This window comes from Pedobacter hiemivivus (assembly GCF_005144565.1).
GTDB lineage: Bacteria > Bacteroidota > Bacteroidia > Sphingobacteriales > Sphingobacteriaceae > Pedobacter > Pedobacter hiemivivus.
Genome location: NZ_SWDX01000004.1, coordinates 634,386 through 729,390, shown reverse-complemented (window position 1 = coordinate 729,390; position 95,005 = coordinate 634,386). Strand labels below are relative to the sequence as shown.

Here is a 95,005-nt window from a genome sequence, read left to right as displayed (position 1 = left end):
CAGCCGTAACCGCCGTTTGATCAGCTTTTGAAGCCAACCCAGCGGTAACATCTACCGTATTTGCTTTTGATGCTAGTCCGTTGGTAAGATCAGTTGTATTAGCTTTCAATGCGATCGCATCAGTAGCAGTATTAAGTGCCGACTGGTCTGCCTTTAATGCAAGTCCAGCCGTAACCGCTGTTTGATCAGCTTTAGATGCCAACCCAGCAGTAAGATCTGCCGTATTTGCTTTTGATGCTAGTCCGTTGGTAAGATCCGTTGTGTTTGCTTTCAACGCGATCGCATCAGTGGCAGCAGTAAGTGCACTTTGATCAGCTTTCAATGCAATAGCATTCGTAGCAGCAGTAAGTGCCGACTGGTCCGCCTTCAATGCCAAGCCTGCTGTTACCGCTGTTTGATCAGCTTTAGTTGCCAACCCAGCAGTAAGATCTGCTGTATTAGCTTTTAAGGCAAGTCCGTTGGTAAGATCCGCTGTACTAGCCTTCAATGCGATTGCATCAGTGGCAGCAGTAAGTGCCGTCTGGTCCGCTTTAGATGCCAACCCAGTAGTAAGATCTGCTGTATTAGCTTTCAATGCCAAGCCTGCTGTTACCGCTGTTTGATCAGCTTTAGTTGCCAACCCAGCAGTAAGATCTGCTGTATTAGCTTTTAAGGCAAGTCCGTTGGTAAGATCCGCTGTACTAGCCTTCAATGCGATTGCATCAGTGGCAGCAGTAAGTGCCGTCTGGTCCGCTTTAGATGCCAACCCAGTAGTAAGATCTGCTGTATTAGCTTTCAATGCAATAGCATCCGTAGCAGTATTAAGTGCCGACTGATCTGCCTTCAATGCCAAGCCTGCTGTTACCGCTGTTTGATCAGCTTTTGATGCCAACCCAGCAGTAAGATCTGCCGTATTTGCTTTTGATGCTAGTCCGTTGGTAAGATCCGTTGTGCTAGCCTTCAATGCGATCGCATCTGTTGCAGTATTAAGTGCCGACTGGTCCGCCTTCAATGCCAAGCCTGCTGTTACCGCTGTTTGATCAGCTTTTGAAGCCAACCCAGTAGTAAGATCTGCTGTATTAGCTTTTAAGGCAAGTCCGTTTGTAAGATCCGCTGTACTAGCTTTTAGTGCGATTGCATCAGTGGCAGCATTAAGTGCACTTTGATCAGCTTTCAATGCAATAGCATTCGTAGCAGCAGTAAGTGCCGTCTGGTCCGCCTTCAATGCCAATCCAGTAGTAAGATCTGTTGTGTTTGCTTTCAATGCGATGGCATCAGTAGCACTACTAAGTGCAGACTGGTCTGCCTTTAATGCAAGTCCAGCCGTAACCGCCGTTTGATCAGCTTTAGATGCCAATCCAGCGGTAACATCTGCCGTATTTGCTTTTGATGCTAGTCCGTTGGTAAGATCCGTTGTGTTTGCTTTTAATGCTAACCCAGCAGTAAGATCAGTAGTATTTGCTTTCAATGCAATAGCATCCGTAGCAGTATTAAGTGCAGACTGGTCTGCCTTTAATGCAAGTCCAGCCGTAACCGCCGTTTGATCAGCTTTTGATGCCAATCCAGCGATAACATCTGCCGTATTTGCTTTTGATGCTAGTCCGTTGGTAAGATCCGTTGTGTTTGCTTTCAATGCGATTGCACCAGTGGCAGCATTAAGTGCACTTTGATCAGCTTTCAATGCAATAGCATTCGTAGCGGCAGTAAGTGCCGTCTGGTCCGCCTTCAATGCCAAGCCTGCTGTTACCGCTGTTTGATCAGCTTTAGATGCCAACCCAGCAGTAAGATCTGCTGTATTAGCTTTTAAGGCAAGTCCGTTGGTAAGATCCGCTGTACTAGCCTTCAATGCGATTGCATCAGTGGCAGCAGTAAGTGCCGTCTGGTCCGCTTTAGATGCCAACCCAGTAGTAAGATCTGCTGTATTAGCTTTCAATGCAATAGCATCCGTAGCAGTATTAAGTGCAGACTGGTCTGCCTTCAATGCCAAGCCTGCTGTTACCGCTGTTTGATCAGCTTTTGATGCCAACCCAGCAGTAAGATCTGCCGTATTTGCTTTTGATGCTAGTCCGTTGGTAAGATCCGTTGTGCTAGCCTTCAATGCAATAGCATCCGTAGCAGTATTAAGTGCAGACTGGTCTGCCTTTAATGCAAGTCCAGCCGTAACCGCCGTTTGATCAGCTTTTGATGCCAATCCAGCGATAACATCTGCCGTATTTGCTTTTGATGCTAGTCCGTTGGTAAGATCCGTTGTGTTTGCTTTCAATGCGATTGCACCAGTGGCAGCATTAAGTGCACTTTGATCAGCTTTCAATGCAATAGCATTCGTAGCGGCAGTAAGTGCCGACTGGTCCGCCTTCAATGCCAAGCCTGCTGTTACCGCTGTTTGATCAGCTTTAGATGCCAATCCAACGGTAACATCTGCTGTATTAGCTTTTAAGGCAAGTCCGTTGGTAAGATCCGCTGTACTAGCCTTCAATGCGATTGCATCAGTGGCAGCAGTAAGTGCACTTTGATCAGCTTTCAATGCAATAGCATTCGTAGCAGCAGTAAGTGCCGACTGATCCGCCTTCAATGCCAAGCCAGTAGTAAGATCTGCTGTATTAGCTTTCAATGCGATGGCATCAGTAGCATTACTAAGTGCAGACTGGTCTGCCTTTAATGCAAGTCCAGCCGTAACCGCCGTTTGATCAGCTTTTGACGCCAATCCAGCGGTAACATCTGCCGTATTTGCTTTTGATGCTAGTCCGCTAGTAAGATCCGTAGTATTAGCTTTCAATGCAATAGCATCAGTGGCAGTATTAAGTGCAGACTGGTCTGCCTTTAATGCAAGTCCAGCCGTAACCGCTGTTTGATCAGCTTTAGATGCCAACCCAGCAGTAAGATCTGCTGTATTAGCTTTTAAGGCAAGTCCGTTTGTAAGATCCGCTGTACTAGCTTTTAGTGCGATTGCATCAGTGGCAGCATTAAGTGCACTTTGATCAGCTTTCAATGCAATAGCATTTGTAGCGGCAGTAAGTGCCGTCTGGTCCGCTTTAGATGCCAACCCAGCAGTAAGATCCGTAGTATTTGCTTTTAATGCGATCGCATCTGTTGCAGTATTAAGTGCCGACTGGTCTGCCTTTAATGCAAGTCCAGCCGTAACCGCCGTTTGATCAGCTTTTGAAGCCAACCCAGCGGTAACATCTGCCGTATTTGCTTTTGATGCTAGTCCGTTGGTAAGATCCGTTGTGTTTGCTTTCAATGCGATCGCATCAGTGGCAGCAGTAAGTGCCGACTGGTCCGCCTTCAATGCAAGTCCAGCTGTAACCGCTGTTTGATCAGCTTTAGATGCCAACCCAGCAGTAAGATCTGCTGTGTTAGCTTTTAATGCAAGTCCGTTTGTAAGATCCGCTGTACTAGCTTTTAGTGCGATTGCATCAGTGGCAGCATTAAGTGCACTTTGATCAGCTTTCAATGCAATAGCATTCGTAGCAACAGTAAGTGCCGACTGGTCCGCCTTCAATGCTAACCCAGCAGTAAGATCCGTAGTATTAGCTTTTAGTGCGATCGCATCAGTGGCAGCAGTAAGTGCACTTTGATCAGCTTTCAATGCAATAGCATTCGTAGCAGCCGTAAGTGCCGTCTGGTCCGCTTTAGATGCCAATCCAGTAGTAAGATCCGTAGTATTTGCTTTCAATGCGATGGCATCAGTAGCACTACTAAGTGCAGACTGATCTGCCTTTAATGCAAGTCCAGCCGTAACCGCCGTTTGATCAGCTTTAGATGCCAACCCAGCAGTAAGATCTGCTGTATTAGCTTTTAAGGCAAATCCGTTGGTAAGATCCGTAGTATTTGCTTTCAATGCAATAGCATCTGTTGCAGTATTAAGTGCAGTTTGATCTGCCTTCAATGCAAGTCCAGCTATTACCGTTGTTTGATCAGCTTTAGATGCCAATCCAGTAGTAAGGTCTGTTGTGTTTGCTTTGGCATCCAACGCAGTTTTCGTCGCAGTACTGAGCGGCTTAGCCAAATCGCTCGTATTATCAACATTCCCTAATCCAACTTTTGATGGACTAATTCCTGTAGCAATCTTTGCATCCGTCACATTCCCATCCAATAATTTCGCAGTTGTTACCGCATCATTTGCAATTTTTGAGGTAGAAATAGCAGCATCACTAATGATGGGTGCTCCTGCCGTACTACCAGTCCCCGACAAATCTCCCGCCAACTGTATTTTTCCTTTCACACTATTCGTAGCATCAGGAATTGTAGCCGCGTTAACAACAACAGCATCAACATATGTTTTTACAGCCTTTGTTGTCGGATATTTTATGTCGGAAGCACCATCAACAGTTACATCAAGTGATTTATTAGCTAAAGCTTCTTTTAAATTAAGTGCAGCTTGGTTAAGTGTACTAATTGGTTTATCGAGGTCTCTGGTATTATCAACATTATTTAAACCACTTATCCCAGAAACCCCTGGCATACCCTGTGGACCAATTGGCCCTGTTGCTCCGGTAGCTCCAGCCGGTCCAGCAACTCCTTGAATTCCTTGAATTCCTTGTGCTCCGGCTGGCCCAATAGGCCCTTGTGGACCTGTTGAAGATGTAGATTCGTTACTCGGTGTCCAGGCACTACCATTCCATTTTAAGATCTGTCCCATTAAAGGAGCAGTTATACTAATAGCAGATCCCTGTAATTTATTTACCGTAGGGTTAGGATAATTCCCGCTCAAATCTCCCCCAGCGGCACCTACAGGAGATGCAGAACTTGCATAAATCGCATAAGGAACAGACTGAAGTTGAGACGTTCCCATATCTATAAAACTCCCCCCTCCAGCTGGATCTATTTCCACTTGAAGAAACTTATTACCCGTGCTCCAATTAATTGACGCTATTGTTCCACTTTGCGAAAGTGCTCCACGACTGCCAATTACAGCCGTAAACAATCCGAATTTGTTAGTGGTAAGCTGCCGGCTTTCCGTATAAACACTGTTTCCACTTGCACCGCCGTCTCTAATGGTTAACCTTAACCGGATGGACTGCTCTGCAACAGGATTACCATCTGCCTTCCTTGCAACCCCTTGATAATTAATTTGGGGAAGTTGTTGTGCCATAGCACTGCTGCAACAAATCAGAATAAATGCAAGAACAATTAAAGAAAATCGAGTTTGCGAAAGTTTAGACATATAGTGGTGAGTTCTAATTTAGAATAGTAATGAAGCCTTTGACAATTTCAGACTTGGCATTCCTTTTAAGTTTGATGACATAGTAATATGTACCTTCGGTAAGTAATCTACCCGAAAGATACGCTGTCCAGTCGTTTTGATAATTTTTGGTTTGAAACACAGTCCTACCCGAGCGGTCAAATACTGTTACTTCGTTTTCAGGGAATTTTTCAAGATCCTTAATTACCCAGACATCGTTAACTCCATCACCATTTGGTGTTAGAATATTGATAGGAAAAATTAAGGGACCTGCAGCAATAACCAGGTTACTAACAATAGGTTGCAGTACCCCATTTGTAATGCTTACTTGCCTATTAATCATAGTTTCAACGAGCGCAAGTTCTCCTACACTCCACTCGTAAGTGAAATCTTTTTGGGTATAAGTATTCCCCGAGGAGTTTACAACAGCCGCACCTACACTTTGTGCATAACCGCTACCAGCCGCCATCAAAGTGAATAAAAAATACAGCCAATACCTCATGCAGTAACAGTAGTTTCTGGCATCACAGTTTGGTTAATTACGATAAAAATGATTCTTCCTTTGTATCCCGACAAATTTGATAGAATTCGAGACAAAGGTATCAAAGTGTTTGATTAGATTATTAAATCGTAATATAAATATCTCTAACTATTCAATAGTTGTATTAATTTAAGATATAACCACCTAATTACTAATGGAATTACCTACAAAAACCTTCATAAGGATAGCCTACCATATGTTACAAAGCTTCAATCTCCTTTACATAAAAACTGGTGCATCTTGCACTTAAAAACAAAAGCCGCTGTAAATTTTTAATTTACAGCGGCTTTTTAAAACAACTAATTAATCTACTATTTAGTTAAATTCACCCTAAGGTTCAACTCAAAACTACCATTGGTATAGCTGCTCAATGCCGAAGTCTGGGTGGTATAAGTACCACTAACCAGGTATTTCTTTTTATAATCCATACCTAAACCGAAAGTCGCATTTTTAGTGCTATGGTACATGCCCAGCAACATTACCTGCTTGTTGGCAATGCTCAGTTGTGCACCCGCATCGAATATATTGTCAAAGCCTTTTACACCACGATAAGCAACTTTTGGCTCTAAATCTACACCCTCAGCACCTTTGCTCAGGTTAAACTGGTAACTTGCTGCGGTGTAAAAAGTAGCCACATCAGCCGTTTCAATATCATCCTTTTTCAATACGCGTTTAAGGTTGGGTATTGCAGCCTGGACATTTAGCTTGTTCGAAGTATAGGCAACACCAAAATCACCATCCAGGTAAGTTTTGCGGTCGTTGTATTGACCTACACTCGGATCGGCAGGATTACCATAAATATCGGCATTCTCCAATCGCTGACTCATAAAGCCCAACGACACCCCGAAGTGTAACTGTTGTCCGTTGTCGTTTAATGGCAAGTGGTAAGCATAACTACCTACTATGCGGGTTTCTCTTTGCAAACCTGCGCTTTCATTGTTTACAGTTAAACCCAAACCTACTTTGTTAAAACCGTAATCGGCAGTTAAGTTTTGGGTTAAAGGTGAGCCTGGAACATTGCTCCATAATTTGCGGTAAGCACCGTTTAGTTTTAAACCTTGTCCAGCACCAGCAAAAGCTGGATTGATTAAGTATTGGTTGGTAAAGTACTGCGCTGACAGCGGGTTTAACTGTGCTTTTACCAAACTGCTGATTGTAGCGAAGGTAAGGATCAGTACTGTTTTGTATATTATTTTCATTTATCTCTTTTTAATTGCTAATCTTCACCCTGAGCTGAACTCAAGATGAAGATCGGGTTATATTAATTCGATTTAGTAATCGTTATAAATCCTTTTACTTTAGGCCTTGCAGCTCCGAAATCGATGATGTAAAAATAGGTTCCTTCAGCTAGTGGCAAGCCATTCAGTGTACCGTCCCAACTGTTGTCATATCCTTTTTTACTAAAAATCAAACGACCACTTCTATCAAAAATCTTCACCTCGTTGTTAGGGTAAACATCAATATTGTCAATCAACCACTTGTCATTATAACCGTCACCGTTTGGCGACATGATGTTAGTGGCTTTAACTTTAGCCATATCATCCAATACCGTAATGGTAAAAGTTTGTGTCTCGGCACATCCGCTCGCGTTGGTTACGGTTACAGTATAAGTCGTGGTCGCAAGTGGTCTCACCTTGATGGTTGCCAAATTTAATCCACTTTGGATACTGCCATTGGCTGCCCAGGCATAGCTGACACCACCAGTAGCACTTAGCGTTACAATCTCTCCTTTGCTGATCTGCGTTCCTTTATCACTGTTGATAGCCACAATTGGTAGCGCATTCACAGTTATCACAAAAGTTCGGCTAAAGATATCTACACCACCATTGTCAATACCACCGTTATCTTTGACAGTTACTGTAACAGTAGCTGTTCCCGAACCACCAGGTTTAATGCTATAGTTAATGATAGCGGTCGCACCAGAACCAGATACTGTTAAATTCTGTAATAAAGCACTATTATTTCCCGCCACACTGATGCTCGTACTTTGTCCCGTTTCAGGACCAGCGCTAATACCCATTAAATTGATATTCTGTGCAGTTGTAGTATAACAGATGCTCTGATTAGCAATAGCAGCCAATGTCGGCAATTCATTTACATCACTTAAAGCAATCGTAAAAGTTTTGTCCAGACTGAAACCATACTGTGTAGTGCTTCTCAGCCTCACACTATAAGTTGTTTTATTTTCATAATCCAGAGTAGCAGCAGTTAACAGCCGATTGCCACTAATACTGAATAAAGCATTATCAGTATCACCAGTACCCGAAACCAAGCTATAGGCAAATGTTGCATTAGGATCATCAGAAGTACTGCTCAATGTACCGGCTGCAGTACCTGAAGCTCTGTTTTCGTATAATGTAGTTCCCGCAAATAACACATTTGTAGGTGCCCCTGGTTTTACGGTCAGTGTACCATTCACATAACTGATCTGGTAATTCGCAGCTACTGCTCCTGAAGGAACAATAGTATAAGTTCCGATCGGGCTATTCGTTGTTGCGGTTGTACTTAATGTAGCCGGAGTAGTCAATATAGCCCCCGTTTCTCCGTTTACTAAGCCAGTGTATTTCACCGTAAATGTTGGATTGGCAGTTCCAGTGAACTTTTCCTTATCCTCGGCAATAATACTCAAGGCCGCCTTCCCAATAGTTAGGTTTGCAGTAGTGTAGTTTAATACATAATTACTGTTCAGTGCCAGCGTATTCTTATTAATGGCATAGGTTCCAACATTTTCACCTGCAGCCCTATTCAGACTTCCGCTAAAGGTATCTGTGCCAATCAGCACCGGACTAAAGGTATAAGTCAATGCCGGATCAGCAGCACCATAGCTTTTGCTAGCAGCCGTAGCAGTTACAGTAATATTTTTTGTCCCGATACTCAGGTTGGCAGGAACATAGGTGATCAGGTAATTTGATCCTGCGGTTAAAGTTCCCCGGTTGATAACGTAGCTACCGATATTTTCGCCGGTAGTTCTGGCTAAGTTTCCTGTTAAAACATCCGTACCGATAAGCGCCGGACTGAAAGTATAAGTCAGCGCCGGATCTCCATCACCGTATGTTTTATTTTTGGCGACAGCAGTAATGGTCAGCGCTTTTGTAGTAATGCTGAGGTTCCCTGGTACATAAGTAATCAGATAGTTGTTATTTAAAGTAAGAGAGCCCTGGTTAATGATATAGTTTCCGATATTTTCACCAGTTGTTCTATCTAAGTTTCCAGTAAATACATCTGTTCCAATCAGCGCTGGGCTGAATGTATATGTTAACGAAGGATCCGCTACACCATACGTTTTGGTTTTGACCACTGCGGTTACGTTGATTGTCTTCTTCGTGATGCTGAAATCAGCACTAGCATAGTTCAGGCTGTAATTACTGCTTAATGCAAGTGTCCCCTGACTGATCGCATAGTTTCCGATATTTTCTCCAGAAGCTCTGCCGAGTGCTCCTGTAAAAACATCCGTTCCGATCAATGCCGGACTGAAAGTATAAGCAAATACAGGATCTATTGTGCCGTATTCCTTATTACCGGCAGTGGCGGTTACGTTCACTGTTTTCTTAGTGATGCTTAAATCAGCAGTTGTATAGTTCAGGGAGTAATTGTTACTTAAAGCAAGCGTTCCCTGTCCAATGGCATAGTTCCCAATGTTTTCACCTGCAGCTCTGTCTAGATTTCCTGTAAAGGTATCTGTTCCATTGAGCGCCGGGCTAAACGTATAGGTAAATGCCGGATCAGCAGCACCATACACTTTGGTTTTAGCGGTTGCAGTCACAGTAATGGTTTTGGAAGTGATGGCCAGGTTAGCCGGAACATAAGTAATCTGGTAGTTTGAATTTAAAGCTACCGTCCCCTGGTTGATCGCATAGTTACCAATATCTTCTCCAGCAGTACGATCCAGTGTTCCGGTAAATGCATCTGTTCCGATCAGTACCGGGCTGAATGTATAGGTAAATGCCGGATCAACAGCAGTAAATACTTTGGTTTTGGCTACAGCGGTTACGGTTACTGGTTTAGCGGTAATATTCAGGTCGGCTGAAGTAAAGGCAAGTATATAATTCCCGTTTAAGGCTAGTGTCCCCTGTCCGATGGCATAGTTCCCGATGTTTTCACCAGGAGCCCTGTTTAAACCTCCGCTAAAAGTGTCTATTCCGATCAGTGCCGGACTGAACGTATAAGTCAATGCCGGATCGCCTGCTCCATATATTTTGGTTTTAACCGCCGCAGTTACATTCACTGTTTTCTTCGTGATGCTGAAATCAGCAGTAGTATAATTCAGCGTGTAGTTGTTGTTTAGCGCAAGGGTTCCCTGATTAATGGCATAGTTGCCAATGTTTTCACCAGATGCACGGCCCAATGTTCCAGTAAAGGCATCTGTTCCGATCAGTGCAGGACTGAAAGTATAAGCCAGTGCAGGATCTGTTGTACCGTATTCTTTGTTACCGGCAGAAGCAGTTACCGCAATTGCTTTTTTAGTGATGCTTAAATCAGCAACAATATAATTCAGGCTGTAATTATTGCTTAGCGCAAGCGTTCCCTGTCCAATGGCATAGTTGCCAATGTTTTCACCCGCTGCGCGATCCAGGCTACCAGTAAAAATATCTGTTCCGTTCAGCGCTGGACTAAAGGTATAAGTAAATGCAGGATCAGCCTCACCAAAAGCTTTAGTTTTGGCGGTTGCAGTTACGGTAATGGCTTTGGAAGTAATGCTCAGGTTAGCCGGAACATAAGTAATCTGGTAATTCGGACCGGCCGTTACTGTTCCCTGGCCAATGGCATAAATACCCACATCTTCACCAGCAGTACGGTCCAGGTTTCCGGTAAAAGTATCCGTTCCGATCAGCACCGGGCTGAACGTATAAGTCAGTGCCGGATCAGCAGCTGTAAAGATCTTGGTTTTGGCGGCAGCGGTTACAGTTACCGGTTTGGCGGTAATGTTCAGGTCGGCCGAAGTAAAGGAAAGGGTATAATTCGTGTTTAACGCTAATGTTCCCTGTCCGATGGCATAATTGCCGATGTTCTCACCAGCTGTACGGTCCAGGCTACCGGTAAAGGTATCTGTGCCGATCAGCGCTGGGCTGAACGTATAAGTGAATGCGGGATCTACTACGCCATACACTTTGGTTTTAACAACTGCCGCAACTGCAATATCCTTTTTGTTCACCACTAGGTCCTGAGTTACAGGAGTGGCTGCAAGGAAGGCAGAGTTTCCTGGTTGTGAAGCGGTGATGGTCGTTGTACCAGCTGTCAGGATGGTTACTGTGCTTCCTGATACGGTGGCTACAGCAGTATTACTCGAAGTATAGGTTACCGCCAATGCTGAACTGCTGGTTGCAGTCAGTGTAATTGGGCCTGCACCATAAACCGAAGCAGCGAGCGGATTAAAGGTAATGGTTTGAGTTCCTTTAGGAACGGACACAATATTACCTGATTTAGCGCCTTCATTTCCGGTTATATCCACAGCAGAAATGCGGTAGAAATAACCGATGCCATTGGTCAGTCCGGTATGGGTATACGTTAAAGTTCCTGCCGGAATCGTCTGAATAGCTGTGGCCGGGTTAATGCTTGTTCCTCCATAAAGAATGTATTTGTCCAGATCCGGAGCCGGACTTGCATTCCAGGCGATAGTGTTCTGTGTATTTCCAGCAGTAGCTGTCAGGCCCGTAGGCGCAGCAGGAGCAGTTCTGTCAACAGTGACACTGCTGCTGTTGGTGCTTGCCGTTACCGGGGGTCCTGCATTTCCAGGTAAATCTGAAAACGCAATGTTAAAGGCAAGGACTCCTTCAGGAGTGAGTCCTGATACCGTTTGGGTTGCCGTCCAGCTGTTTCCTCCGCTATTGGTCGGGGTTACCGCAATTCCACCCATGGTTACCGTTGGGGTGGCAATGACTTCTGAGGCCGTAAAATTCAGGGTGATGATATCTCCTGCTTTTGCTAAGCTTGTGGTCAGGTTGTTTGAAGCAATGGTTACTGTGCTGAGGGTAGCGATCGTTTTGTCGTAGGTGACGCTGCTGCTATTGGTGGTTGCAGTGATGTCTGTTCCGGCATTTCCGGTCAGGTCTGTGAAGGCAATGTTGAAAGCAGCAGTTCCTTCTGTTTCCGATCCTGCCAGCGTATATGTCGAAGTAAAGCTGTTTCCGCCTGCAGAAGCAGTTACAGCCGCATTTCCTACGATGGTTACTACAGGAAGTGCAACTGCTTCTGAAGCCGTAAAGCTTAATGTGATGACATTCCCTATTTTTGCAGTTTGATTCGAAGCATTATTGGAGACAATGGCTACCGTAGTTAATGTTGGTGCCGTCTTGTCGTAAGTCACACTGCTGGCATTGGTGGTTGCAGTTACTGCAGTTCCAACATTTCCGGCAACATCTGCAAAAGCGATGTTAAAAGGGATGACACCATTGGCGTCTGCCGATTGTGTGGTATAAGTTGCTGTCCAGTCGTTTGCAGCGGTATTGGTCACTGTAGCGGTATTTCCAAGAATGCTCACCACTGGGGTACCGATGGTTTCAGAGGCTGTGAAGCTCAGGGTAACCACATCTCCTGTCTTTGCTTTTGTGGTATTTGCATTATTGGAGGCAATGGTTACTGCTGTTAGGGTTGGAATGGCTTTGTCGATGGTATACACCTCTCCGGCAGTATATCCTGCCTGAACCTCGTTACCAATCGTGTTGATGATTCCTGTTCCTGAACTTTTAAGGTCCAGTCTTAAGGTTCCCGATCCTGTTCCTGTATTTACCGTAACTGTCCTTGTATTATTACTTCCTGAGACGAATGTGACCGCAGGAGCGGTGATTCCGGTAGAAGTAATGCTGAAATCAGAGGTATTGACACCAGTCACATTTTCAGAAAAAGTTACTAAAAACTGTGCTGCAGTGCCATTGATCGTGGCATTGCCAGTTCTGGTAATGCTTAGTATGGTTGGCGCGGTAGTATTGATGACGATATTTTTGTTGGCACCTAAAGAACCTGCAGCTCCGGGGCCGGCAAGGGTTAAGGGGGCATCGTTTCCTGCAGCATCTTTAATGGTTCCACCTGCAAGGGAAAGTGCAGTGGTGCTGGCCTGATCCAGGTCAGCGATACTTTGGTTAAGGGCTACAGTATAGTTAAATACCAAAGCTGTACTTCCCGAGCCACTGGCATAACTGGCTGTTCCTCCTGAATTGAGGCTTAGCGTTGGTGTTCCTGTTACGGTTACCGCTTCAGAAAAGTCGACCGTTACGGGAATGAGGTCCCCAATTTTATACGTCCCGTTTGCAAGGCTGGAGTTTACCGAGCTGACTACCGGAACAGTGTTGTCGATAACAATGTTTTTGTTGGCAGCCAAAGAGTTTGCAGCTCCGGGGGCAGCCAGAGTTAAGGTAGCATCGTTTCCTGCTGCGTCTTTCAGTGTCCCGCCATTTAAGCTCAGTGCGGCAGTGCTGGTATAATCCAGATCGGCGCTGGCATCTGTTGGTTGTACGGTATAGTTAAAGGTGAGGGTCGATGTTCCTGAGCCACTGCTGTAGTTCACAGTAGTACCTGAATTTAACGCAAGCTGAGGGGTTCCGGTTACAGTAATGGTTTCAGAAAAATTCAGGTTAATGACGATGGCATCTCCTGCTTTATAAGCACCATTGGCGGTGCTTGAATTGGCAGAAGTCACAGTGGGAACAATCCCGTCTACGACAATCGCTTTGTTGTTGCCCAGGGAGTTTGCTGCTCCGGGAGCGGCAAGGGTAAGTGTCGCATCAGTATTTCCCACATCTTTGATAGTTCCTCCATTGAGGCTTAGCGCGGTAGTAGCCGAATAGTCAAGGTCAGCAGAACTTTGTCCGCTGGCGATGGTATAGTTAAAGGTAAGTGTATTGGTTCCGGTTCCACCGCTATAATTAACCGTAGCCCCTGTATTTAAGCTCAGTGTTGGTGTTCCGGTTACGTTTACGACGGTTGAAAAAGTAACATTAATGGCGATAACATCTCCGATTTTATAAGTTCCATTAGCCGTAGAAGAAGTTACTCCGCTAACGTTTGTTCCAAGTTGAAAAATAGGATTTGTGCCTGGAAAGGCTGCTCCGCCAGGATCAAGAGATTTCTTATTTGCGAGCAATTCTGTCCTTGTCCAGTTCGATTTTGTATTAATTGCAATCAGGATGGATGCTTTTGTTCCTGATAACGTTCCTGAATAGTTATTAAAATCTCCGTGATAACCTGTTGGCGGAGTTCCTGCAATGGTCAATGTAGCATAAAAATTTCCTGCTGCAAGTGTAGATGGCAGGTAAGAAACGGCCGCACTAACGATCCCGGCTGCCTGCCATCCGGTTATCGGATCAGGGGCATTGATGCCTGGGAGTGCAGTAGACCAGTTTGCAAATCCGTAGATAAAGTTAGGACTGGCATCGCTACCGGTATAAAGAAACCAATTGTCTCCTCCACCTGCAACGACGGTTCCCGTGATCCAGCCGGTAGCTGTCGCGGTCCCATAGGATTCGAGTCCTGTCGCGGTTGGAACGGCTCCACCTGTGATGGCAATGTTAAATATTGTTCCTGCAGGAATACTGCTGGTAGTGGTCCAGGTAATCAGTCCGTCGGAGCCATTCGCGACCAACGCGGATTGGTCCCAGCCCTGGTCGGTAATCTTAAGTACTGTACCCGAGGGAATCACTTTTAAGGCTACAATAGCCATATTCACTGTTGCTGCGTTCCCATTAAAGCCAACAATAGCAAAATCTCCGGTAGTCAATTGAGCTGCGCTTTTTTTTGCGGAAAAACAAAAAACACAAAATAATAGAATGGCTGAAATAGTACTTAGGGATGAACTTTTCATTTGAAGAGAGATTATTTTAAGATGATCAATATCCAAACATACCTGATTTATTACACTAATAGTTAAATCAAATCTGTAGATTCATCCAACGATTCAATCGTTGTAATAACAAAAAACACTTAAATCGTTCAGAATATACTTAGGATGCCTTTTTTCCTGAAAAGAAAGCTTTCGGCATTAGACCTGTCTCTTTCTTAAAAGCATTATAAAAAGTCGCAAGACTTTTAAAACCAGACTCATAAGCCACAGATTCGATAGTCATTTTATCAGACTTAAGCGGGTATTGATCTATAAAAAAAGTAATTCGGTATCCGTTAATCCAATCGCGAAAATTTTTATCCAAAAAACTATTGATAACGAATGAACAATGGTGTACGGGAATATTAAGCTCATTAGCTAGCTCAACAATTTGAAAATTAGGTTGAAGATATGGCTTTTTGTTTTCCATAAAAGACTTCATCAAATCAGAATAAATAGCTAACTGATCAGGCAAAAGGTTGACTTTCTTCACCGACACTGTTGCCTTCGGAAGTTCTTTAACTTCCTCCGGTTTTTTTTCCATATCTACTGCCACAAACAAATAGCCATAAAACAATTTCGGCTGATGCATGATAAATACAACGATCACCAAAAGCACTACGCAATTAAGTATAATGAAAGAAGTATTAAATATCGGCTCTTCTACATCCCAAATCATCAACGGTAAGAAACTGACCAATTGAAAAAAGGTAGCGGCTCTAATAAAAAAGAATATCCATTTTTTACCATTTGCATCAATATGGTCATCAATCACTTTTGATTTGAGTACAGCAAACCAGGTTGCAGTCAAATACACCAGCAACAAGAAAGGTCTGCCCAGGTAATAAAACCAGGAAGGGAATAACCCACTCCTTTCTGTTATAAAAAGTTGTTTATTATCTCTAATCTGATCCCCGATAACATCCCATTTTATTTCAGGAGAAAAGGGCAATGGCAACAAATGAATAATGGCGAGAAAAGCGGGAATAAAATGCAGCCATTCAAACTTACGGAGCTGAGTACGACCGTTGATAAAATGGGTTACATACAAATAAAAGCAAGCAGGAGCAGCATAATAAAATGGGGCTGAAAGCTGATAAAAAAATGAAAAAACATCCTTATCCTGCGAATTTACAAGCAGGGAAACCAAAACCTGACCAAATCTGGCAATAAAGATAATGGACAGTAAACGATTCAATAGTTTCACACCTCGTTTTGCGAAAAACAAGTGCAAAGAAAGTAAGAGCAAGAAAAAACAACTAATACTTGAAAAAAAGATCAAAGCCCTATATTTGATGGTGCAAGATATGTGTTTTTCTTTAAAATGAATATTATCATTTTACACAAGCAAGCAAGAATCGGGTTTTAACACCAAATAATTTTAATGATTTTCGCACTCAGGATTAAGCGCTGCGTCTAATCTTTAAATTAAAACAAAATGGATTTATTTAGTAACGAAACAGTTGAGAACAAAAATCTATTGCCTTATGATGGTACAGTAAAATATTATGGCAAATTAATGTCTTCACAAACTGCTAATCATTACTTGGATATATTGTTGAATACTATCGAATGGAGAAATGATGAAGCCGTCATTTTTGGCAAACATATACTCACCAAACGAAAGGTAGCTTGGTATGGCGAAAAAGAATTCGAATACACTTATTCAAATGTCACAAAGAAAGCATTGCCCTGGACCCCAGAATTACTTGAATTAAAAACATTAGCAGAAAAAATACTGGGAGAAACATTCAACTCTTGCCTCCTTAATCTTTACCATACTGGAGAAGAAGGTATGGCCTGGCATAGCGATGGAGAGAAGGATTTGAAAAAGAATGGAGCTATCGGCTCGATGAGCTTTGGAGCAGAAAGGAAATTTGCCTTTAAGCACAAGCAAAGTAAGCAAACCGTTTCTTTAATTCTGGAAAACGGAAGCTTACTAGTTATGAAGGATGATACGCAAACCAATTGGTTGCATAGGTTGCCCCCAACCAAACAAACGCATAGGCCCAGGGTTAACTTAACCTTTCGGACGATTGTATCCTGAGCCTTTCTCTTATCTTGCTATATAAAATCTTCCCTATGTGGGCTAAATACGTCTATCAATACCCCAGGCTCCAGACATACAGAGCCATGTAAAGTGTTAGGTGGTACATAAAAACCGTCACCCGTTTTTAAGATCTGTTTTTCATCTCCAATCGTCAGTTCAAAAATACCACTTTCTACATAGCTCACCTGAGTATGCGGATGTTCGTGAATTGAACCTATAGCATCTTTCTCAAATTTCACCTTCACCAGCATAACACGGTCATCATAACCATAAATCTGCCTTTGGATTCCAGGAGAGGCATATTCCCAGGGAATATCTGCACCCTGCTGAAAGTTTTTGCTTTTTAATAAATCACTCATATCTTCTTTTCTATAATTCAGTTCATTGTTTTAAACTATACTTCCGCTTCCCCAGACGAGTACTCCAATACATCTCCAGGCTGACAATTCAGCGCTTTACAAATTGCATCCAAGGTTTCTACACGAATAGCTTTGGCTTTGCCTGTTTTTAAAATGGAAAGATTTGACATGGTAATGCCTACTTTTTCACTGAGCTCAGTAAGCGACATTTTGCGCCGAGCCAGCATTACATCAATATTTATGATTATAGACATCTTAAACAGTTAAATCTTGTTCATCCTTCAACTTTTTACCTTGTTTAAAAGCGAAATACAAAGCTGCAAAAATAACACTTAAAACGGCAGGCTTCCAGAAAACACCCCAAGCATCAGTACTTAATTTGAGGTCTGCCGTAAAATATTTGTAAAAAACTACTCGAATTAAAAGATTTAGCAAGAATAGAATCAAGGGTATCAACAAAAAGCTCATTGCAATCATCTTTAAACGCCGAACATTTCTATCAGAAAATGGCGTCCCTGTCGCAATCTCCAATAGAACTTTAATAAAGCCACCGACAATATAATAAAGAAAATATAGTATAAAAAGAATTGCAAAACAGGCCAGTATTATATTTAATATACTGAAAGTAGTATTACTTACAGGAAGAAGCATACTCTTCGTCCAGGTATCATACCTAAAAGGGACCGCAATATCTACTTCATCACATTTGTATCGAAAATTATTTCCATTAGCTAAACCAATTGGTTTACAAATAACCTTTCTTACATAGGGCTTTCCTTCTTTAACGTAGTACCTAACAGGATCTAATACTCCTACTGTATCTAAGGTCCACCAATGAAGCGAAATAAAATGCTCTTTAACTTTAGACTTATCATTATCCCATATTGAACAATCCTCACATCTTTGAAGTGCCGTTGCCCCAATAAACATAAAACTAAAAGATCCTCCTGCTAGCGTCCCATTTTTCATATACCGCCTTTGTTTTACACTGTCAGTCAGCCGGAGAAACCTTCGATGGGAAATGCTATCCGGAACTAATGCATCTATTGGTACCAAAGTCTTCTCCATCTCATACATAGTAGCCGACGAATCCGACGAAGATCCACCTGTCTTAATCATAAAAGGAAGAATGCTCAGGAGAAGTAAGACTCCAAATGAGACTACTAAAACGCTAACAACTATATTAATCGTACGCGAATTGAGAAAGTTAAGCTTCATAATTAAAAGTTTAGACTGCAAACATAAACATTATTCAATAAATATTTATTGTAAATCAATAAATATTTATTGACTTACACCTCATTTTGTATTTACCACATATCTTTGCTAAATTTAATCAATCATCCTTATCGCTCTATATGGAAATACAATCTGGCTACGCTACGCGCCGGCCCTTCTTTTTTATCATCCTCATTTACCTCGCCGCAGGCTTAGCTTGGTTATACCTTGGAAGTATCATTATTGGCATTGTAGACCGTAATAATCCACATGTAGATCTCCGCTACCTATATACAGGTAAAAACATATCTTTCCTGCTTTTCACGGGGACAGCTTTATTCTTTCTACTCAGAGCCCACCATAAACGTTTGTTGCGCGCAGAAAGCAATTATTTCAAATTATTCGAAGCCTCACCAGGAGCCGTATACGTAATGGATAAAACTACCTTCAGGTTTCTTGCCGTTAATGATGTAATGGTCAAAAAATACGGCTATAGTCGTGGACAACTGCTAAAAATGTCAGCCTTAGACATCCGCCCTGAAGAGGAAAGAAAGAAATTAAAGGATTACCTCTATTCCGACCATACAGAAGGACACGAAACGGGGATCTGGTTACATCAGAAAAAAAACGGTGAGCTTTTCTATATGCTTATTTCGCACCATTCTATAAAATTCAAAGACAATGATGCCTATATTGTGATTGCTATTGATATAGACAGAAGCGTAAGAAACGAAAGAAGACTCAAAGAGATTGCCTGGACAAACTCACATGAAATCAGAAAACCGGTAAGTAATATATTGGGATTGGTTCAACTCATGAAGGCAGAACACCCTGGTGAACCTACTGACACGAACCTTGTTGAAATGCTTGTTACTTCAGCACATGAACTTGATACCGTAGTAAAAAAGATCAATTCACATGCTGAAGAACTAGATAAGCGAACCTAGGCGCTTGCCGCTCCTGGATCTTGCTTTGGAGGTCTTGGTCCACGTTTATAAATCACAAGACCATTTAAAAAATTACGTAGAATCTGATCGCCGCAAGGCTTAAAATTAGGGTGATCATCGCTTCTAAAAATATCTCCAAGCTCGCTTTTGCTTACTTTAAAATTTACTAGAGACATTATTTTCAATATATCATCGTTGGTAAGCGCTAGCGCTACACGCAACTTTTTAAAGATATCATTATTACTCATATTACATTGCTATTTCAATCTTTACCTTTTTATTCTTTATTCTCTCGTTAGTAAGCGCTCCTAAAATGCTATTTACCATTTTACGCTTCACAGCCACATAAGAAGCCTGATCTTTTACTTCAATCAAACCAACATCCTCTTTCTGCAAGCCACCCTTTTTCAGCAACAAACCAACAATATCTATTTTATTGACTTTGTCTTTTTTCCCAGCGGCGATATATAAAGTTTGCCACTCACTATCTCTAGGAAGTGTGAAATTACCTTTCAGGGCTTCTAACTCGATATCACCTTTCAAAAAAGGATACTTTTCATCGTCAGCAACAATCAGGTAAGCCGTACCTTTTGCATTCATACGTGCCGTACGTCCGTTGCGGTGCAAAAACGCATCCTCCGTATAAGGCAATTGGTAATGAATGATGCATTCTACTTCCGGAATATCCAAGCCCCTTGAAGCCAGATCTGTGGTAATTAAAATTTTAATACTACCATTCCTAAACTTTAATAACGCCCGCTCCCGCTCATCCTGCTCCATTCCACCATGAAAAATATCATGTGAAAGATCCTGATCAATTAGCAAGTCACTAATTCGATCCACGGTCTCCCTGTGATTACAAAAAATCAGCATGTTTTTATGACCAACCTTACAGATCAGCTTTAATAAAGTAGGCAACTTATCTTCTGCAGTCGTCAACACCTTTTTCAGCTTTAAATCTGGTGCTACAGCAGCATCTTTTAGAAAGTTAATCTCTACAGGTTTACTAATCCCAGTAAAATCAGGGATTTCTTCCATTGAAGTTGCCGATGTCAATATTCTTTGTTTTAACGAAAGCAGCTTTCGGATGATATATGACATATCTTCCTGGAAACCGAATTCCAATGCTTTATCAAATTCATCAAGTACTAACGTAGTAATCCCTGACTCGTCAAAATTTTCATGACGAAGGTGATAAGCAATCCTACCGGGAGTTCCGATCAGTACTGCTGGCGGTTGCTCAAAATTGTTTCTTTCCGTTTTTACAGGGTGCCCACCGTAGCAGCAGTTCACCTTAAAGCCGGTAGACATTTGCCTGAACACCATTTCAATTTGTAAAGCCAACTCACGTGAGGGCACCAATACCAGTGCCTGAACGCCAGCCACATCTTTCTTTAAATTTTGTAATACCGGCAACAAGAAACCTAATGTTTTACCCGACCCCGTAGGAGCCAACAAAACTAAATCACTCCCTGTTTTACTTGCAGCAAGCGTCTCTTCTTGCATTTGATTAAGGGAAGTAATCTTTAATTTCTCCAGTATCTTTTCTACCATCATGGCGCAAAGATAGTGGAATTAAGGCATTAAAACTTCAGATACTTCTCCCGCAGAGACTTCAACGAGCTATTTAATCCCATATCCAGATTCATTAACATGCGTCCGCGTTCAGCAATCCATGTCGTCATCTTTCGATTAACCCGCTTCACAGGCATATAAACCCGCTCTTCCATCACTTCGAGATAATCAACTGACGCTCTGCTCTTTTGAAGCAGATAAAATTCATTTAACAATTCTGTCTTCATAATGCTTATATTTAGTTATTGATTCTCCTTATTTAACGAAAGCGTATTCCTCTTATTATAACAACTCTCCTTCAAAAGAGTTTAAATATACGACTAAACTGTTGACAACTAGATAATTGTTAACAATTAAACTACAGTACTTTAACACGTTTTTAATTTTATCCCCTTATTTTTAGGAAACCTGAATACGGGTTGTTTAACAAAAACATCAATTAACGTATGAACTGGAAGAAATTTAGCGGCGAAATCGTTCATTCTCCAATCCTCGAAGAGATTGAAAACGCCATCATCAGAGAAACCGACAACGGCTACAAGCTTAAAGTCTGCATTGGAACAGACTCACAGGTAAAAGGCCCACTTACAGACTTCGCTACCGTAATTGTTCTGCTAAGGGAACATCATGGCGGTTTCATGTATATTCATCAGGAAAAAACAGCGCAAAAAATGAGCATCAAAGAAAGGATGCTGGTTGAAGTGCAAAAGTCTATCGAAACGGCTTATTCCATTTGCGATCTTTTAGACCTATACAATGTGGATCTGGAAGTACATGCAGATATCAATACCAACCCAATGTTTAAATCAAACAAAGCTTTAAATGAGGCTATGGGTTATATTTTAAGTATGGGATTCATTTTTAAAGCAAAGCCCGAAGCATTTGCTAGCTCTACCTGTGCAGATAAAATGGTGCATTAACTACCACTTTTTAGCAGGACTCACAGGCTCAGCTTTTATTACTGGTGGCGCAGCAACTTTATTCATCATCGCCGCTTTAAAACGTCCGGCAAAAACATTCGCAGCGCTAGTTGTCGCCTTTAGGTAACCCGCCCATTCAGCTGCATTCAACTTCCCCGGCCTGGTCTCAAGTGGCATCCCAACAGTCGTTGAAGGAACGAAATTGCCATAGCGATCTCTTTGGTATGGAATAAAATTAAAATCAGTCAGCCAGAAACGATACTTCCCATCTCTGATTTCCGCGTAAAAATTATAAAGCACCTCACCAGATGGGCGACTTAAAACCATGGCCGTTTTATTGATGATCAGCTTCCCTTCAGCCTGGAAAACCGAATCGCTTTCCCGAGATTTCAATTTTAATGATTTACTTGATTTTTTAAAAAAAACAGTAGCCCTTGCATTCAAAGAATCTTTAGAAGCATCCTTTACTGTCACTACTTCATAATAAATCAATTTACCCCTATCATCGTTAGACAATGGCCTTTCTTGGGCAAAACAGGCAGCAGAAAAAAACAATAAGATAGCTAGAGTTAAGGTTTTCATAATATAAAGATATAAAAAAGCCATCGGACAATTCCGATGGCTCATTATTAAATGTAATAGAGACTAAAATGCGTAAACAGCAGCCAAAGAGAATTGTGAAGCTGATTTAGTTGGCGTAATGCCATCGCTTTTAAGGAAAGACTGCGAAAAGTCTTTATCATTATCAAAACGAACTTCAGGAATAAAAGTTAAACCACCTGCTTTGATATTTGCAGATAATGTTCCGGAAAGTACACTGGCATCTGCCCCTCCAGAAACACCTTTAAAATTCATATATTCTGCTCTTACACCCAAGCCAACCGAAGGACTGAATGCATATTGCGGATATAAAGCTACACCTGTATAACCAAAGTTATCACTTCCAGCACTAAGATCTGCAGCATTTAAGCCTATTTTAACTTTCTCAGTAACCTGATAAGAAGTTGTTAAATCAACAATTGTACTGTAGTTTCCGTAGGCATCTAATCCATGTAAGCCATTTATGTAAGCAGTCCATCCCTTAATAGGAGAAACCATTAGTTGACCGCCAACACTTGACACTCCACGAGAAGCAGAATATGAATTCCACTCATTAAACAAACCTAACATCAAGCTAACTTTATCAGAGAAAGCATAAGTACCTTTTACCCCAGCATTCTGGAAAGGCCCGTAGCTAAAAAGGTAAGAGGTCGAATAATTGAAGTTGGCTACTGGTGAGATTACTTCATAACCAATAAATGTACCCATGTAACCTGCAGTCATTGTAAACTTATCCGTGAAAGCATAGTTTACATACAAGTTCTGAATGTGAAAACTAGAAGCAGAAACATCATCACCATTCGCAGTAAGCGCATAAGAACCATTAGGTATCGATTGTCCCTGTCCTCGTGGTCCAAAAGACAGTTCTCCAACAAACGATGCCTTACCTGTAGTTTTCTTTAAAGCGAGATCAACCATACCTAATGAAACCGAATTCTGGTCAGTAACAAAGGATGTTTTGATATTTGGTGCTTTTGCGAAGTCATACTTAAAGTAAGTATCTACCGATCCTGAGATCTGTAATGGCGCTTCTGTAGCCTCTTGTGCATAAGTTGCAGAAGCGATGGTCAATGATGCTAAAGTGAATAGAGATCTTAATTTCATAATCAATTGGTTTGAGGTTGGTTAAATGGTTGAATAATTTTTACTTAAAAAGTATTTTCGACTTCCTGACCAGCTACGATCAGTGTACCTTGAGAGTATTTTTCATTGTGCTGACTTGCATCCAAACCTTCTTCTTCTTCTTCAGAAGTTACGCGGATTGGTTGTACCAGGTTAATCAGTTTAAAGATGACAAATGACATCACGAAACTGAAGATCACCACAATTACAACACCTTTTAATTGAGTTAAGAAGAATGCAGGATTACCATATAACAATCCATCAACACCAGCGCTATTTACTGTTTTAGTAGCAAATACACCTGTTAGCAACATCCCAACAATACCACCTACACCATGGCAAGGGAATACGTCTAAAGTATCATCTAATGAAGTTTTTTGTTTCCATGATACCGCAAGGTTTGAAATTACCGCAGCAATTACACCGATGAAGATACTAGAAGGAATACTTACAAAACCCGCACCTGGAGTGATGGCTACAAGGCCAACAACCGCACCGATACAGAAACCCAATACAGATGGTTTTTTACCTCTTGAAACATCAAAGAACATCCAGGACAAACCAGCTGCACCAGCCGCAATATTGGTTGTTAAAAAGGCTGAAACCGCTAAACTGTTTGCACCTAAGGCAGAACCCGCATTAAAACCGAACCAACCAAACCAAAGCAATCCTGTACCGATTAATACATAAGGAATGTTAGCAGGTGGTACTTCACGGTGTTCAATATGAGATTTTCTACGTTTCAATACCAATGCACCAGCCAAAGCAGCCATACCAGCAGAGATGTGTACAACAGTACCACCAGCAAAATCAAGGACACCCATTTTAAACAGGATACCATCTGGATGCCATGTCCAGTGTGCCAAAGGAGAATATACCAATAGCGAGAACAGCACTATAAATAAGATGTATGAAGTGAAACGGATACGTTCTGCAACAGCGCCTACCACCAAACCTGGAGTAATGATGGCAAACATCAATTGGAAAACAGCAAATAATGAAAGTGGAATCGTTGCTGCCAGACTCCATGATGGGCTAGAATTGACACCTTGAAAGAAGAAAAAGGTTCTAGGGTCTCCAATCAAACCACCGATTGAATTACCGAAGGCCAGACTAAAGCTAACTACTACCCATAATACAGAGATTACACCTGCAGCTACCACACTTTTGATCATGGTAGAGAGCACATTTTTACGATGAACCATACCACCGTAGAAGAAAGCAAGCCCAGGAGTCATTAAAAATACCAAGGCCGAAGCAATTAATACAAAAGCGATATCTGGTCCACTGTATTTTCCCTCGTCAAAATTAGGAAGTAAGGGAATAAATAGGGCAAGAATTGCAATTATTAATAAAACTGCAAATGGGCCCCACTGTTTAAACAAAACTTTTGCCATAATGTTAGATTTTACTTGTTATAATTATCAGTTTATTTGATTTTTTTTCTAAATCTACGGATTAATTCTAGAAAACAATATTAATAACCATACAATTTCAACGAAAACGTTATAATTTTCATTACAAATCAATCAAAAACATTAAAAATTATCAAAAACACAGTTAATATTTTGATATAATCTAATATTAGAGCAAAAAAAATATCTGTTTTTTGATAAATAAATAAAAATCACACAAAATCAGATAAAAAATCAAAAAACACAGAATCATACACAGAAATGAACCCCGCGTAAACAAAAACATCCCGAAATTCGGGATGCAAAAAAAATTAACAGAATAAAATGTAATGAATTGCCTTTATTTGGCTAATGGTACATAAGCGCTGCCCTGTACTACCCCTCTTTTCTCAATCTCCTTATCAATATAAGTCTGAATGGCAGATTTGTTCAATCCCCAATTGGGCGCAATCAGTAAATCCCAGTCGGATATACCAAACAAACGCTGAATAACCACATCAGGTCTTAATAAAGGAATCAACTTACACAGCAAATCAGTGTATTCCTCAAGAGAAAACAGTTTAAATGGCTGTTTTTTATATTTAGCTCCCATTATAGAGCCTTCAACAATGTGAAGGTGATGGAATTTTACGAATTTAATCTGAGGGAATTTATTAATCTCATGGATATAGCTCAACATCATCTCTTCAGTTTCCCATGGAAAACCAAAAATAGTATGTACGCAAAGATCTAGCTTAGAATTTTCAAGTAGTTTAACCGCTTCTACAAACTCGCCATGACTGCAACCTCTATTGATCTGGTTTAAGGTCTCATCATATATAGACTCCATACCCATTTCCAAATCCACATCAAAACGATCGGTATAGCTTTCCAGTAAAGCTACTTTTTCAGCATCTATACAATCTGGTCTTGTACCTACAGAAAAACCAACAACATCTTCGGTGTTTATAGAAAGTGCTTCATCATACATCATCTTTAAATAATGTACTGGCGCATAAGTATTGGTGTTGGGCTGAAAGTAAACGATAAACTTATCAGCTTTATAAAAACCCTTTCCTCTTTCCATCCCCTGCTCTAACTGCTCGCGGATGGTAGGGAGCTTGCGGGAAAGCTCGGGCGTAAAAGAATCAACATTGCAATAGGTACAACCGCCGTAGCCTTTGCTACCATCACGGTTAGGACAGGTAAAACCTCCATCAACAATTACTTTAAATACACGCTGTCCTTTATATTTTTGTTTAAGGTGCGTACCGTAATTATTATATCCTTTTATGCCTAAATCTAACAGAGTTCCCAATTGCTTATCTTTTATTTTTGCAAAAGTACGGCTTTTTAATTTATTCTGCTGCCCTCCAGTATAGAAGGACAACAGAATGAATCATAAAATTACTTTAACAAGTCATTTATAGCAGTGACTGCAAACAGGCTAAGACAATATAATGTCGGGTTCATTTTACAATTGTATTTTGTACTCCTTATCATTAACAGGAGGAAAGCAGATGTGCGTATCACAGCATTGGTAAGTTACCGCACATACAACCTCCCCTTTTCCGCTGCCACTAATTTCTTGTGTAAACATCACTTCGTCTTCATAAATAGTGGTACCACTATTACTAAAGTACTTAAAAGAAGGTTTCTTTAAGTCGCCCACTTTTACATAGCCGGCAGGGAGGTTAATTTTAAGCCCTGTTTGTATGTAAGGATCTACATTAGCAACAAATGCGTAAATGTGATATCCAGGGTGAATTTTGACTTTTACCACAACCTCTTTCCTGTCTGTACCTTTATCAACTATACCCGTTGCCACACTTACTGCATTATTGTCGTCCGTTTGTGCTGGTTTAATATTATTATAAGAAACATCAGACTCTTTTTTCTTATAATTATTGCCATCTATGCTTTTATCATTGGTATTGACCATAAAGTAATAACCACCAGTTTCGGTAAAGAATATTCTGTTCTTATTTTTCTCATACCAGTTTCTCCACTCCCCGGATGTTTTATAATCCAATAAGGTATAACGGTCAAGAATGCGTTTTGCCTTATCCACCTCCTGTCCTTTTTCCAGCATAGAGATACATTTTTCAAGCAATCTTTTATCATGGTAAGGAATTCCCAGACTTTTCACATCCTCATCTACTTTAATCACATAGCTTGCATCCTCAGCATAGAAATAGTCTTTATTCTCCTCATAATACTTTAGATAAGCCGCTGAGTTTGTCCCAAACTTATCGAACATTTCTTTCTGATTTTTCTTAAGAAAATCCTCAAAAGTTTGTTTGGGCTGTGGTTGATAGCTTAACAATTGCTCTTCCCGTTCAGTCAGTTTTTCATTTTTAGCTTTTTTATCGGCTATTCTCTTTTTCTCTTTCAGCATCTCCTGATCAAACTTCAGGTTCATGTCTGCATAACTGTCAAACGCTTCTTTTGTTGCTAAGTATTTTTTCTCTTTCAGATATTCTCTTGTTGCCCGTCTGTCCAGATATTTCCTGGCAATGACGCCTTTTTCCTTAAACTCTGAAATATAAACAATTGCATTTGCCAACACTGTTTGTGCTTCCGGAGTCATGTATTCAGGCGATGCTGCAAAACCCCAATGGAAAAAATTACCATGTCGGCCTATGGCAACAGCATCCAGCGTTTTTGCACACACCCCACTTGATATAGATTCTGCATCAGGAGAGTCTTCAAAACCCCATGGCCTCGCCACCATCCCTATCCTAAACCCTTTATCAGAAACATATCCCTTTGTTTGCACCCGCCACATCGGTAATGACTTAGGTGTAGGCTTGCCCAAAAAATACTCATAATGAAAAGCATCTTCTGGAGTAGGCTTTTGTTCGATGGTCATTTTCACAGGGAAGGGCCCTTTGAATATCTGATGGTCCTTGCGGAAACCATGCGCGTAAGCGTCAAGACAAAGGCAATACCAGTCCAGTTTTAAGCCTATACTACGACCTAACTTCTCACCCGTTTCACCAATAAAAAGCATCGGCTTGTCAAAATCTTCGGTCAGATATGCTGCCGGCACATATTTAGTAACCTTCCCTTGAGCATCCTTAATCATTTGCCTTTCTGCTATTGCCTTAGGTGTGCCATCGACAACAGTTACATCATACTCATTTGACATATCCTGAGTATAGACCTTAGCATCTATGACTTTTACCACTGAAAAATATTGTTTCAACATCGCTTCAAATGAAGCCGAGCGACGCTTTACATCCTTTTCCTTCTCTTCAGGAGTTTTAAATACATCATTCTCCCAGTTGGCAGAGCCACCCACATACAGCACCCGGAGCTTATTCGAGCCCGCCGGCTTTTGCGCATATACAACCGCAGTACTACAAAACATTAACAGCACTACAGCAATCAAATTCCTTATTTTCATACCTTTAAGTTTTAAATTCTTTTATACTTGCAAAACATTTATCCTTTACGGTCTAGCATTAAATTAATCATCAATTCGAGTTCATCTTCATTATCTCCGTCTGTTCTGAAATTTGAAAATACAACGCGACCCTCTTTATCTATGATGAAATTTGCCGGAGCAGCACCTCTATTGTCAAGATTACCTTTTTGTCTGCCTTCAATATCTTCCAAAGGCGTGAAGCTATAGCCACTTCCTTTCATAAAGGGCACAACATATTCATTTTGGTCAGATACGATATTGATCCCCACATAGCTAAAATCTTTTCCTTTAAACTTACGGACAACATTTTCAAAGTGAGGGAATTCACCTCTACATGGTCCACAACCCGGGAACCAATAGGTCAGCAACACAACTTTTCCTTTGTAATCAGACAATGAAGTCTGACCAGGCGTCAGGTAGTTTTTTAGTGTAAACGCTGTTGCGGCCTGCGCATTACTGTTGATATATTTCAAAATGTCGGTATTTACCTGACCTTCATTTTTGCCCAATTTGACACCATAACCATTAATAACTGATTTCAGTTTAACGCCTGGTTGTTTCGCAAAAGCGAAAATTAAACTATCATAAGCGGCATTGGTATTACCTGCCAGTGCATAGGCTTCGGCTTTTAACACCAGTATTTCCTTATTAAAACTATAATATCTTGGCAATTTCACCTGAGCCAATAATGCCAGGACCTCTGCAGATTTCTTTTCCTTCATTAAAGCTTTCGCATCATTAACACGTTGCGCTTGCAATTTAAGGTTGGTCCACTCCTTTTCCTGCTTTTCAATTTTAGCCATATCCTGTGCCAGCTCTAAAGCCTTTTTTGAATCTTCAACCAACAATAAATCAAAATAAGAAGTCATACCACTTGCCGACCAGTTAAATTTGGCTGGTGAATAGCTGTTACGCAACAACTCATAATATTTCATTTTATCGGCAACATCTTTCGAACGCGTAGCATACCAATATAAGGCCTGGGCACCACGGTCACTCTCAGGAAAACGTTTAGCAACACCCATTGTTAAATCATGATATGTTTTTGGGTCTTTGTCGCGGAAACCACTCGAATAATAAAATGCATAAGAAGCATTTTGAGGATCACTCTCTGTTGCTTTTTTTAAGTACTCATCCCCGCCTTTGAAATCGCCCCAGCGTTGTGCATCTGTCCATAAACCACCCCAGGCTTCTGTAAAATTAGGATCAATGGCAACAACTTTTAGCAGATAAGGCTTTGCTTTAGGGCTTTCATGATTCAAATATGCTTTAGCTAAAGCATAAGGTACTATGGCCGACTTAGGGAATTTCTTCATCCACTTGTCGTACTGCGCAACCACCGCAGGGTTGGTTACACCTGCTGCTTTAATATATGCATCATGGGCACTTAAACTATCAGGAGCAGCTTCAACAGCTTTAGCTAAGGTCGAAAGTGTTGCTTTATCTGCAACCGTTTCAGTTTTTTTACCCTGAGCAATGCTCAGGGTTGGTATGGCAAGACTGCATATTAATGCAATTTTAATTAATCTTTTCATGCTATCAGGGTTATGCTTAGGTTAGGAAAAATATTTAATAAGGGTTTTGTGCGATTTGACCTTTACTGGCATCCATTTCTACACCATTAATAGGTACGAGCAAACGATTTGCACTTAAGGTATATGTTTTAGGTGCATTCATATTTACACCAGTAAGATTTACCTCAAAGAAATCACGGACTACCATAACATTATCAGCTGGATAATCATTTACACTAAGGCGACGAATGTCGTACCAACGCATTGCAAATGGCATTTCCCTTCTTCTTTCTTCCAAAACCTTTTTAATAGCATCATCTTTATCTATAGCAGTTAAAGCAGTATAAGTACTCATTCGCTTTTGTCGAAGTATATTCACCGTTTTCATTGCTTCCGAAGCATCTCCTTTACGAGCAAGCACTTCCGCTTTATTTAATAAAACTTCTCCAAAACTAGGCCCTTCCGGTATATATCTTCCATCATTAAATACCGTATACCTGAATGCACTTGGAGTAACGACAGAAAATCTTCTTCCCCCATTAGGAATCATGAAACTCTTGTAACGTAAATCGTTTTGAGTATCATACAAAGCTAACAACCCATTACTTGGAACAAACCATTGGGTGCCTATGTAAGCATAACGTGTATAATAAAATTCAGACCAATACAAAAATTTAGAGGCTGCCCAGTCGTTCTGCTCAACATATTTTAATGTAGCTGCAGGATTAGCATATGATGCAGGAATTCCCGGCACCAGTGTATTATAATCTACCAGCTTAGCCGTTGCAGTGGTCAGCGCGATTTCCGCTTGAGCCAAGCTCTGATCATACTCCCCTCTAAATAAGTAAACACGGCTCAAAAATGCCGAAATAGCTTTCTTACTTACTCTCCAGGGACGAAGTGACTCAACGTCATCATTGGTTACTTTTTGAGCCTCAGCAATGTCACTCATTATAAAATCGTAGGTTTCCTGTAAGGTTGCTCTTTTTAAAGATTCTGTATAATTCACAGTCTTCTTTAAAGGTAATCCTAAAGCGTTTAGATTTGCAGCACTATATGGCGCACAGTAGTAGTTGGCGAGCACCCAGTAAGAATAAGCTCTTATAAAATAAGCATCCGCTTTTACACGTTGTCTGCGTACATCATCGCCGGTTACCTGATCTATATTTTCGAGAATAAGATTTGCAGTAAAGATCTTTTTAAATTCTCCTGACCATAGCGCATCAGTCGCTGCAGCAACCACACCATCGACACTATTCACATAATACTGTAGATTATCAATAGTAAAAGCAGTTGAATTATTTTGAAATAGTGCTTTTGGAATCTCTGTATCATCTGTGCTGTAGGCAGCGGTCTGAGAAGTTATATAAGAGAAAGCAGTTGCATTGTCTACCAAGGCCTCTAACTGATCTACTGTCTTGATACTGGCTTGCTTTTTGGGTTCTTCTGAAAGGTATTTTTTACACCCTGCAAATAGAATTAAACCCATAATTATCATTAACGATTGTTGTAATTTCATGATGTTTAGGTATTAAAATTGAAGGTTTACACCGAAAGTATAAGTTTGCACAGGTCTGTTTGTACCAGGCAACCAGTCTGGGTTATACCCTTTACTGTTTGCATGCCATACCATTCCCAGGTCACGGGTTTGCGCAAATACTTTTACATTATTTACCTGTATGGCCTTTGCCAGCTTTTTAGACAATCTATATTCCAACGTAAGCTCTTTACATTCTATGTAAGAAGAACTTTCTACAAGGCTACTTAATGCCGGGGCATAGCGATCCCACAGATAAGTTTTTGTTTCATTAGGGTTAGCAAAGCCAGGAACATCAGGATTACCAGCAAGGACATCACTAATGTATTTACTTACAAAAGATTTACCACCACCGACGGTAGTTGCGTAACTGAAACCAGGATTACGATACACACCACCCATTTTACCAACAAATACTGCGGTAAGGTTAAAGTTATGCACCCTGATGTTATTTACCCAACCCAATGTATGCGGAGGTGTTGCAGTACCTTCATAATTTAGGAAAGGCAAGCCTAATCCTCTGTTGTATAGAGACACATCGTTAAAAGATTGTAAAGTACCATTCGGACCAGCAACCTGTGGCACACCATCCTTCATTCCCATATAAGTGAATGAGTAAACCGCATTTACAGGTTTTCCCTCAACAAAAGCTCCCTCAATCATCTGAAATACATACAGAGAAGGGTTATACAAACTACTGATATTATTGTAGTTGTATGCATAATTTAATGATGTGGTATAATTAATTGGCGTATTAGGTATATCTACATTTGTACCCAATGAAATTTCAATACCCCTGTTGGTGATCCCCGCATTGTTAAACTTCTGGCTGGTTGTACCCGTTGCAGCCGCCAAAGCTACTGTACCAATAATTCCCTCTCCTTGTTTGTTATAAAGATCAATTGACCCGAACAGCTTGTTATTTAACAAGGCGAAGTCAACGCCAAAGTTTGTACTTGTGGTTTTTTCCCACTGTAAAAAAGGATTTCCGTTATCTGCAACTGTACCTGTAATCGTTCCCGTACTAGCATTCAAACTTGATCCAATATTTAAAAGTGCTTTTGTAGAAGTACTGCCATCTACGTTTCCATTCTTGCCATAGGTTAAACGAAGATCCAACCTATTCAATATGCCCAGGTTATCCATAAAATCTTCATTTTTCATATTCCACTTTGCCCCGACAGACCACAATGGCGACCAACGCATTTTAGGATCATCAGTAATGAAGTTAGAGGCATCACTTCTTACACTTCCCGTTAGGGTATATTTATTGTCGTAGGTGTAAGAGGCATTGCTATAGAAAGAAACGTACTTCGTCCGGCCCCAGTCAAACACTGTGTTTCCACCTGGGACCGTAGCATTGGCACCCTGAAAATTTTTAAACTGATCAATAGAGCTACCATAACCATATGGAGGAGCGGTAGCCTGCAATTTATCAGAGTAATAGCCATAAACATAAGGATTAGCACGTTGATTTGTAGTATACTGCGCCATTTCCATACCTGCAATTACAGAAATACTATGTTTCGATCCTATGTTCTTATCGAAATTGAACTGATTTCTGAATAAGTAGCTTTCCAGATCGAGATTATTGACATCGTATTTGGCACCATTAGAAGCTGTAAACTCACGTCCTTTTAATATCCCGCCTTTCGGGATATAAGCTTTTCCTACGGTTTTAGTAGCATTATTATACTCGGTCATTCGGTTTATCAATCCCCTAACAAAGAAGGTATTCTCATCAAAATAATCCTTGTAGTCCGTCTTTGCTCTTTCGTACTGAAGCTTGGTATCAAAAGTCAGCCCATTAACTATTTTCAAGTTAAGCCCTGTCTGGATTCGCATACTTAAATTCTCCGTTTTTAACGATCGTCCGTTAACTTCACGCAACAGATTATATGACCAATCTGCATAGGTAAACTTATCTGTTGGGATAAGTGCCAATTGCTCACGGTTATACACATTTAGGTTCGTCCCATAGCTGCCGTCAGCATTTAACAAAAGCTCATAGGGAGAGAGGTCCTGAATTTCAGCAATAGTAGCTCCGCTACTTTCCTGATCTTTATATTGTAGATTCGCAGCAATGTTGAAATTAAGTCTATTGGAGATTTTAAAGTCGTTATTAAAGTTCAGGTTGATTCGATCATAACCATTTTTGATAAATGCACCCTTGTTATTCTCGTACATTAAAGACACATATGTTTTAGAACGCTCAGTGCCCGACTGCAAGTTTACATTATATTGATTTAGAACTGCTTTGCGCATCAATAAATCCTGGATTTGCGACCTGTTGCTGATTTTGCTTAAACGATCAAGACCAGCATTCATATCTACAGTACTTACTGTCCCTGCTCGGTTTGCATACAGTAATTCCTGGGCCAAAGTAAGCGACTTGGTAATATCACCGAAAGAGCCTGCGTACGGACTCAAAACCCAATTGTTCTCAAATGCTTTACGTTCATAGGCAACATGATCGCTTGAATTTGCCTGCGTAAATGCCTGATCAAGATCTACCCGGTTTGATATTCTTGAAAATACATTTGCATCAATTGTTAGCTTTTGATTTCCTCTCGCTCTCTTTGTTACCACAACGACTACACCATTTGCAGCACGAGCACCCCAGATAGAAGCAGCAGCGGCATCTTTCAATACCGTTACAGATTCAACGTCATTAGGGTTGATATCTGAAAAATCACTATTTGAAACAGGAAAACCATCCACGACAACTAAAGGTTTTCTATCTGCATATAAACTAGTATTACCACGAATCAGGAAGTCCACACTGCCATCTGCATTTTCTTTAGCTTGCATTCCGGCAACTGTCCCCTGTAATGCGGTCGACAAGTTAGATACCGGACGGCGATCCAGGGTTTCCCTGTTTACCTGGCTAAACGAGCCAGTAGCACGCTCCTTTGATATTTTCTGATACCCAGTAACCATAACCTGCTCCAGGCTGGATAATTCTGGCTCCATCTGTATTTTTAAAAAACTCCCATTACCAACAGTTACTTCCTTTGTTTTATAGCCAATAAATGAAACTGTCAGAATGGTATTCTCCTCTACACCTGCCAGTTCAAACTCACCCTTGCTATTGGTAATTACGGTCTTCGTTCCATTTTTAACTTTAATGGTCGCACCGGGTAATGGGACTCCATCTTCGCTTACCACTACGCCCTTTACGGTTATAACTTTAAAAAGATGGATTACCCTATCTAAAATACTAACCTGCTTTCTTCTCACCACAATGGTATTCTGGTCGATGGCATAAGTTAAAGGCTGATTGGCAAATACGAAATCCAACAACACTTTAAGGTCTGTATTAGTTGCATTTATATTGACTCGTGTTGCAGCCTTCAATTCATTTGGTTCGTATAAAAAATCATAGCCACTCTGGCTTTTAATTTCTTTAAATAGCTGCTGTAGGGTGATGTTGTTTTTAGACAAATTTATTTTCTGCGCAAAACTTGTTGCGCTGACCTGAAGTAAACTTATTAGGAGAACGATGCAAGTTAGGTTAATCCGCATGATGGTTCTTTTAGAAGGCACTGGTATTTTTTGCCATAAACAGGCATTATAAACCTGCAAAAATTGTAGGTAAATTTTCATACTTTTGGTTTAATGGGTTAGTTGATATGGTTGTTAACTGCAATTTGAAGGGTAACCCAATATTCTACCGGGAGTGGCTCGAATCACTCCTGGTTTTTATAATTACCCAGTTATACGTAAAAATTTATGGCATAACGATAATTCTCCTTTCTTCCATTTTAAAATGAATATCTCCTGTTAATTCAAATTTTCTTAATACTTCTGACACATTTTTAAAGCGGGATATAGACCCTTCAAAGGATCGATTGTGAAAATCTTTCGAAAAAACTACTTCCACGTCATACCAACGCGCTATCTTACGCATAATACTGCGCATCTCCTCATCCTTAAATATAAAATAACCATTTTTCCAGGCTACTTCGGCATCTGTGTCAACATTTTTAACATTTAATTGAGCTGCCTTTAACAACGCTTGCTGACCCGGTTTTAATATAATTCCAGTTTTAACAACATCGTCGTTTGCCCCAGTACTTATTCTTTTCACCTTTACAGCTCCTTCTATCAATGTTGTCCTTGTCTCCGCATCATCCGCATAATTGCTAACGTTAAAATGAGTACCCAAGACTTCAAGTTCCTGATCATTGGTTCTTACTAAAAAAGGCATTCTTTTCTCATCTCTACGCCCCTTAACTACAGCATACGCCTTTGCCACTTCAAAATACCCTTCGCCTTTCAACTCCACAACTCGTTTATCGCTTCCTGTAAAATCAGTTGGAAACTTAAGAGACGAACTAGCATTTAGCCACACCCTTGTCCCATCTGGTAAATGAACCTGATATTGCCCGCCCTTTGGGGTTTCTATGGTGTTATAGGTAATTTCTTCTTTTCCCATGGCCTTAACCCGTGAAGAAACTTCATAAACAATTTGTCCATCGGCCGTTTTCTTGATAGACAACCCCGATTGCTCTGCAATTTTTCCTGCAGCCGCATCTGTCAATTCAATTTTGCGTCCATTAGCGAGAGTTAATACCGCATTATTGCCACCAGGCTTAACATCATGTGTTGCAAAATCACTTAAACCGATAGCTTTATCATCTAAATAAAAAAAGAGACCCACCGACAAAGTCATCAGTACCAGTGCAGCTGCCGCAATACTTTGCCATAGTTTAATACCCCCCTTTTTGCTTTGAATGGGTTGCCGGTCAAAGCGGCTATCTCCTATAATGCGCTTGTATAACATATCTGATTGCAAATCAGAAAAAGATTGCGCCGTGGGACGACTATCCCATACTTTCTGCATAAAAGCGTATAATTCTGCATCATGATTTGACAAAGTAACCAAATCCATCAGCTCATTATATTCCATTATAGAAATCTTATTACTAGAGTAAGCAATCAATAAATTTTGCAGTCGTCTTTTGTTCATTTTGCTTATTAATCCTGATATTTACGCGAGATCTATAGGTAATACACGGCAGCCCCCTTATATAACTAGTCGAATAATAATTATTTTTTTCAGATTACAAATAAATGCAAAAATGAATGTAAAAACACATGATGAAAGTCAGCTAATTGCAGATTTGCTAAAGAGCGATGAATCTGCCTTTGCCCTGGTGTTTGACATTTACAAAGCAAAACTTTATAGTTTCGCCTGGAGGTTTTTAAAAAACCGTGAGTTAAGCGAAGAAATTGTACAGGAAACATTGATTCTTTTATGGACCAATCGACTCACACTTGACATCAGCTATCCATTAGGTCCGTACCTTTATACTATTGCAAGAAGATTAACATTAAACGTGCTCCGCAATGCCGCTACCGCAGGTGCAGCACGCGAAAAGCTTTGGGCAGACCTTAAAGAGGCGCACAATGAGACTGAAGAAGCTATACTTTTGGCAGATTTGGAAGAGTTTACAGAACAAAGTGTTGCTAAACTCCCAAGCCAACAGCAACTGGTCTTTAAACTAAGTCGGTACGAAGGGCTTACGCATGATCAAATTGCTGAAATGCTAAATCTGTCTAAAAGTACCGTAAACAACCATTTGGTTGAAGCGCTTAAAAACCTGCGTCAGCAATTCAAAAACTCTGGAATATCATATGGTATTTTACTGGCCTGGTTATTTTTAAAATAACCTTATTTATCTACACGCATGGTTTCAATATCGCCCATGTATTTGGTCAACGCAGCTTTATAGGTTAAATCCTGTCCAGCTACTTTTGTCAAAAAGCTTTTAAAATCCTCCAAATCACCAACAGTAAAACCCATCCTCACAAAAAGTTCCTTGTCCGTTTCCCAATTGTCCAGATTAATTTTCTTTAGCGCCAACTCTCTATAGAGCAGCAATCCCTTTACAAAATCTTTATATGCAATGGTCTTTTTGTAGTCGTTAAAGTAATCGATCAACGTTCGATAAGTAGCAGGTTTGCCAATTCTTGCCTGATCCAGCATTAATGCACCCAGCATAGGGCCTCTCAAAAACACGCTGTCAATAGGTTCAAAATTACCGCATTGCTTAAGGATAGCAATGTCGCGTTTCAGCAGACTATCTTTTTCTGTTGATTTATGCTGCACAAAATAAGGCTCGGTATCTAACAACTTTTTACAATCAATGACCTCCTGCGCAGTAGCAGCGGTGCATAGCAAAACGAATAAAGAAAGGATCAGGGATAACTTCATATGGAGTTACAAAGGTATAATCTTCTGACTAAAAAGGCTGCATCATTAACAACAGTGTTAACAATGCAGCCCCTAAAAATCTTATTAAAAATTACTAGTTCAGCTTAAACTCAACCCTACGGTTCAAAGCCTTACCCTCTTCTGTGGTATTAGGTGCAGTAGGTTGTGTAGCGCCAAAACCTTTTACAATTAAGCGACTTCCGTCGATCCCTGCATTTGTCAGGTATGACTTCACAGAGTTTGCTCTATCTACAGATAAAGACATATTGTGCTCCGCAGATCCTTCAATTGAAGAGTGACCATTGATTGCAAATTTCACTGATGGATCTTTCTTCATTTCTGCAGCAATCTTATCCAACACTTCAAATGAAGCTGTTTTCAATACGCCTGAGTTAAACTCAAACTGAACATTACTAAAGTTGTAATCTGGCTTTTCTTCTACAGGTGCTGGAGCTGGTTTTGGCTCGGGTGCAGGTTCTTCTTTTTTCACTTCTACCGGTGGTGCTGGTTGCTCAACTGGCGTAGGTGGTTTAACAATTGCCTTCTTTGTTTTACAAGACTGTACGGAGATCGCAAGCAAGCCAACGGCCGCCAATAATAAACTGGTTCTTAAAAATTTCATTTGTTTATTTGTGTTTGTGTTCGTAATGTTAAAAAATAAGTTTCACATCTTAAAAAGAATACCAACTTAAAACGAACATTTTACACAAATAGTGTTGAAGAATTAAATTCTATGGTTGACTTCGATGAAACCAACCATAAAATTAAGTCTATCATCTAGCATCTGAAGCACCAAGCAACTCTTCCAGCTTACGGTCCAGCTCATCTCCTCTCAGGTTCTTCGCCAGTATTTTCCCATCCGGACCTATAAGGAAATTGTTAGGTATCGTTTTCACAAAATACTTTACAGCCACTTCATTATCGCCGCCTTTAAGATCAGAAACATTAGTCCAGCTAAGCCCATCATCTTTGATCGCTTTTAGCCAGGCAGCTTTCAGTCCAGCATTGTCTAAAGACACCCCCAACACGGTAAAATTCTTGTTTTTATATTTTTGATATACTTTTACCACATTTGGATTTTCCTGCCTGCAAGGAGCACACCAAGAGGCCCAGAAATCTAACAGTACATACTTACCTTTAAAATCGGATAATTTTACAGGCTTACCATTGCTGTCATTTTGCGTAAAATCCATCGCTGGCTGTCCCAAAGCCAACATCTTGGTGGCATTTATTTCGCCCTGAATTCGCTTACCTAAGGGGCCCGATTTTAAACGCGGCGAGAATTTAGCGAACTCAGTTTCTGCACGTACGGGATCGATCACAACTGGCACGACAGTTTTAAACAATATTAAACTATAATACGAATCACGATTGCTACGCATAAAATTAGCATGAATATTCTTCGCCTCTGTATCAAGTGTCTTTAATTGCTCATTAAAACCCGCAGTGTATATGGAGTCCTTTAATTGTTCTGGAGTTCCAGATTTGTATTGGGACATAATTTTACCGGCTCTCGTTTGAATCCCGGCCATTATAGCTTTACATTTTGCGATATCATCGTTAACCACAGAGCCCTTTACTACAGCAGAGATTACAGAGTCGGTTTTTGAGATAACAGTTGTTGTTCCCGGCTCCAGAAAAAAATCAAGCAGATCTGAGGGTGTACGTCGGGTTGCGATTCCCGGAACAGTCTGCCGTTTGATTTTTAAGTATGCCTGCGCTACCTCAGACAGGGCGCCATTAAAAGTAAAAACACCATCCTTTATATTGGCAGAATCTATAGTGGTTTTACCATCTATAGTAAAATAAAGGAAAGCCTTCGCCGGAAAAGGCAGCGGCCTTAGCTTAGCATTTAGAATAAATTTTTGCTGACCCAAGGTTACAAATGGTAGCAAACATAGTAATAGTAGTACTTTTTTCATGGTTGTTTAGGTTTTGGTATAACAGAATTTAAATTCTTCTGCTTTGTATTTTGTCGTATTCTTTAACATAATCCGGGTGTTCCGTATTCAGCAGTCTATCCCATATTCTGAAATACAATCCATAATTCCCCTTAAACTTACTATGATGCAAATTATGATGTACCGAGGTATTAAAGATCTCGAACAGCCAGGTTCTTCTAAACCATTTTGGAGCGATCTCATACCCCAAATGCCCATAAACATTAATAGCGAAAGCAACAACAACAAACAGTTCAAGTGCAATAGGATGAATAGGAATCAGAAAAACGATTAAGATCAAAACAGCGCCTTCTGTCCAGGCTTCAAAAAAATGAAACGAATAGGATGTCCAGGGAGATGGATTAGTAGATTTATGATGTAACAGATGTACACGGGGGAAGATCACCTTAACATGTAGCAAACGATGCATCCAGTAAAAGTAAGTATCGTGTATAATTAGGCAAACAGGCAGGCTTATACAGAACCACCATAGCGGATAATCTGTAACCGCCTCATAAACCTTTGTATAGCCTTTTAGCGGTGTAAACAACACCAAACAACCTATAATAGTAAGAATTATGGTAGTTTGCATAGAATGCCAGATATCGCGTATAAAATTGGATCTGTCAGCATCGCGCTGTTGAATCTTCGCTTTATATAGTTTCCCGGCAAATAACTTGTAGCATAAGCCAAATGCAATACCTGCCATAATAAAATACCTAATTGTTGAAATGCTGAATAGCATTAAAGTTTTCTCTATCAATTCCGTTAACATTTCGATGCTTTAAATGAGGTACTTTTCAAGGACGTTTATAATGAAGGCAATCGTTAACTAAAAAAGGGTGAAAAGAATTAAAACTAATTCCGTTCACCCTTTTTAGGGATAGGTATGCCTTAGCTATTAAATCAAACATGATACTAACCAAACGCAATTTATCGCTGCTCGTATGTTCAGCTCTACTTGGCTGCGCTCCTTTTAAAACGCCACAATTTAGGATGCCATCGCTGCTAGATGTTGAAGTTCTTAAATGGGACGGAAATAAGCCAACCATCCGTACAAAAGCAGTATGTTACAACCAGAACCATCTGGGCTTTCAGTTTAAAGGAGGAGAAGTTACAATTTTTCTGGATACCTTAAGATTGGGCAAAGCACTCATTGATACGACATTCTATGTCCCAGCACAATCTGAATTTACCGTACCAGCCAATTTAAAGATTGACCTAGCTTATCTTTCCGCACATGGTTTAAAACTAGATAGTACTATGGTTACACTTGATGGAAAATTTAAAGGTAGCATTGCTGGGATTTCAAAAACCATAAACATCAACTATAAAGGGCTCCATAACATTAACCTGATTATGGAGCCCTTTTAATTAAAAAACTGTCTATTTTCCGAGTAGTTTTTCTATCAACTGATCCATTTCCTCATTCAATCCTGATGACACCCGCATCAGGATTTTTCCATTTTGGTCCAATAATAATTTGGTAGGATAACTTGTAATTCCATATGCCGCGACAATATCCGGAGCACCTGATCCTTCATCATTCAATACATGTACCCAGTTGATATCATCTTTCTTAATTGCTGCATGCCAGGCCTGTTTGCTCTTCTCCAGATCTTTGCTCTTTTCATTAGCTACAGCAACAATTTCAAGTCCTTTACTTTTATATTTACTGTACAATTCCTTTAAATGAGGATGAGTTTGCCTACATGGTACACACCAGCTGCCCCAAAAATCGAGCAAAACCAATTTACCACGATAGTCACTTAGCTTGATAGATTTACCATATTGATTTTTACGGGTAAAATCTTTGGCATTCGTTCCTGTTGCAGTGATCTTTAATTTATCTATTCTTTCCTTTATGCTTACCGCTAGACTGGTGTTTTTAAGCCGCGGCGTTAGTTTTTGATAAGCTGTCGCATAGCTGTCGGCGCTATACATATATTCCATGTCTGCCAATACATACAGACTTACGAAAGAATCCAGATGCTCCGCTATAAACTTCCGCTTCATATTTTGCTTTCGTTTATTGTACAGCACGCCTTTCGTATTTAGCAATTGGTAAATCGCAGCACCATCTTTTTCAAGATCCAGCAAATCAAGTTCCTTCCCAAGCGCCCTTTCTCCGATATCCGTTTCCAGGATCTGCTTCAATTGGTTGTAATCTGCGGTAATATCTTCATTGAGCGATTTTTCTTTAGCAAGAGCTGCTAATATGGTTTGCATATTGAGGTCTGATAAGGGTACATCATCAACTGTACTATTGCCACCGGGATTATCAACTGGGAGTGATTTCTCCTTGAACAATTTCTCTTTCATCTTTGCTGGCTGGATAGTTCCATCAGGACCGATTAAGAAACTGGAAGGTAATATCGTTACATCATACAGCTGTGCAGCCTTACTCCCTTGTCCATTAAGATCTGCAACCTGCAGCCAAGGCACCTGATCCTCGGCTATTGCCTTTAACCATGCTTCCTTATTTTTATCAAGAGAAACGGCTAGAATGGCAAATTTACCCTTTGCTTTTAGCGCTTCATTCAAAGCTTTTAACTCGGGTTGCACAGCACGACAAGGTTTGCACCAACTGGCCCAAAAATCAAGCAGTACATATTTTCCTCTAAAGTCAGATAGCTTTACCGGACGTCCCTCAGGGTCAAAAAGGGTAAAATCTGGTGCGATTTGTCCGGGACGGATGGACAGTACAGTCTTTGCTCCATGACTGAGCTCCTTTCCCATTTCAGTATTTCGCAGTCGCTCAGACAATAAAAGATAGTTGGCCGTTACAACACTGTCCCGGTATCCGACTAAATTCATCCATTCCAGGCTAACTCTTGAATTCGGATGTTTCCTGACAAATCCAATCATAGCTTCTTTTTGAATAGCTTGACTGGCGCCTGAATAACGCTTCATTAATGCCGTGCGTTCCTGGTTGTCGGCATTAAGCTGTGTTCCTTTAACAGCACTACGAATCAGAGAGTCTTTACCCTGCACCTGTATAATACCATTTTCAAGATAGATAGACTGAGAGTCCATTGGCTCCAAACCGGGCTGTTTTCCGGCATGACCTAATAACAGAGAAGCTTCTATAGCCTCCGGTACAATTCCGGCAAACTGAAACACCCCATTACTAACCTTACAGGAATCCTGTATCATCTTTGATCCGAGCTGATAAACCAGGTAAGCTTTAGTTTTAGCTGGCAGGTCTTCAATCCGCCCTTTTATAGTAAATTTTTGCTGCTGGCAGATCCCCATCAAGGGGATCGCCAGAATTAGCAGCGAGCATATTCTTTTCATCGGCCTACTAACGAGTAATACCCTGCAAATCAATCCCATAAACAGTTTTATAGTAACTAATAATCATATTATATTTCAGCTTATACTTTCCATTCGGATCATTTAGGGGCTTAAACAAGCTTTGTTCTAGCTCCTCAACGGTTTTTGAAGCAATAACATTCATGTATCCTTCAAAATCAGTATACACATTAGTAGCTACTCCATTCGCCGTTGGAAAGAAAACCCCGTTGGCCTTTGCTGTCCAAGAAAACACATCTTCATAATTAGTAGCTCTAACAAACGTTGGTGGCAAAGGGATTTTACCTAAACTCACAGCTTGCATCCAGAATTCCCTATGCAAATCTACCTTCATTACCTTCAGTTCATTCTCAGTCATACCTGCCAAACTGCTGCCCGCGTGGCCAAAAGCAAAGTGACTAAAAGTACTTACACTGTTAACAGGGGTAGCGAGTGTATCTGTACGATCAACAATTTCTCTGATCCTGGCTGAAAGGATAATTTTATAAGGCAAAGCCTTCTTCAGAAAATCAGAACTGTAATACTTAAACAAGTATTTATCCAATGCTGCAAGCGCTGGTACGATATAGTTCTCGTCACCCTGATCGGCAACATAGGAAAGCTTATTCGAAATGTTCCAGTTAAAGTCTTTTTCAGTAAATTTATATAGCATATAGCAACCATAGGTTTGATAAAAATCCACGATTTGAGTATCGTAAGGATGATTCCCTTGGGGAAGACTATATTCAGGTGTAATCGTATCTGGCATAATGGCGGCCTCTTTTTTACAGCCTGCAACCATAAGCAGAGCGATCAATGGGTATACTAAAGTTTTTAATTTCATGTCGATCTGATTAATGTCCAATACGTCGTGCTGGATCCGGATTTCGGGTTAATTTTACGTTCTTATCTAATGCTATTTTAGGAATTTGAAGTACATAGCCGGGATCATGATCAAGAAGGACGTATTTTAAAACCTGCACATCACTCTCATAATAGGAATGTGTAAAAGAAGGCATGTCGTGACGACGAAGGTCAAACCAGCGGTGATTCTCTTCATCAAAAAATTCCCTGCGTTTTTCATCATAACATTTTTGAAGCAGGTCATCAGCACCTGAACTTACCAGGTCATGATAAGTTGCGGAAGTAAACCTTTTTTTCCTTAAAGTGTTTAAATCATCCAAAGCCAGCTGCCCATTCCCTGTTTGCCCTAATTTATTCAATTGCGCATAAGCTTCTGCCCGGTTCAATAAAGCTTCTGATACCCGGAAAGCTTGCCCAACTTTCGCCACGTAACCAAGGGTTGGGCGTTTAATGGATCTTTTATTCTTAAGGTAAATACTCGATCTTAAATCTCCCGTTTCAAACTTGGAAATCAGGTCATCGGAAAGTATATAACTGTATCCTTCCTGAGTAATCCCGTCAAAGATAACCTCATCAGGATTACTATGCACCCATAAGTTTTCCTGATTCACAGGACCAATAATAGGTTTACCATTTTGATTTGCAGGGCCCCAGGTGGTCAAATCCATCAAATCCGACTTTCTATTCAGTACATTTGTTGTCGCATCAATCACCTTTTGCCAGTTACCCAGCTGTAATTGTACCCTCGAGGAGAGCAAATAACCAGCGATATGGTTAATGCGGTAAACATTGTTATTTTTACCACTTCTTTCCAGAAGTTCAATTCCTTTATCCAGGTCTTCTACGATTTGTTTGTAAACCTCCGCTACTGTATTGCGTGATTTTCCCTCAAATGATAAACCAGAACTAAGCATTAATGGAACACCGGGATCTTTGGACGGATCGGATAATTTATCGCTGTAAGGTTTTGCATAAAGATTAACCAGTTTAAAATAATAAAACGCCCGCAAAAGACAAGCCTGACCAACTACATTCTCTATCTCTGCAGTTGTACCGGTTACTTTAGGCGCATAATCTAAAACCATATTGCAGGTAAGAATGCGTGGATACAAGACCGTCCATGAATCCGATCCGCCGGTTAAGCCATCTTTACCGACGCCCTCTGGTTGCCAGGTATAGGCAAAATACATGTTATTGCCATATTTATAAAAAGCACCTTGAACCACATCATCATCCAAAAGACGAAGGCTCCTATCATATCCAGGACCGCCACTACTGATATAGGCGGCACCCAATAATAATTCGTTCAATGCAGAAGCAGATCTAGGGATAATATCCGTCTGAGACTGTTCTTCCAAAAATTTTTTACAGGATGACACCAGAAAAAAGCCCGAAAGAAGAAGTAAAATAGATAAATTTCTTTTCATAGTTTTTTATTAAAAAATCACATTTAAACCCAAACTGAAGATTTTACTGATGGGCAACGCTGTTGTACCCACACCATCAATTTCCGGATCCTGACCTCTTAACTTTTTATCTGCGATTACAAATAAATTAGAAGCTGTTCCGGAAACGGAAATCTGCTTTAATTTCATCCGTTTCACCAGGTTATCAGCTAAGCGATAAGAAAAATTAATTGCATTGCATCTTAAGAAACTTCCAGATACCAAGTTTGCATCAGAATGGTTGTACATATCATAACGACTCATACTAGAGGTTGTAGAACCCGTTTGATTTGTCATCACAACAAATCCCTCGCCCTGCAGACCATTATTTTTAGGAAAAGCCGGAATATCAGTAAAGGCTTCATCACCCGGCTTACGCCAGCGCTGTTCCAAAATTGAAGGCAGATTTTCTTGCGTCATCGGGATAGATACGTCTGAAACTTTATAAACTGGATTTCTCAATCTTTTTGAACCTAATTTAAAAGCAAAGGACATCCCCAGGGAAAAAGCATGATAATCTACAGAAGTATTTAATCCGCCAATAATCTTAGCATCACGTGATCCTGCCGGTTTTAGATAATCGATAAATGAGCCCTTTGGTGTCACCCCATCTCCGTCTATCCCATTAAACATAGGCACCCCGGTTTTTGGATTCAGTCCTTTAAATGAAAAAACATAAAATGTGTTGACAGGCTGTCCTTCAACAAGTACAGTACCATTCAGATAATCCGAAATTATCGTACTGGTGGCATCAATTGTTCCTTTCTCCAGCGTATTAAAGTTCTTTGCTGAATTTACAGACATCCGCCAGTTTAAGTTCTCCCTACGGATGAGGTTCATGCCCAACTGCACTTCATAACCATAATTTTTAATATTACCGCCATTAACGAGCATGATAGGCACACCATACTCCAGTGGAATAAATTTTCGAGTAATAGCATCAGTGGTTCTTTTATGATAATAGGCTATGTTGAAATTCAGAAATGAATTAAATAATGAACCATTTACTTCCAGATTGAAACTTTTAGTTTTTTCCCACCTCAGATCTGGATAGGGTAAAGATTTGATATTCAAATAAAATTCATTTGCCCCACCATTAAGTGCCGAATTAACATCTGGTATACTCAAAATCAAGTCCGGACCTACAGAACTGATTACGTTACCCTGAAATCCATAAGAAGCCTTTAAACCTAGGTCGTTAATGATTTTACTGTTTTGCAGCCACTTTTCAGAGCTGATGTTCCAACGGCCGGCAATACTCCATACAGGTAAAAAACGCTGATTGGCAAATTGGCCAAAACGATTGGAAGCATCTGTTCTTATGTTTCCATTTATAATGTATTTATTTGCATAACTATAGCTTGCAGTAGCAAATAAAGACATGAAATTATTAAGCGTATTTGTCCGCTTTGGGCTAATCATCGGGATAGAATTGGGCACCATGGAAAACCCTTCGCCCCGGTCCCGCAAATATCCAGGAAGCAGGTTGTCCAAACCATCGTTTTTTACAGACCTGATCTCCTGTCCGGCCACAATATTAAACACATCATTTTCGGTAAAAATGCTACGGTTAAATTCGGCCATGTTACGAAACGTATAGCTATATACTGATGAGCTTGATGGCAACAAAACCCCACCAAAAGGTATGATAGAATTTAGTTCCATAGGGCTCCCCGGTGCGACAGAACCATAATTATATCCCCTACTCAGAGCAACATAATTACTAAGCTCCGTAGCATATTGTTCAGAATTTAATGCGTTCACATTTCCGCTTGCCAACGAAGTAAAAGTAAGTCCACGAAGAACAAGGTAGTTGAGGCTCAACGAAGATGCCAATTGCGAATTCTTAACTGAACTCCCTGTCTGCTCAATCTCATTAAGGATGTTATAATCCAATGGAGTAATAAAACCAAAAGAATCTTCTTTAATGCTTGGATAAACCAGTGATGGCGAAATTGCACGGCTTGTTTGTATCGAATAGTCAAGAGGATTTACGGCAAAATACCCTGAAGAAAACCGTTGACTTCCATTCAAATTAAAGTTTAAGGTAAGCTTTCTGTTCAACTGGGAATTTATGGCTACAGAAACACTACCTTCCCTTAGCCGATCTTGTTTAGCTGTTCCTTGATTATCATCATAAGAAGCAGACGAATAATAACTCGTTTTTTCACTGCCGCCGGAGAGGCTCAAATGCTGGCTTACATTCAGCGTATTTTGAAACAGTATACCAAACCAATCTGTATTCAGCTTTTCTAAATCAGCTACAGTTTTCTGAAACTGTCCCTCCGTAATTTTTTTGTTCATCAGGTCCATAAAGGCACCTTCATATCCCATGTTAATGGGTACACTTTGATAAGTATACCCATCCTGGTACATCTCTCTGGAAAAGCGGACACGTTGCTGTGAATTCATCAGTTGCATATCACTATACTGTGGTCTGCGTGAAGTACCAAAAGTGCTAGAATAACTAATCTCAGGCTTACCAGCTTTTCCTTTTTTAGTCGTGATCACGATTACCCCATTTGCGGCCCTGGTTCCATAGATTGCTGTAGCTGATGCATCTTTTAAAAAGGTAATACTTTCTACATCATTTACATTTAACCCACTAATGGAATTCCCGGTTAAACTGGCTTTGGATAGAATACCATCTTTCATTAAGTACATATCACGGCTACTTGGCTCAACCCCCAAAAGGTTATCCGGGTTAATATCATTTGGGTTTTCCCGGATAATCCCGTCAACTACAATAATCGGATTTGCATTTCCGATCAAAGTAGAGGTACCCCGCATTCGCATGGACGGAATGGCATTCGGACTTCCCGAATTCTTCGCAACAGATAGTCCCGGAACCTTACCTTGCAGCATGGAGACGATATTTGTAGCACCAGGTTCTTTAACTTCAGTCCCTTTTAAGGTATAGGTAGAGCTGGCAGACAAACGCTTATTCACAGTCTGATAACCCGTTACTACAAATTCTTCCATCTCATTTAATTCCGGTTCCAGTCTGACAGTAATCACCTCTCCTGGTTTTGGTTTGACGGTTTTCTTTTGAAATCCAACAGACGAAAAAGTGAGGCTTTTCCCTTCTTCCAATAAAATGCTAAACGTGCCCTTTTCATTTGTAAATGTAGTAGAGGGCGTTCCGGTTACATTTACAGTCACTGCCGGGATCGGATTCCCCTTATCATCCTGCACCATCCCCTTCACAGTATTACTAATTTTAGCTTCTTCATCTTCCTCTTCTTTAGGCGCAATCACCATTACTTTGTCCATCATCACAAAGGTGAGGGCAGAGCCCTTCAATAGCCGTTTCATCACTGATTTGAGCGGTTCATTTTTAGCTATAAAAGTTTGGCGCGGGCTCTTCTGTACCAGTTCCTGATTGTACACGATCTTAACCGAAGTTTGCTTCATCACTGCCTGAATGATCTCTTCAAGCTTTCCATTACGGATATTGATGTTAACCTTGTCTTCATTTTTCTGCTGTGCCAATGCTGGCTGCAGAAAAACAGTTAAAAACATGATGCCACAAATTAGGACACATATTGTTCGATAAAAATAATTCATGAGTTTGGTTTAGTTGTCAATGCCTCGTTACTTTAGCAAATTGATGAGCGTGTTTTCCAGCGTCTTAGCACCTGGATTACTACCATCCCGGAAGCCTACACCTACGATTTTCCCTGTTGGATCAATTAAAAAATTGGCGGGAATACCCTGTACCATGTAAGCCAGTACCGCAGTATTCTGATCCGCTTTCAAATCTGACAACTGTAACCAAGGCATTTGTTCTTCAGCAATAGATTGCAGCCATTTTTCTTTGTCTTTATCAAGGGAAATACTTACGATGGTAAAATTCTTATCCTTGAACTTTTCATAAACAGATTTTAATTCTGCAATTTCCCGTTTACAAGGTGTACACCAGCTCGCCCAAAAATCTACCAGTACATATTTGCCCTTAAAGTCGGCCAGGCTGCTCATTTTGCCATTCGCATCAGGCTGACTAAAATCCGGCGCCTGCTTACCAAACCATTGTGCTCTCGAACCTGTGAGACCAGACAACATAGCTGTTGTGATCTGATTTTTAGCATTACCACTAAATTTATTCAGATAAGCCAATGTCTCCTCACGCGAAAGCATATCAGGTAAAACTGCATTGAGCAAATAGGTAGAGGGGCCTGAGTTTAAATGGTTATCAATCCATTTTTTACCACTTGTCACAACTTTTTGCGTTAACATGGTGATCTGTGCAGCAAGTGCGTTGGCAGCAGATTCATCACCTAATTTTCTGGCTTCGACTAATTCAATACTCAATGCCTCAATTTTATCAAGGTTACGATAAGATTCCTCCATTGCTTTTTCCATAGCAACCCAATCAGATACAAAAGCATCCCCTGTAAAAGTTGCCCCCTTAAACCCTGTTCCATTTCCGGCAATATTCATTTTTCCCGCTTCCAGGTAAACGACCATTCCCAGCCCGGTTTTCTCGGGATTTTTGCCGGCCTGCAAAATGAAGGTAGAACCGCCCCCTTTCATCGGGTTGGAAAAAGAGAAACTATTGTTTTTAACGTAGGTTGAATCTGTCGTTTTATCGATCGGGTTCCATAGATAAACCACGTCATCGTTGATCAGTTCCGGCATTTTAGCCGTAAGCTCCAGTTTATCCTGAGCAGAAACACTAAGAGCGAAAATACTCAGGCCTAGAAGTGATAATATTGGTCTTTTCATTATTTTAAGATTAGTTTATGGTTAGTTTAAATTGCTTTTTCTTTAATATGACAATGTTTTCGCCTGCCCGCTTCAGTATAAGCGTATAAGGAAGGAGCAGGCCATTTACTGGTTTATACTCTGCTATATCCAGGCTAGAATACAACAGATTAAAATCTTCAACCCCGAGGTAGACTTCTTTAACCTTTAATCCGCTGCTTACTTCGTAATAGCACCTTCTTTCTCCGGGTTTACCCTTATCCAGATGAAGCACGTAAACATCGGTACCATTTACATTTTGTATGGTCTCTTCCAGCTGCATATCGGATTCAGGAATTTGCAGTTCGGGAAACAATTGACACATCTGCTGAATACTTTTCTTTTGTACGGTATTTAGCTCTACTTGAGTCCCCATTTGTTTATACTGGACCGCATTCTCCTTTGTGGTGTACTTATGTAAGGGGTATAAGAGATTGGAAAGCCTGATTTCCGTGTCATATTGACCTTCATTCACAGTTCGGATGAAGGCATATTCAACTCCATCTACAAGCTTAAAGTACTCAAACTCTGCTTTAAACACTTTCATAGCTTTATTTCTTCCACCAACAGCTTGGAGATATTGTTCAATAACCTTTTTTGCGGTAACTCCTGCAGGAACTGGTTTACGCACAGTGCTGCCCTGCCAGGTATTATTGCTATAATCCTGATCTGGGAGACATTGATCGGGATCAATCTTCACAGAAATGACTGTAGTAGTTGAAGGATAATGGAAAACCCATTCCGGGCCTTTCTGCCAGATTTCGGCAGGGAGTTTAACGCGATTTATATTCCCGTTAAATTCAATAACCTCCACCACAACAGGCATCACCATCTTTCCTTTATTCAAAAGCTTAATATTTATGCCTTTTTCGGGCTGTTTATCAACATACGCAACCTCTGTTAGGGATTGGTCCAACCTCCAATCGTTCATGAACCAACTTTGCCAGAACCAGGAAAGATCCTCTCCCGTTGCGTTCTCCATGTAACGGAAAAAATCTGATGGCATCGGATGTTTAAATTTCCAGTCGGCGATAAATCCACGAAATGCAGGATCAAATTGTTCCGCTCCTAAAACTTGCGTTCTCAGGAGATTTATTGCGATTGCCGGCTTCATATAGGATAGTAAAGCAAAATTACTGTAGGCAACGAGTTCAGCGGGAGTGGCAGCGGTTTGTCCTGGTTTTGCTTTTGTAAGCCATTGTACAGCATCAGGCATTTCAAACGCAGTTTGCCTCTTTAGTTGTTCTCCATTTACATGATTGATAAAAGAATTTAAACCTTCAACCATCCAACCATGTCGGCCATTACCGGCAATCATTATGTTAAACCAGTTATGACCAAGTTCATGGTTCAAAATCGGCCATAAACCGTTTGCCATTCCATTTGATTTATAATAAAGGAAACAAGCTCCAGGCCCCGCAATCCCTGTAACTAAGCCGCCGATATTTACGGCCGTAGCATAAGGGTAGGCGCCCCAGAGTTTCGAATAGTTTTCCAATATCTTTTTCATGGATTGTGCAGATTCCTGCCAAACGGCAAAATTGCTCTCCACAGGATACAAAGACATGGCTAATGCTGGTGCTTTACCAGGGATATTTACTTTTACAGCGTCCCAAATGAAAGCCTTGGATAATCCAAAGATCGCATCGCCAGCATTATCGGCTTTAAAATGCCAAGTGGAGCGACTACCTGGAGGTTTTGCTGCCGACAAGTTAATTTCTTCCGGCCTGCGAATCTGAACGGTTGTATCACTTTTAGCCGCCCTCATTAGCCGATCAAATTGTAATTTTGTTAAAACCTCCCGGGGATTTACGAGGCTGCCAGTACCCTGAACTATCATTTCAGAAGGTACATTTATTGAATAATCTAATGTACCAGGTTCCACGTAATAACCTGCGTTCGTGTTCCAACCTTTGATGTTGTCATAAACAACTACACGGGGAAACCATGATGAAATCTGATAAATTGACCCATTTAAAGAGGGCATTATCCCCATAAAGTCTGATCCCTTAACAGGCAGTGTAAAATGATAATTAAGACTTAACGTAATACTTTTTGAAGACTTGAGTGTATTTGGAAGATCAATTTTGAGTTGATCGTTCATTAGCTCATAACCGGCCTTCGCTAATTGGCTCCTGGGTTTCCCCGGGACCGAGACCTCATCCAACACGAAGCCTTCAGTATACTCCTGAATACCGAAACGGCTCCCATTTACAGGAGTAAGCGCCGAAGCACGTGAGTCCTTCCTAAAACGATTCTGGGCCAGCCCAATCCAGATTTCATGCAGATCATGAGGGCTGTTATTGGTATAGGTTACCGTCATTTTAGCGGTAAAAACCCTTGATAAAGTATCAAAACTCCCGACTATTTTATAGTCTGCTTTATTTTGCCAATATCCCACTCCCGGCCTGCCGTTTGCAGTTCTATACAAATCGTCTGGCGGATAACTCATGGACTTAAAAGTTTCATGAGGATCAAATAGTACCGCTTGTTGCGCATACAATGGTTTAACGAAAAAAGCCATTGCCACAACGCATAAGCAAAGTATGCTGCTTATCTTTTCTCTTTGTACCATTGGTCGATTTTCTCTTTGAATATTTTTTGATTCGGGTGTTCTAAATGTGAGTCGAGAAAATTTCCCTTTCGGTCTAAAACGATGTATCGGGGATAGCTATTCATTTTATAGATATCTCTAAAGAAGTCATGATCTTTTGAACCATCTACAAGATGCAAGTTGATTTCCTGCTCCATGTTGTGTTCTTTTAGATAATCTCTCCAGGAAATCCCATCCTTTTGTTCCAGTGCAATGGTAATGAATGCGACATCGCTACTGTCCTTATAATTTGCGGCAATGGCCCTAAATAAGGGAAGTGTTTCCCTACATTCACCACACCATGTACCCCAACAATCTATCACCAGCATTTTACCCCTGAAATCAGATAAGCGGACCAGTTTTCCATCCGCATCTGGCAAAGCAAAATCAGGGGCAGGTTTACCCATCTGCAAGTTTTCATAGGTATGATAAAATTGATCAAACGCTTTGATATCAGCAGCATTCGTTAATGCTATTCTGATTTTAGGATAAAATTCATTGAGTTCCTGAGTTAATCCTTTTGTACGAAAAAGTGTATAATAATTTGGAATGACGTTCTTTTTTATTAAAAACTGATTCTTGTCCTGTAATATGGGCTCCCATCGTTCAAATCTTGATGCTTTTGGATTGATCAATGCTCGCCCCTCTTCGAACCCTACGAGGTAATTCTGAACAATAACCTCATCGCAAATCCTACCCAACTCCGTTCCTTTAAAGCCTTCCCCCTTTAAATACCAGTCAGAGAAATTACCGGGCAAAGTACTGTTGTCTTTATGGCCTTTCAAATAAGTGTGTTTAACCTTCATGCGAAGCAGACCGGCATAACGTTGTAGTAAAGACAGCTCCGCCGGCTTTACTACTCCTGCTTTCTTAAGTAAGGCATCTACCCTATCATCCAGGTTTTTAAGAATGCCAACCAGGTCCTCTACATTCATCTTAGCCAACTTATCTGCTGAAATCTCGTATAAGCTGTCCATTTGATAAGGTAGACTTTGTCTGAAGCCATCAACACTATTAAAATCGACCGTAGGGAGAACTTTCCGTGATTTAGCTCGAATCATCAGATTAACCTCCTGAGGTCCACTTATAAATACCGGGATATGATTCAAGGATATAATCTGTAAGGCAAATGGCAAATCTTTTTTAATTAAAACCTTACCTGCTACTTTAGGCATAATCATCTCTCTTTCCCAAACAGTTTCGTCCTGATCTTTTAAATGAGAAAATTCGACAAATTGTAGGTCTGGACAATTAACTGTTACATTAAACCTGATCTTTCCAGATGGCTTGTCTACAGCGCGAAGTCCGCTTGATGCCAATATCAATAGCGCAAAGCAGCGCAAAAATAATTTTAACTTCATTATAGTTTAGGTTGGTTTTTAGTATAGGCGACACTTGTACAAAAAAGGGTGAAAACAATTACAAATTATTTTCACCCTTTTTTTGATAAGCCATAAAACTTATCGTTGTTTTACCTGCACTTTATTTCCATCAATCCTAAAATCAATCTGGTTACTGCTGAATTTAATGTTATTTAAAATCTTGCTTACATCTAGTGTTTTAGGTATGTCAATCGTAAAATGCAGGTTTTTAAGTGCATCATTTTCAAAATTGAACTCCAGATTATACTCGCGTTGCAAGCGGGATGCAATTTCTTCCAGCGTACTGTTGTCGAAATAAATATCCGAATCTTTCCATGCGGTATAAGCTCTTAAGTCTGACTCGGTTTTGGACAACTGCTTTTCCTGCTTATTGTATTTCCCCAGCTCGCCAGGCAATAGATAGATGGATTGATTTCCGGCCTCCAGGCTAACCTTTCCACGTTCAAGCGCCGTATGTATCACATTTCCAAAGGTGCTGATACTGAATGCTGTGCCCAACACTTTCACATTCAGCTTTTTTAAATGTACAATAAATGGTCTGCTTGCATTGTGGCTCACATCAAAATAAGCTTCTCCCTCTAATGTCACCTCTCTTTTTACAGCTGAAAAAACTGTAGGATAGCTCAGTTTTGATCCTGCATTTACCCACACCAATGTTCCATCACTTAGTTCCAGCTTGGTATACTTACCATTAGGCACTTCAAGTACATTCATTTGTAATTCAGCCCCTTCTTCTTTAGGTAAACTGGTTTCTTTTTGATAAATAAGGGTACTACCATTCAGAGTGGCACCTTCCGATTTTAAAACATTTGCCTGGCTTGCTTCCAGTTCAACAGTCTCGCCATTTGCTAGTGTAAGGTGAATTTCATCAGATCCCTTCGAGGAAGATTTAACAGCATCATTCTGCTTTAAAAACAACCACAATGCCGGTGCCAGTACTAGTGCGAGTATGGCTGCAATAGCCATTGCCCTATATAATTTACTTCGATTAAGCTTAACTACTTTCAGCTGTTCCTTTTCTTTATGCCTTGCCTGTAATTCATCCCAGCCTGCCGCTACCGGAAATTTGTGCTCCGGATTTTCTTCCTTTAACCTCATATTTGTTTCTTCTGCCAGTAATAGCAATTCAAGCTCCTCTTCATTCAATTCTTCGGCATCCTGATCGTTTTCATAATTGCCTTCTATATGCTTCAACAGCTTATCCCAGTTTAATTTTTCTTCCTGATCCATATCCTGTTAATAAAATCCAATCCATATACCAACTAAAACCATTATCCTAACCAGTGACTGACACTCACGACGTAAAAACTCATACGATAGTTTAATATGTCTTTTGACCGTGTTTACAGAAATATCCAGCTGTGCAGCAATTTCTGTATACTTTAATCCTTCTTTGTTACTCAATAAAAACACATGCCTTCGCTTTTCAGGCATTTGTCCGATAATTTCCCATAATACCAGATCTCGCGCAGTTTCATGTTCCTGTACATCCTGATCTGAATAACTGGCCATGTTAGCTGTTTTTTTCCGCAGTAGTTCATCGTTAAAATCTACCTTTTTCGACTTTTTCCGATAGCTCAATGAAGCGTTCCTCACTGCCCGGAAGGCATAGCTTTTAAAGCTCGCATGGATCTCTATCGTTGAAATTTTGTCCAGACAGTAGAGAAAAAAATTCTGAACAATATCTTTGGCGACCTCCTCATCTTCTACCACTTTATGGGCAACAGCACATAAAAAGGAATAATGCTCCCGAAATAAAGGTTCTATCTTTGAAAGATCTGCCATCGGCCTTATAGTTTAGGTATTAGGTTATTTAACTGTAATAATTTTAGTCACAATATCCAGACTTTTATCAATGTACAAGTCTGCCGAGAGCGACTCAATCCACTTCTTATACCATTCATTACCTGGATCAGCACTTTGATCCAGCGTCCCCCTCACTTTATTCTTTTTAAGTTCAGGCAGCAATATTGCCTGGTCAATATGCTGGGTAAGCCTTGACAGTTTACTTTGCTCTTTGTTAAACTTATCTATGTTTAAGCTTACAGGACTCAGCTGGTTTTGCGCCAGCAATTTACTGTTTTCTTCTACAATCCTAAACTTTTCATCCTGCCCAACTGATTCTTTCGCTAAATGTAAAATACTGTCCCAAACTGTCGCTTTATTAGATTCCGTATAAACCGCGGGCTGAATGCTATCCCAGGCCAAAGCCGTTACATTATCCTTTTCTCTGATCTTAAGATAAGCCAGTTTTCCCGGTAGGATTACATCTGCTTTTACCCCCCTTAATTGTGTTGAACCGCCATTAACCCTGTAAAACTGGTGTTGGGTAAGTCTTAAAGAACCATAGCTTATATTTGGTATTCCCTTGGTCTTATCTCCCATTTTTCCCATTGGGAGCGTTGCTTGTGCGGTTCCTTTTCCATAAGTTGATGGACTACCGATGATAATTCCACGTTTATAATCCTGAATTACAGCGGCAAATATTTCGGAAGCCGAGGCACTTTGTTCGTTCACTAAAACAACAAGCGGGCCTTCGTACAATGACGCTTCATTTGTAGTATGTATTTTAAGTTGATTTGCGTCCTTGATCTGAACTTTTGGCCCTTTTCCTAAAAAGTAACCACTCATTTTAACCACTTCATCCAATGATCCGCCACCATTACCGCGCAGATCAAAAATGATTCCTTTCACATTTTCTGCTTTTAATTTAATCAGCTCTCTTTGCACATCATCAGCAGAACGGATTCCGGCAGGGTTTACCATGTCGACGTAAAACTCTTGCAAGTAAATGTAGCCAATTTTATAACCGTTCTTTTCAATAACGGCACTCCTGGCCCTGCCCTCCTCATCCTTTATTTCGCTTCGCTTCAGCGCAACGGTTTTCTCCTGTCCAGTACTTTTCAACAGACCCAAGGACACTTCGCTATCCTTTTCTCCTCGGATCATATCCGCAATATCAGTGATTGGAATTCCTGCAACATCAACCATAGTCCCTTTTGCATCACTGATACTCAAAATCCTATCATTGATGTCTACTAATCCACTTTTTATAGCTACACCACCTGGTCTTAACGATTTAATGAATACATCACCTTCTTTATCCTGAAGTTCCAATCCCAGCCCATAGAATCGTTTTGCCATCTGGTCATTCACACTTCTGGCTTTCACAGGTGGAAAATAAGAAGTATGGGGATCTACTTCAAGCGTAATGGTATTGATGTATTGACTAAATCTTTCATTTAATGCCGATTGTCCCGTCAGGTTTTTAAATGTATTGGAAACCCATTTGTCTACTTTTACCCTTGCTTCCTTTTCTAACGCAGGGCTGTTGGTTTTACCATTGTTCAGATCTGACATTTTTTTCAAAACCAGATATTTAGCTTTTTTTTGCCACAACTGCGTCAATGCAGCTTGGTTGGCAGCAAAATCACATAAATCTCCATTCAGTTGAATCGTTTCATTTTTAGCAAAGTCAAAAGGCTTTTCCAGGATTCTCTTATAACCAGCAGCAGCCTCATTTAATCTTTTATGATATATCTGATATGCGGCAGTAAAAAAATCAGCGGAGCCCTCCTGCAATTCATTATCGATAACCAACTCATATTTCTTTAAATATTCAAGATCACTTTTCAAAAACACATTCTTATTAGGATCCAAACCCGTAAGAAATTTCATCCAGATAATTTTAGAGAAATTATCATCAATGGATTTGGGTCTTACATGTTTATTTTCCAGGTTCTGCATCACCCTTAATATTGTATTTTTTTGAACAGCCACAATGTCGGGAACTTCCGACTGCCCCATTGTGCTCTGCAGGGGTCCTAAAAAAAATACTACAGCACAAAAGGCTGATTTAAATACGTTTAAATGGCTGTTATTATTCATCATTCTTGTTAATTTCGGTTGTCATTTTCGCGACATTCACAAATACACCGATAGATCCAATATCCGGTAAATGTGAATACATAATCTTTTGATCACTTATAATCATATGCCTTGTCAGGCTCATTAGCATAAACTGATTGGTAAATTCATTCTTATTTAAGGGCGAGAGCTGCAGTACGTGAGCGCCTGTAACCGCCTCGACAGCCGTGTTACCCGGCTTAATATTTTTCCCCATATCTATACGAACAAAAAGAATTGAATCCTTACCCGCGAAAGAATCAGCAACCTTTTCAAATGCTTTTTTTTGCGCCGACGCACTATCAATTGAAGCGTTCCCGCACAATACCTGCATAACCAGGACTTTGCCCTTAAATGAAGCGGGTGTTAAAATTTCTCCTTTGCTAGTTTTTAAACTAAACTGAGGACTAATGGCTCCTCGTTCAATGAGTTTATATTTGTCAAGCAAAATCTTCGTATTAGCAATGAATACCTCATCTTTAATTACCAGTTTTGCATCATTAAATAATGATTGTGCCTGATCTGATAAACCTTCTCTGCCAAGTTCGGCCTTCAGTACTTTATTAAAATACATCTTTTTCAGTGCCGTATTTTTCACATTATAGAGCAGATAACTTGCCCGCTCCATATCTGAGCTTGTACAGCGTTCCTCTCCTTTAACCAGTTTGCGTAAGTTAAAATAGGTGTCAATATATTTAACAGGATTTTTGATTCCCTTAATTAACAAGGCATGGTCGATATCTAACTTCTCGAATGTAGCTTCCATCATTTTTTTTGAAGAAGGATCCGTATTCCCGGTCTTCAGCCATACATCTGCCGCAAGATAATCCGCATATAGCCTTCCCATCCTAGCATTGTAAATCTTATCTATAGATGGCTGAAATAATTTCTGGCTATGAACATCACCAGCATTTAGGAAGACCATCAAAACAATTATTATTATATATTTCGTCTATTTATCTTTAAGTGTTTTCTCTATTTCTACTTCAAGTGTATTCTTCAGCTCAAAGTCTATTGAGGCTGCAACCTTTCCTTCACCATTTACAACTACCAAAAACGGGATGCTATCAAATCCAAAGACACTTCTCAAACCATCCTTGTCAAAGCCTTTTTCGTCTCTTACCTGAGGCCATTCCATTTTTTCCTGTTCCAATGCTTTTTTCCATTTTTTATCCTCACTATCCATGGAAACGGCAAGAAAAACAACATTCTTATCTTTAAATTTATTGTACAGTTCCCTTATATGTGGAATTTCTCTCCGGCATGGTGCGCACCAGGAAGCCCAGAAATCGATTACTATTGTTTTACCTGCATACTGGCTCAAATCAGACTTACTACCGTTTACATTTAGCACTTCAAACACAGGAACCTTTCTCCCAGGTTGTGTTTTTGCCATCATCTCCATTTTTTTCTTCAGCAATCTCCCATAATGCATTTCTTTGGCCCGGTCACCTAACAATGCATAATGTTCTACTACTCTCCTATAGGGATAATTGGCATAAAGATCTACCAGGTATCCTGAAAGCTCATTGTCATTGTGCTCCTTAATAAAATTTGCGAGTTCAGTTGGCTGAAGAAGCCTCCATTTGCTATATAGGTCATTCAAGGGACTCCCTTTTAACAAATTGACGGTTAAATCATTGATATCCCCCTTAAATGTCATTTTTGTGTTCTCTAGTAACACCAATACGCCAGTACGGTTGATATTCAAATAACATGAGGTGGCATACTCCATTTCCCCTTTGATGGTGAACCGACCATTTTCAATTTCCACCGGGCCTGCAATCACCTTATTATCTTCAGACCTCGTGATCCAGGCTTTGCCATATTTTGCTCCTGTGATTTCTCCATTGATGACAAAACCGGCATAGGCTACATTAAAAAAAGGCACCAAAAGGAGCATTAAATAAAAGGTTCTTAAATTCATTCGTTCGGTTGGTTTAGCTGATAAAATTCGCCTGATGGCGGTATAACATTTTATTAGGCGAACAGAAACGAAAAAAGGGTGAACAGATTTTAAAAAAAATCTATTCACCCTTTTAAAGGTCTTTTATAATACTTAATTGTTTCTTATCAATCGATTAGGATTTGTCAATCACACCAAAGGCTACAGTTTTCCATTTGATATAACCCAGTTTTGCACATTGATCGGCTACTTCGGACTCTACACTGCCCGGCACATCGTTTACAATCTTCCAGCGAACGCTGTATTTACTGTTATACCCGATATAAATTACAATATCGTCAAATAAGGGTTCAACTGTTTCCAATCCCTTAAGGTGTACATCCTGCAGCTCCTTAGCAAAGCGCGCAAGTCTTTCGTTCATCACTTTTGCCAGTGGTGGTGCTGGCTTAACATCTGGTTCTATAATCGCAAGTACAGTTACAGTCATCGGCTAAATATCAGTAATACTACTATTTTTAGCAAAGCTAACTATTATTCCGGAATTTATTAACATTTATGATCCGAATACTACTGTTAATGTAATACCTATTAACTTACTTGCCATTACATTAATTGATTATTTCACGTAAACACCTAACAAACAACACGAACCAAATCCAGCCCCATCAACCATCACACATTATCAACAATAAGCGCAACAGCAAAAAATTTCAATTAAATTTGCAGAATGAGTAATGGCGGTTCTTCTAATTCAATTTTCGACAAGGTTCTATCTTTTATCGACTACAGCAACCAGAGTATTTTTCTTACCGGAAAAGCGGGAACAGGAAAAACTACCCTACTAAAACGGATCAAGGAAAGCTCTTCGAAAAAGATGGCCGTTATCGCTCCAACGGGCGTTGCCGCTATGAACGCCAAAGGCACCACCATCAATTCCTTTTTTCAATTGCCTCCAGGCTCATTTTTTCCGGGTGACATTAGTCTTGAAAACCTCCAATCGGGTATACTGTCCATTCAATCGATGGTTTCCGATTTAAGTTACAGCAGAGAAAAGACAAGCCTTTTTAACGAACTAGAGCTCCTGATCATTGATGAGGTATCTATGGTCCGTTGCGATTTATTGGACGTAATTGATGCTATATTGCGAACTGTAAGGAAAAACAATGCCCCTTTTGGCGGTGTACAATTACTCCTTATTGGCGATTTATACCAGCTGCCACCAGTTACCAAAAGAGAAGATTGGACATTTTTAAGCAGAGCCTACCCTTCTCCTTACTTTTTTGATGCATTGGTTATCCGCAGAAATCCCGTTTTACAAATAGAACTGACCACCGTATTTCGTCAGACCGAACCAGAATTCATTAATATTTTAAATGACATCAGAAACAATCAGATTAACGAAAGTGGGCTGACCTTATTAAACAAAAGATACAATCCAACACCCCATACCACTGATGAGGTAAGTCCTATCATCATCACCTCTCACAATGCCGAAGCCAACACCATCAATAAAGAAAAACTAGAAGAACTTGCCGGTACAGAATACACCTTTGAAGGTGAAGTGAGTGGAGAATTTAGAGATCTTGGTTTACAGGCAGAACAAAGTTTAAAATTGAAGGAAGGTGCACAGATCATGTTCATCAAGAACGATACTGGCGAGAACCGTAAATTCTATAACGGAAAGATTGGAAAGGTAAAATCTGTTAATGAAGGTGAAATCTATATTTCCTTCCCAAATGAACCCGACTTTTTATTAGAAAAAACTTCATGGCAATCTTTCGAATACAAAACAGATACAGAAGAAGCCATAGTTCAACAACAGGTAGGCGAGTTTTCGCAATACCCGATTAAGCTGGCCTGGGCAGTAACCATTCATAAAAGTCAGGGCCTAACTTTTGATAGTGCCATTATCGATGCTGGGAAATCCTTTGTTGCCGGTCAGGTGTATGTTGCATTAAGTCGTGTAAGGACACTGAATGGCCTAATCTTAAAATCAAAAATCAGCACAGAAAGCTTAAGGTCTAATACAGAGGTGATCAATTATATGAATCCAGCACAGGAAACTGAGTTGGACGATATCCTGATTGCTGCACAGGAAAGTTTTATCCTACAATTGGTGCTAGATCATTTTTCTTTCGGCCGCATCTATACCGGATTGGAAACCATGGCATCTAATCCTGAAGTGGTCAAATCAATCCTGCCGGAGTTTAAATCTTTACTTGCTCAGCTTAACAAATCAGTGAACGACCTATTGGCACTGTCAGACCGTTTCCAAAATCAGGTAAAACAACTGCATAAACAAAGCGGCTTTAAGGATCAAGAAGCGCTTCAGGCTAGAATTGAATCTGCATTAACCTATTTCATTAAAGAACTCAACTTGCAGCTCATCAATCAGCTTAATAAAAATATCAGAATTAAACCCAAAAACAAGATCCAACAGCAGCTGCAGCACCTGATGCAAAAATACAGACAGGTGATAGAAGGCAGGATTGCACTGATGCAATATGCTTCAGGCTTGTTAAAAGAGCCTATTAAAGCTGAAGATTATACGACTTGGATCAATAAACACAAAGTAAAAGCTAGTGCAAAACCAAGTTCTTCTTCAGCGGCACAACAGTCGAATGTTAACTTGCAATTGTTTTAAATAAGACGCTATAGCCTTTTACTACCTTTCGAAAGTCCTTCGGGAGCGCTTTACACAACAAGGAGTTTGAAAGGAATAGAGAGTTGGAAAGGAGTTTTAGTCCTACGAGACTCCTTTCAGAGTCCTTTCAAACTCCTTTCAGACTCCTACCAGCCTAAGACCATCCCCGAACCTTACCTTACGCTGTCGTTTCTTTTTGCTTAGTTAAATAGTAAACTGGTATCCCAATCAACATAATCAATACACCCCAACCACAAGTGTCCGTTTTATAGATCAGCAAGGCAATACAAAGTGCCGAAGCCAAAACGATATACAAAAATGGCAGCACTGGATAACCAAAAGCCCTATATGGACGCTCTGCATCTGGCATTTTTCTTCTTAGAATGAAAATGCCATAAATCGTTAGGATATAAAAGATCAAGACAATGATCACTACAAAATCTAACAAGGCACCATAACGTCCGGTAAGACACAATACCGATGCCCAAGCTCCCTGAACCCATAGCGCCCAGCCCGGTACATCAAAAGCATTTAGTTTTGCTGCTTTCTTAAAAAACAAGCCATCTTTTGCCATGGTATAATAAACCCTTGCTCCTGACATAATCAAACCATTGTTACAGGCAAACGTAGAAATCATGATCATTACAGCGATAATAATCGTTCCTGCCTGTCCGAAAATATATTGAGCCGCTACAACCGCTACTCGATCTGATTTTGCTGTCGTAATCACATCCAAAGGCAATACAGCTACATACATTAGGTTAGCCAAAACGTAAATGACACTCACGATAAGTGTCCCTAAAAATAAACTCAGTCCAACATTGCGTTTGGGATTTTTAATCTCACCAGCAATAAAAGTAACTCCGGCCCAGGCATCACTTGAAAAGATGGAACCAACCATTGCCGCAGCAATACCCGAAAGCAGTAGGCTACCACTAATAGGTGTCCAAGTCATCGTTTCCAGACTAAAAGAACGAGTTTCCCAGGCATTGGTCCAATTCGCATTCCAAACTTCAGCTTTCGCTGCCAAAGTAAAACCAAATATGATCAGTCCGAACAGCGATAAAATCTTTACGATCGTTAAAACAGTTTGCAGAATCTTGCTGTCTTTAACCCCGCGACTGTTCACATAAGTTAGAAAAACAATGGTAACTATAGATACCAGCTGGGCAGCGCTAATGGTATAAAGTTCCGGCAGCCCTTTATCACTTACTCCGGTTTGAATTTGCCAAAGGATGTTATTTTCACTAAAAGGTTCATATAAATAGGCAGCAAACTTAGAGAAAGCCACCCCTACCGCGGCAATGGTGCCCGTCTGGATCACACCAAAAAGGCTCCAACCGTATAAAAAAGCAATCAGTTTATTGTAGGCTTCTTTCAGGTAAACATACTGCCCACCAGCTTTAGGAAACATGGCACTAAGTTCACCGTAGCTTACTGCAGCAATGATCGTAATCAAAGCTGTTACCACCCAAATCAAGGTAAGCCATCCCGCAGACCCTACTTGCCTTGCAATATCGGCACTAACAATAAATATCCCCGAGCCGATCATCGATCCGGCAACAAGCATTGTACCATCTAAAAGGCCAAGCTCTCGTTTAAAAGAGCCATCCTGATTTTCTTTATCCATATTAATTTGTTTGGTCTGGTTGGTTTTATCAGGGTGCTACTTTTCTTGATCAGCATCACCCCTTCTTAGAGCTAAGATATTTAAAAAACATTATTATCTGGTAAAACCATTTTTTTTTCTTGTTATATATCAACCATACGAATTTCTCGTTGAATTCAATTAGTCAACTTTTACAAGACTGTCATTTAACCGACACGAAACGGATATTAACCGGACATTACCCGGAGACTGTTCGGACCAGTCCGAGTAATGTCCGAGTAACGTCCGGGTAATGTCCGGGTAACAGCCGCGTATATGCTGCCTGATGAAAGTTAACTAATAAGAAACTTCCAGACCTATCCCATATTGCCTTTTGGAATAAGCATATCATATCTGTTCTCCAGCTTATTGCTTCACATCGATTTTCGCAAAATAAAAATCTGGCTTAAATGCAACAGAAAGCACAAAACTCTTTTTTTTCAAAAAAGGTTTGCAATCAATTGATTAAAAATTTGTTAATTACGTTTACACAAGTATTTTTGTTGTAAGCCCAATTGTGAAAAAACGCATACCAAGAACCACAGCGAGCCACAAAACGGAGAACCAAATGAACTAAACTAAACATTTAAACAACCTAAACGAGAAGAATTAAAGTATGGAGTTTTTACAAAACAATTTAATTTACATGATCCCTGTATTGGGTTTAATTAGCCTTCTGGTAATGGCAATTAAGAGTGCGTGGGTAAACAAGCAGGATGCGGGCGACGCGAAAATGCAAGAACTTGCCGGCTACATAGCCGATGGAGCAATGGCTTTTTTAAAAGCCGAATGGAGGGTATTAAGTATTTTTGTGGTATTTACTGCTGCATTACTGGCTTACTCAGGTAACATACATGAAGTAAACGGCGTAGCTTTACATTCGAGCTGGATCATTGCTGTCGCCTTTGTGATTGGCGCTGTATTTTCTGCAACCGCAGGATACATCGGTATGAAAGCGGCGACCAAAGCAAATGTCCGTACGACTCAGGCAGCAAGAACTAGTTTAAAACAAGCATTAAAAGTTTCTTTTACCGGTGGTACGGTAATGGGGCTTGGAGTTGCCGGATTGGCAATTTTAGGTTTAGGAGGTTTGTTCATCGTTTTTCTTCAAATATTTAATGTTGTTGAAGCCAACAGCACAGAAATGAAAACGGCAATAGAAGTGTTGACAGGCTTCTCACTGGGTGCTGAATCCATCGCTTTATTCGCCCGTGTTGGTGGTGGTATCTATACCAAAGCTGCCGATGTTGGTGCAGATTTAGTGGGTAAAGTTGAAGCAGGTATTCCTGAGGATGATGTGCGTAACCCAGCTACCATTGCCGATAACGTAGGCGATAACGTGGGTGACGTAGCTGGTATGGGTGCCGATTTGTTCGGTTCGTATGTTGCCACCATTTTAGCCACAATGGTATTGGGTCAGGAAATTGTTGTCGAAAAGATAAATGGAATTGCAGTAGATAACCTAAATGGCTTCTCACCGGTATTGTTACCAATGGTGATTTGCGGCTTAGGTATCATCTTCTCTATTATAGGCACCTGGTTTGTTCGTATTAAAGGCGAAGATTCAAACGTGCAAACCGCATTAAACTTAGGAAACTGGGGATCAATCGTGATTACAGCTATCGCTTCTTACTTTATCGTGATGGCTATGCTGCCTACGCATTTACATTTGCGTGGTATTGATTTCACTAGTCTAGATGTGTATTGCGCCATTATAGTAGGTTTAGTCGTAGGAACTTTAATGAGTATCATCACCGAGTATTACACGGCCATGGGCAAAGGACCTGTTAACTCAATTATACAGCAATCAGGCACAGGTCATGCCACCAATATCATTGGCGGTTTATCAGTTGGCATGAAATCTACAGTTGCCCCTATCCTGGTTTTGGCAGCTGGTATCATTTTTTCTTATGCTTTTGCAGGTTTATATGGCGTGGCTATTGCCGCTGCCGGGATGATGGCCACTACCGCTATGCAATTGGCGATTGATGCTTTCGGGCCAATTGCTGACAATGCTGGCGGTATTGCTGAAATGAGTCAACTACCTCCAGAAGTACGTGAACGTACAGATAACCTGGATGCGGTTGGTAACACAACTGCTGCTACAGGAAAGGGATTTGCGATTGCTTCTGCAGCCTTAACCTCACTAGCCCTATTTGCAGCCTTTGTGGGTGTAGCGGGTATTTCTGCTATCGACATTTACAAAGCACCAGTATTGGCTGGCTTATTTGTAGGTGCGATGATCCCTTTTATCTTCTCTGCGTTATGTATCGCAGCAGTTGGTAAAGCCGCAATGGACATGGTACAGGAAGTTCGTCGCCAGTTCCGCGAAATCCCTGGAATCATGGAATACAAAGCAAAACCTGAATATGAGAAATGTGTGGCTATATCTACCAAAGCCTCTCTTCGTGAAATGATGTTGCCAGGTGCAATTGCATTACTGGTACCAATTATTGTTGGCTTTGGCTTTAAAGGTGTTTTCCCTTCTGTAAGCTCAGCCGAAATATTAGGTGGTTTACTGGCAGGTGTTACTGTTTCCGGTGTATTGATGGGAATCTTCCAATCTAATGCAGGTGGCGCATGGGACAATGCCAAAAAATCATTTGAAAAAGGCGTGGAGATCAATGGTGAAATGCATTATAAAAAATCAGAACCGCATAAAGCCTCTGTTACAGGAGATACGGTTGGTGATCCATTTAAAGATACTTCAGGACCATCAATGAATATCCTGATCAAGTTGATGTCTATCGTTTCCTTGGTGATTGCTCCCTATATCGCAGTGAGCAGTTCAGTAGAAACGGCAAAGATAAAAACGTACACAAAGAAGATCGAGGTAGTCGTTAAAGCGGATAACCCAGCGAAAATCATTTCGGCTACTGAAACCATTCAAAATGTTAAAGACAGCGTAATTACGAAGCTATAGTTTAAATACTGTTAAAAAATAAAAGGGATTTCTAAAAAGAATCCCTTTTATTTTTAGATATATTTTCTTTAGGTTTGACACTACTATGATAATTGTATTTTTTTACAAAATCAGATAACAATACTTTCAAATTAGACAGCACAAAAAAACTAACTTATTAAAAACTAAACCACAAATTATGAATTTTAGAAAGTCAATCGACTTACTCACCAAGGAGGCATCAGAGAGCGGTGAGGGAACACTAAAAAGAACACTTGGGCCAGTAAATCTGGTTGCTTTAGGTATTGGAGCAATCATCGGAGCTGGATTATTCTCTATTACTGGTTCGGCAGCTGCCAACAATGCCGGTCCTGCCATCACCATCTCTTTCGTTATTGCAGCTTTAGGCTGTGGCTTTGCGGGTTTATGTTATGCAGAATTTGCATCCATGATTCCTGTTGCCGGTAGTGCCTACACTTATTCGTATGCCACAATGGGCGAATTTGTAGCCTGGGTTATCGGTTGGGATCTTGTTTTAGAATACGCATTAGGAGCTGCAACGGTTTCTATTAGCTGGAGTAGGTATCTGGTCAAATTTTTAGGCTATTACGACCTTCATCTCCCTCCACAGGTCACCATGTCACCTTTTGAAAGCGTTACCCTATTAGACGGTACAATTGTGCATGGCATGCTGAACTTACCTGCGGTATTCATCATTGTCTTAATGTCTTTCGTACTAATTAGAGGCACAAGCGAGTCTGCATTTATTAACGGTCTTATTGTAGCCATTAAAGTGGTGATCGTTTTCATCTTTATCTTCCTTGGATGGAAATACATCAATACAGATAACTATTCACCATATTTTATCCCTGCTGATAAACCAGGCCATGAGAGTGTATTCACACACGGATGGGGCGGTGTAATCAGGGCAGCTGGTATTGTATTCTTTGCCTATATCGGTTTTGATGCGGTATCTACTGCTGCACAAGAGGCTAAGAATCCTAAAAGAGACATGCCAATTGGTATCCTGGTTTCTTTATTTATCTGTACCATTTTGTATATTCTTTTTGCGCATGTAATGACTGGTGTTGCCAACTACGATCTTTTCAAAGGTCAGGATGGTATTGCTCCTGTTGCGGTTGCAATTGACAATATGGGTCTTAAAAATGCTGCCGGAGTTGTAACACCTGCTTTCCCATGGTTAAATAAACTAATCATTCTGGCTATTTTAGGCGGTTATGCTTCTGTAATTCTAGTGATGCTATTGGGTCAATCAAGGGTATTCTTCTCGATGAGTAAAGATGGTTTACTGCCTGCAGTTTTCTCTAAAGTACACCGTAAATACCACACTCCTGCAAAAAGCAACTTATTGTTCATGGTATTTGTAAGTTTATTTGCAGCCTTTGTACCGGCTACCGTAGTTGGTGAAATGACCAGTATTGGCACCTTATTGGCCTTTATCCTGGTGTGTGTTGGTGTGGTGATTTTAAGAAACAGAATGCCTGATCTACCGAGAGCATTTAAAGTACCATTGGTTCCATTAATTCCAATTTTAGGTGTTGTGGTTTGTTTAGGTATGATGGTGTTCTTACCATTAGACACCTGGGTACGTTTATTGGTTTGGATGATTATTGGTGTAAATGTTTACTTGTTCTATGGCATGAAAAACAGCTTACTATCGGATAATAAACAAGAGACCTTAGCGAAAAGTACTAAAACGGTTTCCTTCATTGGAATTGCATTAACCGTACTTTTAGTGATTGTAGCTATTATTCACCACCACATTACTGATGGTGCTGATACCGGATTATACTATTTCTCCTTAATTTTTGCTGCTGCACATTTTGTTCTTTATGCATTTAAAGCTGCGAATGCCAGTAGCGTAACGATTAAAGAAATCAAGTAATTTCGAGATCCTGATACCGGCCTGCGCCGGCATAACGAATTCAGGATGCCGATGCACAAAAAAGCCGTTTTGTATTTTAGATACAAAACGGCTTTTTTAATGAACAGGTCTGGGAGCTACGCCAACCTCAGCTCTTCTCCTACCACACCATTCTCCCATAAAATAGCCTTTACCATATCCGCACAAGGTACAGAAGACATTACTTTAAGCAACTTGTCTTCAAATGAAAATAACCAGTTCTGTTTACCAAACAAAAGATTAAAAACTGGTTTTACAGCAATCATGTCGATTCTGTTTTGTACTGATGTTTTAAAGATAACCGTGTCCATCGCTTGTTAAATTATACACCAAAGATGGATAGTTTAACTGAGCAGGCCAATCGATTTAAGGTGGAGCCGGGCAAAAAAACCGGTGAACCACGAAAAATGATCGGTGAAAACTCCAGAACACTTACTCCCTTCTGAGTTATACAATCTGGTTAGGGGTAAAACTGGAGAGCGCCTATAGAAATGTCATACATGGCAGGAACTATTTTAATTTCCCCATGATCCCTCAGTTGTCTGATCGAACTGCTCTGCTCTAATATCTGTTGCATAGAGCGGTATACATTTAGCACCGCTACTTTATTGACAAAAGATTCATTTTCACCATTGCGATCATGATTTTCGGTGAGCTCCTGTGGGATACTAATTTTCACTTCTCTCAATAAGCCTGAGAGGTTTTCTATCGTCACGTTGTTGCAGGCACTTTTTATAGCGCCGCAACCCGTATGCCCCATCACAATGATCAGTTTCACGCCGGCAGCTAGAATGGTATATTCTAGTGAACCCAGAATGTGTTGGGAGACCACATTTCCTGCAACACGAATATTGAAAATATCACCGATAGTTTGGTCGAAGATCAGTTCTGCGGCAACTCTGGAATCCATGCAGCTTAAGATGGTTGCAAATGGTTTGGGTTCATCTTTTGTTTCCTGTACTTTTTGCAATAGGTTAGCGTGGATACTATACCCATTTTGGAATCGTACATGACCTTCCCGAAGTAACAGTAGAGCTTGGTCAGCTGTCATTTCCAGCGGCTGATACAGCCTGCCAGAATCCATGATTTGGTGTTGTTCGTTTAGCATGATCCTGTTTTATTACTTGTTGTTTGCTGATTTTTCTTTATCCTGTTGCATCATCTGCATGAGTTGCATACCCATCAAACCGCTAAGGCTTCCATCACTTCCGTTGCCACCGGTGACGATCAGATCGGGAATAATTTTAATCCTGCCTTTTCCAATTTCCTCTGTGATTTTGAATCTGGTGAAATTTTCGTTACCCATAGCTTTTACCTGCAAGTCATAGGCATCGGCAGTAGATTTACCAATCGCCATGATCTTTTCCGCTTCGGCCAGACCGGTTTTAGTAATCTTCTCGGCATCCGCACTGGCATTAACTCTAGTAGCTTCTGCTTGTGCTCCGGCACGCATTTTTGTTGCGGTAGCTTCTGCATCAACCTGAAGTTTTAAGCTGTTAGCATCACCTTCTGCTTTTTTAACTGTAGCATCGGCCGTACGCTGAGCAATTTCTACGTTTTGTTGTGCTTTCACGATTTCCTTCTGCATATCTGCTATAGCGGTTTCTTTTTCCATCCCCTGACGTTGTTCCTGTGCCATTCGTTGTATCTGATAGGTCTTTTGTTCCTCTTCGGCAATCTTACGATCGGTTAGGGTTTTCATTAAAGATTCCGGGGGAAGAATATCCCCAATCAGCGTGTCTACGGCATTGACGTTATAGTCGTCCAACACGGCTTTAATATGTTCTTTTGCAGATTGCTGCCTTTCTTTACGGCTGATCAAGAAGCTGATCACATCGCTGTCCTGAGCAGAGTTGCGGAAATAGTTGCCAATGGTGGGTTCCAGAACCTGACTGACCAGGTTGCTCATGCTATCGAAACGGGCAATGACTTTTGGAGCTTCAGTTGCAGGAATATGGATGATCTGAGAAACATCTAAGTTGAACGGAAAACCATCTCTAGAGCGAACGGTAATGGTACTCAGGTTCTTGTCTAACTGGTGTGATTCGTTCCTGGCATTAGCCCAATTGAGCACAAGGTTGGTGGTAGGCACGAGCTCCACCTTCATAATGTATTTATTGAAGGGATATTTCCCTGGCCCGTAGGCTTCCATCCAAACGCCGCGCTGACCTTTGCTGACAATATTACCATGTTTAAAGCTTTCCCCACTGATATCTTTGCCATCTTCTCCAATGTAACTGATGACTACACCAACGAAGCCAATAGGGACATCAGTCATCGGTATTTCTTCAATTTGGATCGCCCATGGATTGATGTTATAACTTCCCGCTAAAATAATACTGGGTTGTAAACCGCGGTTACCGTCATGTTTTAAAAAAACATCAATGTCCTGAAAGTTATTGTGTCCTGTAATTGGCTTACCTGCAATTTGTCCACCTTCTATAGGCAGGCCATCGAGTGTGGTAACGATGCCCACCATGTTTTCACTGATGCTCACCATGTCCGCAATGGTAACCGTGAAAGCGAAAAGGTTAATGCGATAGGTTCCTGCTGTGATATAGGAAGTCTGACGACCTTTTTGTCCATTATTATTTAGAAACTTCTCTGCATCCTGAAAGTTATCAGATTCAACCCTGCGCCCAAGGATGGCCCCTGTTGGGATTTCAGCACCGTCGTTGGCGAGTATCAATCCTATTTTACCTTCAGGAATAATGGTAAATCCCTCCATGCCTACGGAATACTGCCAAGGCCACATCCCCCAGTAAAGACCTGGAGCAAGGGTTTTTGCCTGGAAGCCAGCCTCACCCTTGGTAGCGATAATACGACCATCAGGGAGTTCTTTGTCCCGGCCGAAAAGCACGAATTTTTTCGTAACCATTCCTACTTTGTTTTCAGGTACAATGACCATCCCCAGGAAAACACGTAAGATAAATTTGTAAAACAAAAAGGTGAAGAGGGTGGCGGAGATCCACCAATAGTTCAGAAAGATTTGATAATAGTCCATGATCGTTGGTTTTAAGTTTTTGTTATTAGGATTATTTAAGTCTGCAACATTTATAAGTATTGATTTTGATCTGATTTTCTTTCAAATCAAACTTCAGGAAATAAGAAAATATAGACGTCTTATAACAGTATTATTATGTATTAATTTAATCTTATATTAGTATTATGAATAAAGAAGACTTAGGACATCTGGAGAAGTTGATGAACTTTCTGGCCGGAAATTTTCTCAAGAAAAGGAGCTGGAAAGATGTTTCGAAATCTGAATGGACATATATCGTAGAAGAATTGAACGAGCTGTTGCAGGAGCGCAATCGAAAACAACGCATTAAAAAAGAGAGCGACCTGTTTGGAGCAAACTATCTATATGAGCATCTGATTATCAACAAACTAAAAGCTTATGAAAACAAGAAAGATTTCAGTGCATTAAGCAAGCCTAACCTGGGCAAGCTGAGTCGCATCGTACAGGTGCTGGGCTATGATAGCTACATCGATTTTATCAATTCTCACAATGAAGTTTTCAGTTTTAATGATTTAAAGATTGATATCCCTAAAGCTGCGATTAACCATAAATTGCTGGATGAGCTAGTCGGTTTATGGTATTCCTATAACCGGAATCTACCTGATAATCCGGAAAGGATTAATGAGGAAAGGATCTGGCGTTCTTCGGTTGAAATTTATAAATCCGAGTCGACAGGCGAATATTTTATTGAAAGGAGTGGAGGGGACAACCATAAATATTATGGAAAAGTAACCTCCTATGCCGATTATATCTTCATCATCATGAACAGCAATACATTTATTCGTCAGCGACACTTTATTTCGCGACTGAAAGATATCGGCGAGAAATTAAAACAGCCAAATTACAGAATTGAGGAAGTACACTTTATCAGTACCTGCATTAGTTTTAATCAGGAGCCGATAGCCTTGTTTGAGATTTTCCAAAAGGTAAATACTACAAAAAACTATGTAGCGGATTCGGTGAGTTTTCCAATAGAAAGTAATGAACTTCCTGCAGGAGTAGTTGCTTATTTGAGAGACACTGAAGGAAACAGGATCAACTATCGATAAAGGCTCCCCGCTTCCACAACCTTCCCAATCACAATGATTGCCGGATAAGTAAGTCCACCCAGAACAGCAGCCTCAGGAAGATTCTGCGCTGTGCAAACCACCTTTTTCTGATGCGGTAACGAAGCATGTTGTATAATTGACGCTGGCATATCGCCCAATCCGGCGTCCTTATAAATCCCTGCAATTTCTTCAAGCTTTTTCATCCCCATATAAATCACGACTGTCGCAGAACTATTTATAGCACAACGAAGATCTTTAGATAAGCTTCCATCTTTTTTAGTTCCAGTTATGATCCACATACTTTCACTCACTCCGCGGTGCGTCAAAGGAATTCCACTTAAACCTGTGGCCTGCATACTGCTGATACCTGGTATGTAATAAGCTGGAATCCCATGCTTTTCAGCAAATAACACTTCCTCAAAACCGCGTCCAAAAATAAAAGGATCACCACCCTTCAAGCGGACTACTACCTGATGTGTTAAAGCATACTCCTTTATTAAATCATGTATAACTTCTTGAGGAGTGTAATTTCCATAAGGCTGCTTACCTACATATACCAGTTTACAGTCCTTCGGAGCAATTTCCAGCAGCTTTTCATTGATTAAATTATCATAAAGTATCACTTCGGCCCTTTTTAACACCTTATATCCCTTCATAGTGATCAATTCTGGGTCTCCAGGACCTCCACCAACTACAAATAATCCAAAATCACCTATTTTCTCAGTCATAAATCAATAAATAATAGATAAAAACAATAAACCAACTAACAATACAGTCAAAAATATAATATTTAATGACAAATATCACAAAATATTGACTTTTATGTTTTAAAAACATACATTTGAATAACATTAATCATGTTTTAAACAAAAACATGATTAAAAAACAATAAAAACAACAAATAAAAACACAATAGAAATAAAACGTAAATAAAAAACCAATAAAAAGGACAATAAAACACAAACAAACTAACAAATCCATAAAACAATAAAAAATAAACATCATGAAACAAGAAAAAATAGTCATAATTGGAAATGGAATGGTTGGATATAAGTTTTGTGAGAAAATAATTAACAAAAAAAGCGATTTCAACCTCGTTATTTTCGGAGAAGAGCCAAGGAGAGCATACGATAGGGTTCATCTAACTGAATACTTCAATGGAAAAACCGCAGACGACTTATCTTTATCAACAGAAGACTGGTATATGCAACAAGGAATAACGCTTTATTTAAATGACCCGGTTAAGGAAATAGACAGAAATAACAAAACCATACACTCCTCAAAAGGCCTTACAGTAACATACGACTACCTGATTATCGCTACCGGCTCTGCACCCTTTGTTCCTGATATTCCAGGCATAAACAAAGAAGGGGTTTTTGTATACCGCACCATTGATGACCTTGACCTGATTAGAGACTACGCCACTCATGCAAAAACAGGAGCGGTACTAGGAGGAGGTTTATTGGGCCTGGAAGCTGCGAAAGCTTTGATTGACTTAAACCTTAATGAAACCAACGTCATAGAATTCGCGCCCCGTTTAATGCCCAGACAAATTGATTCTGCCGGAAGCGGAATGCTTCAAAGCAAACTTAAGGCCCTGGGACTAAACATTTACACAAACAAGGGGACCAGTAGTATTGAAGGGACAGACCGCATCACTTCTTTAAAATTTAATGATGGCAGCGAGTTAAAAACAGATATGCTAGTAATCTCTGCAGGAATAAGACCTAGAGATGAACTAGCCAAACTATCTGGTATCGAAGTAGGCACAAGAGGCGGCATTATTGTAAATGAATACATGCAAACCAATGACTCATCCATTTTTGCCATAGGTGAATGCGCACTTTTTGATCATAATGTCTATGGATTAATCGCCCCTGGTTATGAGATGGCTGAAGTAGCGGCCTCCAAAATTTGTAATGACACAAAAACCTTTAAAGGCTTTGACATGAGCACCAAACTAAAACTTATTGGTGTGGACGTAGCAAGCTTTGGGGATCCTTTCACCACAGAGCCAGATGCAAGAACCATTCTTTTTGAAGATAGTCACAAAGGCATATACAAACGGATCAACATCAGCAACGACGGAAAATATTTACTTGGTGGGATATTGATCGGCGAAGCAGAAGCCTACAATATGTTGCTGCAAACTGTAAACAATAAAATAGCAATCCCACCAAATCCTGAAGACCTGATTCTGGGATCAAGAGGTGGCAGCGCCCAAACCGAAAATGCAGGGCTAACAGGACTTCCTGACGATGCATTAATCTGCAGCTGTGAAGGCATATCAAAGGGCTCAATCTGCAATGCCGTTACTGAAGACGGCTGTGAATCGATCGATGCCATTAAGAAATGTACAAAAGCAGGAACAGGCTGTGGAGGCTGCATACCTATGGTAAAGGACTTGATGTTGCATACCATGAAACAAAATGGCAAATATGTTAGAAACGTAGTTTGCGAACATTTCCATTTAAGCAGACAAGAACTTTATGATCTGATAAAAATACACAACCTAAAAAATTACGAGCAAGTACTGGACAACCTGGGCAAAGGAGATGGCTGCGAAGTGTGCAAACCATTGGTATCATCGCTTTTAGCGAGTTTATGGAATGACATGATCCTAAAAAAAGGCAATGATACTGCCCAAGACAGTAACGATCGCTTTTTAGCAAACATTCAGAAGGGAGGCACCTACTCTGTTGTACCTCGTATACCAGGAGGAGAAATTACCCCCGAAAAACTGGTTATTATAGGTCAGGTTGCAGAAAAATATGGCCTTTATACGAAAATAACAGGCGGACAGCGTATAGATATGTTCGGCGCACACTTAAGCGACCTTCCTTTAATATGGGAAGAATTAATCAACGCAGGTTTCGAAAGTGGACATGCTTACGGCAAAGCCCTTCGGACAGTAAAAAGCTGTGTAGGTAGCACATGGTGTAGATTTGGGTTACACGATAGCGTAAGTTATGCAATCCGAATAGAAGAACGTTACCGAGGCCTACGTGCGCCTCACAAATTAAAATCAGCGGTTAGCGGCTGTATCCGTGAATGTGCAGAAGCACAAAGCAAGGACTTTGGAATTATAGCCACCGAAAAAGGATGGAACCTATATGTATGTGGTAATGGCGGCAGCAAACCACAACATGCCCTATTACTAGCTGCCGATGTAGATAGCGATACCTGCATTAAATATATCGACCGCTTTTTGATGTTCTATATTCGCACTGCAGATCCTTTAACGCGAACAGCTCCATGGTTGAATAAGATGGAAGGCGGTATGGAATACCTACGGAATGTAGTGGTAAACGACAGCCTGGGCATGGCCGAACAATGGGAATTGGAAATGCAGGCCCTTGTAGACAGCTACCAATGCGAATGGAAAACTGCGATTGAAGATCCAGAGATCAGAAAACGGTTTAATCACTTTGTGAACGCTCCGGAAGAGAAAGACCCAAGTGTAAAATTTGATGAGATGCGCGGCCAGAAAAAAGCGGCAGACTGGACATTAGCTTAACCCAAAGACAGAAATCATGATAGAAACAACAACAAACTGGTTTGCGGCCTGCCGCGTAGAAGACGCGGTAGAGAATGGCGGCGTATGTGTGAAGTGCGGAGATGATCAAATTGCGCTGTTTTATTTCACACGTCGAAATGAGTGGTACGCTACGCAAAACCTTTGCCCACACCGTCAGCAAATGGCCCTTAGCCGTGGTATGATTGGCTCTGCCGGAGAAGATCCCAAGATCGCCTGCCCTTTTCATAAAAAAACCTTTTCACTGGCGACAGGTGAATGCCTGAGCGGAGATGAATGCGCAATACAAACTTACCCAGTAAAAGTAGAGGATGGGCTAGTATACATAGGCCTGAACAACTAAGCATAAATTGTAGTGATAAAAATTGCCTGAACATGAATAAGCAGTATTACAAGAGTCATTTAAAGTTAGACTTTATAGCCAGTACCGGTCAGCAAGCACTGAACAGGTCAAAGGTTCTTGTAATAGGTGCAGGAGGCCTGGGCTGCCCATGTCTCACAGCCTTAGCTGCATCAGGCATCGGTAATATTGGCATTGCAGATGGAGATGTTATCAATACCTCCAATATTTCCAGGCAAACGCTTTTCAATTATACCGATAGCGGCAAATCTAAAACCACGACTGCAATTCAAGCCCTTAGATCCAGAAATCCTTATCTGCTTTATCATGAACACCTCTTTTTTGTAGACGATGAGAACATCTTACAACTGATTGAGCCATATGATGTGATTGTAGATGCTACAGATAATTTTGCAACCAGGTATCTAATTAACGATGCCTGTGTCATAAAAAACAAGTCTCTGGTTTATGGTGCTATATTCCAAACCGAAGGACATTTAACGGTATTCAACTACCAAAATTCAGCTACACTTCGCTGTCTTTTTCCTGAACCAGATCAGGAAGCTGACATCCCCTCATGTTCAGACAATGGTGCTTACATGATTGCGACTAACATTATTGGAACCATGATGGCCAATGAAGTTATTAAAACGATCCTAAAACAAGATGATGTGTTGAGCGGAAAACTCCTCTCTTTTGAAGCCTTAAGCAACCGCACAATGTTAACGAGCTACTATACGAATGAACTTTCGAAAAACAAAAGCCAGTCGAGGTTTAAAACTGCACAAAAAGTTATTGAACTAACAGCGGAGGCATTTATGGAAAAAGCCCAGACAATGGATATAGAACTGATCGACGTAAGAACGGCAGCAGAAAGAGCCATTCAGCATATAGGCGGCAAACACATCCCCTTACCCGAACTGAGCTTACTCAACTTAACCAGATTTCCATTTACACAGCATTTTTACCTCTATTGCCAGACCGGGGCAAGAAGCCTGCAAGCAGCAAAATGGCTACGGGCTAAAGGCTATAAAAATGCTTTCAGCTTAAAAAATGGCATCACAAATTTCAATTACCAATTTCAAAACTCCTAACCAATGCGCGATATCACCAGCAAACAGATTACATTAAGAACAGCGAAAGCTGTAGCGGTGATTTACTGTACAAGGGAAACCCTTGCACTCATCAAAAACAATGAACTACCTAAGGGTAATCTTTTTGATGTAGCCAGAGCTGCTGGTTTTTTAGGCGCCAAGCTTACCCCGCAACTACTTCCACATTGCCATCCTGTAACTATAGACGGCATGGACATTAGTTTTGAAATCAATGAAACAGAAAGGCCGGGCATTACCATTAGCGGAAATGCAAAATCTATAGGAAGAACAGGCATAGAAATGGAGATGTTGACCGCAGTTTCGGTAGCAGCTTTAGAAATTTACGACATGCTAAAGCCCGTTGACACCACATTAGAGATTGGCGGCATTAAACTTTTACAGAAAACGGGTGGCAAAAGCGACCGCAAAAAATACTTCTCGACTCCTCCTACTTGCGCAATTTTAGTCTGTTCCGACTCAACTGCAGCAGGAAAACGTGAAGACAAAAGTGGATTGATGATCAAACAAATGCTCGAACAGGTAAATGCAAACGTAGTGGCTTACGAAATCGTAGCAGATGACAAAGCTTTGATCCAACAACAATTACTTAAATGGGTAGCAGAAGATATTCATTTCATATTTACGACTGGCGGAACCGGGTTAGGACCACGCGACAACACTGTTACTGCCGTTAGCGAGATACTAGAGCGCGATGCAGATGGAATTACCGAAGCCATGCGCAATTTTGGACAGATGCGCACACCCATGGCCATGATGAGTCGTGCTGTCGCAGGATCCGTTTCACACACCCTGATACTCACCCTTCCAGGCAGTACAGACGGTGCAAAAGAGTCTTTAGAAGCAGTATTACCAGGCATATTTCATGCCCGAAAAATGATGAAGGGAGGAGGACATTAGCTATGAAGACTTTTGAAGAAGCTATTGCAATTATCTCGTCCATATCCAATCCTTTTGATGTGGAAACGATTAACCTGGAAGCGGCCAATGGCAGAATCCTGGCAGAAAATATCCACGCAGACCGGGACTACCCACCTTTCAACAGGGCAGCAATGGATGGCTATGCCATTATGCAAAGCGACTGGGAAAAAGGCATCAGAAAATACAGCGTTATAGATACCATTTTTACTGGTCAGCCCGCCAAACACCCCTTGATTTCAGGGGCATGCTATAAAATAATGACAGGTGCAGCAACTCCAGCGCTAGCGAATCTGATCATCCGAAGGGAGGATGCTGAAGAGTTTGAAGATAAGGTTGTTTTACACGCTGACACCATAAAAACTTATCAGAACATTGCCCGCCAGGGAGAAGATACCCTTACTGGAACCTTACTTTTATCTGCCCCGACAAGATGCACCCCACAAATCATTAGTTTGCTAGCTACTGTAGGCAAGGCCAGATTGCAGGTTTACAAATCACCGAGAGTAGCCATAGTGACAACCGGCGACGAAGTGGTGGATCCAGCTGCTCAACTAAGCCCTTTTCAGATCCGCAACAGCAACCAATATCTTTTAAGATCCTTGCTTGAGCAATGGAAAATCCTGCCTGTTTTATGCGAACATGTAAGTGACGATAGAGACAAACTAACTGCCACTTTAACAAATGCACTGGCAGCAGATTTGGTGATCATTAACGGGGCTGTTTCTGCCGGGGACGCAGATCATGTACCTGCAGTACTTAAAGAATTAGGGGTTAAAACACTATTTCACAAGGTTAGCATCCGCCCGGGAAAACCCTTATTAGTAGGCAAAACAACCGCTGGGACCATCGTTTTTGCTTTACCAGGCAACCCACTCTCCTGCCTTACAACCTTTACCATTTTTGTTGAACATTATTTATTCCGCTGCTTTGGGTTCGAAGGCAGACCTTTTCAAACCATTCCTCTTTTAGAAAACAGAACTAAAAAACACCCTTTAACTGAATTTTTCCCCGTAAGCATAGGACATTCGGGCGGACTAGGCCTCTTGTCCTACAACGGCTCTGGCGACGTTACTGCCGCCATCAACGCGAATGGACTTGCGATGCAACCAGCCGCTTCAGCACAACTCCATGAAAACGACGCAATCAATTTTTATCCATTTAACAATTATTTCAAATAACCATTATAAGTAAAAAACAGCGCCACAATCAAATCATTTTAGAAACTTAAACCTAAACCAACATGACTGCTGACTTTAAACCTCTAAGTAAACTAAACATTTTTTCAGCCAAAGGCATTCAAATGCGGACCTTTCACATCACATGGGTCACCTTTTTCTTTTGTTTCTTTGGTTGGTTTGGAGTTGCCCCATTAATGCCGCTCATCCGAGAACAGCTGCATTTAAGTAAAGACCAGATCGGCAACATCATCATTGCCTCTGTTTCTGCAACAATTATTGCCCGTTTAATTATAGGAAAGCTCTGCGACACCTTAGGCCCCCGATTATCCTACACCATACTACTTGCAGTAGGTTCTATTCCGGTAATGTGTATTGGATTAAGCAACAGCTACGAAAGTTTTTTATTGTTCCGCTTCGTCATAGGGATCATTGGTGCTTCTTTTGTGATCACCCAATTTCATACTTCCATGATGTTTGCCCCTAATGTAGTAGGCACAGCTAATGCCGTAACCGGAGGCTGGGGCAACCTTGGCGGCGGTGTCACCAATTTAGTTATGCCACTTATTGCTGCTGGTTTTGCAGGCTTAGGCTTTGTAAGTCATGGCGACTCCTGGCGCCTGGCTATGGTTGTCCCTGGTGTAATCCTGTTGATTATGGCCTTCATTTATTACAAATACACTAAAGATACTCCTGTAGGAAATTTCAAGGATCTGGAAGTCTCAAATGTTAAAACAGCTAAAAAAGGTTCTTTTGTTGAGGCCCTAAAAGATTACCGCACCTGGGTACTTGCACTTGCCTACGCAGCTTGTTTTGGAATTGAAATCACAGTAGACAATGTAGCAGCCACCTTTTTTACGGATCAGTTTGGGGCATCTATGATCATGGCTGGTGCCATGGCAAGCATATTTGGCGGCATGAACATTTTTGCCAGAGCGCTTGGCGGCTATGTGAGCGATAAAGTAGGCAAATCTTACGGCTTGCGCGGAAAGGGATTACTACTTGGCGCATTATTGCTATTAGAAGGCATAGGAATTAGCCTTTTTGCCCAATCGCACACGCTAGGTATGGCCATTGCAGCCATGTTGTTTTTTGCACTTTTCCTTAAAATGGCCAATGGCGGAACTTATGGTATCGTGCCCTTTATTAATAAAAATTCAATTGGAACGGTAAGCGGCATCGTAGGTGCAGGCGGAAATATCGGCGCCATGCTAGTAGGCTTCCTGTTTAAATCGGAACACCTAACCTATGCAGATGCCTTTCATTACATCGGTATTGGTGTAGCATTTATAGGCTTAATTGTCTTTATCACAAAATTCCAGATCAAAGGGGCCGAAAAGACCGAAACCGTAAACTCCGAGCTTCTACAAGCCTAACATTAATTCATCAGCTTATGCCAGTGCACAGAAATAAGACATACACAAGTACCTGCTGTTATTGCGGGGTGGGCTGTGGCGTAAAAATCACACTGGATAAAAATGAGAACATAGCTGTTGAAGGTGACAAAGATCACCCAGTTAACCATGGCATGCTTTGTAGCAAGGGACTTAATCTACAATACACAGTTAACGACAAAAGCGATCGACTCCTGCATCCCCAAATGAGATACAGTAAAAGCATGCCATTACAAAGAGTAAGCTGGGATGATGCATTGAACCGTACGGCAGCTGTTTTTAAGACACTTATAGATAAATACGGGCCTGACTCTGTCGCATTTTACGCGTCGGGTCAGTGCCTTACTGAAGAGTATTACGTCATCAACAAACTCATAAAAGGCTTTATTGGTAGCAACAACATAGACACCAATTCTCGTCTATGCATGAGTAGTGCTGTTACGGCCTACAAAATGGCACTAGGAGAAGATAGTGTGCCAATTTGTTATGACGATATTGAATTGGCAGATTGTTTTTTCGTTACAGGAGCCAATCCGGCTTGGTGCCACCCTATCCTCTGGCGCCGTTTGGAAGCGCATAAAGCTGCACACCCAGAAGTAAAATTGATTATTGTGGATCCAAGGGTAACGGACTCCTGCGGGCTGGCCGACCTACACCTTCAAATTAACCCTGGGACGGATGTTACCCTTAACCATGCCATTGGAAGGGTACTTATTGAACGAAACTACATTGATACAGATTTCATTGACCAACGCACAGAAGGTTTTGAAGCTTATCAAAAAAGGGTATTTGAAAGGACATTAAAAGAATCTGCGGCCATATGTGGAGTTACGGTTGCCGAAATAGAACTTGCAGCCAGCTACATCGGCAATGCTAAAGGATTTTTAACCATGTGGACCATGGGACTGAACCAAAGCTCCATTGGTGTAAATAAGAACCTGAGTTTGATTAACCTCAATCTGATTACCGGACACATCGGAAAGCCTGGATCTGGTCCATTTTCGCTAACCGGGCAGCCCAATGCCATGGGTGGCCGGGAAGTTGGCGGTTTAGCAAACCTGTTGCCAGCACATCGCGACTTACTTAATGAAACGCATCGCAAAGAGGTACAACAATTTTGGGGCGGCACAACCATTTCCGGAAAAGTCGGACTTACCGCAACTGAAATGTTCGAAGCCCTAAATGATGGGCGATTAAAAGCGATATGGATCCTTTGTACAAACCCTATCACCAGTTTACCTAATGCCCGTTTTGCTGAACAGGCCTTAAAAAAGGCGAAATTTGTAGTGGTTCAGGAAATTACAGATAAAGCCGAAACGCTAGCTTATGCTGATGTGATTTTACCCGCCGCAGCATGGACTGAAAAGGAAGGCACCATGACGAATTCTGAAAGGAGAATCAGTCACCTCCAAAAAGTAATAGAGCCACCAGGTGAAGCTTTACCTGACGCAGAGATTATCTGTCGTTTTGCTACAAAAATGGGCTACAAAGGCTTTACCTACAAGAGTACCGAAGACATCTACAAAGAGCATACAAAACTTACTTATAGATCCAGTATCAATATAAATGGACTGGATTACAAGCAGATTGATGATTGCAAAACTGTGCAATGGCCCTACAATAAAAAAACAGAAAGCGGAACAAAACGATTATTCACCAATCATTTATTCCATACACCCTCTAAAAAAGCCATTATACATAGTCCTTCGGACGAACTAAAAAGTGAATTACCGGATGAAGATTTCCCATTTATTTTAACTACGGGAAGGGTGCGAGACCAGTGGCACACCATGTCGAAAACCGGCAAAGTAAGCAAATTGAAACAGCACATTAAACATGCTTTTCTGGAGATCCACCCTATTGATGCGGCATTGCTGAACATTTCAGACAATCAAGTATTGGTAGTTAGATCCAGACGCGGCGAAGTACAGGTAAAATCCAAGGTATCTGCTACGATAAAGCAAGGCGTTGTGTTTCTTCCGATGCATTGGGGCAAAATTTTAGGTAGTGACCTGAACCGTGCCAACAACATCACCAGCACCATTATAGACCCCATATCGAAAGAACCTGATTTTAAATATTGTGCGGTTAGTGTAGAAAAATACAAAAAGGATTTCCAGCGGATTGTGGTTATCGGCGCCGGTGCCGGTGCACATGGTTTTGTGAGATCGTATAGAGAGATCAATAAAGCCGATCAGATTACGATTTTCAGCAAGGAAAATCTTCCTTTTTATAACCGGGTAATGCTTCCTGATTATATCAGTGGGACTCAAAAATGGGAACAACTGGTAAAGATGAAAGATGAAGAAGAACCGGAATATAACATCCGACATTTAAGGGGCATTGGGATTGAGAAAATTGACAGGGAGAAAAAATATGTAACAGACGTTACCGGTCGAAAAACGCCTTATGACATTTTAGTTATGGCTACAGGCAGTCGGGCAACCTTACCGAAAAACGCACCCTCCTTACCAGGCATTTTCACCATGCGAAATCGTAGGGATGCAGATGGTTTTAAGAAGCACATTCCCAAAAATGGCCACATCGTTATTGTTGGAGGTGGCTTACTTGGTCTGGAAATGGCCGCATCCTTACGGGAAATTGGTATGCGCATTACGATTGTACAACGGGTATCCAGGTTTCTGAACCGGCAGCTAGACCCATTGGGCAGCCAGCTTTTGCATGAAGAGATGGTAGACCAAGGTTGCGACATTTATTACAATGACGAGGTACAGCTTTATTACGGCCGCTCCAAACTATCTGGAATTGAACTAAAAAGTGGCAGACGCATCAACTGCGACGCCGTAATATTGGCCATAGGAACTACGCCAAATATTGAACTGGCCCGCCAATGCGGACTAGATTGCAAACGTGGGGTATTGGTAAATGAGCGTTTGCAGACCAGCGACCCATCTGTATATGCTATTGGTGAGATTGCAGAATTTGAAGGTACACTGTATGGAATAACCGCAGCAGCAGAACAACAGGCCGAGGTAGTGGCCAAATTTCATAACGGCGACATTAGTACCTATTACCAGGGGAGCTTATTCATGAACATTATCAAAATCCATGGCTTTGACCTTTGCAGTATTGGTCTTTCCGAATGTCCGGATTCCTTGAACTATGAAGAGATTGTGTTTATTGACAAAGCCAAACGGTACTATAAAAAATGTATCATTCATCAGGATAAGCTGGTGGGAACCATCTTAATAGGCGACAAAAGTGAATTTCTGGAATTCAGGGATTTGATAGCCAACAAAACTGAGCTCAGCGACAAAAGACTGCAATTGCTGAGAAGTGGCAAAAAAACAGAACCTGTGAGCGGCAAACTCGTATGTAGCTGCAACAATGTTGGCGTAGGAAACCTGCAAAAGAAAATCGCATCGGGATTCACAGACCTTACACAGCTTTGTGAATCAACAGGCGCAGGAATGGGCTGTGGTTCATGCAGACCAGAAGTCAAGCTTATTCTTCAGGAAGCATTACAATTACAACCCCTAGAAAAAACACTTTAGTATGGAAAGTAGCACGATAAGAAACCGTCAGATCAAAGTAAACCTTCCGGGAGGGATCGTGTCTGTTGGAGACCTTTCGGTGATCCTGGAAACACTTGAAAGTGCAGGCATTGAAAATGTAAGGTTTGGCACCAGGCAACAGCTTTATTTTTCTGCAAGTCCGACCCAGCTGGAGGATATTGAACATGGCTTTTTGATGTCGGATACCGACTTTGAAACAGATGCTGACAGACATCCAAATATTGTGAGTTCGTATGTAGCAGAGGAGTTATTTAACAATTCAAACTGGCTACGTGAAGGCGTATACAAGGACATATTAGATTCATTTGGCTATACACCTAGACTCAAAATAAACCTGATCGACGACAGTCAGACGCTTGTTCCTTTTTTTAGTGGAAACTTAAATTTCATTTCATCCGACATTGGTAATTACTGGCATTTGTATGTCCGCTTTCCCAAAACCAACACCATCTACTATTGGTCGTCATTGGTTTGCTCTGAAGACATAGCTTCACTGTGCGAAATAATTGAATCCATCATACTTAGTCATAGGCATTTATACTACGACCAAGCGGAGATTGACGGACAACAATTGGAAACCACCATCAGAACCACTGGTAATTTTCTATTTCAGTCCCCAGGAACCGCACTTAGAGCACCTGACTTTCAGGTACCTTACTACGAAGGTTTTAATAGAAATGATGAAAAATATTGGTTGGGTATTTACCGCAGAAACGAGTTATTCCCGGTTGCCTTTTTAAAAGAACTTTGCGACATCTGCCGTAAAACGCGCATAGGTCAGCTTTACACTACACCTTGGAAATCCATCATCATCAAAGAGGTAGTGCCTACTGACAGGAAATTATGGAATGCCACACTGGATAAAAACAGGATCAATGTTCGTCATGCGTCCAATGAACTGAACTGGCAAACTGAAGATCTGTGTGAGGAGGGATTGGCATTAAAACACGAATTGATCAGGGAATTTAACGAGCATGACCTAAGAACCTTTAAACTCTGTTTTGCAATTAAAATCAATCCAAAAAGCGGCCTCTTTGGCGCCGTAATTATCAGAAAACAAGCGACCACGGCTGACTCAGATACAACGGCATTGTTTGACCTACTCCATACTGTTGACTTCAATCCCAATTCAAAACACTATTCCAGCTACGCCGAAGGTCTCAGCAGAACCGATTTATTCCCTAGCCTGGTACAACTTTGCGAAGATTATTACCAGTTGCAAACCTTGGCTGCTGGTAAACAAACGGACAACTACTACGAAACCAACAACAGTATTGAAGCGGAAATAATTTACGTACACCAATGCGGGTGTTGCCTGAGCATTTATGATGAGGCCTGGGGAGATGAAAGTCAGGAAATACCTGCAGGGACTCCATTTTTTGCGCTTCCTGAGGACTATTGTTGCCCGCTATGCGAATCCAATCTTTCTCAGTTTACACCAATTATTAAAGAAACTTTAAACACATTTTAAAAATGGAACTAGACATTTACATCGCATTTTCTTTATACCTGGTAGGTTTCCTTTATGCTTCGGTAGGCCATGGCGGAGCAAGTGGCTATATAGCTGTACTTTCTCTGTTTGCCATTCCGGTTACCACCTATAAACCACTCATATTGATCTTAAATATCCTGGTTGCAGGAGTAGGATTTTATCAATTCTGGGAAGCAGGCTATTTTAGATGGAAATTATGCAGGGTATTTCTGATCACCTCTATCCCCGCAGCATTTATTGGTTCAAAATACTCCCTGGAGGGCAATATCTATCATTTATTGTTAGGATTAGCATTGATACTACCCATCATTAAATTACTGGGCATCAAACCCAATGAAGATAAAGCAGCTAAACCTGTAAAACTTATACCAGCCTTATTGATTGGCACACTGATCGGCGGACTTTCTGGAATGCTGAACATTGGTGGTGGCATATTTTTAAGCCCAGTACTCATTCTCTTGGGCTGGGCAAATGTAAAAGAAGCGGCAGCCGCTTCTGCCCTATTTATTGTTTTAAACTCTCTAAGCGGCTTACTTGGCAGCGCTGCCACGCTCATCATAACCCCTTCTGCAATTACCTGGTTTATTATGGCTGCTGCTGGCGGCATTACCGGTGCCTATTGGGGCAGCAGCAGATTTCAGCACATTACGGTACGTTACCTCTTGAGCGCTGTACTAACTATAGCATCTGTTAAACTCTTATTTTTTATGTGATGGAATCGATTAAAGATCATTTAGGAAGGACTTTTAAGACGCTAAGGATTAGCCTGATCAACACTTGCAACCTGGCTTGCACCTATTGTAGTTACAGCAATGAGGAGAGTCGAGAAAATCGTTCGGCGGGTAAAGGCAATGCTCTAAAGCCAAAAGAATTGATGAGCCTTATTGTTAAATTACATGAGCGTCTGGACTTTAGCACCATTCGTTTTACAGGCGGTGAACCACTGCTCTATAAAGAACTTCCTGCACTAATTAAGGGGGCCCGAAGTTTAGGCATTACGGATCTTAACCTCACCACCAACGGCCTGTTACTACAAAAACAGGTCCCTGCGTTAAAAGCCGCAGGATTGACAGCCATCAATGTTTCGCTGGATGCAACTGATCCTTTGACATTTTTTATGATGGCAAGAAGGCATGGGCTCGACCAAACACTAAAAGGCATAGATGCAGCACTGAATGCCGGCATAGCGGTAAAAATAAATTCGGTTCTCATGAAAGGAATGAACCACAGTCAGGTTATCCCCTTGCTAAAATATGCAGCAGACAAACAAATCATCATCCGGTTTTTGGAGATCATGGCAATGGGACATTTGCATGGAAAAGCTGATGAATACTTTTTCTCACAGCAGGAAATTCTTCAGCTCATCAGCACACAGTACCGATTTAGCCCAATCCAAAGAAAACATGGAGCAACAGCCAACTACTGGCAAACGGAAGAGGGGAATATTTTTGGCATCATCGCTAATGAAAGTCAACCTTTTTGTACGGATTGCGATCGCTTGCGATTAGATGTATATGGAAACGTTTATGGCTGTCTGAGTAGCAACTACCCCGTACCAATAAACGAAAATTTAGAAAGTGCTGAACTGGATAACCGTTTAAGAGAAGCGCTGGCACAAAAACAATCAACAAAATTTACAGGAAGCAAACTGAGCATGCTTCATATAGGAGGATAAAAAAATGAGAATACAGGTATTTGCCATATTAAAGGACTTTTTTAAAAAGGAATTTGAGCTTAAAGTAGCGCTTCATACCATAGCAGATTTAAGGACACATCTAAGTTTACTGAACCCAAATGCGACACCAGTATTAAATCGCTGTCGCTTTGCGGTGCAGGACGAATTTGTAACAGACGAATATACCCTAACTGGAAATGAGCATGTCGTAATCATTCCACCTAGCAGCGGAGGTTAATATGGATTTCATTACTAAAAAAGAAATAGATCTGGTTGCCCTTCTTCAGAAATCGCACTGTCCATCTGCCGGAGCAATAGTCTTGTTTAGCGGGGAAGTTAGAAATCATAATGTAGGTAAATCAGTAAGCTATCTTGAATATGAAGCGCATGCTAGCCTGGCCGCTAAAATGATTGCCGAAATTTTGCTGGCCGCCAGAAACCGCTGGAGTCTGAGTATTGCGTATGCGCAACACAGAATAGGAAAAGTAAAAGTTACGGAATCTGCTGTGGTGGTGATTACAGCGTCCGTACACCGCGGCGAGGCTTATGCGAGCAACCGCTATATCATTGACAGGATTAAGCATGAAGTTCCGATCTGGAAATGCGAACATTTTGCAGATGGCAGCAAAGAATGGGGTGGCAACTGCAATTGCGATAAAGAGACCGGAGATGTAAACAAGCACATTTATGAATTTGAATCTATATGATGAAAGGTATAGTATTATGCGGTGGAGAGAGTAAACGAATGGGTAGCGATAAGGGATTGCTTACCATTGGTCCTTGTACCTGGGCTCAACTTGCAGCTCGTAAGCTTGAACGCTTATATATCCCTGTTCTGATTTCTATCAATGAAACGCAGGTAGCAACCTATCATGGATTATTTCCTTCTGAGCTATTCGTCATCGATCAGGTAACCGCGAAAGGTCCTTTAACTGGCTTATTGAGCGCACACCTCAAACATCCTGATGATGACTTATTGTTATTAGCCTGCGACATGATCGACATGGATATCAGCTCATTAAGATTCTTACGAGACAGTATTACCACATTTCCAGGGTTTGATTATTATGTATACTGCAGGGAAGATTTTATGGAGCCTTTATGTGCCGTTTATACTTCATCGCAGTTAAAAAAAATCCACCATGAGCTCGAAAACGGAAGTTTGTCCAACTTTTCGTTACATAAACTCATTAAACAGGCGCGCTACAAAACGCTTACCATAAGAAATATTAAAAATTTCAACAACCACAATACCGCAACCCTTTAAACCACTCATATGACAAACTACTACAAAAAAACCGTTTATCTCTTCGCTGGCCTTTCAATTTTGGCCCTAACAGCCAAATCGCAAACCAATGTTATCCAAACCAAGGCTACCTTTTTTGAGGGTGTAATTGTCGCAGGCTATGTAGACCAAGGTGCCTACATCAACTGTGCTGGGCCTGCCATCAAATTCTCCAAAAAACCGCTGGCCATATTGGTGGGGTTATTACCTAGCTTACGGATTAAGAAAGATAAGGTAGCGACAGGTGCTACACAAAATTCCGTGATCACGCCTAACCTGGGTGCAGGTATTACTGCTACCTACAAGCACTTAGCCATTCAGGTTCCAGTGTATTACAATGCCAAAACAAGCACTAAAGATGGCAAATGGAATCCGGGCATAGGTATCGGGTACAAGTTTTAATTAAATTAAGATTCCTGCGTAAGGAATCTTAATTTCTCTTCATCTATGATATTGATTTGCTTACCTGATAAGGAGATCAGATTTTCATTAACCAGCTCTGTCGTCATCCGGAATACAGTTTCATATGCGGCTCCTGTAAATGCGGCCAGATCTTGTTTGCTGAGTTCTATATTTAATCCACCTCTTTCATTCAGTCCAAACTGTTCTTTTAGTTGTAACAAAGCAACTGCAAGTCTGCTTTTCACGGACATAAGTGCCAGATTCCGCATCTTTTTCTCGGACTCCTGTAGTTCATCGGCATAAAACAACATCAGGTTAAAAGCAAAATCATGATTTACCTTTAAGGTGGCCATAAAAAATTCGAGGTCTATAAAGCAAAGCGAAGTTTCTTCAAGTGCAGTGGCCGAAATGGGATAAGCTGAGCTGTGCGTACCTAAACCTCTATGGCCGAATATTTTACCGGGATTAGCAAAACGCACAATCAATTCTTTATCTCCCCAATGTTTATGCACTTTAACATTCCCCTTATACACGAAATATACACCTGCAACAGGATCGCCCTCTTTAAAGATCTGCTCACCTTTTTTTGCAATAAAGTTTTTGCGATGGCTATCAATTGCCAGTTTCCATTCTTTAAGCACCAAACTGCACATTAAACAGCTTTCAAGATCACAGCATTTACCTTTCTTCATATTTTCCGCAGCTTTTAAGTTGCGGTTTCTAATATCCTAAAAGTTTTTGACTAGCAATTCTATATCTTCTTTTTTATTTAGCTTAAAGAGGTGGTAAAAAAACCACATCTTTAATAACCCTCACCACCAGCCACCCTGCTTAACAAAAAAATCATCTTCTCTGAAGAGCCTCGGAACTTTTTCCAGTAATGTCTATTGATCTTGGTCTTCAAGAGTGCTTCGCAGTTTGCCTTTCTTCAAGGCAAAAGATTCCAGCTATGAAGAGAACGATTATTTTTTTCCGTTACTTTGCAGCATAAATCTACTGCTATGGAGTTTAATTACAGTCAAATCCTTTCCACCTCGATGGTATTATTCGCCATCATTGATATCCTGGGGGCTATTCCTATTGTAATAGAACTTAGAAAAAAGGCAGGGCATATCCAGTCGGAAAAAGCAACCATAGTGGCTACCGTTTTGATGGTAATCTTTTTGTTTGCCGGAGAATCCCTACTAAAGGTAATTGGTTTAGATGTAGCTTCTTTTGCCATTGCAGGCTCTATGGTGATCTTTTTCATCGCAATGGAGATGATATTAGGCTTAACCATATTTAAAGAAGGCGATGCCCCGGAAACGGTATCTATTGTTCCATTGGCATTTCCGCTGATTGCGGGTGCAGGAACCATGACGACCCTCCTATCTTTAAAAACAGAATATGCTACTCAAAACATCATTGTCGGCATTCTGATCAATATGATGTTTGTTTACTTTGTGTTAAAGAACACCGAACGTTTAGAAAAGCTATTCGGAAAATCAGGACTAAATGTACTAAGAAAAGCCTTTGGAATTATCCTGTTAGCCATCGCCATTAAGCTGTTTAGAAATAATACAGGGTTATAGCCTATAAAGAATCGCGCAATGTTAAATGAAAGGGAACATCAATATGTTCTCGGGCATTTTCGCGAATTAGATTAGCAGCAAGATTTCCCATTCTGGCAAAATCCGTTGAGATCGTGGTGATGCCGTTCAGTATCACCCGTTTTATAGGCGCCTCATTATAAGATATAATCCCTACCTGTTCTCCAATTTTCAAATTAAGCAATTGGATCCTTTCGATTAGAATCACCAGATCATCCTCTAAAAGATTAATATAGGCTTCTCCTTCATTGATAGACTCTTCGTATATGTTACTCACCACATGATAGGCGAATGCATAATGCTGACAAAATCTGGAAAAACCTTTTACAATCTCCTTGGGGTAATAGCTATTGGCCGGAAATATAAGCTTTAAAGTATGGTACTTACTTAAAGAAGGACAGGCTTGCTCTAATGCTCTATAGATATCGTTTTCAAAATCCTCATAAACACCAGCGTAATCCCCTGTGATACCCGGTATCCTTTTATCCAAAATGATGAGCTTTTGTTTTGGAATGGTATTGATCGCTTCGTAAGCATGATCCTTCCCTTCTATGAAATGCGGAATAATTACAAAATGTGAATAACGATCCCTTTTATCTTCCAGAAAATTCTTAAAAATTGTATAGTCATTGTTGTAGATAAATAAATCTGTCGCGGCTCCCTCTCCTAAAGCAGCTAAAAAGGAATCATAGACTATTTTCTTGTAAACGCTCAATTTGTTAAAAAGCAAGCAAACCTTAAGTGTTTGTCTGAATGCTGTATCGAGGATATAAAACCCTCTTCCAGGAATAGATGTTAAAACCCCTATGTTCTTTAAATTCTTATAGGCTTTTTCTACTGTGTCTCTTGAAATTTCTAGCTCGTTACTAATGTCGCAAATGGAAGGAAGGATATCATCTTTATGAATATGCCCACCTTCTATAGCTGACAAAATGGAATTGGTCAGTTGGATATATTTTGGTGTAGCCGAGTATTCATCAATACTGATGTATTTATAAGATTCCGTTAATTTCATACTTATTTGGCTAGTCCTTTCGGAACCCTAAGATTACTAAAGAACAGAGAAATACCAATTTTATTTATGCAATCGTTGCCGGAAATCCTGGCTAAAATAATTATTCAACAATTAAACGTTAAACTGACTATTATTGCGTATTTTCAAACTAATTTACGATACAACCAAACCAAGTATATAAACCTATTTTCATGCATTGCTATTCTAGATTCCGAAAGGTATGGGTGGTTTTCCCTCTATTCTTCTTATTACTTGCTAAAACTTCAAGTAATTGTTTAGCCCAATCCAATCTGGTGTTTAACATAAAAACAGATCCATCTGCCACAAAAATACCAGGTACCCTATGGGGTGTGTTCTTTGAGGACATCAACTTCGGTGCCGATGGCGGGATTTATGCTGAGCTCATTAAGAACCGTTCCTTTGAATTTACTAAACCACTAATGGGCTGGACTATACAACATAAAAAAGCTACAGAAGGAGAATTATTGGTTGTGAACCGTAAGGACGACCATCCGAACAATCCCAGGTACTTGCAGGTGACTGTAACTAACTCCCAAGCCGGAAGTTTGGGCATTACCAATGAGGGATTTAAAGGAATGGGTGTTAAAAAGGGCTTGCGTTATGATTTTTCGATGTTGTACAGACGAACTACGAAAGGAATCAAACTTCGCTTTGAACTGATTGGCAAAGACAATAAGGTTATTGGGCAAGGCGAATTGCCCCCTGACATAAGTGGTCAGAAATGGAGCAAACAAAGCACTAGTTTTTATGCAACCGAAACTGACCCTAAAGCAAAATTGACCATTTGGTTTGAAGGCACCGGCAAAATTGATCTGGATATGCTTTCTCTTTTTCCGGAAGACACCTGGATGAAACGCCCGGGTGGATTAAGGGCTGATATGGTTCAAATGCTGGCAGATATGAAACCTGGTTTTGTGCGCTTCCCTGGCGGCTGCATTGTAGAAGGTATTGATCTGGCAAATCGCTACCAATGGAAAAAAACAATTGGCCCTGTGGAAGAAAGACAAACCATGATCAACAGATGGAATACTGAGTTTCCACACCGTGCAGCACCAGATTATTACCAAACCTTTGGCCTCGGATTTTTCGAGTACTTCCAGTTGTCAGAAGATATTGGTGCAGAACCATTGCCCATATTAAATTGCGGTATGGCTTGTCAATTTAACACAGCCGAGGTTGTCGCGCTAGAAGAACTGGATCCTTATGTTCAAGACGCTTTAGACCTGATTGAATTTGCCAATGGCGATATCAACAGTAAATGGGGAAAGGTACGTGCAGAAATGGGTCATCCGAAAGCCTTTAACCTAAAGATGATGGGTGTGGGCAATGAAAACTGGGGACCTCAGTACCTGGAACGTTTAAAGGTTTTCACAGCTGCCATTAAAGCAAAATATCCTGACTTTAAAATCATCGCCAGTTCTGGTACTGATCCTGATAGTGAACGTTTCCATTTCCTCAACGATAAACTGAGACAATTGAACACGGATATTATTGATGAACATTATTACCGTCCGGCAGATTGGTTCTTAAAAAATGCAGGAAGATATGACAGCTACCCTAGAAATGGATGCAAAGTTTTTGCAGGCGAGTATGCCGTACATGCGGACAAAACCATTGTTGGCAGCGAAAGAAACAACTGGCAAAGTGCCATTGCCGCTGCTGCTTTTATGACTGGATTGGAACGCAATGCAGCGGTTGTAGAAATGGCATCTTACGCTCCTCTTTTTGCACATATTGACGCCTGGCAATGGGCTCCGGATATGATTTGGGTAGATAACCTGAAATGCTACGGTACGCCCGACTACTATGTTCAAAAACTATTCTCTTCAAATAAAGGGACTGAGCTTGCTTCAATTTTATTTGAAGAGAAACCACTGACGGGACAAAATGGCCTCTACGCTTCTGCGGTTATGGATCGGAAAGGCAAAGAACTGATTGTTAAAATCGTAAATCATTCGGACAAATTGCAAAATGCCAATTTCCAGATAGACCATGCTGGAAAATTTAAGAGTAGTGGATTGGTAGAAGAAATGACGGGCAATTCGCTTGTAGAAACAAACTCGTTTAATCTACCAGCAACCATTAGTCCTAAACAAACTCCAGTTAAAATAAAGGCTGGGCAACTCAATTTGACATTGAAACCCTATTCATTTAATGTGATTAAAGTCCCATTTAATTAAAACCTGACACCAATTACAAACCAGATAAACAGCTTCCGGCACAATCGGTAGTACTTTTAGAATTAAAGCAATCCTAATGAATAAGTTTTTATACCTAACAAGCCTATTTTTGAGCATCATCTTATCGGCAAATGCTCAATCTTCAAAAGACCCATTTGTATTCGCCTATTTTAAAGGCAACGGGGAGGATGGGCTTCATTTAGCTTATAGCGAAGACGCTTACAATTGGAAAGCATTAAAAAATGATCAATCCTTTTTAACGCCAACGGTAAGCAAAGACAAGCTGATGCGCGATCCCTGCATTATCCGCGGCGCAGATGGCTTGTTCCACATGGTATGGACGGTAAGCTGGAAAGATAAGGGGATTGGCTATGCCAGTTCCAAAGACCTGATCAACTGGTCAGAACAGCAATTTATACCTGTAATGGCTAAAAAGGAAGGTACGAGAAATACCTGGGCACCAGAGATTACTTATGATCCTGCAAGCAAAACCTATATGATCTATTGGGCGACCACTATTGTCGACAAATTCCCTGAAACAGCCTCTACAACAGATAATGGTTACAATCACCGGATGTATTTTGTGACCACCAAAGATTTTAAGACTTATTCGGAAACCAAGCTCCTTTACGATCCTGGTTTTAATGTGATTGATGCTTCTATTGTAA

70 protein-coding genes (1 of these 70 running past the window's edge) are annotated in these 95,005 nt (G+C 40.7%); 26 read left to right on the top strand and 44 right to left on the bottom strand.

Going from position 1 to position 95,005, the window contains the following annotated elements; genetic code table 11:
- From FBD94_RS13280 to FBD94_RS13260, 5 genes are all read right to left on the bottom strand, one after another.
- Positions 1-5,074, bottom strand: a 5,074-nt coding sequence (locus FBD94_RS13280; protein WP_136880503.1) for a beta strand repeat-containing protein, incomplete at its 3' end; no start/stop codon positions are given.
- Between the two features lie 85 nt (positions 5,075-5,159).
- Positions 5,160-5,633 (bottom strand): gliding motility-associated C-terminal domain-containing protein, encoded by a 474-nt coding sequence (locus FBD94_RS13275; RefSeq protein ID WP_169472299.1) that lies wholly within the window; start codon positions 5,631-5,633, stop codon positions 5,160-5,162.
- A gap of 383 nt (positions 5,634-6,016) precedes the next feature.
- Positions 6,017-6,904 (bottom strand): PorP/SprF family type IX secretion system membrane protein, encoded by an 888-nt coding sequence (locus FBD94_RS13270; RefSeq protein WP_136880502.1) that lies wholly within the window; start codon positions 6,902-6,904, stop codon positions 6,017-6,019.
- Positions 6,905-6,966: 62 nt separating this feature from the next.
- The gene (locus FBD94_RS13265; protein WP_136880501.1) at positions 6,967-14,499 is read right to left on the bottom strand and encodes an MBG domain-containing protein; all 7,533 of its coding nucleotides are present in this window, start codon (positions 14,497-14,499) and stop codon (positions 6,967-6,969) included.
- A gap of 139 nt (positions 14,500-14,638) precedes the next feature.
- Positions 14,639-15,715 carry a helix-turn-helix domain-containing protein gene (locus FBD94_RS13260; protein WP_205945880.1) on the bottom strand — a complete coding sequence of 359 codons (1,077 nt, stop codon included), beginning with the start codon at positions 15,713-15,715 and terminating at the stop codon, positions 14,639-14,641.
- Between the two features lie 240 nt (positions 15,716-15,955).
- Here FBD94_RS13260 and FBD94_RS13255 point away from each other — a divergent pair, with 240 nt between their 5' ends.
- On the top strand, positions 15,956-16,564 hold the full coding sequence (locus FBD94_RS13255) for an alpha-ketoglutarate-dependent dioxygenase AlkB family protein (protein WP_131610749.1): 609 nt from the start codon (positions 15,956-15,958) through the stop codon (positions 16,562-16,564).
- Positions 16,565-16,581: 17 nt separating this feature from the next.
- On the opposite strand, the gene FBD94_RS13250 is transcribed toward FBD94_RS13255, so the two are convergent.
- From FBD94_RS13250 to FBD94_RS13240, 3 genes are read right to left on the bottom strand one after another with little or no spacing between them, the layout of a single operon-like run.
- The gene (locus tag FBD94_RS13250) at positions 16,582-16,926 is read right to left on the bottom strand and encodes a cupin domain-containing protein (RefSeq protein WP_131610750.1); all 345 of its coding nucleotides are present in this window, start codon (positions 16,924-16,926) and stop codon (positions 16,582-16,584) included.
- 35 nt (positions 16,927-16,961) lie between these two features.
- The gene (locus tag FBD94_RS13245) at positions 16,962-17,180 is read right to left on the bottom strand and encodes a helix-turn-helix domain-containing protein (RefSeq protein WP_131610751.1); all 219 of its coding nucleotides are present in this window, start codon (positions 17,178-17,180) and stop codon (positions 16,962-16,964) included.
- A 1-nt stretch (position 17,181) separates the two neighbouring features.
- Positions 17,182-17,895 (bottom strand): DUF2975 domain-containing protein, encoded by a 714-nt coding sequence (locus FBD94_RS13240; protein WP_169472298.1) that lies wholly within the window; start codon positions 17,893-17,895, stop codon positions 17,182-17,184.
- A 389-nt stretch (positions 17,896-18,284) separates the two neighbouring features.
- On the opposite strand from FBD94_RS13240, the gene FBD94_RS13235 reads away from it, so the two are divergent.
- Positions 18,285-19,091, top strand: coding sequence for a PAS domain S-box protein (locus FBD94_RS13235; RefSeq protein WP_136880499.1), 807 nt, complete (start codon positions 18,285-18,287; stop codon positions 19,089-19,091).
- Here the strand turns inward: FBD94_RS13235 and FBD94_RS13230 are convergent.
- Genes FBD94_RS13230 through FBD94_RS13220 form a run of 3 tightly spaced genes read right to left on the bottom strand, consistent with a single transcriptional unit; the run spans position 19,088 to position 20,893 of the window.
- Complete coding sequence (locus tag FBD94_RS13230) at positions 19,088-19,339, bottom strand: DUF1456 family protein (protein WP_136880498.1); 252 nt, start codon at positions 19,337-19,339, stop codon at positions 19,088-19,090. The genes FBD94_RS13235 and FBD94_RS13230 overlap by 4 nt on opposite strands.
- A 1-nt stretch (position 19,340) precedes the next feature.
- Positions 19,341-20,648, bottom strand: coding sequence for a DEAD/DEAH box helicase (locus FBD94_RS13225; protein WP_136880497.1), 1,308 nt, complete (start codon positions 20,646-20,648; stop codon positions 19,341-19,343).
- 26 nt (positions 20,649-20,674) lie between these two features.
- Positions 20,675-20,893, bottom strand: coding sequence for a hypothetical protein (locus tag FBD94_RS13220; RefSeq protein WP_136880496.1), 219 nt, complete (start codon positions 20,891-20,893; stop codon positions 20,675-20,677).
- Positions 20,894-21,112: 219 nt separating this feature from the next.
- Here FBD94_RS13220 and FBD94_RS13215 point away from each other — a divergent pair, with 219 nt between their 5' ends.
- Positions 21,113-21,586, top strand: coding sequence for a ribonuclease H-like YkuK family protein (locus FBD94_RS13215; RefSeq protein ID WP_131610756.1), 474 nt, complete (start codon positions 21,113-21,115; stop codon positions 21,584-21,586).
- On the opposite strand, the gene FBD94_RS13210 is transcribed toward FBD94_RS13215, so the two are convergent.
- From FBD94_RS13210 to FBD94_RS13170, 9 genes are all read right to left on the bottom strand, one after another.
- Positions 21,587-22,168 (bottom strand): DUF4468 domain-containing protein, encoded by a 582-nt coding sequence (locus FBD94_RS13210; RefSeq protein WP_131610757.1) that lies wholly within the window; start codon positions 22,166-22,168, stop codon positions 21,587-21,589. It lies immediately after the preceding gene.
- A 63-nt stretch (positions 22,169-22,231) separates the two neighbouring features.
- A complete protein-coding gene (locus FBD94_RS13205; RefSeq protein ID WP_131610758.1) occupies positions 22,232-23,290 on the bottom strand; it encodes a porin in 1,059 nt (352 codons plus the stop codon).
- Between the two features lie 44 nt (positions 23,291-23,334).
- On the bottom strand, positions 23,335-24,705 hold the full coding sequence (locus tag FBD94_RS13200) for an ammonium transporter (protein ID WP_131610759.1): 1,371 nt from the start codon (positions 24,703-24,705) through the stop codon (positions 23,335-23,337).
- A gap of 358 nt (positions 24,706-25,063) precedes the next feature.
- On the bottom strand, positions 25,064-26,020 hold the full coding sequence (locus tag FBD94_RS13195; protein ID WP_136880495.1) for a TIGR01212 family radical SAM protein: 957 nt from the start codon (positions 26,018-26,020) through the stop codon (positions 25,064-25,066).
- A gap of 156 nt (positions 26,021-26,176) precedes the next feature.
- Complete coding sequence (locus tag FBD94_RS13190; protein ID WP_136880494.1) at positions 26,177-28,111, bottom strand: protein-disulfide reductase DsbD domain-containing protein; 1,935 nt, start codon at positions 28,109-28,111, stop codon at positions 26,177-26,179.
- A gap of 38 nt (positions 28,112-28,149) precedes the next feature.
- Positions 28,150-29,667 (bottom strand): redoxin family protein, encoded by a 1,518-nt coding sequence (locus FBD94_RS13185; protein WP_131610762.1) that lies wholly within the window; start codon positions 29,665-29,667, stop codon positions 28,150-28,152.
- 34 nt (positions 29,668-29,701) lie between these two features.
- Positions 29,702-31,165, bottom strand: coding sequence for a RagB/SusD family nutrient uptake outer membrane protein (locus FBD94_RS13180; protein WP_131610763.1), 1,464 nt, complete (start codon positions 31,163-31,165; stop codon positions 29,702-29,704).
- A gap of 12 nt (positions 31,166-31,177) precedes the next feature.
- Complete coding sequence (locus FBD94_RS13175) at positions 31,178-34,789, bottom strand: SusC/RagA family TonB-linked outer membrane protein (protein WP_136880493.1); 3,612 nt, start codon at positions 34,787-34,789, stop codon at positions 31,178-31,180.
- A 124-nt stretch (positions 34,790-34,913) separates the two neighbouring features.
- Positions 34,914-36,155, bottom strand: coding sequence for a FecR family protein (locus FBD94_RS13170; RefSeq protein WP_131610765.1), 1,242 nt, complete (start codon positions 36,153-36,155; stop codon positions 34,914-34,916).
- Positions 36,156-36,267: 112 nt separating this feature from the next.
- Between FBD94_RS13170 and FBD94_RS13165 the strand changes: the two genes are divergently transcribed.
- Positions 36,268-36,858 (top strand): RNA polymerase sigma-70 factor, encoded by a 591-nt coding sequence (locus tag FBD94_RS13165; RefSeq protein WP_131610766.1) that lies wholly within the window; start codon positions 36,268-36,270, stop codon positions 36,856-36,858.
- Positions 36,859-36,860: 2 nt separating this feature from the next.
- Here FBD94_RS13165 and FBD94_RS13160 read toward each other — a convergent pair whose 3' ends face one another.
- From FBD94_RS13160 to FBD94_RS13145, 4 genes are all read right to left on the bottom strand, one after another.
- Entirely contained in the window at positions 36,861-37,403 is a 543-nt protein-coding gene (locus tag FBD94_RS13160) for a hypothetical protein (protein ID WP_131610767.1), read from the bottom strand.
- Positions 37,404-37,497: 94 nt separating this feature from the next.
- On the bottom strand, positions 37,498-38,025 hold the full coding sequence (locus FBD94_RS13155) for an OmpA family protein (protein ID WP_131610768.1): 528 nt from the start codon (positions 38,023-38,025) through the stop codon (positions 37,498-37,500).
- A 151-nt stretch (positions 38,026-38,176) separates the two neighbouring features.
- The gene (locus FBD94_RS13150) at positions 38,177-39,325 is read right to left on the bottom strand and encodes a TlpA disulfide reductase family protein (protein ID WP_136880492.1); all 1,149 of its coding nucleotides are present in this window, start codon (positions 39,323-39,325) and stop codon (positions 38,177-38,179) included.
- A 28-nt stretch (positions 39,326-39,353) separates the two neighbouring features.
- Positions 39,354-40,118, bottom strand: coding sequence for a sterol desaturase family protein (locus tag FBD94_RS13145; protein ID WP_136880491.1), 765 nt, complete (start codon positions 40,116-40,118; stop codon positions 39,354-39,356).
- Between the two features lie 221 nt (positions 40,119-40,339).
- Here FBD94_RS13145 and FBD94_RS13140 point away from each other — a divergent pair, with 221 nt between their 5' ends.
- Positions 40,340-40,717, top strand: a complete 378-nt coding sequence (locus tag FBD94_RS13140) for an NDR1/HIN1-like protein (protein ID WP_090785591.1) — start codon at positions 40,340-40,342, stop codon at positions 40,715-40,717.
- Between the two features lie 12 nt (positions 40,718-40,729).
- Here FBD94_RS13140 and FBD94_RS26515 read toward each other — a convergent pair whose 3' ends face one another.
- The 13 genes from FBD94_RS26515 to FBD94_RS13075 form a co-directional block, all read right to left on the bottom strand.
- Complete coding sequence (locus FBD94_RS26515) at positions 40,730-42,640, bottom strand: redoxin domain-containing protein (protein ID WP_169472297.1); 1,911 nt, start codon at positions 42,638-42,640, stop codon at positions 40,730-40,732.
- Between the two features lie 7 nt (positions 42,641-42,647).
- The gene (locus FBD94_RS13130) at positions 42,648-43,481 is read right to left on the bottom strand and encodes a hypothetical protein (protein ID WP_136880489.1); all 834 of its coding nucleotides are present in this window, start codon (positions 43,479-43,481) and stop codon (positions 42,648-42,650) included.
- A 10-nt stretch (positions 43,482-43,491) separates the two neighbouring features.
- Complete coding sequence (locus tag FBD94_RS13125) at positions 43,492-44,928, bottom strand: RagB/SusD family nutrient uptake outer membrane protein (RefSeq protein ID WP_136880488.1); 1,437 nt, start codon at positions 44,926-44,928, stop codon at positions 43,492-43,494.
- Positions 44,929-44,937: 9 nt separating this feature from the next.
- Entirely contained in the window at positions 44,938-48,468 is a 3,531-nt protein-coding gene (locus tag FBD94_RS13120) for a SusC/RagA family TonB-linked outer membrane protein (RefSeq protein WP_169472296.1), read from the bottom strand.
- Positions 48,469-48,540: 72 nt separating this feature from the next.
- Entirely contained in the window at positions 48,541-49,671 is a 1,131-nt protein-coding gene (locus tag FBD94_RS13115) for a peroxiredoxin family protein (protein WP_136880486.1), read from the bottom strand.
- A gap of 10 nt (positions 49,672-49,681) precedes the next feature.
- Positions 49,682-52,264, bottom strand: coding sequence for a M1 family metallopeptidase (locus FBD94_RS13110; RefSeq protein WP_136880485.1), 2,583 nt, complete (start codon positions 52,262-52,264; stop codon positions 49,682-49,684).
- Positions 52,243-53,643, bottom strand: coding sequence for a TlpA family protein disulfide reductase (locus FBD94_RS13105; protein WP_136880484.1), 1,401 nt, complete (start codon positions 53,641-53,643; stop codon positions 52,243-52,245). Before FBD94_RS13105 ends, FBD94_RS13110 begins: the two co-directional genes overlap by 22 nt.
- Positions 53,644-53,742: 99 nt before the next feature.
- Positions 53,743-54,894 carry a FecR family protein gene (locus FBD94_RS13100; protein ID WP_136880483.1) on the bottom strand — a complete coding sequence of 384 codons (1,152 nt, stop codon included), beginning with the start codon at positions 54,892-54,894 and terminating at the stop codon, positions 53,743-53,745.
- Positions 54,895-54,900: 6 nt separating this feature from the next.
- Entirely contained in the window at positions 54,901-55,449 is a 549-nt protein-coding gene (locus FBD94_RS13095; RefSeq protein ID WP_136880482.1) for a sigma-70 family RNA polymerase sigma factor, read from the bottom strand.
- 24 nt (positions 55,450-55,473) lie between these two features.
- A complete protein-coding gene (locus FBD94_RS13090) occupies positions 55,474-57,555 on the bottom strand; it encodes a carboxy terminal-processing peptidase (protein ID WP_136880481.1) in 2,082 nt (693 codons plus the stop codon).
- On the bottom strand, positions 57,545-58,495 hold the full coding sequence (locus tag FBD94_RS13085; protein ID WP_136880480.1) for a hypothetical protein: 951 nt from the start codon (positions 58,493-58,495) through the stop codon (positions 57,545-57,547). The genes FBD94_RS13090 and FBD94_RS13085 overlap by 11 nt, the downstream gene beginning before the upstream one ends.
- A 27-nt stretch (positions 58,496-58,522) precedes the next feature.
- Positions 58,523-59,497 (bottom strand): TlpA disulfide reductase family protein, encoded by a 975-nt coding sequence (locus tag FBD94_RS13080; protein WP_136880479.1) that lies wholly within the window; start codon positions 59,495-59,497, stop codon positions 58,523-58,525.
- A 154-nt stretch (positions 59,498-59,651) separates the two neighbouring features.
- The gene (locus FBD94_RS13075; RefSeq protein WP_136880478.1) at positions 59,652-59,963 is read right to left on the bottom strand and encodes a hypothetical protein; all 312 of its coding nucleotides are present in this window, start codon (positions 59,961-59,963) and stop codon (positions 59,652-59,654) included.
- Positions 59,964-60,203: 240 nt separating this feature from the next.
- Here FBD94_RS13075 and FBD94_RS13070 point away from each other — a divergent pair, with 240 nt between their 5' ends.
- Positions 60,204-62,120 carry an ATP-dependent DNA helicase gene (locus FBD94_RS13070; protein WP_136880477.1) on the top strand — a complete coding sequence of 639 codons (1,917 nt, stop codon included), beginning with the start codon at positions 60,204-60,206 and terminating at the stop codon, positions 62,118-62,120.
- 178 nt (positions 62,121-62,298) lie between these two features.
- Here FBD94_RS13070 and FBD94_RS13065 read toward each other — a convergent pair whose 3' ends face one another.
- The gene (locus FBD94_RS13065) at positions 62,299-63,750 is read right to left on the bottom strand and encodes an APC family permease (protein WP_136880476.1); all 1,452 of its coding nucleotides are present in this window, start codon (positions 63,748-63,750) and stop codon (positions 62,299-62,301) included.
- Positions 63,751-64,384: 634 nt separating this feature from the next.
- Here FBD94_RS13065 and FBD94_RS13060 point away from each other — a divergent pair.
- A complete protein-coding gene (locus tag FBD94_RS13060) occupies positions 64,385-66,691 on the top strand; it encodes a sodium-translocating pyrophosphatase (RefSeq protein ID WP_136880475.1) in 2,307 nt (768 codons plus the stop codon).
- Positions 66,692-66,869: 178 nt separating this feature from the next.
- Positions 66,870-68,576, top strand: coding sequence for an amino acid permease (locus tag FBD94_RS13055; RefSeq protein WP_136880474.1), 1,707 nt, complete (start codon positions 66,870-66,872; stop codon positions 68,574-68,576).
- A 116-nt stretch (positions 68,577-68,692) separates the two neighbouring features.
- Here the strand turns inward: FBD94_RS13055 and FBD94_RS13050 are convergent, their stop codons facing one another.
- The 3 genes from FBD94_RS13050 to FBD94_RS13040 form a co-directional block, all read right to left on the bottom strand.
- On the bottom strand, positions 68,693-68,905 hold the full coding sequence (locus tag FBD94_RS13050) for a hypothetical protein (RefSeq protein WP_136880473.1): 213 nt from the start codon (positions 68,903-68,905) through the stop codon (positions 68,693-68,695).
- A 149-nt stretch (positions 68,906-69,054) separates the two neighbouring features.
- Positions 69,055-69,678: a carbonic anhydrase gene (locus FBD94_RS13045; protein WP_136880472.1), complete on the bottom strand. Its 624-nt coding sequence runs from the start codon at positions 69,676-69,678 to the stop codon at positions 69,055-69,057.
- A gap of 36 nt (positions 69,679-69,714) precedes the next feature.
- A complete protein-coding gene (locus FBD94_RS13040) occupies positions 69,715-71,598 on the bottom strand; it encodes an SPFH domain-containing protein (protein ID WP_136880471.1) in 1,884 nt (627 codons plus the stop codon).
- Between the two features lie 164 nt (positions 71,599-71,762).
- On the opposite strand from FBD94_RS13040, the gene FBD94_RS13035 reads away from it, so the two are divergent.
- Positions 71,763-72,665 (top strand): hypothetical protein, encoded by a 903-nt coding sequence (locus FBD94_RS13035; protein WP_136880470.1) that lies wholly within the window; start codon positions 71,763-71,765, stop codon positions 72,663-72,665.
- On the opposite strand, the gene cobA is transcribed toward FBD94_RS13035, so the two are convergent.
- On the bottom strand, positions 72,656-73,393 hold the full coding sequence (cobA, locus tag FBD94_RS13030) for a uroporphyrinogen-III C-methyltransferase (RefSeq protein ID WP_136880469.1): 738 nt from the start codon (positions 73,391-73,393) through the stop codon (positions 72,656-72,658). The two genes, FBD94_RS13035 and cobA, sit on opposite strands and share 10 nt — an antisense overlap.
- A 275-nt stretch (positions 73,394-73,668) precedes the next feature.
- Here cobA and nirB point away from each other — a divergent pair, with 275 nt between their 5' ends.
- From nirB to FBD94_RS12960, 14 genes are all read left to right on the top strand, one after another.
- Complete coding sequence (gene nirB, locus FBD94_RS13025; protein WP_136880468.1) at positions 73,669-76,182, top strand: nitrite reductase large subunit NirB; 2,514 nt, start codon at positions 73,669-73,671, stop codon at positions 76,180-76,182.
- Between the two features lie 16 nt (positions 76,183-76,198).
- Positions 76,199-76,543 (top strand): nitrite reductase small subunit NirD, encoded by a 345-nt coding sequence (gene nirD / locus FBD94_RS13020; protein ID WP_090785620.1) that lies wholly within the window; start codon positions 76,199-76,201, stop codon positions 76,541-76,543.
- Positions 76,544-76,575: 32 nt separating this feature from the next.
- Positions 76,576-77,634: a HesA/MoeB/ThiF family protein gene (locus FBD94_RS13015; RefSeq protein WP_169472295.1), complete on the top strand. Its 1,059-nt coding sequence runs from the start codon at positions 76,576-76,578 to the stop codon at positions 77,632-77,634.
- A gap of 3 nt (positions 77,635-77,637) precedes the next feature.
- On the top strand, positions 77,638-78,552 hold the full coding sequence (gene moaCB / locus FBD94_RS13010; RefSeq protein WP_136880466.1) for a bifunctional molybdenum cofactor biosynthesis protein MoaC/MoaB: 915 nt from the start codon (positions 77,638-77,640) through the stop codon (positions 78,550-78,552).
- Between the two features lie 2 nt (positions 78,553-78,554).
- Positions 78,555-79,751, top strand: coding sequence for a molybdopterin molybdotransferase MoeA (locus FBD94_RS13005; protein WP_136880465.1), 1,197 nt, complete (start codon positions 78,555-78,557; stop codon positions 79,749-79,751).
- 62 nt (positions 79,752-79,813) lie between these two features.
- Positions 79,814-81,124, top strand: a complete 1,311-nt coding sequence (locus FBD94_RS13000; protein WP_136880464.1) for a NarK family nitrate/nitrite MFS transporter — start codon at positions 79,814-79,816, stop codon at positions 81,122-81,124.
- 17 nt (positions 81,125-81,141) lie between these two features.
- The gene (locus FBD94_RS12995) at positions 81,142-84,657 is read left to right on the top strand and encodes a nitrate reductase (protein WP_136880463.1); all 3,516 of its coding nucleotides are present in this window, start codon (positions 81,142-81,144) and stop codon (positions 84,655-84,657) included.
- A 1-nt stretch (position 84,658) separates the two neighbouring features.
- Entirely contained in the window at positions 84,659-86,149 is a 1,491-nt protein-coding gene (locus FBD94_RS12990; protein ID WP_235884457.1) for a rubredoxin, read from the top strand.
- A gap of 2 nt (positions 86,150-86,151) precedes the next feature.
- Positions 86,152-86,883 (top strand): sulfite exporter TauE/SafE family protein, encoded by a 732-nt coding sequence (locus tag FBD94_RS12985; RefSeq protein ID WP_131612575.1) that lies wholly within the window; start codon positions 86,152-86,154, stop codon positions 86,881-86,883.
- Positions 86,883-87,845 (top strand): GTP 3',8-cyclase MoaA, encoded by a 963-nt coding sequence (locus tag FBD94_RS12980; RefSeq protein WP_136880462.1) that lies wholly within the window; start codon positions 86,883-86,885, stop codon positions 87,843-87,845. The genes FBD94_RS12985 and FBD94_RS12980 overlap by 1 nt, the downstream gene beginning before the upstream one ends.
- A 4-nt stretch (positions 87,846-87,849) precedes the next feature.
- The gene (locus FBD94_RS12975) at positions 87,850-88,083 is read left to right on the top strand and encodes a MoaD/ThiS family protein (protein WP_131612579.1); all 234 of its coding nucleotides are present in this window, start codon (positions 87,850-87,852) and stop codon (positions 88,081-88,083) included.
- 1 nt (position 88,084) lies between these two features.
- Positions 88,085-88,552: a molybdenum cofactor biosynthesis protein MoaE gene (locus FBD94_RS12970; RefSeq protein ID WP_131612581.1), complete on the top strand. Its 468-nt coding sequence runs from the start codon at positions 88,085-88,087 to the stop codon at positions 88,550-88,552.
- On the top strand, positions 88,549-89,112 hold the full coding sequence (gene mobA, locus FBD94_RS12965; protein ID WP_136880461.1) for a molybdenum cofactor guanylyltransferase: 564 nt from the start codon (positions 88,549-88,551) through the stop codon (positions 89,110-89,112). Before FBD94_RS12970 ends, mobA begins: the two co-directional genes overlap by 4 nt.
- A 9-nt stretch (positions 89,113-89,121) precedes the next feature.
- Positions 89,122-89,532: a hypothetical protein gene (locus FBD94_RS12960; RefSeq protein ID WP_235884456.1), complete on the top strand. Its 411-nt coding sequence runs from the start codon at positions 89,122-89,124 to the stop codon at positions 89,530-89,532.
- Between the two features lie 5 nt (positions 89,533-89,537).
- On the opposite strand, the gene FBD94_RS12955 is transcribed toward FBD94_RS12960, so the two are convergent.
- Positions 89,538-90,224 carry a Crp/Fnr family transcriptional regulator gene (locus tag FBD94_RS12955; protein WP_136880460.1) on the bottom strand — a complete coding sequence of 229 codons (687 nt, stop codon included), beginning with the start codon at positions 90,222-90,224 and terminating at the stop codon, positions 89,538-89,540.
- A gap of 309 nt (positions 90,225-90,533) precedes the next feature.
- On the opposite strand from FBD94_RS12955, the gene FBD94_RS12950 reads away from it, so the two are divergent.
- Entirely contained in the window at positions 90,534-91,103 is a 570-nt protein-coding gene (locus FBD94_RS12950) for a MarC family protein (protein ID WP_090785634.1), read from the top strand.
- 1 nt (position 91,104) lies between these two features.
- Here FBD94_RS12950 and FBD94_RS12945 read toward each other — a convergent pair whose 3' ends face one another.
- Positions 91,105-92,136 carry a GntR family transcriptional regulator gene (locus FBD94_RS12945; RefSeq protein ID WP_136880459.1) on the bottom strand — a complete coding sequence of 344 codons (1,032 nt, stop codon included), beginning with the start codon at positions 92,134-92,136 and terminating at the stop codon, positions 91,105-91,107.
- Positions 92,137-92,429: 293 nt separating this feature from the next.
- Between FBD94_RS12945 and FBD94_RS12940 the strand changes: the two genes are divergently transcribed.
- Positions 92,430-94,337 carry an alpha-L-arabinofuranosidase C-terminal domain-containing protein gene (locus FBD94_RS12940; protein WP_235884455.1) on the top strand — a complete coding sequence of 636 codons (1,908 nt, stop codon included), beginning with the start codon at positions 92,430-92,432 and terminating at the stop codon, positions 94,335-94,337.
- Between the two features lie 76 nt (positions 94,338-94,413).
- Positions 94,414-95,005, top strand: the 5' portion of a protein-coding gene (locus tag FBD94_RS12935) for a glycoside hydrolase family 43 protein (RefSeq protein ID WP_136880457.1). The gene runs 344 nt beyond the window's last position; the window shows 592 of its 936 coding nt (coding positions 1-592); its start codon is at positions 94,414-94,416; the stop codon falls past the right edge of the window.

Excerpts from the sequence above, each read along its gene's own strand:
- FBD94_RS26515 (WP_169472297.1), bottom strand. The coding sequence starts at position 42,640 with ATGAAAAGAATATGCTCGCTGCTAATTCTGGCGATCCCCTTGATGGGG.
- FBD94_RS13270 (WP_136880502.1), bottom strand. The coding sequence starts at position 6,904 with ATGAAAATAATATACAAAACAGTACTGATCCTTACCTTCGCTACAATC.
- FBD94_RS12985 (WP_131612575.1), top strand. The coding sequence starts at position 86,152 with ATGGAACTAGACATTTACATCGCATTTTCTTTATACCTGGTAGGTTTC.
- FBD94_RS13110 (WP_136880485.1), bottom strand. The coding sequence starts at position 52,264 with ATGGTACAAAGAGAAAAGATAAGCAGCATACTTTGCTTATGCGTTGTG.
- FBD94_RS13130 (WP_136880489.1), bottom strand. The coding sequence starts at position 43,481 with ATGAAATTAAAAACTTTAGTATACCCATTGATCGCTCTGCTTATGGTT.
- FBD94_RS13200 (WP_131610759.1), bottom strand. The coding sequence starts at position 24,705 with ATGGCAAAAGTTTTGTTTAAACAGTGGGGCCCATTTGCAGTTTTATTA.
- FBD94_RS13115 (WP_136880486.1), bottom strand. The coding sequence starts at position 49,671 with ATGAAAAGACCAATATTATCACTTCTAGGCCTGAGTATTTTCGCTCTT.
- FBD94_RS13145 (WP_136880491.1), bottom strand. The coding sequence starts at position 40,118 with ATGTTAACGGAATTGATAGAGAAAACTTTAATGCTATTCAGCATTTCA.
- nirB (WP_136880468.1), top strand. The coding sequence starts at position 73,669 with ATGAAACAAGAAAAAATAGTCATAATTGGAAATGGAATGGTTGGATAT.
- FBD94_RS12975 (WP_131612579.1), top strand. The coding sequence starts at position 87,850 with ATGAGAATACAGGTATTTGCCATATTAAAGGACTTTTTTAAAAAGGAA.
- FBD94_RS12995 (WP_136880463.1), top strand. The coding sequence starts at position 81,142 with ATGCCAGTGCACAGAAATAAGACATACACAAGTACCTGCTGTTATTGC.
- FBD94_RS12980 (WP_136880462.1), top strand. The coding sequence starts at position 86,883 with ATGGAATCGATTAAAGATCATTTAGGAAGGACTTTTAAGACGCTAAGG.
- FBD94_RS13210 (WP_131610757.1), bottom strand. The coding sequence starts at position 22,168 with ATGAAAACCTTAACTCTAGCTATCTTATTGTTTTTTTCTGCTGCCTGT.
- FBD94_RS13065 (WP_136880476.1), bottom strand. The coding sequence starts at position 63,750 with ATGGATAAAGAAAATCAGGATGGCTCTTTTAAACGAGAGCTTGGCCTT.
- cobA (WP_136880469.1), bottom strand. The coding sequence starts at position 73,393 with ATGACTGAGAAAATAGGTGATTTTGGATTATTTGTAGTTGGTGGAGGT.
- FBD94_RS13255 (WP_131610749.1), top strand. The coding sequence starts at position 15,956 with ATGGATTTATTTAGTAACGAAACAGTTGAGAACAAAAATCTATTGCCT.
- nirD (WP_090785620.1), top strand. The coding sequence starts at position 76,199 with ATGATAGAAACAACAACAAACTGGTTTGCGGCCTGCCGCGTAGAAGAC.
- FBD94_RS13275 (WP_169472299.1), bottom strand. The coding sequence starts at position 5,633 with ATGGCGGCTGGTAGCGGTTATGCACAAAGTGTAGGTGCGGCTGTTGTA.
- FBD94_RS13055 (WP_136880474.1), top strand. The coding sequence starts at position 66,870 with ATGAATTTTAGAAAGTCAATCGACTTACTCACCAAGGAGGCATCAGAG.
- FBD94_RS13125 (WP_136880488.1), bottom strand. The coding sequence starts at position 44,928 with ATGAAAAGAAATTTATCTATTTTACTTCTTCTTTCGGGCTTTTTTCTG.
- FBD94_RS13170 (WP_131610765.1), bottom strand. The coding sequence starts at position 36,155 with ATGAACAAAAGACGACTGCAAAATTTATTGATTGCTTACTCTAGTAAT.
- FBD94_RS13120 (WP_169472296.1), bottom strand. The coding sequence starts at position 48,468 with ATGTTTTTAACTGTTTTTCTGCAGCCAGCATTGGCACAGCAGAAAAAT.
- FBD94_RS13175 (WP_136880493.1), bottom strand. The coding sequence starts at position 34,789 with ATGAAAATTTACCTACAATTTTTGCAGGTTTATAATGCCTGTTTATGG.
- FBD94_RS13090 (WP_136880481.1), bottom strand. The coding sequence starts at position 57,555 with ATGATGAATAATAACAGCCATTTAAACGTATTTAAATCAGCCTTTTGT.
- FBD94_RS12960 (WP_235884456.1), top strand. The coding sequence starts at position 89,122 with ATGACAAACTACTACAAAAAAACCGTTTATCTCTTCGCTGGCCTTTCA.
- FBD94_RS13245 (WP_131610751.1), bottom strand. The coding sequence starts at position 17,180 with ATGTCTATAATCATAAATATTGATGTAATGCTGGCTCGGCGCAAAATG.
- FBD94_RS13105 (WP_136880484.1), bottom strand. The coding sequence starts at position 53,643 with ATGAAGTTAAAATTATTTTTGCGCTGCTTTGCGCTATTGATATTGGCA.
- FBD94_RS13225 (WP_136880497.1), bottom strand. The coding sequence starts at position 20,648 with ATGATGGTAGAAAAGATACTGGAGAAATTAAAGATTACTTCCCTTAAT.
- FBD94_RS13060 (WP_136880475.1), top strand. The coding sequence starts at position 64,385 with ATGGAGTTTTTACAAAACAATTTAATTTACATGATCCCTGTATTGGGT.
- FBD94_RS13085 (WP_136880480.1), bottom strand. The coding sequence starts at position 58,495 with ATGGTCTTCCTAAATGCTGGTGATGTTCATAGCCAGAAATTATTTCAG.
- FBD94_RS13155 (WP_131610768.1), bottom strand. The coding sequence starts at position 38,025 with ATGAAATTTTTAAGAACCAGTTTATTATTGGCGGCCGTTGGCTTGCTT.
- mobA (WP_136880461.1), top strand. The coding sequence starts at position 88,549 with ATGATGAAAGGTATAGTATTATGCGGTGGAGAGAGTAAACGAATGGGT.
- FBD94_RS13160 (WP_131610767.1), bottom strand. The coding sequence starts at position 37,403 with ATGAAGTTATCCCTGATCCTTTCTTTATTCGTTTTGCTATGCACCGCT.
- FBD94_RS13000 (WP_136880464.1), top strand. The coding sequence starts at position 79,814 with ATGACTGCTGACTTTAAACCTCTAAGTAAACTAAACATTTTTTCAGCC.
- FBD94_RS13215 (WP_131610756.1), top strand. The coding sequence starts at position 21,113 with ATGAACTGGAAGAAATTTAGCGGCGAAATCGTTCATTCTCCAATCCTC.
- FBD94_RS13150 (WP_136880492.1), bottom strand. The coding sequence starts at position 39,325 with ATGAAAAAAGTACTACTATTACTATGTTTGCTACCATTTGTAACCTTG.
- FBD94_RS13205 (WP_131610758.1), bottom strand. The coding sequence starts at position 23,290 with ATGAAATTAAGATCTCTATTCACTTTAGCATCATTGACCATCGCTTCT.
- FBD94_RS13050 (WP_136880473.1), bottom strand. The coding sequence starts at position 68,905 with ATGGACACGGTTATCTTTAAAACATCAGTACAAAACAGAATCGACATG.
- FBD94_RS13185 (WP_131610762.1), bottom strand. The coding sequence starts at position 29,667 with ATGAAAAGATTAATTAAAATTGCATTAATATGCAGTCTTGCCATACCA.
- FBD94_RS12970 (WP_131612581.1), top strand. The coding sequence starts at position 88,085 with ATGGATTTCATTACTAAAAAAGAAATAGATCTGGTTGCCCTTCTTCAG.
- FBD94_RS12950 (WP_090785634.1), top strand. The coding sequence starts at position 90,534 with ATGGAGTTTAATTACAGTCAAATCCTTTCCACCTCGATGGTATTATTC.
- FBD94_RS13005 (WP_136880465.1), top strand. The coding sequence starts at position 78,555 with ATGAAGACTTTTGAAGAAGCTATTGCAATTATCTCGTCCATATCCAAT.
- FBD94_RS13015 (WP_169472295.1), top strand. The coding sequence starts at position 76,576 with ATGAATAAGCAGTATTACAAGAGTCATTTAAAGTTAGACTTTATAGCC.
- moaCB (WP_136880466.1), top strand. The coding sequence starts at position 77,638 with ATGCGCGATATCACCAGCAAACAGATTACATTAAGAACAGCGAAAGCT.
- FBD94_RS13165 (WP_131610766.1), top strand. The coding sequence starts at position 36,268 with ATGAATGTAAAAACACATGATGAAAGTCAGCTAATTGCAGATTTGCTA.
- FBD94_RS12955 (WP_136880460.1), bottom strand. The coding sequence starts at position 90,224 with ATGAAGAAAGGTAAATGCTGTGATCTTGAAAGCTGTTTAATGTGCAGT.
- FBD94_RS13035 (WP_136880470.1), top strand. The coding sequence starts at position 71,763 with ATGAATAAAGAAGACTTAGGACATCTGGAGAAGTTGATGAACTTTCTG.
- FBD94_RS12990 (WP_235884457.1), top strand. The coding sequence starts at position 84,659 with ATGGAAAGTAGCACGATAAGAAACCGTCAGATCAAAGTAAACCTTCCG.
- FBD94_RS13180 (WP_131610763.1), bottom strand. The coding sequence starts at position 31,165 with ATGAAATTACAACAATCGTTAATGATAATTATGGGTTTAATTCTATTT.
- FBD94_RS13230 (WP_136880498.1), bottom strand. The coding sequence starts at position 19,339 with ATGAGTAATAATGATATCTTTAAAAAGTTGCGTGTAGCGCTAGCGCTT.
- FBD94_RS13045 (WP_136880472.1), bottom strand. The coding sequence starts at position 69,678 with ATGGATTCTGGCAGGCTGTATCAGCCGCTGGAAATGACAGCTGACCAA.
- FBD94_RS13075 (WP_136880478.1), bottom strand. The coding sequence starts at position 59,963 with ATGACTGTAACTGTACTTGCGATTATAGAACCAGATGTTAAGCCAGCA.
- FBD94_RS13250 (WP_131610750.1), bottom strand. The coding sequence starts at position 16,926 with ATGAGTGATTTATTAAAAAGCAAAAACTTTCAGCAGGGTGCAGATATT.
- FBD94_RS13220 (WP_136880496.1), bottom strand. The coding sequence starts at position 20,893 with ATGAAGACAGAATTGTTAAATGAATTTTATCTGCTTCAAAAGAGCAGA.
- FBD94_RS13190 (WP_136880494.1), bottom strand. The coding sequence starts at position 28,111 with ATGAAAATAAGGAATTTGATTGCTGTAGTGCTGTTAATGTTTTGTAGT.
- FBD94_RS13080 (WP_136880479.1), bottom strand. The coding sequence starts at position 59,497 with ATGAATTTAAGAACCTTTTATTTAATGCTCCTTTTGGTGCCTTTTTTT.
- FBD94_RS12945 (WP_136880459.1), bottom strand. The coding sequence starts at position 92,136 with ATGAAATTAACGGAATCTTATAAATACATCAGTATTGATGAATACTCG.
- FBD94_RS13240 (WP_169472298.1), bottom strand. The coding sequence starts at position 17,895 with ATGAAAAATGGGACGCTAGCAGGAGGATCTTTTAGTTTTATGTTTATT.
- FBD94_RS13040 (WP_136880471.1), bottom strand. The coding sequence starts at position 71,598 with ATGGACTATTATCAAATCTTTCTGAACTATTGGTGGATCTCCGCCACC.
- FBD94_RS13100 (WP_136880483.1), bottom strand. The coding sequence starts at position 54,894 with ATGGATCAGGAAGAAAAATTAAACTGGGATAAGCTGTTGAAGCATATA.
- FBD94_RS13235 (WP_136880499.1), top strand. The coding sequence starts at position 18,285 with ATGGAAATACAATCTGGCTACGCTACGCGCCGGCCCTTCTTTTTTATC.
- FBD94_RS13265 (WP_136880501.1), bottom strand. The coding sequence starts at position 14,499 with ATGAAAAGTTCATCCCTAAGTACTATTTCAGCCATTCTATTATTTTGT.
- FBD94_RS13070 (WP_136880477.1), top strand. The coding sequence starts at position 60,204 with ATGAGTAATGGCGGTTCTTCTAATTCAATTTTCGACAAGGTTCTATCT.
- FBD94_RS13095 (WP_136880482.1), bottom strand. The coding sequence starts at position 55,449 with ATGGCAGATCTTTCAAAGATAGAACCTTTATTTCGGGAGCATTATTCC.
- FBD94_RS13140 (WP_090785591.1), top strand. The coding sequence starts at position 40,340 with ATGCCATCGCTGCTAGATGTTGAAGTTCTTAAATGGGACGGAAATAAG.